The sequence below is a fragment of the Hydrogenophaga sp. RWCD_12 genome (assembly GCF_046604225.1).
In the GTDB taxonomy this organism is placed as follows: Bacteria; Pseudomonadota; Gammaproteobacteria; order Burkholderiales; family Burkholderiaceae_C; genus Hydrogenophaga.
In genome coordinates, this window is record NZ_JBKIXC010000003.1 from 493206 (window position 1) to 603026 (window position 109821).

Genomic DNA, 109821 nt, shown 5'->3' on the forward strand with positions numbered 1-109821 from the left:
GGAAGTGATCGTCAAGCTGGTGCCCAAGCCGCAACTGGCGCGCTGCATCATGGCCAGCTTCGACGACATCCAGAAAGCGGGCGACGCGGTGGCTGCCGTCATTGCTGCCGGCATCATCCCGGCCGGGCTGGAGATGATGGACAAGCCCATGACCGCTGCCGTGGAGGACTTCGTCAAGGCCGGCTACGACCTGAATGCCGAAGCCATTCTGCTGTGCGAAAGCGACGGCACGCCTGAAGAGGTGGAGGAAGAGATCGGCCGCATGAGCGCCGTGCTGCGCGGCTGCGGCGCGACCGCCATTGCCGTGAGCCGAGACGAAGCCGAGCGGCTGCGTTTCTGGAGCGGCCGCAAGAACGCCTTCCCCGCATCGGGCCGCATCAGCCCCGATTACATGTGCATGGACTCGACCATCCCGCGCAAGCGCCTGGCCGACATCCTGATCGCCATCGGCGAGATGGAAAAGAAGTACGGCCTGCGCTGCGCCAATGTGTTCCACGCCGGCGATGGCAACCTGCACCCGCTGATCCTGTTCGATGCCAACGACCCCGACCAGCTGCGCCGCTGCGAGCAGTTCGGTGCCGACATCCTGGAAACCAGCGTCGCCATGGGGGGTACCGTGACGGGCGAGCACGGCGTGGGTGTGGAAAAAGTCAACAGCATGTGCGTGCAGTTTTCGGCCGAAGAAAACGCGCAGATGTTCGCGGTCAAGCGCGCCTTTGATACCAAAGAGCTACTGAATCCGGGCAAGGTCATCCCGACCCTGCAACGTTGTGCCGAATACGGAAAGATGCTGGTGCGCGGCGGGCAGCTCAAGCACCCTGATTTGCCCCGCTTCTGACGGTCAGATTTCCCGGTTGACCCGGGCCTCCCTGCGGTACAGTGGAAAGCGATGAGCGCCATCCACCGCTTTCCAGGGAACACCGCCAGACAGGCACCCGCAGACGACGGGGTGTCGGTACGCGACCGCCCCACCGGAACCTCCGACCCCTACAGCTCCCTTTTTGCAGCGCTGGGCAACGTATTTCCGATCGGCATGTTCCGTGTCCAGCCGGATGGCAAGCTGCTGAACGTCGACGCGATGATGCAACAGATTTTCGGGCTGGAAGCGCACGAATTTCCCGATCTTGGATGGTTCCAATGCATCCATCCGGACGACCTGGCGCAGGTCAAGGAGCGCTGGAAGAACGGTGTGGCCAAGGGGGAAGGCACCAGCCTGGAATTTCGAATCCTGCCGCCGGGAACGGACACCATCGTCCATGTGATTGCCCGCAACATCCCGCAGTTCGACGAGCATGGAACGCTGGTGGAACAGCTGGGCTTCGTGCAGGACATCAGCCAGCTGCGCAAGCTGGAGGCCGAAGCCCGCATCAAGGACGAACTCAACCGCCAGATCATCGCCAGCAGCCCCGACTGCAACAAGGTGCTCGATCTGGATGGCCGCGTGCTGCAGATGACAGCGCAGGGTTGCCGGCTGGTCGAGGTCGACGATTTTGAGCAGGTGCGTGGTACCGACTGGACCACCTGGTGGCCCGAGGCCACCCGCCCGTTGGCGCGCAGCGTCCTGGAACAGGCCAGGACTTCTGGCAGCGCCCGCTTCATCGCCGCGGGCACCACATTCAAGGGCACGCCCAAGTGGTGGGACACGGTGGTGTCCCAGATCACCGACAGTCAGGGCAAGGCGGTGATGCTGCTGGCCGTATCCCGCGACATCACCGAAACGCACGAACAGCAGAAGCAGATCCAGCAGCTCAACGCCGACCTGGAGTCCCGGGTGCAGGCGCGCACGGCCGAAATGGTGGCGCTCAACGAGCGCCTGCGGCAGACGCTGCAGGAAGCACAGACCCTCTACAACCAGGCGCCCTGCGGCTACCACTCGGTGGGTGCCGACGGCACCTACGTGATGATCAACCAGACCGAGCTGGACTGGCTGGGCTATACACGTGACGAGGTGATCGGGAAGAAGCGTTTCCGCGACTTCGTGCAGCCGGGCCACCAGCATGTGATCCAGGACCGGCTCAAAAGGCTGATCGCCGGCGAGAAGCTGGATGCGGCCGAAGTCGCCATGAGCCGTCGCGACGGATCGAGCTTCGTGGCCTTGCTCAGCAGCACGGCAGTGGTCGACGACAACGGCCGCTTTGTCCGCACCAACAACACGCTGGTGGACATCACTGCCCGCAAGGCGGCCGAACAGGCTTTTGTTTCGCAGGGCCAGTTCCTGCAGACCATCACCAACAGCATCCCGGTCCAGTTCGCCTTCTTCGACACCCACCTGATCTGCCGCTTCGCCAATGCCGCGTATGCGCGCTGGACGGGCACCCGCTCCGAAGACATGGTCGGACTGCACCTGAGCCAGATCGCCAGCCCGGAGACGTTCGCCAGTTCGCAGGAGCGGCTGAAGGCCGCTCTGGCCGGCGAAGCACAACATTTCGAAGGGCCGCGCACGTTCCCCGACGGCCACAGCTTCTACGCCAGCGTCCAGTACACGCCGTACTGGCAGGACGGGCAGGTCAAAGGCCTGTTCATCCAGCTGGTGGACATCACCGAACGCAAGGCCTCCGAAGACCGGGTGCAGGAGGCCAACCTGCAGCTGGCCGAGGCCCTGTCGCAAGCGCAGACCCTTTACAACCTCGCCCCCTGCGGCTACCACTCGCTCGACCGCGAGGGCAAATTCGTGTCGATCAACGACACCGAACTGCAGTGGCTGGGGTACCGGCGCGAAGAGGTGATCGGCAAACTCAGCTTCCGCGACGTGGTGCTGCCCTCCCGGGTTGCCATGGTCGAAGACCGGATGGGTTCCCTGATCCGTGACGGCGTGCTCTCCGGCGCGGAGTACGAGATGCGGCGCAAGGACAACACGGTGTTCCACGCCCTGGTGTCCTCAGCGGCAGTGTGCGATGCGCAGGGCAACTTCCTGCGCAGCAACACCACGGTGGTGGACATCACGCAGCGCAAGCAGGCCGAAATGGCGCTGCGCGAGAACCAGCGGTTCCTGCAGACGGTGACCAACCATGTCCCGGGCGTGATCGCCTACCTCGATGCGATGCTGCGGTTCCGCTTCGCCAACGACGAGCACAAACGCCTCTACGGCCTGGATCCGGCCCGCATCCTCGGTCTGCATGCGAGCGAATGCCTGCCGGAAGAAATCTGGCACGACATCCAGCCGCGGCTGCAAGGCGCACTGGACGGCCACACGCAGCACTACGAAGCCTGGCGCAAGGCACCGGACGGTTCGTCGTTCTACATCAGCGGAACCTTTCTGCCCAACACCATCGACGGACTGGTGCAGGGCGTGATCGTGCAGATCATCGACATCACCGAGCGCAAGCGGGCCGAGGAGCGCGTGAACCAGCACAACGACGAGCTGGAAGTGCGCATCCGCGAGCGTTCGATGGAGTTGCTGGAAAGCGAGCAGCGGTTCCGCCTGATGGCCGACAACCTGCGCGAGTACTGCATCTTCTTCATGGACGACGAAGGTCGGGTCACCGACTGGACCGACAGCGCCCAGCGCATGGAAGGTTTCTCGCCCTCCGAAATGCTGGGCCAGCACTACGCCAAGCTGCTGGAGCTGGACAACCCGGAGGGCGCGATGGAAAGCGCGGAGCAGATGCTGCGCATGGCGGCCTCGCGCGGGCAGCACGAGCTGCACACCTGGCAGTCGCGCAAGGACGCCTCGCGCTACTGGTCGCACTCGCTGCTGATCGCGCTGCGCGACGACGCGGGCGAACTCAAGGGCTTTGCCAAGATCAGCCGCGACATGACCGACGCCAAGCGGCTGGACGACCTGATGCGCAACATCAACGACGAGCTGGAAAACCGGGTTGTCGAGCGCACCGAACAGCTGCTGGCCGCCAACAAGGACCTGGAGTCTTTCTCGTACTCCGTCTCGCACGACCTGCGCTCACCCCTGCGCCACATCTCCAGCTTCGTGAGCCTGCTGGAGGAGCACCTGGCCAACAACGGCGACGACACCACGCTGCGCTACCTGGGCACGATCGGCAATTCGGCGCGCCACATGAGCCAGCTGATCGACGGACTGCTGGCGTTCTCGCGCCTGGGTCGGGCGGCGGTCAACGTCATGCCGGTGGACTTCACCATGCTGGTCGAGGCCGTGGTCAGCCAGATTGCGCACGACACCGAGGGCCGTGTCGTGGACTGGGTGATCGCCCAAGACCTGCCGGTGGTCCAGGGCGACGCGCTGCTGCTGCGCGAGGTCTGGGCCAACCTGCTGGGCAATGCCTTCAAATACACCCGCCCCCGGGAACGGGCCCGCATCGAGATCGGCTGGAGCGTCGATCCCGCGGTGGGCTACACCTTCTACGTGAAGGACAACGGTGTCGGTTTCGACACCAAATACGCGCAGAAGCTGTTTGGCGTCTTCCAGCGGCTGCACCGTGCCTCGGATTTCGAGGGCACCGGCATCGGCCTGGCCCTCACCCGCCGCATTCTGGAACGGCACGGTGGTAGCATTTGGGCAGAAAGCCAACCGGGGGAGGGCAGCGTGTTCCATTTCTCGCTGCCGTTTGAAGGCTGCAGCCCTTCAGAGACGTCTCCAGACTCCATACCCGCCGCCTTGGAACCATGAACAAGAACGCAGAAGCCATCCTGCTCGTTGAGGACAACCCGGACGATGCCGAACTGACCAAGCTGGCGCTCGCGCGCCATGGTCTGGACGGCCGCGTCACCCACGTATCCGACGGCATGCAGGCCCTCGACTACCTGTACCGCCGCGACGCGTTCGCCGACCGGCCTGGTGGCAACCCGGTGCTGGTGCTGCTGGACCTGAAGATGCCACTGCTCGATGGCATTGGCGTGCTCAAGGAAATCAAGGGTTCGGACGCGCTGCGCAACATTCCGGTGGTGGTGCTGACCTCGTCGACCGAACCGAGCGACCTGCAGCGCGCCTACGACGCGGGCACCAACGCCTACATCGCCAAGCCGACCGAATTCGCACAGTTCCTGTCGGCGATGAAGCATGTCTGCGAGTTCTGGATCAACATCAACCAGACCGCGCCGCAATCGCCCAGCGCCGGCGTGCGCGCCACCGCCTTCGGCGAACTGAACTGAGCCCTGCGGCCGCCCGTCCGGGCCTCCCGCGCCTGTCTCACCAGGGATCGATCCCTCCGCGCGGTTGCGGCTCGCCAATGCGGGCACCCGCCAGCCCCTGCGCCAGCCAGCGCCGCGTGTGCGCCGGGTCGATGACGGCATCGATCTCCAGTGTGGTCGCCATCTCGATCGCCGATCCGCGTGCCACCATCTGCGCCAGCAGGCGCTGGAACAGCGCCTCGCGCTCCGGCCCCTCCGGCACACCCTCCAGCTCCTTGCGGTAGCCCAGCCGCACCGCACCTTCCAGCCCCATGGCGCCGAACTCGGCCGAGGGCCAGGCAACGGTGAACACTGGCGCGTGAAAGCCGCCCGCCGTCATGCCCATCGCGCCCAGCCCGTAGCCCTTGCGCATCACCACCGAGAACACCGGTACCCGAAGGTGGGCCGCGCGCACGAACAGCCGGCTGACGTGCCTCACCTGGGCCGTGGCTTCCGTGGCCGGGCCGACCATGAAGCCGGGCGTGTCGACCAGGCTGACGATGGGCAGGCCATGGGCGTCGCACAGCCGCATGAAGCGCGCCGCCTTGTCGGCCGCATCGGCGTCGATCGCGCCGCCCTGGTGCAGCGGGTTGCTGGCGATCAGGCCCACCGGCCGGCCCTCGATGCGGCCCAGTGCGGTATGGATGCCGGCGCCGAATCCGGTGCGCAGCGGCAGCAGGCTGCCCATGTCGACCAGCCCCAATAGCGCCGGACGGCTGTCGTAGGCGCGCACCCGGTTCTCGGGCACCACGTCGCGCAGGGCCTCGGCGTCGGGTGCGGTCCAGCCGGTCGCGCTCCCCTGGAAAAACGACAGATAGTGCTTTGCCGCAGCCACCGCCCCGGCCTCGTCGTCCACCAGGATGTCGATCACGCCGTTGGCGTGTTGCACGTCCGAGGGCCCGATGTCTTCGGGCCGGAACACCCCGAGTCCTCCGCCCTCGACCATGGCCGGTCCGCCCATCCCGATGTTGGCGCCGCGTGTGGCGATCACGACGTCGCTGCAGCCCAGCAGGGCCGCGTTGCCCGCGAAGCAACGCCCGGCCGCGATGCCGACCACCGGCACCTGTCCGGAAAGACGTGCGAAAGCCGCGAATGTGCCGACATGCAACCCCGCAACGATGGGCATGTCGGTGTCGCCCGGCCGGCCGCCGCCCCCCTCCGCGAACAGCACCACCGGCAGCCGCTGCTCCAGCGCAATGCCCAGCAGGCGGTCGGTCTTGGCGTGGTTGCGCATGCCCTGCGTGCCAGCCAGCACGGTGGCGTCGTAGGCCATGACCACGGTGCGCGAACCTTCGGCACCGAACGTTGCCCCGTTGACCGAGCCGATGCCGGTCACCATGCCGTCGGCCGGCGTGTTCGCGACCAGGTCCTCCGCGCTGCGCCGGCTGCGCTGCGCCGCCACAGCCAGCGCGCCATATTCGAGGAACGAGCCCTCGTCGCACAGATCGGCGATGTTCTCCCGCGCGGTTCGCATACCCAGCGCGTGGCGCTTGGCGACCGCGTCCGGACGCGCGGCATCGAGGAGGAAGCGCTCGCGCTCGCGCAGCCGGGCCAGATCAGCCCGCTCGGCGTTGACGGCAGGCGTTTCGGACCGGGCCGGCGCCCCGGTTGGTGTGCCAGCGGCGACCGGCGCGAGCACCAGCAGCGGATCTCCCTCGTGCACCACGTCCCCGGTGACACACAGCAGCTCGGACACGCAGCCGTCTGCATCGGCACGCAGCTCATGCTCCATCTTCATCGCCTCGACGATCACGAGCGGATCACCGGCCCGCACCGTGTCGCCGACGGCAACGCAGACTTCAACCACCTGGGACTGCAGCGGAGCGCAAAAGGGTTTCATGGCGGCATTGTTCCGCCGCGCCCAGCCGCCCCCGGTCAAGCGCGCGACATGGCGCTCAAACCATGGCGTTCAACCCGCGAACAGCGCCACGTTGCCGCCCGCGGCCGTGGTGTTGATGGTCAGCGTCTGCTCGGCGCAGAAGCGCAGCAGGTAGTTGGGCCCGCCGGCCTTGGGACCGGTGCCCGACAGGCCTTCGCCGCCGAAGGGCTGCACGCCCACCACCGCCCCGATCATGTTGCGGTTGACGTAGACGTTGCCCACGCGCGCCGCCGTGGCGAGTGCCTGCGCGCGGCTGTCGATGCGGGTCTGGATGCCCAAGGTCAGGCCGTATCCCAGGGCGTTGATCTGGCGGATCACGTCCATCGGATCGCCGCCCCAGCGCACGACCTGCAGCACCGGGCCGAAGATCTCCTGCGTCACGTCGCTGATCGCGCCGACCTCGAACATCTGCGGCGGCACCAGGTTGGGCATGGGCTTCTGTGCTTCGGCTTCGGGCAGCAAGGCCTTGGCGCTGCCGCGCAGGCGAGCGACATGCCGCTGGATGTTGTCAAACGCCTCGGCGTCGATCACCGGCCCCAGGTCGGTCGACAGTTGCGAAGGGTCACCTGCCACCAGTTCTTTTGCCGCACCCTGGATCATTTCGATCACGCCGTCGGCAATCGCCTCGTGCACGCACAGCAGGCGCAGGGCCGAGCAACGCTGACCAGCGCTGCGGAAGGCGCTCTGCACCACCGCGTCGGCCACCTGCTCGGGCAGGGCCGTGCTGTCCACCAGCATGGCGTTGATGCCGCCGGTCTCGGCGATCAGCGGCACGATGGGGCCATCCTTGGCCGCCAGCGCGCGCTGGATGATCTTGGCCACCTGGGTCGAGCCGGTGAACACCACGCCGGCCACGCCGGGCGCCGCCACCAGCGCCGCGCCCACCGTCTCACCCGGGCCGTGCAGCAGCTGCAGCGCGTCGGCCGGGATGCCGGCCGTGTGCAGCAGCTTCACGCCTTCCAGTGCCACCGCCGGGGTCTGCTCGGCCGGCTTGGCCAGCACGGTATTGCCGGTGGCCAGCGCGGCCGCGACCTGGCCCATGAAGATCGCCAGGGGGAAATTCCAGGGACTGATGCAAACCCAGGCACCGCGGCCTTCCAGGCGCAGGGTGTTGCTCTCGCCCGTGGGCCCGGGCAGGGTCTGCGGCGCCTGCACACGCTCGGCCTCGTTGGCGTAGTAGCGCAGGAAGTCCACCGCCTCACGCACCTCGGACACGGCATCGCCCCAGGTCTTGTGCGCCTCTTTCACCAGCAGGGCGCAGAAGCGCGGCAAAGCGTCGTCCAGCGCGGCGGCGGCAAAACGCAGCACGGCGGCCCGCTGCTCCACCGGTGTGTGGTTCCAGGCGCCAAAGGCGCTGTCGGCGCGGGCTACGGCCTCGGCGGCGTCAGCGGCCTTCGCTTCCGCCACCAGCGGCACGACGCAGGCCGCGTGCGCCGCCAGCAGTTCATCGCGCTGGGCGATCACGCACAGGTCACGGCCACTGCTGTTGGCACGCCCGGCGCCGTACAGGTCCATCGGCATCGGCAGCGAGGCCATCGGCTCCAGCCGCAGCGGCGAGATCAGCAGCTCGTCCATGCCCACCGACTCGTCGGCCAGCTGGTGCACGAAGGACGAGTTGGCGCCGTTCTCCAGCAGGCGGCGCACCAGGTAGGCCAGCAGGTCGCGGTGCGCGCCCACCGGCGCGTAGACGCGGCAGCTCACCAACGGGTTCTTCAGCACCTCGCGGTAGATGCCCTCGCCCATGCCGTGCAGGCGCTGCAATTCAAACGGCACGGCCTGGCGCGAGCCCATCTGAAGGATGGCCGCAATCGTGCCAGCGTTGTGCGTGGCGAACTGCGGGAAGATCGCGTCGGGCGCGTCGAGCAGCGCCTTGGCGCAGGCCAGGTAGCTCACGTCGGTGTGGTGCTTGTGGGTGAACACCGGGTAGGCGGGCAGGCCCTGTTCCTGCGCGCGCTTGATTTCGGCATCCCAGTACGCGCCCTTGACCAGACGGCACATGAACTTGATCTTGTACTGGCGGGCGAGCGCCGCGATGTGCGCAATCAGCTCGACTGCGCGGGTCTGGTAGGCCTGCATGGCCAGGCCCAGCCCTTCCCAGCGCGGGCAGTGTTCGGCCACCAGCGCGGCCAGGGCGTCGAAGACGTCCAGCGAGAGTTCGAGCCGGTCCACCTCTTCCGCGTCGATGGTCAGGTTCAGGTTGGCGGTTGCGGCGGCGCGGCACAGGGTCCACACGCGCGGCACCAGCTCGTTCATCACGCGCTCGTGCTGCGCGTCTTCGTAGCGCGGGTGCAGAGCACTGAGCTTGATCGAGATGCCGTCGTTCTTCGCCGGGTGACGGGCCGGGTCCGCGCCCTGTGCGATGGCGGCGATGGCGTTCTCGTAGCTGGCCTGGTAACGCAGCGCGTCGTCCTCGGTGCGGGCACCCTCGCCCAGCATGTCGTAGCTGAACTGGAGGTTGGGTTGCTTCTTGCGCGCCGCCGTCGCCTCCTTCATGCCTTCGCCGATGGTCTGGCCCAGCACGAACTGGCGCCCCAGCAGCTGCACCGCGCGCAGCGTCGCGGCGACCACGGTGCGCGCACCCAGCTTGGCCATCAGGCCCGGCTCGTGGCCCGCGTCGGGCAGGAAGTGTTTGGACATGGCGATGGCGGTGGACGACAGGCGTGCCAGCGTCGAGTCGGCCGCGCCGTCGAAGTCCGCGCGGCCAAGCTGGTCGGCCGTCAGCGCGATGGCCGTCTCGGCGTCGGGCACGCGCAGCAGGGCTTCGGCCAGGCGCATCAGGGCCAGGCCCTCGGCACTGGAGATCGGGTATTCCTTGAGCAAGCTCTCCATGGCCCAGAAGGGCGGCGGGTTCTCGCGCACCGCGCGCACCCAGGGCGCGGCCACCTGTGCGGCCGCCGCCCAGTCCAGCGCCCCCTGCAGCGCGGCCAGTCGCTGGGCCACGGTCTCGGCCTCGGGCCGGTAGGGGAAGGGCAGTCGGTCGGTGGTGCGGGGCATGGCGGTCTCCTGAACGGGACAAAACAGTGAATGTCCGGAGTCTGAAGAAACACAAGACGAATTTTTCGCTGTTTTTTCCATCTCAACCGGATAATTCACTATCCATGAGCGAAACCACCACCGACCTCGACCGCATCGACCTGCGCATCCTGAACGTCCTGCAGGCCGACGGGCGCATCTCCAACCTCAAGCTGGCCGAGACAGTGGCGCTGTCGCCCACCGCCGTGCTGGCGCGCACCCAGCGGCTGCAGCGCGACGGGTACATCCTGGGCTACGAGGCGCGGCTGAACCCGCTCAAGCTCGGACGCGGCATGCTGGTCTTCGTCGAGGTGCTGCTGGACCGCACCACGCCCAACGTGTTCAACGAGTTCAAGGCCGCGGTGCAGGTGCGCGACGAAATCATGGAATGCCACATGGTGGCCGGCGGCTTCGACTACCTGATCAAGACGCGCATGGCCGACATGGCCGCCTTCCGCGACTTCGCGGGAAGCGTGCTCTGGCAACTGCCGGGCGTGCGCGAGACGCGTACCTACGCGGTGATGGAAGAAGTGAAGAACAGCAGCCGGCTGCCGCTGTGACGGTTTGACGGCGGTCAAACCCCGGGTTTGCGGCGCCCATACCCACCAAACGCCCTATTCCCGCGCCGTCCGGGCCACAGCACAATCTCCTGAAACGCTCCCCGTCTTCAACCACCTGAAAGGCCTTTCATGTCCGCCCGCCCCTCCCGACTCCTGCTGACCATCCTGCTGCTCGGCTCGGCCAGCGCATTCGCCCAGAACATCAAGCCCGGCCTCTGGGAGGTGCAGAGCAAGATGGGCGGTGACCCCGAGATGGAAAAGGCCATGGCCCAGATGCAGAAGCAACTGGAGTCGATGCCGCCTGCGCAGCGCAAGCAGATGGAAGCCATGATGGGCAAGCAAGGCATGTCGGTCAACGCCGGTGGCGGCGTGACGTTGAAGATCTGCATCACCCCCGAAATGGCGGCCCGCCAGCAGATGCCCAACCAGACCCAGGGCGACTGCACCACCAACCTCGGTGCGCGCAATGGCAACACCATGAAGATGAGCTTCGTCTGCAAGAACCCGCCCTCCAAGGGCGAGGGCACCTACACCTTGCAGGGTGACACGGGCTACAACACCCACATGACCATCGAGGCACTGCGCGATGGCAAGCCCCACGTCACGACGATCGACGGCAAGGGCAAATGGCTCACGGCCGATTGCGGCGCGGTCAAGCCGATCCAGGTACCGGCCGCCACACCCAAACAATGAGCGCGCGGCGCCCTCAGTCCGCTGCGGCGGGCTTGGGCGCCCGGTAGCCGAACACCGCCCGGCCCACCCGCACCAGGGTGGAGCCAGCGGCCACGGCCGCATCCAGGTCGTCACTCATGCCCATCGACAGGGTGTCGAGCGACAGTCCACGGGCGTTGAGCTGGTCGAACAGTGCGTTCGCCCGGGCGAACAAGGCCCGCTGGGCTTCGAAGCCCTCGGCCGGTTCCGGAATGCACATCAGGCCGCGCAGGCGCAGGCGTGGCAATGCCGCCACCGCCTGTGCCAGTTCCATCACTTCTTCCGGCGCCACACCGGACTTGTTGACCCCACCGTCCACATTGACCTGCAGGCACACCTGCAGGGGTGGCAGGCCCTCCGGGCGCTGGTCGCTCAGCCGCTGGGCAATCTTGAGACGGTCGACCGACTGGACCCAGTCGAAGTGCTCGGCCACCAGCCGGGTCTTGTTGCTCTGCACCGGGCCGATGCAGTGCCACTGCAAGGGAACGCCGGGGCGCAGCTGCCGCAGCGCGAGCACCTTCTCGACACCCTCCTGGATGTAGTTTTCGCCGAAAACCTGTTGTCCGGCATCGACGGCCTGCGCCACATCGTCGGGCCCGAAGGTTTTGGACACCGCCAACAAAGTGACCGACTTCACATCCCGGCCAGCCGCTGCACAGGCCCTGTCCAGCCGCTCCCGCACCCCTTGGAGATTGCCTGCAATCGTCGTCATAATCAGTCCGTTACACCAACACTGCACGGGACCCCGGGATGGATATCACCCAACTGCTCGCCTTCAGCGTCAAGAACAAAGCATCCGACCTCCACCTCTCGGCCGGGCTCCCGCCCATGATACGGGTGCACGGCGACGTGCGCCGCATCAACGTCGAACCGCTGGACCACAAGATGGTGCACAGCATGGTGTACGACATCATGAACGACAGCCAGCGCAAGCAGTATGAAGAGTTCATGGAGTGCGACTTCTCGTTCGAGATCGAAGGCCTGGCGCGCTTCCGTGTCAACGCCTTCAACCACAACCGCGGCGCGGGCGCGGTGTTCCGGACGATTCCCAGCAAGATCCTGACGCTGGAACAGCTCAATGCGCCCAAGATCTTCGGTGACCTTGCCCTGCGCCCTCGCGGCCTGGTGCTGGTGACCGGCCCCACCGGTTCGGGCAAATCGACCACGCTGGCGGGCATGGTCAACCACCTGAACGAAACCGAGTACGGCCACATCCTGACGGTGGAAGACCCGGTGGAGTTCGTGCACGAATCCAAGAAGTGCCTGGTCAACCAGCGCGAAGTCGGCCCACACACCCTGTCGTTCTCCAACGCCCTGCGCTCGGCGCTGCGCGAAGACCCGGACGCCATCCTCGTGGGCGAAATGCGCGACCTGGAAACCATCCGGCTGGCCATGACCGCCGCCGAAACCGGCCACCTGGTATTCGGCACGTTGCACACCTCCAGCGCTGCAAAGACCATCGACCGGATCATCGACGTGTTCCCGGCCGAAGAGAAGGACATGGTCCGCGCAATGCTGTCCGAGTCGCTGGTGGCCGTGATCTCGCAGACCCTGTGCAAGGTCAAGGACGGCAGCGGCCGCGTGGCGGCACACGAAATCATGATTGGCACCAGCGCCATCCGCAACCTGATCCGCGAAGCCAAGGTGGCCCAGATGTACTCGGCCATCCAGACCGGCCAGAACGTGGGCATGCAGACCCTGGACCAGAACCTGTCCGAGCTGGTCAAGCGCAACCTGATCAGCCCCGCCGAAGCGCGCAGCAAGGCGAAGATCCCGGAAAACTTCCCCGGCTAGACATGCCCCACCCCCGTTGCTTGCCCACTGCGTGTGGCCGCATCCCCCCTCAAGGTGGCAACGCGAGTGGCCCGGCAAAGCCGGTTCCACCGCGTTCTTGAAAAGATAAGGAAGTTCTCATGGAACGCGATCAGGCATCCAAATTCATCAACGACCTGCTCAAGCTGATGCTCAGCCGCGGCGGCAGCGATCTGTTCATCACGTCCGATTTCCCGCCTGCCATCAAGGTGGACGGCAAGGTCGTCAAGGTATCGCCGCAGCCGCTCAACGGCGTGCACACACTGGCGCTAGCGCGCGCCATCATGAACGACAAGCAGGCGGCCGAGTTCGAGCGCACCAAAGAGTGCAACTTCGCCATCTCGCCACCGGCGATCGGCCGCTTCCGCGTCAGCGCCTTCGTGCAGCAGGGCAAGGTCGGCATGGTGCTGCGGACGATTCCTGCCGTGCTGCCGACCATCGACTCGCTGGGCCTGCCGCAGGTGCTCAAGGACGTCACACTGTCCAAGCGCGGCCTGTGCATCGTGGTCGGCGCGACCGGCTCGGGCAAGTCGACCTCGCTGGCGGCCATGGTCGACTGGCGCAACGAAAACACCCACGGCCACATCATCACGATCGAAGACCCGGTCGAGTTCGTCCACGCGCACAAGAACTGCGTGATCACCCAGCGTGAGGTCGGCCTGGACACCGACGACTGGGGCATCGCGCTCAAGAACACCCTGCGTCAGGCGCCCGACGTGATCCTGATGGGCGAGATCCGAGACCGCGAGACCATGGAGTACGCGATCCAGTTCTCCGAAACCGGTCACCTGTGTCTGGCCACCCTGCACGCCAACAGCGCCAACCAGGCGCTGGACCGGATCATCAACTTCTTCCCCGAAGAACGGCGTCCGCAGCTGCTGATGGACCTGTCGCTGAACCTGCGCTCGCTGATCTCGCAGCGCCTGATCCCGCGTCAGGACAACAAGGGCCGCCATGCCGCGGTCGAGATCATGCTGAACTCACCGCTGATCGCCGACCTGATCTTCAAGGGCGAGGTCTCCGAGATCAAGGAGATCATGAAGAAGAGCACCAACATGGGCATGCAGACCTTCGACCAGGCGCTGTTCAACGCCTTCGAGGCGAACCTCATTACCTACGAAGACGCCCTGCGCAACGCCGACTCGCTCAACGACCTGCGCCTGCAGATCAAGCTCAACAGCCAGCGCGCCAAGACACAGGATCTGGCGGCCGGCACCGAGCACCTCACGATCATGTGACCATGGTGAACCAACAGCCATTCCGTCGGGCCGTGCTGGCCCTGGTGCTCGCAGCCACCCCCTGGATGGCATGGGCAGCGTTTCCCTCGACCGCCCGGCTGGCCGACACCGACCTGGTGCTCAACGGCCAGGGCGTGCGCTACCGCGTGGTGTTCAAGGTCTATGAGATGGCGCTCTACACCGCCAAACCGGTCTCCACGGTCGAGCAGCTGCTGGCCCTGCCGGGGCCCAAGCGCCTGTCGTTCGTCGCCCTGCGGGAACTGCCCGGCACCGACCTCGGCCTGGCCTTTCTCAAGGGCCTGTCTTCCAACACACCCAAAGACCAGGTGCAGAAACACGTGGTCTCAACCAACCGCCTGATCGAGATCTTCTCGGGCAAACCCAAGCTGATGCCGGGCGACACCTTTGCGATGGAGTTCGTCCCGGGCAAAGGCACACAGTTCTTCATCCAGGACCAGCCTCAGGGTGCCCCCGTGGGCGACGCCGAATTCTTCAACATGGTCCTGCGCATCTGGGTCGGCCCTTCGCCGGCCGACAACCAGCTGCGCGACCACCTGCTCGGCAAAGCCGACTGACCGTTCCCCATGAGCACCTCCGATTCTCCTGCCGCCGCTCCCCGCCGCGTCGCCTTCATTGGCCTGGGTGTGATGGGCTATCCGATGGCCGGCCACCTGGCCCGCGCCGGACACCAGGTCACGGTCTACAACCGCTCACCAGCCAAGGCCCAGGCCTGGGTCGCCGAGTTCGGTGGTGCCGCCCAGCCCACGCCGCGCGAGGCCGCGGCAGGCGCTGACATCGTGTTCTGCTGCGTCGGCAACGACGACGACCTGCGTTCGGTCACACTGGGCACCGACGGCGCTTTCGCCGGGATGCAGTCCGGTGCGGTTTTCGTCGACCACACCACCGCCTCGGCCGACGTGGCGCGCGAGCTGTACGCACTCGCGAAAGACGCCGGGCTTTCCTTCGTCGACGCCCCGGTGTCGGGCGGTCAGGCCGGAGCGCAGAACGGCGTGCTCACCGTGATGTGTGGCGGTGATGCAGCGGCGTTCGACAACGTAAAACCCGCGGCGATGGCGTTCTCGCGGGCCTTCACGCTGATGGGTGAGAGCGGCGCCGGACAGCTCACCAAGATGGTCAACCAGATCTGCATCGCAGGTCTGGTGCAAGGCCTGTCGGAGGCCATCGCCTTCGGTCAGAAGGCAGGTCTGGACATGAACCAGGTGCTGGAAGTGATCGGCAAGGGCGCGGCCCAGAGCTGGCAACTCGACAACCGCGGCAAGACCATGGTCGCCGGCCAGTTCGACTTCGGCTTCGCGGTCGACTGGATGCGCAAGGACCTGGGGCTGGTGATGGAAGAGGCGCGCCGCAACGGAGCGCGCCTGCCGGTGACCGCACTGGTCGACCAGTTCTATGCCGATGTGCAGGCCTTGGGCGGCAACCGCCAGGACACCTCCAGCCTGATCCGACGGCTGAAGTAGTCGCGCTTCGCGCTTACTGCTTGGGTGCGTCGCTCTTCGGAGCGATGCGCAGCAGTTCTTCTTCGCTGATGATTTCGAGCAGGCGCACCACGCGCTGGGCACCCTTGGTGGTGCGGGCCACCTGCGTGGCGAGGTCGGCTTCGCGCTGGGTCACACGGCCCATCAGGAACACGGTGCCGCGCTCGGTCACCACCTTGAAGGCGTTGGACGACAGCTGCTTGGTGTCGAGCAGACCGGCCTTGACCTTGCCGGTCAGCAGCGAGTCTTCGGCCTTTTCGGTGAACGAAGGGCTGTTGGCGACGTCCAGTTCGTTGTGGACCACCTGCACGTTGTCGACCTGTTTGACGATCGACTCGGCCAGTTCCTTGTCACGGGTGTTGGCGACTTCGCCGGTCAGCAGGGCGCGGCGGTTGTAGCTGGTGACGCTGATGCGGGCACGAGAACCCATCTGGTCGCGCAAACGGCTGGCGGCGCGCAGTTCAATGCCCTGGTCGTCAAGCTGGCTGCCCGAGCTGCGGCGGTCACCGACCAGCATGGCGCCGGTCAGCGCCGCGCCACCCACCGCGAGCGGCGCGCAGGCCGGCAACACGGCGGCGGCAGCGGCCACACTCAGGATGGCAAGGGTCAGGCGGCCATGGGAAACAATGGATTTCATGCGGGGTTCTCCGTTTCATTGGACAGGGCTTCGGGCAGGCCCAGCAGCTGGGCATCCACGCCGTCGCAAAGGCAGTGCAGCACCAGGTGGTGCACTTCGAGAATCCGTGCCGGCACGTCGTGCGGCACGCAGATGTGGACATCGGTGTCGCGCAACAGCTGGGCCGCGCGGCCTCCGCGTGCGCCGGTGAGGGCCACCACGATCATGTCGCGCTCGTGGGCCGCCTCGACCGCTGCGACCACGTTCTGCGAATTGCCCGACGTCGAGAGCACCAGCAGCACATCGCCGGTCTGCCCCAGCGCACGCACCTGGCGCGCAAAAACCGCGCGGCCGTCGAAGTCGGTCGCCAGTGCGGTCAGCACCGAGGCGTCGGCCGACAGCGAAAACGCCGCCAGCTCGGGACGTTCGCGTTCGTGCCGCCCAATGAAGCTGGCAGCGAAATGCTGCGCGGCGGCGGCCGAGGCCCCATTGCCGCAGGACAGCACCTTGCCGCCACCGGTGACACACGCGAGCAGCGCAGAGGTCGCCGCTTCCACGGCGGGGGCCAGCGCCTGGGCGCACTGGTACTTGAGATCGGCACTGTCGATGAACTGTTGCTGGATGCGTTGCAGAAGCATGGTCGGATGATAGCGGCGCGACGGGTGTCAAAACGTACCGGATGCATCAAAGGCCGCACGCAGCCATTCGATGTGTGACCCTTCTCCGCCGTCCTGTGCACCCTGCAACAACACGACATCAAAACGACACGGAGGTTCAGACCCGAGTCGCAGCAAAAAGTGCCGCGCGGCGAACACGATGCGCCGCTGCTTGATGCCGGTGATGCTGCCGCCGGCCCCTCCGCGACTGGCGCTGGCGCGCTGGCGCACCTCGACGAAGACGAGCGTGCCGTCGGGCTCACGCATAATCAGGTCGACCTCGCCGCCTCCGCGGCCGGGCGTGCGGAAATTGCGCTGCACCAGCCTCAGGCCATGCCGCTGCAGATGCGCCAGCGCCGCGTCCTCGGCCGCATCGCCACGCTGCTTGGTCGTGACCGCCGCCCCCTGTTTCCGGGAATCCCACATTGTCCGCACCCTCCCCTTCGCTCTTGTCCGCCGCCCGTGAACTGGCGGGGCTGCAGCATTATCCGCAGGGCACGCTCTACATGGTAGCGACGCCGATCGGCAACCTGGCCGACATCGGGCTGCGCGCGTTGCACGTGCTGGAACTGGTCGACACGATTGCCTGCGAGGACACGCGCCATACCGCCGCACTGCTGCAAAGCTACGGACTGCACAAGCCGCTGCTGGCACTGCATGAACACAACGAGACCGAGGCGGCGCAGACCGTGGTGCAGCGCCTGCGCGACGGCCAGCGCATCGCCTACGTGAGCGACGCCGGCACCCCGGGCGTGAGCGATCCGGGCGCGCGGCTGTGCGCCGTGGTGACGGCCGCTGGACTGCGTGCCGTGCCGCTGCCCGGCGCCTCCAGCATCACGGCGCTGCTCAGCGTGGCTGGCACGGGCGGGCACGACGGCCGCTTCGTTTTCACCGGTTTTCTGTCGCCCAAGGCGACCGAGCGGCAGCGCGAGGTGCAGGCCATCGGCGCTGACCCGCGTGCGTGTGTGCTGCTCGAAGCCCCGCACCGCATCGAAGCGCTGGCGCGCGACCTTGCCGCGCTGGGCGAGCGACCGATCACGGTCGGCCGCGAGCTGACCAAACAGTTCGAAGAAGTGGCGCAGATCGCGGCAAACGACTTTCCCGCGTGGCTGCAGGCCGGTCCGCACCGCACGCGCGGCGAGTTCGTGCTGCTCGTGCATCCGCAAGCGGCTGCAGACAGCGAAGACGACATCGATTCCGCCACGCTGCGCACCCTGGACCTTCTGCTGGCCGAGCTGCCGGTCAAGACCGCTGTGAAGCTCTGTGCCGAGATCAGTGGCGCGCCGCGCAACGCGCTGTACCAGGCAGCCCTGGCCCGCCGACAGGATCTGCAGGAAGACTGACCTTCAGCGCAGCCGCTGCAGGGGCTCGGAACGCCCCTGTTCGTCGACCACGCTGGCGTCGACATCCACCACATCGCCCTTGGGCGCCTGGCCCGGCCACACGCCCTGCGTGTAACGCTGCGACTGCTCGCGCATGCGCGAAAACATCACCACCGGCGCCGGTTTGCGCCCAGTCAGCAACGACCAGAGCGACACCCCGGCCACGACCACCAGGGCCGCCAGCAGAAAGCTCACGATGAACAGCGTCACTGCCAGCAGCAGCACGAGTTTGAGGGCGCCACGCAGCAGGCGGGAGAAGGCATCGGCAATCAGGTTCATGCGGATTTGGGAGTCCGGTCCAATCCGGTGGTTCCCTTGAGGCAACACAAGATGATGTCAGATGAAGGCATTGTGGCCGCAATCAAGTGCCGCCTGTCGCCACGATCACGCTGTCCGGCCAGCCTTGCGCTGCTATGCTGAAAAACGGTGACCCAAGGAACTTCGACATCATGAGCATTCGCCACCTTGACGCCCTGTTCGCCCCTGCCTCCGTCGCCGTCTTCGGCGCCTCCGAACGGCCCGCCAGCGTGGGCGCCACGGTCTGGCGCAACCTGCTGGGCGGCTTTCGAGGCAAGCTCTACGCGGTCAACCCGAAACACAGCACGCTCGGTGGGGTAAAGACCTACCGCGACGTCGCTGCGCTGCCCGAGGCGCCCGACCTGGCGGTCATCTGCACGCCCGCGGCCACCGTCCCCGAACTGATCGCCCAACTGGGACAGCGTGGTACACGGGCCGCGGTGGTGGTCACGGCCGGCCTGGACAAGGCCACCAAGCAGGCCATGCTCGACGCAGCGCGGCCGCACACGCTGCGCATCCTCGGCCCCAACTGCATCGGCATGCTGGTCCCCCATCTGGGCCTGAACGCCAGCTTCGCCCACATCGGCGCCCAGCCCGGCGAACTCGCTTTCGTCTCACAGTCGGGCGCGCTGGTCACCGCCATGCTCGACTGGGCCGCCGCGCGCGGCATCGGCTTCTCGCACTTCGTCTCGCTGGGCGAACACGCCGACGTCGATTTCGGCGACATGCTCGACTACCTCGGCAGCGACCCGCACACGCGGGCGATCCTGCTCTACATCGAATCCATCGACGAGTCCCGCAAGTTCATGTCGGCGGCCCGCGCCGCCGCGCGCAACAAGCCGGTGATCGTGGTCAAGGCAGGGCGCTCGGCCGCCGGGCAGGCGGCTGCGGCGTCGCACACCGGCGCCCTGGCCGGGTCGGACGCGGTGTTCGACGCCGCCATCGCGCGCGCCGGCATGCTGCGCGTGCTGACGCTGGACGATCTGTTTCTCGCCGCCGAGACCCTGGCGCGCTTTCGCGACGGGCCGTCGGAGCGCCTGCTGGTGCTGACCAATGGCGGCGGCGCGGGCGTGATGGCCGCCGACGAGGCTTCGGCCCTGGGGGTTCCGCTGGCGCCACTGGACGCCGAGATGCAGGCGCGGCTCGATGCGGTGTTGCCGGCCAACTGGTCGCACGCCAATCCGGTGGACATCATTGGTGACGCGCCGGCCGAACGCTACGTGGCCGCGCTGGACGCCCTCTCGCACGACCCAGCCAGCGCCGTGCTGTACATCCATGCACCGACCGCCATCGTGCCCAGCGCGGAGATTGCGCAAGCGGTGCTGCCACAGTTGACCAACGCGCCCCGCCGGGTGCTCGGCTGCTGGCTGGGTGATGCCGCTGTGAAGCAGGCGCGCGAAGGTTGCCGCGCGGCCGGCGTGCCCGATTTCGAGACGCCCGAGGCCGCGGTGCGTGCCTTCTCGCTGCTGCGCACCTACCGACGCAACCAGGAAGAATTGCTGCAGACCCCGCCCGCCCGCGCGGCGACCCGCCCCGCGGACCTGCTCGCCATCCGCGCCATTGTCGACACGGTGCTGACCGAAGGCCGCGAGCTCCTCACCGAACCCGAGGCCAAGGCCCTGCTGGCAGCCGCCGGCCTGCCGGTGGTGCCGACCCGCGTGGTCGGGCCGGACGCACTCGAGGCGCAGGCCGCAGCCGACGCATTGGGCTACCCCGTGGTGGTCAAGATCCTGTCGCACGCGATTTCGCACAAGAGCGATGTCGGCGGCGTGCGCCTGAACATCGGCTCGGCGGCCGAACTGCAGCAGGTCTGCACCAGCATGCTGGCGCGCGTGCGCGGTCTGCGGCCAGATGCCGATGTGCAAGGCTTCACCGTGCAACCGATGGTCAGGAAAAGCCACGCGCACGAGCTGATCGTGGGCGCCAGCGTCGATCGGCTCTTCGGCCCCGTGATCCTGTTCGGCGCCGGGGGCACGGCGGTCGAGGTGCTGGCCGACCGGGCACTGGCGCTGCCGCCGCTGAACACGCCGCTGGCGCTGGCGCAGATCGCGCGCACCCGCGTGCACAAGCTCATGCAGGGCTTCCGCGACTGGCCGGCGACCGACGTCGACGGTGTTGCGCAGGTACTGGTCTGCGTGTCTCAGTTGCTGGCCGATGTGCCGGAGATCGCGGAACTCGACATCAATCCGCTGCTGGCCAACGACGAAGGTGCCATCGCTCTGGACGCGCGGGTGCGGGTGTCTGCCGCTCGGCCAGCGGGTGCGGAGCATTTTGCGATCCGGCCCTACCCGGTCGAGCTGATCGAGACCTGGCCCTGGAAGGGCGAGACACTCACGCTGCGGCCGATCCGCCCCGAAGACGAGGCGCAACACCGCACCTTCCTCGAGAAGCTCGATCCCGAAGACATCCGGCTGCGCGTGTTCCACAGCCGACGCCACATCGAGCACAGCGAACTGGCCCGCCTCACGCAGATCGACTACGCGCGCGAGATGGCCTTCGTGGCCACGCGGCCCGTCGCGGGCGGCGGCGAAGAAACGCTGGGCGCGGTGCGGGTCGTCATCGACCCCGACAACCAGGACGCCGAGTTCGGCGTCATCGTGCGCAGCGACATCAAGGGCGGCGGTCTCGGCCGCAAACTGATGGACAAGATGAGCGCCCACCTGCGCGAGCGCGGCACGCGCCGCATGGTGGGCAACGTGCTGACCGAGAACACCGGCATGCTGGCGCTGGCGCGCGCCCTCGGCTTCCAGGAGTCCACCCCGCCGGGTGACCTGAACGACCACGGCCTGCGCAGCGTGACGCTGGAGCTGTCGCCCCCGCCGCGCTGATCAGGCCATCAGCATCACGGTCGCAATGATCACCAGACCGAGCACGAGGTTCACGCTGACCCATGTGCGGATCGACGCCAGCGCAACGCCGCCGACCGGCCAGTCCGCGGCGGCCACGGCCCTGGACAGGCGCCGGAACAGGGTGAAGCGGATGTGACCGAAGATCGCCATCATCAGCACGCCCAGCACGACCATGATGGTCCAGTCCAGCGGCATGTTGAACGGCAGGCCGGCCTGCACGCTGTCCTTGGCGGCACGACCGATCATCCAGCCCCCGGTCACGAAGACCACCAGCACCGCCACGACCACCGCCGCAAAAAAGCGCTGCAGAGCAGCGTGCATCAGCGGGATGCGCTGCGGCGGCGGCAGCTGCAGCGCGGCCGGGCGCAGGAAGAAGCCGGCGAACACCATGCCACCGACCCAGATGACGATGGACAACACGTGCAGCAGTTTGAGGACGGCGTAGAGCATGGAACTTCCCCGGTGATTCAGCGAGACACGTCAGACAGCATACCGCCCGCATCCCTGCGCTGCAGCCGGTACGGCGGCAGCCCCTTGAGCATGCGCCGGCCGTACGACTGGCGCAACAGCCGCGCGTCGTAGCAGACCACCACCGCCTCGTCGGTCTCGGTGCGCAACGCGCGACCGGTCCACTGCAGCAGGCGTGCGCCGGTCGCCGGCACCACCAGTTCGCTGAACGGGTCGCGGCCCTGCGCCTTGAGCCAGTCGGCGCGCGCCTGACCGACCGGGTCGCTGGGCGACGCAAACGGCAGCTTGGTGATGAACACCCATTCGCAAAGCTCGCCCGGCAGGTCCAGCCCTTCGCCAAACGACTGCAGGCCGAACAGGATCGAGGTCTCACCGTCGGCCACGCGGCTGGCGTGGCGCTGCAGCAGTTGCGTGCGCGAGGCCTCGCCCTGCGCCAGCACCTTGCTGCGCAGGTCGCCGTGCGAGCCGCGTTCGAGCAGGTCCTGCGCGCGCCGCATCAGCGCCTTCGAGGTGAACAGCACCAGCGCACCACGCCGCACTTCGCGCAGGTCGTCCATCAGCAGGTCGAGCATCTCGCGCGAGTAGCCCTCGACGTCCTTCGGATCGCTCTGCGTCTGCACCACCACCAGCCGGCCCTGGTTGGCGTGATCGAACGGGCTCTGCACCTCCCGCGTCTGCACATCGTCGTCCCAGGCCAGGCCGCTCTCGTGCAGGAAGTGGTCAAACCCGCCGCAGGTCACGAGCGAGGCCGAGGTCGCCACCGCCGCACGAACCTTGCTCCAGAGGTGGGCGCGCAGCAGACCGCCGGGATTGAGCGGACAGGCGTGGGCGCTCAGCGTGACCAGGCCGTTCTGGATGCCGGCTTCGAGCCACTTGGCCATCGGCGCCTGCCCGCTGTCTTTCGCGGGCGGCTCCTGCAGCCACAGCTCGGCCGTCGCGGCCATGTGTTGCACGCGCGGCGCGAAACTGCCGATGCGGCTGTAGAGCTGGGCGCAGCGTTGCGCGTCGCCCGGATCGTCGCGCGCCAGCACCTTGAGCTGAGCGGCCAGCAGTTCGAATTCCTTGAGCAGGGTGCCGGCATGGCGGGCGATCTGGCCGACGGTGTCGGTCCAGTCGGCCGGCAGCAGGCCGCCTTCCAGCCGTTCGGTCGCATTGGGCAGGTTGAACTCGAACCCGGCGCCACCGTCGCGGCCGTTGCGCGGGCGCATGCCGCCCTGCTTGCCCGATAGCGCCAGCCAGTCGGGTGACTCGGCCAGCCTTGCCATCGCGCGGCGCGCCAGATCGGCCTGTGCGGCCTTGAGGTCGCGCGCCAGCGTCGCGACGTCGGCGCCCAGGGAGTGGCCGATCGCGCCAGCCACGTCGGTGACCGCGCGCGGCAGCTTGTCCAGCCAGCCGCCGCGCATCAGGTCCATGCTTTCGGTGAACTGGCCCTGCGCGACGCTGCCCAGGTGGTGGGCCTCGTCGAACACGAGATAGCAGTCGGACGGATCGGGCAGCGCGTGCAGACCCAGTGTGGACAACAGCAGATCGTGGTTGACCACGATCACCTGCGCCTGTGCCAGCTTGGCGCGCGAGCGGTAGTAGCTGCAGCCGTTGTAGCTCGGGCAGTGGCGCGCGGTGCAGGTGTGGCGCTCGGCCGCGACCGGGCTCCATACGTCGCCCTCGGGAGGCTCGGCCAGGCGGTCGCGGTCGCCGTCCCAGTCGCCGCCGTCGAGCATCTGCGACCAGCGGTCGTAGAGCTTGCCGCGCTCGGCCCAGACCCGCTCCAGCGCATCGCCCTTGAGCGCCGGTCCGGCGTCGCCGTCGCTGTCGCCGAACAGGTCGGCACTGCTGGCGTCGCCGCCCGACATCTGGTCGAGCTTGAGCCGGCAGACATAGCGCCCGCGCCCCTTGGCCAACGCGAACGCGAAGGGCTGCGGCAGCACCGCCGACAGCGCGGGCAGGTCCTTGGCCATCAGCTGCTCCTGCAGCGCCACGGTCGCGGTCGAGATCATCACGCGCTTCTGTTGCGCCAGCGCCAGCGGAATCACCGTGGCCGCGTAGGCCGCCGACTTGCCAACCCCCGTGCCGGCCTGCACCACGGCGATCGCGCGCGGACCGGCGGGACCGGGCTCTTCGCCCTTTTCCGGCTTCGGTGGCCAGTCGACCACGCTCAGCGTCTGCGCGATATGCGCCGCCATCTCGCGCTGCCCCTCGCGGGGACGGAACCCGTCCAGCCGCAAGACCACATGGTCGAAGGCGCCGAGCGCCAGGGCCTCGCGCGCCAGCGGCCCGCGGGGCGGGCTGGAAGGATCGAAGGTGGCGTCGGGTTCGGACATGCGTGCAAAAGGCAAAGCGCGATTCTCCCAGAGGACCTGCTCCCGGCGCGCCACAATGCGCACGAACACCGAGATTCAGGAGGATGCATGGCCACAAGAAAGACCGCCCGCCCGACCAACAGCCCGGCGCCCAAGCGCCGCATCGACCTCGCGCTGCAGGGCGGCGGCTCGCACGGCGCCTTCACCTGGGGCGTGCTCGACCGCCTGCTGGAAGAAGAATGGCTGGAGATTGCGGGCGTCAGCGGCACCAGCGCCGGCGCAATGAACGCCGTGGCGCTGGCGGCCGGCCTGATGGAGGGTGGTCGCACAGGCGCCCGCGCCGCCCTGCGCCGCTTCTGGGAACGGGTCTCCGAGGCTTCGCCGTTTTCCGCACTGGACGACAGCCCGCTGGGCACCCTGTTCGGACCGAACAACCCCTGGCTGCAGCCCTGGATCGCGCCCTGGCAGCAGGTCGCCAAGGCGCTGGGCAGCCAGCTCTCGCCCTACCAGCTCAACCCGCTGAACCTCAACCCGCTGCGCGAGATCCTGGTCGACACCGTCAACTTCGAGCGCGTGCGCGGCTGCCACCGCACCCAGCTGTTCATCGCCGCCACGCAGGTGTCGACCGGCGAGTTGCGGGTATTCCGGCAGGACGAGCTGACGGCCGAGATGGTGCTGGCCTCGGCCTGCCTGCCGCTGCTGTTCCAGGCCGTGGAGATCCGGGGCGAGGCTTACTGGGACGGCGGCTACGCCGGCAATCCGACCCTGATGCCGCTGATCAGCGAGACCGACGCCGACGACCTGCTCCTGGTGCCGATCAACCCGCAGCGGCGCGACGAGGTGCCGACCCAAGCCAATGACATCCTGGACCGCGCCAACGAAGTCACCTTCAACGCCAGCCTGCTCAAGGAACTGCGCACGATTGCGCTCATCAAGGAATTGCTCCAGGACGCCGGTCGCCCCGACAGCGCCTACCAGCGCCCGCTATTCCAGCGCATCGACGACCTGCGGCTGCACCGGCTGGATGCAGACGACGAACTCTCGAAGTTCGGCGCGTCGAGCAAGCTGCAGACGGGACGCACCTTCCTGCTGCAGCTGCACGAGATCGGCCGCCACGCCGCCGACGACTGGCTGCACCAGCACGGAAAGGACATCGGCAAGCGCTCGACCTGCCCGCTGCCGCAGACCTATAGCGGCTGAATAGTTGCTGTGCGAACATCTCGTCCTGTCACCAGAACCAACGATTTCCAGGGAAGCCGCCATGACCGCATTCACCGAACATCCGCCCGTACCCAAGGTGCTGCAGGAAGCACTGAAAGACTATCCGGCACTGATCGCGGAGTTGCAGGATGGGCTCAAGACCGTTGGCCGCGCTCCTGGCATGAGCAAGGCACAAAGAGGAGACCAACTGGAACGTGCGTTCGGATTGGTCGAAGGAGACATGGACGCGTTTATCGAGCGTGCGAGCGACGAAGTCTCTGCCGCCAATGCTTCAGGAGATGTACAGCAGGCGGCCGCAGCCCGGAGAAAACTGGCCCTTCTGCAACTCCACCGACGCGATGGTGGGGAGGAACTGATGGGCTTCTTCGGCTGGGGCCAGGACTGAAAAGGCGGCTCATGGCGCACGACGACTACCCATCCATTCCCGCCGACCAGCACAGCAGCATCCTCCGGGACCAGATCCTTCGAGACCCCAGGTACACCCAAGTCACCGGCGGACACGCGCATCCCAAAGCCATCATCCTGGCCGGTCAACCTGGCGCCGGGAAAGGCGGCCTGACCCGATCTTCACTGTCGGAATTGGGTGGCAATGCTGCCGTGATCGACCCGGACGAACTTCGAAGTGCTCACCCAGACGCTCGCAACTTGCGCGGGCAGAAGCCCTACACATGGTCGGGCGACACACACAGCGATGCCAGCCGCTGGGCTCAGGAGCTTCGCGCCGATGCGGTCGCCCAGCGCAAGAACCTGATCCTGGATACCACCATGCCCAGGGCCGAGGTCATCAAGGACCTGCAAGCCAAAGGCTACGACGTGGAGGTTCGTGCGGTCGCCACCCACCGGTTGGAAAGCGAGTTAGGTGTCGACAGGCGGTTCACCGACGATCTTGATCGTCGCGGCCATGGACGCTATGTCCCGCAAGAAGTCCGCTCTGCGGTCTACGACAAGCTCCCCGGCGCCCTCGACGACGTCGCCAAACAGACCGGCGTCCCGGTCCAGATCTACGACCGCGAAGGCAAGCTGCATTTCGACTCCCGCACCTCGCCCAAGACGTCCCCGGGGCAAGCACTGGAGACAGCACGCAACGCCCGCCTGACGCCGGAGCGCCTGAACGACCTGCACCAGTCCGCCGGCGCACAGCGCCAGTGGCACCGCGACCTGCCCGAACGCGTGCCCAACGAGCGGGTGAGTACCGACACCGCGCGCAACCTGCTGGACGAACGGCACAGGCTCGGCGTCGAACCGGGCGTGCAGCGGCTGCACAACGAGGTGGGCGGTTTGCGCGCCGTGCCGCGTGTCGTCAAAGGGGTCGGCATCGCTGGCGCTGCCTACGGCGCCTACGACGCGAAGAACCAGGTCGATGCCGCCATCGACACTGCGCGCTCCAACCGCGAACAGTGGGTGCGCGGTGGTCAAGAGACCCTCAACCAGGGCACCAAGACCCTGGTGACCGGCGGCGCCGCCACGGTGGGCGCGATCCCCGGCGCAGCGGCTGGCACGCTCACCAGCCCGGTCACCGGCCCGGTGGGTCCGATCGCGGGCGGAATGATCACCGGCGGCGCGGCAGCCTACGGCGCCGAGAAGCTCTACGAAGACTCGCGCCTGCAACAGTTCAGCAAGTACCTCGGGCGCGAAGCCGGTCAGCTGGGCTACGACTACGTCTCCAGAGAAGGCCGACTGCTGCGCCAGGTCAACGGGCTGAAAGAGGACCTTCAGAACACCAGCGATCCGGCCGAGCGCGCCCGCCTGCAGGGTCGCCTGAGCGAAGCCAGCACCGCCTTCGGCAAGGAGACCGAACGCAATGGCCGCTACTTCGAGGCGCGCGCGGGCGTCGACCAGGCCTGGGAGCAGATTCACGGGCGCTTTCCCAAGGTCGACAGGGACGATGTCCAGGGCGCCGTGGGCAGGCACATCGACGCCGGCAAACGTCCGGCCGACGCCGTTCGCGGTGCCTACAGCGACGCAGTGCACGAGAAGTACCCACGTGCCCTGCCGCATCAACCGCTGGAGAACTACCGCAGCCTCAGCAACGAACAACTGGCCGGAAAGCACCGGCAGTATGCCGGCGAGGTCGCGCAGGACCGGCGCACGGTCGAGGCGCTGGCGGCCAACAAGGACTCGCACAACAACATCGACCAGGGCTGGCCCAAGGCGCTGGCGCAGCAACGGCAGGCCGGTCGGGTGCAGGATGGCCTCAACGAGTTCTGGCGCGACACCGGGCACCTGGGCGCCATCCGCGACGTCTACAAGCAGCGCGGCCTGCAACCGCCGGAGCTGCCCGCCGAGCTGCGCCCCAGAGATCCGCAGGCTTCACCCACCCGCTCCGGCCAGCTCTCGCTCAGCCCCGAGCAGCAGCGCCACCACGCTCTCGCGCAGGAACAGCTCTCGCCCGCGCTGCACGCCCGGGGCCACGACGCCGAAGGCATCGACCGCGTGAACGCCGCCGCGGTCGGCCATGCGCAGGCCCACGCCCTGCGCGGCGAGGTGCGCGCGTTCCACCTGAGCAAGGATGGCGAGCGGGTGGCGATGGTGCAGGAAGGGGCGCCCGTCAGCGAATTCAGCGTGCGCGCGGCCCAGGCACAGACCAGCGGAGAGCATCTGGCACAGGCTCACCAGACGGCCCACGCACAGAAGCAGACACCACAGGAACCCACCCGCTCTGCCGAAGCACCGGCCGCGCCCACGCACTCGGCCCCAGAGCGATCGATGGCCTGAGCCCGACAGGGTTCGGGTTCAGCCGCCAGGCGGTGCGGAGTCCGCAAACTGCCGCACCGGCTCGACCGGCAGGCTGAAGTGGAACGCCGCCCCCCGCCCGACCACGCCCTCGCCCCGCACGCTGCCACCGTGCCGCTGCAGGATGCGCTGCACGCTCGCCAACCCCACACCCGTGCCCTCGAACTCGTCCTGGCGGTGCAGGCGCTTGAACGGGTGGAACAGCTGGTCGGCGTACCGCATGTCGAAGCCTGCGCCGTTGTCGCGCAGGCAGAAGGTCACCAAGCCGTCGGCCTGCCCGGTGCGTGTCAGTGCGATCTGCGCATCGGCCCTGTTCCCGGTGTACTTCCAGGCATTGCCCAGCAGGTTTTGCATCACCACCGTCATCAGCCCCGGGTCCGCCTGCACCCACAGGCCCTCTTCAATCTGCCACTGCACGCGGCGCGAAGGGTCGGTTCGCGCCAGGTCGGCCGCCACCGTGTGCGCCAGATCGCTCAGGTTGATGCGCTGCGCCTTCAGCTCCGCCCGACTCTGCTGGGCCATCGACAGCAGATCGTTGATCAGCAGCCCCATGCGCCGCGCGCCGTCCTGGATGCGGCTCAGGAAGCTGCGCCCCTCGTCGCTCAGGCGCGCGCCCTCGGCTTCGCCCAGCACCGTGGCGAACCCGTGGATGCTGCGCAGCGGCGTGCGCAAGTCGTGTGAAACGCTGTAGGTGAACGACTCCAGATCGCGGTTGAGCGCCACCAGCTCCTGGGTACGCACCTTCACGCGCTGCTCCAGGCTGGTGTTGAGCTGCTCCAGCGCAAACTGGGTCTCGCGCAGCTCGGTGATGTCCTGCACCGTGCCGTGGTAACCCACCGGCTCGTTGCCCTCGAAATTGAACAGGCACAGCAGACGCACATGGCGCACGGTGCCGTCGGGCAACACGATGCGGTGCACCTCGTCCAGCGGTTGGCGCGAAGCCAGGGCATCGTCGAACGCCTGGCGCAGCGGCGCGGTGTCGTCCGGATGCAGCATCGCCACGAAGCCGTCGTAGCTGGGCGTGTAGCTGTCCGGCGACCGCCCGAAGATGCGGTAGACCTCGTCGGACCAGGTCAGTGCCCTGCTGGCCACGTCGAACTCCCAGTGTCCGAGACGGGCCATGCGCTGTGCCGACTTCAGACGCATTTCGCTGCGCTCGTGCTTGTCGCGGCTGCGCTCCAGCTTCCAGAGCAACCAGCCGATCCACGCACCGATGGCCGTCAGCGCCAGCGACAGCAGGGCGGTCAGCAGCAGCGCGTCCCGGTGGGTCGTCTCCAGGGGGGCCAACACGGCCGATTCCGACAAACCCACAACCACCACCGCTTCCGTTCCCCGCAATCGCTGCCAGCCATACAACCGCGAGATGCCGTCGACCACTCCGCCCAGGCGAAAGGTTCCCCGCTCGGCCTCCCGGTCGAGCATGAATGGACGCGACGATGGCGCGCTCTGCCCCATGGCCGACTCGTTGTCCAGACTGCGGGCGAGCAGTTGCCCGCCCGGATGCACCAGGCCCACCACATCGTTGTCCGACAACACCAGCCGCCCCAGGGACCGCGCCAGATACGCGGTCGACAGCGCCAGGTGCAGCCCGCCCTCGAAACGGCCGTTGCGGTAGATCGGGCGGCCCAGCACGAACAGCCACTGCCCGTTCAGCCGCGAGCGTACCGGTTCACCGAGCACCAGGTGGTCTCCCCCGACACGCATGGACTGGAAATACGCCCGGTCGCCCACGTAGGTGCCGGTCGCGGCGCCCAGGCTGTTGTAGATCACCTTGCCACCCGCGTCGACCACGGTAAGGTGCGACACCAGCCCGGGCGGCAGCGAGTCGAACACCCGGCGACGCTCCGTCTCGAAGGCTTCACCCGGACCGTTCCAGTGGCCCCGCAGATCGAGCAGGCCCAGGTCCAGCAGATGAAACAGCGCTTCCGCCTGCCCTCCCATGGCATCCGCCAGCTGCTGGCTGCGCAGCTCCTCACGTGCCAGCACCTGCTCGCGCAACTGGGCCTGCAACTGCAGGCTCAGGCCCCACAGCAGCAGCACGGCCAGCGCGGTGAACAGCGCGACCGCCGTCACCATCGAACGAAGACGAGAAATCAATGCACCCCCCTGCAGACCCCAGCGCCGAACCCTGGCGCCCGCCAGGATTCGCAAAATGTGACAGTCAATTTTGTTGCTGGTTGTATCGCAGAAAGCAGGCCGGCGCACCCGTGCCATCCCTTGTGCACGCCCGGGCTTGACCTATCGCACGTGAATTGCCGACCTTCCGTCGGACCTGACACGGAACTGTCGCGTCAGTGTGAGTGCTGGTGGTGCGCGTCGGGTGCGTGGGGGTGCGCGTGGTGCAGCGGCGCGTGGTGGTGCCAGTGGCTGTGCGCGCCTTCGGGCATCGGTTGATGGCGGTGGTTGTGGTGCCCGTCGGCGTGGGTGTGCGCGTGTTCGTGCTCCATCGCCTCGTGGTCGTGGCCGTGCGCGTGGTCTTCGATCAGATGGATCACCAGCCCCGCCACCATCAGCGCCCCACCGAGCAGCCACAACCCGCTGACCGCCCGCTCCCCCAGTGCGAACGCACCGAGCGCACCGATGAACGGCGCGAAGGCAAACACCGAGCCGGTCCGCGCGGCGCCGAACTGGCGCTGGGCCAGCAGATAGAAGCGCAGGCTCAGCCCGTAGCCGCTGGCCCCCACCACCAGCAGCGCCAGCGCGGCCACCGTGGACGGCACCGCCTCGCCCCACAGCAGGGCCACCATCGCGGTCGCCCCGCCCCCCAGCGCCGCCTTGGCCAGCACCACCTGCCCCGGGTCGCGGTCGGCCACGCCACGCGACAGCGTGTTGTCCACGCCCCAGGCCGCCGTGGCCAGCGCCACCGCCAGCAGTCCCGTGAGCTGCACCGAGCCGGTCAGCCCCTGATCGATCACCAGCAGCGCACCGCCCGCCAGCAACAGCAGCACGGCGGTCACCACCCGCCGATCCATGGTTTCGCCGTACCAGCGCCAGGCCAGCAACGCCGTGAACACCGCCTCCAGCGTCAGCAGCAGCGATGCGCTGGCGCCGCTGGTGCGCTGCAGCCCCCAGGCCAGCGCCACCGGGCCGACCACCGCACCCGCCGCCACCATCGACAGCAGCCGGGGCGCATCGCTGCGCCGCAGCGGCGCCTCGACCGACGCACCGCGCCGCTGGAACACCGCCACCAGCGCCGCGCCCAGATACAGCAGCGATGCGGTGGTGAACGGGCCCAACCCGACGCCGAAACGCTGGACCAGCGGCGTGCTCAGGCCGAACAGGGCGGCGGCCAGCAGGGCCAGCAGGCCACCGCGCAAGACAGGGGACCCCGAGGTCATGGATGGCCCAGAGTCATCGGCCGTCGGCGCTGTCGTCTTCCGTGACCGGCTGGGCAAGGCCGCTGGGGGTGAAGCTCTCGCCGTGGCTGGCGAGGTAATCGCGGATCAGGCGCCGCACGACCTGCGACGGGGTCACGTCCTGGCGCGCACAGAGGCTCTCGAGGGCCTTCTTCTTGGCCGGGTCGATCAGAACAGTCAGGCGGGCGGTCTTCAACTCCATGGATGCATTCTAGGTAGGTGGGGAGACGCTCAGCCTCGGGGACCACATGATAATGTTATTACCATATGATGTGCTTTGAAAGCACCTCTCCACCATGATCCAAAGCCTGACCCACACGGTGCGCACCCGCCGTGCCAACCGCCAGCTCGGCGGCTTGCTGGCGTTCGTGGCGGGGGCAGCCAATGCCGGCGGGTTCCTGGCAATCCATCGCTACACCTCGCACATGACGGGCATCGTCTCGGAGATTGCCGACAACCTGGTGCTGGGCAATCTGTATCTGGGCGCGGCGGGGCTGGCGGCCCTGTGCGCGTTCACGGCGGGGGCGGCCACGACGGCGGTGCTGGTGAACTGGGCGCGGCGGCGGAACCTGCACAGCGAGTACGCTTTCTCGCTGATGCTGGAAGCCGTGTTGCTGCTGCTGTTTGGCCTGCTGGGGGCCAACCTGAACTCGCTGATCGACATCTTTCTGCCGGCCACGGTGCTGGTGCTCAGCTTCATCATGGGGCTGCAGAACGCGATCGTCACCAAGATCTCCAAAGCCGAGATCCGCACCACACACATGACCGGCATCGTGACCGACCTGGGCATCGAACTGGGACGCCTCGTGTACTGGAACCGCGCGCGCGAGGCCAATGCGGTGTACTTCGTCCGGGCCGACCGCGACAGGCTGGGCATCCACGCCACCATCCTGGGTTTGTTCTTCGCCGGCGGGCTGGCGGGGGCGCTGGCGTTCAAACAGGTGGGATTCGTGGCTTCGGTGCCGCTGGCCTTGCTGCTCAGCGCCATCGCAGCACCCGCCCTGTGGCAGGACATCACCGAATGGCTGCAGCGCAGCCACCCGGGGCGGCCGTGATGCCAGCAGCCGACTGGGTGCACCAGGAGCACTTTGAACAGGCGCTGCGCTTTGGCCCGACCGATGTGCAGAGCGCGATGGACCTGCGCGACCCGGACCGGCTGGTGCTGGGCTACACGCGGCTGATGATGGGGTTCGTGCTGTTTCAGCCAGCGCCCCGGAAGATGCTGATGATCGGACTGGGCGGCGGCTCGCTGCCCAAGTTCTGCCACCGTCACTTCCCCGACACCGACATCACGGTGGCGGAGATCAACCCCGCAGTCATCGCGCTGCGGGAGCGTTTCGGCATCCCGCCGGACCAGGCCCGCTTCCGGGTCGTGCAGGCCGACGGGGCCGATCTTGTCGCCACGATGGACAGCGCCAGCGTCGACGTCATCCTCGTGGACGGCTTCGATGCCGACGGCATGGCTGCCCCGCTGGGCACGCAGGACTTCTATGCGAACTGCGCGCGCCTGCTGACGGCCGGCGGCGTCATGGTCTGCAACCTGCACGAACTCGACATCTACTTCGGATCGTTCATGGAGCGCATCGGGTCGGTCTTTCAGGGCCGTGCCATGTCGGTCGGTACCCGGGAGTGCGGCAACAGCGTCGTCTTTGCGCGCCAAGGCATGGCCATCCGTGCGGGTCTGCCCAGACGTCTGCGACGGCCCTCTGCCATGGCCGAACAGGCGTGGGACGACATCGAGGCGGACGTGCACGATGTGGTGCGGGAGGCCAGGACCGCCAGGGCGTTCGCCTGAGCCTCCCGGCGCCCGGCATCTCGTCGTAGCATCACGGCTTCGCCCAACGAACCGACGCCTGAGATGCCGATGAATACTCCGCACCGCCTGACCCTCGCATTGGCCCTGAGCCTGGCTGCCACCGGCGCCTGGGCACAGAGCGCCGCCCCCGCCGCATCCACGGCCTCGGCCCCGTCGGCCGCCACCCGGCCAGCCTCCGACAGCTTTGGCGCCGGCGTGCTGGTGACCTCTGAATGGCGGCCGTACCGTGGCGTAGGCAGCGAGGCCCAGGTGTTCCCGGTGCTGCAGTACGAAAACGCCTGGATCGACATCTGGGGCCCGGTGATCGACCTGAAGCTGCACGACGACGGCCCGCTGCTGGCGGTGCTGCGTGCGCGTTACATCGGCTCCGGCTACGACGCGGGCGACAGCCCCGAGCTGGCGGGAATGCAGGACCGCAAGAACAGCGTCTGGCTGGGCACGAAGCTGCAGTGGCGCGCGTCGGTCGCGCACCTGACGGCCGAGTGGCTGGCCGACGGTTCGGGCCACAGCAAAGGCCAGCAACTCAGCCTCAAGGTCGAGACCCTGATGCACGCCGGCCCGGTGCGCATCGCGCCGCGCGTGGGTCTGCAGTGGCTGGACGCCAAGTACGTCAACTATTACTACGGAGTGAGCGCCAGCGAGGCGCGCGCCGGCCGTGCCGCCTACCAAGGCAAGTCGGCCCTCAACCCCGAGATCGGCGCCCGCTTCCTCTACAGCATCACGCCCGCGCAATCGACCTTCCTCGACGTCAGCGCGACCGCACTGGCCTCGTCGATCAAGCGCAGCCCGATCGTCGAGCGCTCCTGGGTGCCGGCCGTGCGCGCGGGCTACGTCTACCGTTTCTGAACCAGGTCTCCATCCGCATGCAGTTTTTCGACGCCGACGCGACCCGCATCGCCCTGCCCTTTGACCGCCTGATCCCCGCGCTGCGCGAGCGCTTCGCGGGAGGCTGCGAGGCGCCACCGCGCCATGTGCACGAGATCGTCAACCCGCTGGGCGAGGCCGGTCAGGACGCCGCCGGCCGGCGCGTGACCTCGCTGATCATGCCGGCCTGGATTCCGGGCAAGTACTACGGGGTCAAGATCGTCAACATCGCGCACGGCAACGCGCGCCGCAACCTGCCAGGACTGCACGCGACCTACCTGCTGTTCGACGCGCGCACCGGCGTGCCGCTGGCCCAGATGGACGGCGACGTGATCACCGCACGGCGCACGGCGGCCACCTCGGCGCTGGCCGGCTCGTACCTGGCACGCGAAGAGGCCAAGCACCTGGTGGTCGTCGGCGCCGGGCGTGTGGCGCGCCTGCTGCCGGCCGCCTGGGCGGCCGTGCGGCCCATCGAACACGTGACCTTCTGGGCCCGGCGCGAGAGCGAGGCACAGGCCCTGGCCGACCAGCTCAAGGCGCGCGGCGTCTCGGCAAGCGCGACCAAGGATCTGGCGAGCGCCTGTGCCTCGGCCGACATCGTCAGCTGCGCGACCATGGCCAACGAACCGGTGGTGCGCGGCAGCTGGCTGGCACCGGGTGCGCACCTGGACCTGATCGGCTCGTTCACGCCCGCGATGCGCGAGGCCGACGACGCCTGCTTCGAGCACGCCCGGGTGTTCGTCGACACCGACGAGGCACTGGAAAAGAGCGGCGACCTGCTGGTGCCGATGCAACATGGGGTGTTCAGCGCCAACGAGCTGCGCGGCACGCTGACCACGCTCTCGCGCGGCGTCGCCATCGGTCGCAAGAGCCCGGGCGAGCGCACGGTGTTCAAGTCGGTCGGCAACGCGCTGGAAGACCTCGCGGCAGCGGTTCTGGTGAGCGAGTCGGCAGCCGCCCGCACCTGAGTCCGCTGTCCGCGTTGCTGGCATGGGCAAGGCGCCAGCCGGACAATCGCGCGATGCACACCGACCACCCCACCCTCCGCCGCCGCCAGTTCGCCCAGGGCTCGCTGGCCCTGCTCGCCGCGCCGTGGCTTGCTTCGGCAGAGGCGCAGAACGCGCCAGCAGCCTGCCCGCCACTGCTGTCGCACCAGTTCCCGCGCCTGCAGGACGAGAAGCCGCAGAACCTCTGCCAGTACGCGGGCAAGGTGCTGCTGGTGGTGAACACCGCGAGCTACTGCGGCTTCACGCCGCAGTACGAAGGGCTGGAAGCGCTGTACGCGAAGTACGAGAAGCAGGGACTGGTGGTGCTCGGTTTTCCGACCAACGATTTCGGCCAGCAGGAGCCGGGCAACGCCAAGCAGATCGCCGAGCTGTGCTTCAACACCTACGGCGTGAAGTTCCCGATGTTCTCCAAGACGGTCGTCAAAGGCAGCGCCCGCAACCCGTTCTACGAACAGCTCGCGCAAGCCACCAAGGCCACGCCGCAGTGGAACTTCCACAAGTACCTGATCGCGCGCGACGGCAAGGCGGTCTCCAGCTTCGCCAGCCAAGTTGAGCCGGGCAGCGCAGACCTCCGTCGCGCCGTCGAGGATGCCTTGCGCCGCCCGTCCTGAGACGGCGACCGCATGACCGCATACCCGCACGGGTAGCATTGGGGCCATGACCCCGACCCACGACCGCCTCACCCGCTGGTTGCCTTTCCTTGCCTGGCCGCGCCCCGACGCCGCGTTGCTGCGCGGTGAATTTCTCGCCGGCCTGACGGTGGGCCTGATGCTGATCCCGCAGGCCGTGGCCTATGCCGGGCTGGCGGGCATGCCCCTGGTGACCGGCATCTACGCCTCGCTGCTGCCGGCGCTGGTGGCGGTGCTGTTCAGCGCCTCGTCCCGGCTGTCGGTCGGGCCGACGGCGCTGACCTGCCTGCTGGTGAGCGCTTCGCTGACCGGACTGGCCGAGCCGGGCAGCGCACGCTGGGTCGAACTTGCCGTGTGGCTGGCGGTGCTGACCGGTGTGCTGCAGGTGGTGCTGGGTTTTGCGCGTTTCGGCTGGCTGCTCAACCTGGTGAACTCGCCCGTGCTGATGGCGTTCACCCAGGGGGCAGCGGTGCTGATCATCACCTCGCAGCTGCCAGACATGCTGGGCTTTGGCGGGCCGTGGTCCAGCTTCCTGGCGCAGCCGCAGGTGCACGGGCTGGCGCTGGCATTTGGCGTCGGCACGCTGGCGCTGCTGATGCTGGCCCGGCGCTGGAAGCCCGGGTTTCCGACCGTGCTGGTGGTGGTGCTGGCGTCGGCGGGCCTGAGTGTGTGGATCGGTTTCGAAGCCGGCGGCGGCCAGGTGATCGGTGCCCTGCCGCAGGGACTGCCTTCGCTGTACTGGCCCGGCTGGCCCGGCTGGCACACGCTGGGACAGCTGGCGGTGCCGACGCTGGTGATCACGCTGGTGAGTTTTCTGGAAACCGCCTCCAGTGCCAAGGTCGACAACGGGCGCAAAGGGCAGCGCTGGGACCAGGACCAGGACCTGATCGGCCAGGGTCTGGCCAAGCTCTCGTCGGCCCTGGTCGGCGCGTTTCCCACCAGTTCCTCGTTCTCGCGCTCGGCGCTCAATCTCTACGCGGGCGCGCAGACCGGCTGGGCCACGGTCTTCTCGGTTGGCGTCGTGCTGGCCGCGCTGCTGTTCCTGATTCCGGTCCTGCACCACGTGCCGCGCGCCGTGCTGGCGGCGATCGTGGTGGTCGCGGTGCTGGGCCTGATCAAGCCAGGAGAGTTCCTCAAGCTCTGGCGCCTGAGCCGGGTGGAAGCGGGCATTGCGGCCGCGACGGTGGTGATCACGCTGCTGTCTGCGCCGCAGCTGTACTGGGGTGTGCTGGCCGGCGTGCTGATGTCGCTCTCGCACTTTCTCTACCTGCGCCTGCACCCGCGCATCATCGAGGTCGGCCTGCACGGCGACGGCAGCCTGCGCGACCGCCACCTCTGGTCGCTGCCGCCGCTGGCGCCCGACCTGTACGCACTGCGCATGGACGCGGCGCTGGACTTCGCGACCGCCAACGCGATCGAGCGCAACGTCACCGAATACCTCGGCGCCCACCCCGGCACGCGCCACGTGATGCTGATCGCGCACCCGATCAACTGGATCGACGCCACCGGTGTCGAGGCGTTCGGCCGGCTCGAATCTCTGCTGTCTGCCCGGCAGGTGGCGCTGCACCTGGTGGGCACCAAGCTGCCGGTCGAAAATGCGCTGCTCGGCGCCGGCCACCTGCGGCCGCGCTCCGACCTGCACCTCTACCGCACCGAAGCCGAAGCCCTGAAAGCCTGTGCCGCCCTGCGCGGCGAGACGCAGGACTGGGTCAGCCCCTGACCGTCTTGAAGCCGCGGGCATTCACCCCATCTGCGTCTTTTGAAGGAACCGCACCATGTCCCGTCTTCCCACCTACTACGTCTCGCATGGCGGCGGCCCCTGGCCCTGGATGCGGGAGCAAAACGGTTCGCGCTACGCGGTGCTGGAAGCCTCGCTGCAGGCCATGGCGAAAGAAACCGAAGGCCGGGTGCGCGCGATCCTGATGGTCACGGCGCACTGGGAGACACCGGCCTTCGCGCTGTCGTCGTCGCCCCAGCCGGGCATGATCTACGACTACTACGGTTTCCCCGCGCACACCTACCAGATCCACTACCGCGCGCCCGGCTCCCCCGAGCTGGCGCAGCGCGCGCTGTCGCTGCTGCAGGCCGGCGGCGTCGAAGCCAGCCTGGACCCGGAGCGCGGCTTCGACCACGGCACCTTCTCGGTCCTGCAGGCGACCTACCCTGCGGCGCGCATCCCGGTGGTGCAGCTGTCGATTCGCGCCGACTTCGACCCGGCTGCCCACATCGCGGCGGGCCGGCTGCTGGCGCCTCTGCGCGACGAAGGCATCCTGATCGTCGGCAGCGGCCTCAGTTACCACAACCTGCGCATGTTCGGCCCGGCCGGCAGCGCGCCGTCGCACGCCTTCGACGCCTGGCTGCAGCACGCGCTCACCGAGGCCCCACCGGACGAGCGCGATGCCTTGCTGCTGGAATGGGAGAACGCACCATCGGCCCGCATTGCCCATGCGCGCGAAGACCACCTGATCCCGCTGATGGTCGCGGTCGGTGCCGCGCACGAAGAGAAAGGCACCTGCGTCTACCACGAAGACGATTTCTTCGGGTCGCTGGCGGCCTCAAGCTTTCGCTTCGGCCCCGTGAACGGGTGAAGCGGTCTCGGGCCCGAAACACAGCCCGACATCCGAACACTCGGCGCAGCTGGGCGACTTGCAGATCATGATCTCTGCCCGCTCGCAGAGCTGGCGGTAGAAGAACTTCTTCCACTTCATGTTGTCGACGTTGCGCGCCGCCAGCGCCGGGAACCAGCGCCCGATGAGCTGCGTCAGTGCGTCGCGCGAAGGCAGGCCCAGGTCCTGCCAGAGGTGCTGGTCGCCCAGGCTCGCACAGGCAATCTGCCAGGCCACGTGATAGAGCTCGGCCTTGGGGCCGGCCGACCGGTCGGCGTGGTCGAGCAGCAGTGCCATCAGGTCGTCGATCTCGTCGTTGCGCGCGCGCATGCGGCCTTCGAGCAGGGCCCAGTCCAGACGGGGGGAAACGGGCTGCGCCATGGCGGCTTCCTCAGGCGTTGGCAGGGGCGTGCGTGTAGCACTTCTTGGGACAGATGCGCGAGCAGGCGGTGCAGCCGATGCACAGCTCCTGGTGCGCGATCGTCATGACCTTCTTTTCGTACTCGTCGTCGTCATCACCGTCGAGGTCGACGCTGATGCGTTCGCCCTCGTCGGTCAGGCCGACCAGCTCCAGCACACCGCGCGGGCAGACCTTGAAGCAGCGGCCGCAGCCGATGCACTTCTCTTCGTCCAGCGAGGCGACAAAGGTCGGCGTCCAGGTCGCGCCGCTGGGCATGGTGACGGAAAAAGCGCTCATGGTGGTGCTCCGTTTCAGGCCGCGGCTGCCGCCGCGGCTTTGCGCGCTTCCATCAGCGCGGCGTGGGTGTCGTGGCAGCGCTGCGCGACCGAGAGGATGTTCTCCCAGTTGGTGGGCAGCTCTTCGGACAGGTCGTGCAGGTCCATCTTGGCCTGCGTGGCCTGGGCATTGAGCTTCTTCAGGCGCAGCTTGAGTTCGTCGGCGGTCTCGCTCATGGGGTTCTCCGTTCAGGCACCGTGATCAGGCACCGTAGTTCGCGACGTCGGGGTAGGTGCGGATCATGGTCACGGCTTCGGTCAGGAACTTGCCGCCCGCGTCGGCCAGCTTGGCCAGCGAGGGAAAGCCGAAGCGGTGCACGTCGCGCAGCTGCTTGTTGACCACGATCAGGCGGCCGGCGATCAGCACCATGCGGCCAAAGCCTTCGTGGCTCATCTTCATCATGGGCGAGACCATCTGGCCGGTCTCGCGCTCGATCGCCACCGCGATGGCGTTGTAGAAGATCTCCAGGTGCCACAGCGTCTCGGGATCGGGGTCGCCCATGATGGGGATCGCGCGCCGTTCTTCGGCCGTGTGGATGAAAGGCTTGAGCAACTGCAGGTCGCTCTTGTTCTCCCAGGTCCCGTGGGTGTCCTGGGCGCGCATCTGCTTGATCAGCTGCAGGATGAACGGCGTGGCCAGCATGGCCTCGTCGCTGGCAGGAGTGGTCTCCAGGGTGACGGCTTCAGCCATGGGTCACCTCGTCGTCTTCAAAGTCAAAGGAAGGGGCTGCGTCCTTTTGCAAGGCCTTGCGCAGCCACGGGGGCGGCGTGCCCTTGAGCACCACCAGCAGTTTTTCAAGGATCTCGGCGATCGATTCCGGTTGCGGCACCTTGATCGGGTGGATCTTGGAGGCGACCACGCGGGCCGCGCCCGAACCACCGATGGCCGCGACATACAGGATCGCGCAGTCGTGGATCGCGTCGAGCTTGGGCGCAAGCTTGTCCTCGTCGCCGTCTTCCTGCAGCTTGTCGCCGAAGTCGAAGCTCTGCATGAAGCTGTAGCCCTCGGGCGACATCTCGTAGACCAGGATGTGCTTGGCCCAGCCGAAGTGCGCGTTGACGCTCTCCTTGTCCTGGGTGGCGAAGGCGATCTTCATGGTGGACTCCTGGTGGCGGGTGGTTCAGGCGCTGGCTTCGGCCAGCGGGTTGGGAGGAATCAGCGACGAGCCGGCCGACCGGTGGGCCGCGGCGCGGCGTGCTTCCGGCGTGAGCGGCCAGTCGTCCGCGTGGTGGTGCGGGATCTGTTCGATCATCAGGTTGGCGATCTCGAAGATCAGGTTCATGGTTCCGCGGTAGCCGACCTGCACGCGGTGCGCATTGCCCACGCGGTCGAACACCGGAAAGCCCATGCGCAGCAGCGGCTTGCCCAGGCGTTCGGCGGCCTGGCGGCCATGCGCATGGGTGACGATCAGGTCGCAATCTTTCGCACCGGTTTCCAGGTCTTCGAGGTCGCCCAGCAACACCTTCTCGGCCGGCAGCAGCGCGTGCGCCGCCGACTGCGTGGTGCTGATGCAGCAGCTCAGCTCGGCGCCCATCTCGTGCAGCAGCGCGCCGATGGCCAGCAGCAGGTCGGGCTCGGCGCCGATGGCGACCTTGATGCCACCGGTGTAGAAGTGGCCGTCGAGCATGGCGTCCAGCAGCTGGCTGCGCTGGCGCCGGTATTTGGCTGGCACGGGTCGGCCGCTGTGCTGCGACAGCTGCATCAGGAAGCGGTCGTTGGCCTCGATGCCGGTCAGGCGCTCGAAGATCTCGAAGGGCGCGCCGCTGATCGCCTGCAGCGCCTCGGCGCCTTCGCGGGTCTGTTCGCCGACGCCGATGGTCCAGGACGACGCTCCGGCCGCACGGATCTCTTCGAGCGTCGTGCCGCCCAGCGTGGTGCCGCGCCAGTCGGGCGGGATGTGGCCGTCCAGCGAGCCCGAGATGTCGGGCAGCACGATGGCCTTCAGCCCGAAGGCTTCGATGGTTTCGCGCAACTCGTCGATGTCGCCCGGCGAGAGGTGGCTGCCCGGCAGCAGCGTGACCTGGTCTTGCACCAGCGGCAAAGGCTTCACCAGCGACTTCACGATGCCGGTGATCGCGTGCTTGAAGCCGTCCTCAAATGCGCCGACATAGTCCGGCGTCGAGACGTAGATGATTTCGGTGTCGGCCAGCTCCGGGTGCTTCTGCCGCGCCAGCGCGAGGAAGCCGTTGACGTCGTCGCCCTTGGTTTCGGTCAGGCCGGTCGAGCAGATCGCGATCAGCTTGGGCGCTGCGCGCTTGCGGATGTTCAGCAGCGCGGCCTCGATGTTCTCGTAGCCGCCGAGGATGGTGGTGACCTCGTTCATCGCCGTGGTCTGCAGCGGAATCGCTTCCTTGAAGTGCCGCACCAGCAGCACCAGACCGAAGGACGTGCAGCCCTGCGAGCCGTGCATCACCGGCATGCAGCTGTCCAGCCCGAGGAAGGCCATGCTCGCGCCCAGCGGCTGGCTCATCTTGAGCGGATTGACGGTGCAGGCTTTTTTGGATTCGACGACGCTGGCCATGGTGTGCTCCGTGCGCGTTGCTCAGACCGGGACTTCTTCGGGTTCCAGACCCATCGCATGGGCCGCAACCGTGCTCAGGTGCGCCGTCTGGTCGGCGGGCTGTGCCTGCGGCAGCGTCTCGCCGTCATCGCCCCAGGGCGCGGCGATGCGCACGCGCTGCCAGACCGGGTTGGACAGCGCGCGGTCGATCTGGTGCACGAGTTCGACCATGCCTTCGTAGCCGGCGTAGGCGTGGTGGCGTTCCTGGTTGATGTCCAGCCAGGGCATGCGCGCCTTGAGCGCCACGAACTGCGAGCGGCCGCCGCTGAGCATGATGTCGGCGCGGGCGTCCTTGAGCATCGCGTACATCTCGCGCGGCGTCATGTCGTCGATCATGTGGGCGTCGGCGCCTTTGCCCATCAGCTCCTTGAGCTTTTCCTTGTCTTCCTTGGTGCTCTTCTTGACACTAGTGCCGACGATTTCCATGCCGCCTTCCTGCAGCGCCGCCACCACCGACCAGGACTTCACGCCGCCGGTGATCAGCAGCACGCGCTTGCCGGTCAGGCGCGCCTTGTATTCGGCGATGCGCTTGAAGGCGCGCGCCTCTTCGACCTCGATCAGGCGCTCGGTGCGGTCGATCAGCTCGGCGTCGGCGCCCTGCTGCACCAGCAGCTTCGCGATCTGTCGCAGCGTGTCGCTTATGTCGCTGATGCCGTAGAACGAACCTTCGAAATACGGGATGCCGTAGCGCTGCTGCATCTTGGTCGCGATGTTGATCATCGACTTGCTGCAGACCATCATGTTGGCCTTGGCGCGGTGGGCCGAGGCGATCTCGTTGTACTTGCCGTCGCCGCTGATGCACGAGAGGATGCGGATGCCCAGTGCGTCCAGCAGCGGCTTGATCTGCCAGAGCTCGCCGACCAGGTTGTATTCGCCAATGATGTTGATGTCGTACGGCGTGGTGTATTCGGGTTCGACGGTGCCGATGACGTAGTCGAGGATGGCCTCGGCGCCCAGCTTGTTGCCCAGGTTCTTGGGTCCGGCGAAGCCCGGCGCGTTGACCGGGATCACCGGCTTGCCGAACTTCTCGGCCGCGCGCTTGCAGACCGCCTCGATGTCGTCGCCGGTCAGCGCGGTGACGCAGGTCTGGTAGACAAAGACCGCCGGCGGGTCGTACTTCTCGATGATTTCGCGGATCGACTTGAACAGGCGCTTCTCACCGCCGTAGATCACGTCGAGCTCGCTGATGTCGGTGGTGAAGCCGGTGCGGTAGATCTTGGAGTGCGAGGAGGCGCTGTGGCGGTTGTCCCAGCTGTTGCCTTCGCAGGCGATCGGGCCGTGCACCAGGTGGGCCACGTCGGCCACCGGCTGCAGCGCGATCTTGGCGCCGTCGAAGGCGCAGCCACCTGCCGCCGCGCCGGGCGAGAGCTGCTTGGTGCAGCCCTTCTTGCGTTCCTTCTCGCTCTTGCCCTGGTTGACGTCGCAGCCGGGCTCTTCGAACACTTCAGCGATCTTGGCCTTCAGCGATACCGACATGGCGAGCTCCTGTCAACGTGGGGTACTCGCCCTTTGCAGGTTTGATGCCAGGCCTTCAGACGGGGTTTTCGGCGCTTTCAGGGGGCTTCAGTGAAGGGTTTGAAGCAATCGCGACGGATGGTTTGCGACAGAGTGTGGTGAAAGCGATCCGGCGCCGGGCCGCCCCAAGCCGGATCAGCCCTCGTGGGGGGCAGCGACCCGCGAAGCGGCGGAGCGTGGGGGCCAGGTTCTAGACATCGGAAGGCAACGGCTTGCCTTCCCGGTGCAGCTCGATCCAGCGCTTGAGTTCGGCCACATGCCCAGCCTCCTCGTCGGCGAACTCCTGGGCCAGCGCACGCAGCTCGGGGTCGATGGTGTTCTTCATGACATCGCTGTAGTAGTCCATCCCGGCCTGTTCGGCTTCGAGCGCGACCTCCAGCGCCTGTTCACGGCCCAGCATCGGGTCGGCGGCCCAGATCGCGGCGGCCTCCGGGCTCTCGATGTCCGGCCAGGTGTAGTCCTCCGGGCGCAGCGGCGGCAGGTCTCGGTAGCCGGCGCGTTCGCGCGCATCCGCCAGGTGCAGCTTCGAATAGTCCGCCAGCTGGCGGAACAGGCGGCCCACCTCGCGGTTGCCCTGGGTGTTCATCGCGTCGGCCAGCTGGCCAAAGCGCAGCGCCGCTTCCTGTTCGATGCGGATGGCGTGAACGAGAAATTCTTCGACGGAGTCCATGGTGTGCTTTCTTCAGTAATCGATCCCGAACCAGAGCGGTTCGCGCTTGCGCAAATCGGCCACCAGCTCCAGCGTCGCCGGGACCAGCGCCCGCACGCCGTACCAGACGGCTTCGCGGCGCGGTTGTCCGCCCGACTCCAGCAGATGGTGCAGCTGGCCCCAGCCCTGCCAGTCAATGCGGTTGAGCCGCTGGTGCAGCTCGGGCGCCAGGTGCGCCAGGGTCTGCGACATCACCAGCAGCTGCGACTCGACCACATGCAGCGTGGCCTCGCTGGCGAACAGCTCGTCCTCGCTCTGCAGCTCCGCCAGCAGCTTCAGGATCGTTTCACCCGCGATCCGCACGATGTCGCACTGCATGCGGTGCAGCATGGACGTTCCTTCAGAGGTTGTCGGCCAGCACTTCGAGCGACAGCAGTTGCTGGTGCAGGGCGTGGCGGGCGCGCCAGCGCGTGGCGTCGCAGAGCCAGGTGTCGGCACCTTCGGTGGCTAGCACCGCTTCGCTGTCGGACCAGTAGACACGGTGCTCACCGGGCCGCGCCGCCAGCGCCGCCAGCAGCGCCGCCCGTTCGTCCACCGGATCGGGACTGAGCACACCGCGCCCCAGCAGGTGGTCGGCGCGGTAGAGCGTGGTGTCCCAGCCGAACTGGTCGCCGAGTGCGCAGACCGACGGGAATTCGGTGCGCGCGGCGGCATCGACCTGCTCATGCCCCAGCGCATCCAGCAGCGCGCGCGGCGTCACCTCGTCGAACAGCTCCCAGGCTTCGCAGGCGTCGTCGGCCGCGATCTTGCGCGACAGGTCGGCCAGGTGGTAGGCAAACCAGGCCGCAGGTTCGCTTTCGGGGGGACATTCGACGACGTAGATCATGGCGATCCGATCACTCGACGCCTTCGGCGACGGCCTTGGCCCAGATCGCGCGGCGCAGGCGCTGCGCGATCGCCATCGGGCTGGTGTCGATGGTGCGCTGTTCGGCCGTCATCGCGCCTTGCGCAATCGCGGCTTCTTCGTGGGTCAGCGGCAGCCGGCCCGCCATGTGCGTGGCGCCCGGCACCGCGGCCAGGATCGCCTGGCGGTTCGGGTGCTCGATCAGCGGCACCAGCGTGTCGGCCTCCTTGAGTCCTGCGAGGCACACCCAGCCGTCGATCACCTCGACCGAACGGCCGTCCTGCGTGGTCTTGACGAGGGTGTTGGCCATTTTTTTAGAACTCCACCAGGATGTCTTCGCTGCGCACCACGAACTGACAGGCCAGTCGCCACGGCGGCGGCAGGTCCTTGGTCTCGGCGTCTTCGATCTGCTGCTGCGTGATCTTGCCGGCAAAGCGCAGCACCGTCTTTTCCTTCTCGGTCAGCGCGACACCGATCGGCGTCTTGTCCGACAGGACCGTCACCTTGAGCTGGCAGGAACCGCACTCGCCGTTCTCGCACTCGAAGTCCAGCGGAATGTTGTTGGCCTTCGCCACCGCCAGCAAAGTCCGCGTATCGCCCGCCACCGCATAGACCGTCAGGTCCTTCTTCATGCGCGGCGAACTGAAAGTCACATTGGCCATAAGACCCTCACTGAAAGAGATGTCCGGGATCGCAGCGACCTGGGTGAGCAAGGGGATCCCAATCCAGGCCGCCGCGGAACCGGCTTTGCCGGGCCGCCAGCGGCGCCCCCTGGGGGGTGACGCGCGCAGCGCGGCGCGGGGGGGGTCAACGAATAATGTCGTACGAGTAGTCCGTCTTGCCCGGAACAATCGTGTTCGCGTCCAGGGCTTCGAAGAACTCGTCCAGCAGGTTGACCAGGACGCGCATGCCGCCCTCGTAGCCCCAGGTGGGGAAACGGTGGTAGTGGTGGCGATCGAAGATCGGGAACACCATGCGCACCAGCGGCGTGCCGGTGTCGCGCTCCAGGTACTTGCCGTACGTGTTGCCGATCAGGAAGTCCACCGGTTCCGTGAACAGCAGGCTGCGCATGTGCCACAGGTCGCGCTTGGGGTAGACCTTGCAGCCGGCGCCGTAGGGCGAGCTGTCGAACAGCTTCTGCACCTTGGCGGCCCATGTTTCGGTGCCGTTGGTGGCCAGCACGTGGGCCGGCTCGGCGCCCAGCTCCAGCAGGAACTGCGCGTAACCGATCATCTGGTCCGGGTCGCCGTACAGGGCGTAGCGCTTGCCGTGCAGGTGGGCCTGGCTGTCGGCCATGGCGTCGACCAGCAGGCCGCGTTCGAGTTCCAGCTCGGCCGGGATCGGCTTGCCGGTCAGGCGGCTGATGGCCATCAGGAATTCGTCCGTGCCGGCCACGCCCACGGGCGCGTTGAGCACGACCACTTCCTGGCCCTTCTCGGTGATGTACTTGCTGGTCTTCTCGCAGCAGTACTCCTGGAACACGATGGTCGCCTTGGCGTGCAGGCCGGCGATCACTTCTTCCTTGGTGGTGCCGCCCTCGTACATGCGGAACTCGCCGTCGGTCGGGGTGCTCCACGAACCGGACGGGTCGCACAGCACATTCACCTTGACGCCGAACAGGCTGAAGATGCGGCGCATTTCCTTCATGTTGCCGACGACGAAACCGTCGAAACCGGCGATGAAGTTGATGCTCTCGTCAGGCACGCGCTCCAGCTTCTCGGTGGTGCCGGCCTTGCCGTCCCAGAAGTGCTGCAGCACGCCCAGCAGCGCGTTGTCGTAGCCGGTGATGTGGCTGCCGACGAAGGCCGGGGTGTGGGCGAACGGCACGTCGAACTCGGCGGGAACCGAGCCCTTTTCCTTGGACGTCTTGATGAAGGCGTTCAGGTCGTCACCGATCACCTCGGCCATGCAGGTCGTGCTGACCGCGATCATGTCGGGCTTGTACAGGTTATAGGCGTTGGCCAGGCCGTCGACCATGTTGTTCAGGCCACCGAACACCGCCGCGTCTTCCGTCATCGAGGAGCTGACGCAGGACGTCGGTTCCTTGAAGTGGCGGGAGAAGTGCGAACGGTAGTAGGCGACGCAGCCCTGCGAACCGTGCACGAAGCTGAGGGTCTTGTGGAAACCGTTGGCGACGTAGACGGCGCCCAGCGGCTGGCAGGCCTTGGCCGGATTCACGGTCAGCGAATCGCGGGCGAAGTTCTTCTGCTTGTAGTCCTCGGTCTTGGTCCATTCGATGACCTGGCCGATTTTCTCGTCGCTGTGGTTGTATTCGAACTGTTCCTTCTTGTTCTTGAACAGTTCCTGGTACTCGGGCTCACGGAACAGCAGTTCGTGGTCGAGGATCTTGTCGGCTGATTGGGGCATGACGCTCTCCTTGGCAGTTCGGGATGGTGTGCGGGATCAGGCGGCTTCTTTCCAGGGCGCCTTGGTCAGGCCCCAGATCGGCGAGCTGATCGCCATGTCCATGTCACGGGCGAAGATGGCAAAGCCGTCGTAGCCGTGGTAGGGGCCGCTGTAGTCCCAGCTGTGCATCTGGCGGAAGGGCACGCCCATCTTCTGGAAGACGTACTTTTCCTTGATGCCGGAGCCGATCAGGTCGGGCTTGATCTTGTCGACGAAGTGCTCGAACTCGTAGCCGGTCACGTCGTCATAGATCAGCGTGCTGTCCTTGATGTAGTGCGTGGTGCGCTGGTAGTCGTCGTTGTGGCCGAACTCGTAGCCGGTGCCGACCACTTCCATGCCCAGGTCCTCGTAGGCTCCGATCACGTGGCGCGGACGCAGACCGCCCACGTACAGCATGACCTTCTTGCCCTGCAGACGCGGCTTGTACTTGTCGATGACGGCCTGCATCAGCGGCTTGTACTTGGCGATCACTTCTTCGGTCTTGGCCTTGATGGCGTCGTCGAAGTGGCTGGCGATCTCGCGCAGGCTCTTCTCGATCTGGGTCGGGCCGAAGAAGTTGTACTCGCACCATGGGATGCCGTACTTCTCTTCCATGTGCCGGCTGATGTAGTTCATCGAGCGGTAGCAGTGCAGCACATTGAGCTTGGCCTTGGGGGTGTTTTCCAGCTCGGCAATCGTGCCGTCGCCGGACCACTGGGCGATCACGCGCAGGCCCATCTCTTCGAGCAGGATGCGCGAGGACCAGGCATCACCACCGATGTTGTAGTCGCCGATGATGGCCACGTCGTACGGGGTGGAGACGAAGTCGGGACGCTTGTTCGGGTCGGTCTTGTCGAACACCCAGTCGCGGATCGCGTCGTTGGCCAGGTGGTGGCCCAGCGACTGGCTCACGCCACGGAAACCTTCGCAGCGCACGGGCACGATGGTCTTGCCTTCGTATTCCTTGCTCTTCTTCTTCGACACCGCTTCGATGTCGTCGCCGATCAGGCCGATCGGGCATTCCGACTGGATCGAGATGCCCTTGTTCAGGGGGAACAGCTCCTGGATCTCGTCGATGATCTTGTCGAGCTTCTTGTCGCCGCCGAAGACGATGTCCTTCTCCTGGAAGTCGGAGGTGAACTGCATCGTCACGAAGGTGTCCACACCGGTCATGCCGATGTAGTAGTTGCGGCGGGCGGCCCAGCTGTACTGGCCGCATCCCACGGGACCGTGGGAAATGTGGATCATGTCCTTGATGGGGCCCCAGACGACGCCCTTGGAACCGGCGTAGGCGCAGCCGCGGATCGTCATCACGCCCGGCAGGGACTTGATGTTGGACTTCACGCCGCAATCGGGCTTGCCCTCTTCGTACGTGTTCAGGTGCTTGGCACGGCGCTTGGCCATCTTTTCGGGATAGGCCTTCAGCACTTCATCGATCAGGGCCTTGTTGGCGGCCTTGCGCTCTTCAACGGTGGCGGTCATGGGAACACTCCAGTGGATGGTGGGTGGTTCTGGGGTCCGCGATCCGGTGCGCCACGCAGGCGCACCGGATGCGGTCCTCTGTGGAGATCAGGCGGCCAGTTCGGCGGCGGTCTTGCCGACTTCGGACTCGTCGATGGTCTTCATGATCCCGTGCTCCATCAGCAGGTCTTCCAGCTGGTCCATCGTGATGGGGGTGGGGATGGTGCCGTTGCCAGCGTTGCCGTGGACCTTCTGGGCCAGGGTGCGGTATTCCTGGGCCTGCTTGGATTCCGGTGCGTATTCCAGAACGGTCATGCGGCGCAGTTCGGCGTGTTGCACGATGTTGTCGCGCGGCACGAAGTGGATCAGGCGGCTGCCCAGCATCTTGGCCAGCGAATCGGCCAGTTCCAGTTCCTTGTCGGTCTGGCGCTCGTTGCAGACCAGGCCACCCAGACGCACGCCACCCGAGTTGGCGTACTTCAGAATGCCCTTGGAGATGTTGTTGGCCGCGTACATGGCCATCATCTCGCCCGACATCACGATGTAGATTTCCTGGGCCTTGTTTTCGCGGATGGGCATGGCGAAGCCGCCGCACACCACGTCACCCAGCACGTCGTAGGAGACGTAGTCCACGCCTTCGTAGGCGCCGTTCTCTTCCAGGAAGTTGATCGAGGTGATCACGCCGCGGCCGGCGCAGCCGACGCCTGGCTCCGGGCCACCGGATTCCACGCAACGGATGTCGCGGTAACCGATCTTCATGACGTCCTCGAGCTCCAGATCCTCCACCGAGCCGGCTTCAGCGGCCAGCGACAGGATGGTGTCCTGTGCCTTGGCGTGCAGGATCAGGCGGGTCGAGTCGGCTTTGGGGTCGCAGCCGACGATGAGGATCTTCTGGCCCATCTCGGCCAGGGCCGCGAGGGTGTTCTGGGAAGTGGTGGACTTGCCGATGCCACCTTTGCCGTAGAAGGCGATTTGACGAAGCTTAGCCATGTCAGTACTCCAAACAAGTAGGGGTTGAAACCAAGGTTGCGATACACCGCGACCAGTTCAGCCTGACGTGCCCATTGCTCTTGTTATCGGATCACGCATCGGCAGGACTTGAGTCCGCGCAGCCACCCCTTCGCAGCTTCCGTGCCATGCCGTTGCAGCCGCGTGCCGACATGGGCCAAGTGCTTGTTTTCCCGAGGGAAATCACCATTTCTGCGGCGCTGGAGAGCGCCTTTTCGGCTTTGTTCCGAACCCGACAAAGCGGGCCGGCCACGTCGCAAACGGCACGCCTGTCGGGGACCTCACGGCCGCTTGTGTCGGGTTTGCAGCGCCTTCTCGCGCGCGCGAGGGTTTGTCGGGGTTGGTACGTTCATTGCAGACAGCAGGGCGAGCCTTTCCCATCCACACACCACAGGAACCGCCATGACCACGCTGACCGCGCCCGCCGCCATCGAAGACACCGCTTTCGCCCGCCTCGAAAAAGAAGGCCGCATGCTCAACCCGGTGCTCAAGGCACCGACCCACGTCGATGGCCGCTTCGGCTTCCGTGGTGAACTGGCGCTGCGCTTTGCCGACAAGATGGCCGACGAGGCGCGCCCGCCCGAGCTCAAGTGCGACCAGGTGATGGCCGTGGCCCGCGTGGGCGAGCCGCAGCTGCCGTTCTTCTGCGGCTGGCTGCTGTCATTCGCGTCGCTGAAGGACGTGGCCGAAGTGCTGGGCGACACGCTCAGCGCCGGCGGCAAGTACTTCCTGTTCTGCGACAACATGGACATCTCCAAGAAGTACCAGGTGCCGTACAAGGGCGCGATGTTCTACGTGCTGCCCATCCTGGAGAACACGGTCTACAACGAGATGCTCGAACTGCTCTACCTGGAGAAGGGCGACCTCAAGAAGAAGGACACCGCCGGCAAGCTCGACGCCGTGGCCGACGCCGCGATGAAGTACGACGTCACCTTCGACACCATCACCTACGACGAAGGCCTGGCGCTCATGGGCCCGGTGCGCAACGTCAACGAGAACCGGCCGGTCTGAGCCCGTCAGGACTCTTGTCTTCGCCTGGCGCCGATGGACGATGAACCGGTCCAGCCGCACCGCTGGTACAGCACCAACCTGGTCGGCGTGCCGACCCGGGTGCTGGCCGGCACCGCGTTCAACGCGCACCCGGTTCCCCTGTCCATCGCCGGCACGCGCGAGACGCACCCGGGCCTGTTCGGCCTGCTGGCGCGCTGCGCCAGCCTGAACGAAGCGTCGGAGGTGTTCGTGCACTACCTGGACATCGCCTTCGGATTGCGCGCCCCAGCCGCGCACGAGGCCGCCACGCTCGACCCGGCCGAGCGGCGGCGCTGGCGCAGCAGCTGGCGCAAGCTGCTGCAGGGCTGGGGCATGGACAACGGCGGTGCGGCCGGTGCCGTGCTCAAGGGCTGGGTCGAGAGCCGTTTCGGCCTGGTGCCCCTCCACCACAAGCAGCCGCTGCAGCGTTTTCCCTCGCCGGGCTGGATCACCTACCTCGAAGAAAAGACCTCCAGCCGCCTGCACAACAACAACATCCACCAGCAGCTGGACCTGTTGTACGAGTTCTGCCAGTGGGCGCTGCAGCGCTTCGGCCTGCCCGGCGTGGCACCCGCACCCGCCCAACACCTGCGCCTGTGGCGCGGCAGCACGCGTTGCGATGAGCAGCTCGTCGCGGGATCGCTGCGCAATCGCCACTGCACCGTGCGCCTGAACAGCCTGGTCTCGTTCAGCCTCTCGGCCGACGACGCCGGCTGCTTCGGCGACTGGGTGTTCGAGGCGCAGGTGCCGGCCTGCAAGGTGCTGGTGTTCCCCGGCCTGCTGCCGGGCCAGGTGCTGCAGGGCGAGCAGGAAGTGCTCGCGCTCGGCGGCGACTACGAGGTGGTGGCGCGTTATGTCTGAGCCCCACGTCAATGGCTTTCACGCCCGCTTCGACAAGGCGCTGGGCGCCTACCTGGGCCTGGCGATCGGCGACGCGCTCGGCGCCACCGTCGAATTCATGCGTCCGCGCGAGATCCTGCTGCAGTACGGCACCCACCGCGACATCGTCGGCGGCGGTTGGCTCAAGCTACCGCGTGGCCAGGTCACCGACGACACCACCATGAGCCTCGCCCTGGGCGACGCCCTGCTGGCCGGTGGCGTCGGCGGCATCGCCCAACTGCGGGACGGGAAAGACGACCTGCTGCTGCGCGCCATCGGCGACGCCTACCTCGCCTGGTGGCGCGCCGGCCCGGTCGACTGCGGCAACACCTGCCGCCGCGGCATCCTGCGCTTCATGCACGAAGGCAGCCTGGTGGCCCCCGAAAACGAAGGCGACGCCGGCAACGGCGCGGCCATGCGCAACCTGCCGGCCGTGCTCGCCACGCTGAGCGACCTGCGCGCCTTCGAACGCCTGTCGCTCGCACAGGCGCGCATGACCCACCACCACCGGCTCTCCGACGCCGGCACGCTCGGGCTCGGCCGACTGCTGCGCGGCCTGCTCGCGGGCGACGACCAGGTCCGGCTGAGGGAACGCATCGCCCGATGGGTGAGCGAAGAACCCGTGTTCCGCCACACGCCCTACCGCGGCCGCGCCACCGCCTTCGTCGTCGACACGGTGCAGACCGTGCTGCACCACCTGGCCGAACACGAAGACTTCGAAGACGCCGTGGTCGCCACGGTCAACCAGGGCGACGACGCCGACACCACCGGCGCGCTGGTCGGCATGCTGGCGGGTGCGCGCTGCGGCGCCTCGCGCCTGCCCTGGCGCTGGCTCAGCCGGCTGCAGCCCGCGACCGTGCGCGCCATCACCGACCAGACCAGCGGCCTGCTGGCGCTGGCCGACCAGCTGGCGGAGGTGGCCCATGGCTGAGGCGCTGGACGTCGTGATGGCCTACCACGAGCGCAGCAAGCACCGGCTGGACCGCTACGCCGCCGGCCCCGACACGCTGGACTGGGACGCGCAGCCCGACCCGTTCCGCCGTTACGCGGGCGCGCCGCTGACCGCGCTGCCACTGGACACGCCCGCGCCAACGGTGGCGTGGTGCGACCTTGGCTCACCGGACCGGATCGCCGCGCACCCTCTGGGCCTGCGCAGCATCGGCCTGCTGTTTGAACTGAGCCTGGCGCTGGCGGCCTGGAAGACGCAGGGGCCGGACCGCTGGGCCGTGCGCATCAACCCCTCCAGCGGCAACCTGCACCCGACCGAGGGATGGCTGGTGTGTCGTGGTGTGTCGGGTTTGTCGGACGGCGTGCACCACTACGCGCCGCACGAACACGCGCTGGAGCAGCGTGCGGCCTTTGCACCGGAGGCCACGCCCGCCCGCGCGTTCGTCGCACTGAGCAGCATCGCCTGGCGCGAGGCCTGGAAATACGGCGAACGCGCCTTCCGCTACTGCCAGCTCGATGCTGGCCACGCGACGGGTGCGCTGCGCTACGCCGCGGCCCTGCTGGGCTGGCGGCTGCGGCCGGTGGCCTGCGACAGCGCCGCGTTGGCGCAACTGCTCGGCCTGGACCGCGACGCCGACTTCGGCCCGGCCGAGCGCGAGGAGCCCGACGCCCTGTTCGAACTGCTGCCCGCCCCTGCGAACCACGCCGAACACACCGCCCCCTGGTCGTGGACGGCGCAGGCGACCTGGCAGGGCCAGGCCAACCGGCTGGACCGCCACCCGATGTACCGCTGGCTGGTGATCGACGACGTGACCCGCGCCACGCAGCGTCTGAACGCGGCGCCGATTGCAGCAAGCCCTTCACGCATCACCACACCCACCTACCGCCGCCCCAACGCCGACGCCGCCACCCTGATCCGCCAGCGCCGCAGCGCCCAGCGCTTCGACCCGCGCGCCCGCGCGACCCTGGACCAGTTCTGGCCGCTGCTGCAGGCGCTGCACCCGGACCGCCTGCCGTTCGACGCCGCGCCTGGCCCGGCGCGGGTGCATGTGCTGGTGTTTGCCCACCGCGTCGATGGCCTCGCGCCCGGCGCCTACCTGCTGCCGCGCAGCGACACGGGGCTTGCCCTGCTGCGCCAGCAGTTGCCCGAGGCACTGGACATGACACCGGTGCCCGATGCACCGGCCGGTGCCCCGTTGCTGCATCTGGCCGACAACCCGGCCCTGGCCGGCACGCTGCGCACGCTCAACTGCCACCAGGCGCTGGGCTCGGACGCGGTGATGGCGTTTGCCCTGCTGGCCGAGTTCCAGCCGCTGGCCGAAGGCGTCAACTACCGCGACCGCCTGCAGGAAGCTGGCCTCATCGGCCAGGTGCTGTACCTCGAAGCCGAGGCTGCCGGCCTGCGCGGCACCGGCATCGGCTGCTTCTTCGACGACGGCCTGCACCAGCTGCTTGGCCTGCCCGAGCCGGCCGCCAGCGCCGCGCTGCAGTCGGTCTACCACTTCACCATCGGCGCACCGCTGGGCGATGACCGCATCGGCACCGCGGCGCCGTACGCCCATCTGGCCCAGCTGGCCGACCCGCACCGGAGCCTCCCATGAGCGATTCCCAATGGACCCGTCTGTCCGCCGCGCAGGCCCACGCCTGGCTGCGCGAGCGGCCCGATGCCCTGGTGCTCGACGCGCGCGAGGCGGCGCACCACCTCGCCGCCCATCTGGACGGCAGCGTGCGCCTGCACCGCGACAACCACGAAGCCCTGCTGACCACCGTGTCGCGCCGCCGCCCGGTCTTCATCTACTGCTACCACGGCCATGCCAGCCAGACCTGGGCCGGCATGTTCACCGACTTCGGGTTTGCCGAGGTCGCCGATCTGGTCGGCGGTTGGGCGGCGCTGGGTCTGGGCAACGACTCGCGCGGCCCGGTGCCGCTGGCCGACTGGGGGCCACCGTCGGTGGGCGTGGTGGTGCCGCCGGCCCTGGCCGACTGGCTGCAGAGCCAGGGCTTCGACCCTGCGCGCCCCGAGGCTCCCGGCGTGCACGGCAACACCCCGCTGATGCACGCCGCCTGGCGCGGCGCGCAGCCGGCGCTCGACCAGCTGCTGGCGCTGAAGGTGCCGCTGGACGCTGTCAACAGCGACGGCAACAACGCGCTCTGGCTGGCCTGCGTGCACGGCGAGCCGGAGAACATCCGCCTGCTGGCCGCACACGGCGTGCCGATCGACCACGCCAACTTCACCGGCGCCACCGCGCTGATGTACGCCGCCTCCAGCGGCAAGGCCGGCGTGGTCGCCACCCTGCTGTCGCTGGGCGCCAACCCGCACCTCGTCACCCAGGACGACTTCAGCGCGCTGGACATGGCCGCCAGCCTCGACTGTCTGCAACTGCTGCGCACGGCCACCCGCCGCCGCAGCGAACCGGAGACCGCACCATGACCCACCTCGTCTTCTACGAAAAACCCGGCTGCGGCGGCAATGCCCGCCAGCGCGCCGCGCTGCAGGCCGCCGGCCACACGCTGGAGCGGCGCAACCTGCTGACCGCGCACTGGACCCGCGAGAACCTGCTGGCGTTTCTGGCGCCGCTGCCGGTGGCCGACTGGTTCAACCGCGCCGCCCCGCGCATCAAGAACGGCGAGGTGGTGCCCGAAGCGCTCGACGCCGACGCCGCGCTGGCCCTGCTGATCGCCGAGCCGCTGCTGATCCGCCGCCCGCTGATGCTCAACGCGGTCGACGGCAGCCACCACGTCGGCTTCGACACCGCGGCCGTGACCGCCTGGATCGGGCTGGAGCCCTCAGCGCAGCGCCCGAGCTCGCTCGAAGGCTGCAGCTCGCCCACCCACTCCTGCCACACCGGAGGCCACCATGCCGCTGTTTGACTACCACTGCAAAGCCTGCAACACCGAGTTCGAGCTGCTGGTGCGCTCCACCACCGTCCCGACCTGCCCGCACTGCGCCAGCACCGAGCTGGAGAAATGTGTCTCGCGCATCGCCCCGGCCGGCAAGATCGAAGCGATCCGCATGGCCCACCGCCGCGTGGCCCACGCGCAGGGCCACTTCAACCACTACAGCCAGGCCGACCAGGCCAAGCTGCTCAAGGGAAAGCGGGTGTAGCCATGGACCTCGTCTACTCCACCACCATGCTCACCCAGGGCGGCCGCGGCGGCCAGGTCCAGAGCGACGACGGCAGCTTCAAGCTCAAGCTCGCGGTGCCCAAACAGATGGGCGGCAGCGGCGAAGGGCCCAACCCCGAGATGCTGTTCGCTGGCGCGTTCGCCGCCTGCTTCGAACACTCGATCCGTCACATCGCCAAGGCCGACAAGCTGCCGCTGCGCGGCTGCTACGTCGAAGCCACGCTGTCGATGTACGTCAACTTCGAAGGCGCCTACCGCATGGCGCTGAGCCTCACGGCCACACTCGCCGGCCCGCTGGACCAGGCCACGGCCGACAACCTGATGGAACGCGCCAAGGGCATCTGCCCCTACGCCGACGCGACCAAGAACAACATGAGCCTCAACCTGAAGGCGGTCCTGGATACACCTGTCACGGCGTGAACGACAGACCATGAAGCTGCAGCTGGACCGTCCCCATGTGCTGGCCCTGGCCGAGCAGTTCCCGGACCTGAACGGGCTGAAGGACCAGCTGCGCTTCGGTCACCGCATCGAGCTGCGTTCGCGCCAGCTGCCCGCCGACGCGCTCGCTTTTCTGGCGGACCTCTTCAGCGCCGGTGACGCCGCCCTGTCGGGCCGGGCCGCGCAGCTGCGGGGCCTGGTGGCGACCCTGGACGGCAGCGCCCACCGCTTCCAGCCCGGCGAACCACTGGAAAGCGTGCTGCCGGCCCTGGTGCGGTTCCTGAGCGAAGACACCGAACGCGGCTGGCTGTTTGCGGTCAACGTGGACGGCAAGCCGCTGCCCTGGGTGCCCACGCGCATCGACTACGTGGCTGGTTCGTCGGAAGAGCTGGGCAAGATCCTGGTTGAGCTCAAGGCCCACGCGCGCGCCGCGCTGGTGTCGCATTCGCTGCGCATCACCGAGAGCGACCTGCAGAACCAGACCCTGGCCACCATCCTCGCGTCCAAAGGCTTCCTCAAGGAAACCCCGGCCCTGCTGCAGGCCTACGAGGCGTCGGTGAACCGCTACTTCGAATGGCGCGGCCAGTACGGCACACAGTTTTCCGCACAGGGCATGGGCTTCCTCGCCGAAGACCCCACCGCCACCCACCGCGACACCGACTGGACGCGCAAGGACCAGGTCATCCTGAGCGCCGGGGGCGGCGCGGCCCGGCTCGTCAACGACGAAGGCATCCTGCCGCCGCGCGACACCCGCCTGGACTCGCCGGGCGAGATCCTCGCCCCCTACCTGCGCCGGGCCGGCAAGAGCAGCGACTACGACTGCGAAGAAGAGATCAAGTCGCTGCAGGCCAGCCTGCCGCCCCGGCTGTTCAAGTCGCTGCCGGTCCACGCCTACCTGTTTCTCTTCCACCTCGAACTGCACCGCCACCTCTGGGTGCACGCGGACGACATCCAGCCCTACGCCTACCAGCCCGACCTGAAAGACAAGCTGGTGCTGCCGGCCGAGCAGACCGACCTGATCGACATCCTGACCGCCGAGATGGACGTGCTGCAGGACGACGTGGTCTCCGGCAAGGGTGGCGGCACCACCGTGCTGTGCGCCGGGCCGCCCGGTGTGGGCAAGACGCTGACCGCCGAGGTGTACGCGGAGGTGACCAGCCGCCCGCTCTACCGCGTGCACTCCGGGCAGCTCGGCCTGAGCGTCGCGGCCATGGAAACCGCGCTCAAGGAAGCGCTGACCCGCGCGCAGCGCTGGGGCGCAGTGATGCTGATCGACGAAGCCGACGTCTACATCCGCCAGCGCAGCGACGACATCGCGGCCAACGCCGTGGTCGGCGTGTTCCTGCGCGTGCTGGAGTACTTCGACGGCCTGCTCTTCCTCACCACCAACCGCATCGACGACATCGACGAAGCCATCGTCTCGCGCTGCATCGCGCTGATCCGCTACCACCCGCCCGATGCGGCGGCGCGCGAACGGATCTGGCAGGTGATGGCGCAGCAGTTCGGCCTGCCGCTGGCGCCCGAGACCATCACCCGGCTGGCCGGCCTCTACCCGCAGGCCAGCGGGCGCGACATCAAGGGACTGGCCAAGCTGGTCGCCAAGTACTGCCAGCACAAGTCGGTGGCGCCCGACCTGGACGTGTTCGCCCGCTGCGCCATGTTCCGGGCACTGGAGCCTGCCGACCCATGAACGACAACCACGACCACGGCGCCGAACACTTCTTCCGCGAACAGCGCGCCGCCTTTGAACACACGCTGGCCACGGCCGGCGCCGAGACCGCGCTGCTGCAGGCCTGGGACAGCTTCGAGGGCAACGTCGCGATCCAGTGCGAAGGCCAGCCGCCGGTGGATTGCGCCAAGGGCTGCGCCAGCTGCTGCACCTTGCGCGTGACCGCGCTCGCGCCCGAGGTGTTCGTGCTGGCCGACTACCTTCGCGCCACCGCGCCCGCCCTGCAGCGCCACGGCATCGACCTCATCGCCGCCGTGCGCGAAGCCGACGCCGCCACCCGCGGGCTGGATGAGGCCGCCCGCGTGGCCGCGCGCCGGCGCTGCGCTTTCGTGGTCAAGGGGGTGTGCCTGATCCACCGTGCGCGGCCGCTGTCGTGCCGGGGTCACGCCTCGCACGACCGGCGGGCCTGCGCCGACGCTGCGGCCGGCCGTGTGGACGAAGTGCCGTTCTCCGGCCCGCACCGCCTGGTGCGCATGCTGCTGCAGGCCGCGCTGCGCCAGCGCGGCCTGGCCTGGGGCGCCTACGAACTCAACCACGCACTGGTGCTGGCGCTGGACCGACAGGACGCGCAGGCCGTGTGGAAACAGGGCGAAGACCCGCTGGCCGAGGCGGCAGTGGATCTGGAGCAGCGGGAGGCGATGGCGGCGAGTTTTGATGAGGTGCCGCGCTGAGGCGTTGGCGGCGGGCTGCCGTCGAAGCGCGACCCAGGTTCCCTCGGCCATCCAAAGACTGCACTGCAGTGACAAGAGCGTTTGATGCCGGCGGGCGTACTCACGGTATGTATCTTCAAGCCGACGGCAGGTTGCCACCCTACGCGGGCGCGAGCGGCAGCTATGTGAAGTACAACTGACGCCAAATTGTGATCAGAGTCATTGCCTCGCGAACGCCAGTTTTTGGCTTGGCGGTCGACTAGGACCGCCCATTGTCTAAATGATCCGCTCTACCACACGGGCTTTCGTCTTGCGAAGAACTGATTTGATGTCTGAAATTGTTAGCTGAATGGTTACACTTCCTACCGGTATCCGGAAGCAAATGGCGAGATAGACGCCACAGATAACGGTTCAGCAGAACAATTCAGGAGGCAGAGCGCGTGCAGGAAATGGAAATCGACACAGCAGTGGCCGTGCAGTGGTTCCCCAAAGAGCCCGACAAGCCGTATGCGCTCATCAGGGTTCCGCCCAACGTGTCGGCAGCATGGCCAGCCCAGTTGGCTACTGCCTTTCGAAGAGCATATATTTCCGACCAAAAGCTTGACGAGATGGCCGCATTTAGAAAGCGGCCTCGCAAGGAAGTCCTGGAAGCGCAACTACCAGACGCAGGCCCGGTGATGGCCGGTGACTTCGGAGAGATATTGGTGTACCTATATCAGGGTTCCAGCAAGACACCGGAGAACGTGAGCGGTCAAAAGAAGTGGAGGCTGAAGGAAACGAGAACTCACGCCGCACCCTACTCTGACGTTGTTCACTTTCACCTCCCTAATTGGCCAAATCCGTCAGCGGACGACCAACTCATGTGCTCCGAGGTTAAAGTTAAGGCGACCAACACTAATGCCGATCCAATCGCAGACGCGAGGCGAGACAGTAAAAAAGACTGGGTATCAAGGCTTGCGAAAACTCTCGTGTGGTTGCAGGAACGCGCTTTGACCAACGCCGAGATCGACATACAACAGGTGGAAAGGTTCTTGGACGCTACTGACCATCCGGCCTACGGAAAGAAGTTCCACGCCGTTGCTGTCGTGGACAGTCAGTATCTCGATGCAGAACTCGCCAAAATCATTCAGCCGCTCGACGCTGACTGCGAACTCGTAGTTATCGCTGTCTCTACGTTGCAAAAAACGTACTCGGCGGTGTACGAAGCATGCCTATCCACGGTTGAAGCATGAACGAGACTCTTTCTTCATGGGTAAGCGCGGCCGATGCTTCCATGCATCTCGCAGACATGCACGTAGCGCAAGGCGCGCTGGAAGTCTCCCACGTCAGCGCACGATTTGACGACTACTACATCTCATTGATAGCTGAGTTGTTTCGGAAGCTGAGAAACCTCGACGAACCCGGAGACTCATGGGCACTGCTGGCAAATGCATTGAGACAGGCAACTCGAATTGCTCGCCAAACTCCACGATGGGACGATGAATTCAATACAGATGAGGCGCTTGTTTTCTCTGCTGCGGCGTTCTACGCTGGAGGATTTCCAGCAGCGGCCTATCTTGTAGCTCGGGATATCAACGCATCGCGAATTGACGGCATCCTTCAAGCGAGTCTTGATCTCCTGCTTCGCCGACAGCCGCAGAGTGAGTTCGCAGACAAGCTATTCTCTGCAGTAGTCAATAATCAACTAGAAAGAATTCAAGCTGCCACGAGTGAGCTAGAAGTCAATCTGCAGAAAAGTATTGAGCGCGGGCCTTCTTCATTCGTGGCAGAAAGGCTGCTGCTGACTCTAACTCTCAGATTCTCGAAGTCTAATATCCGGGCAGTCCTAGGCAAACTGCCAGGCAATTGGAATCCTTTGATTGAGTCATTCGTAGGCCGTGACGAACCGACCTGGGAGTTCTTTCCTTCTCAGATTCAGGCAATCGAAATGGGTGTGCTTACCGATCCGAGGTCATTCTCACTGCAGATGCCGACAGGGTCAGGGAAGACAACCCTGTGTGAGACCATCCTCTACGCACATCTGAAAGCCAACCCCGCCGATGCAGCCCTGCTTCTTGTGCCCTTCAGATCGCTCGCATCTGAACTGAGGGCGTCAGTCGTTGCGAATCTCAATAGGATGGATATTGCAGCGCGATCGGCCTATGGAGGAAGCATCCCATCAGGAAACGAGGTGCACGCACTGGAAGCCGTCCGTGCCGTTGTGGGCACTCCTGAGTCAGTCTCAGGACTTCTAAGTGCAGACGCGACTTTCGCGAAGCGAATTTCACTCGTCATTTGCGACGAAGGGCATCTGCTCGACGGCGGGCAGCGGGGGATTGCTCTAGAGTTACTGCTGGCGCGGCTCCGCGCCCGTGTAGGGGGAGCACCGCGAATCATCTTCATCTCGGCGATCGTTCCGAACATCCAAGAGATCAACGCCTGGCTCGGAGGAACGGACGAGACGGTTGTTGTTAGCTCGTACCGCCCTTCGATCGCAGAGTTTTCGATGATGGTCTCCGAGGGGACGGGTGCAAACCAAGAGATTTCCCTCCGACTTCATCCCCACCTTGATGCGCCCGAAGCCTTCGACATTCGCAGATTCCTCGCAAAGGAAGATTTCCGCTACTTCAATGCGGAAACGGGAAGGTCCAGAACGTACGGCTTTAACTCGTACAAGACAAAGGCTATCGCTGCGGCGCGGAAGACGTTGCCCATGGGGCTCGTTGCGATCTTTGCAGCAAACAAGAAGGGCACCCAGGGTGTAATTGGCTTGGGTGAAGAACTACTCGCCCAACTTGAAGTACCTCTGAGCCTTCCGTCGCCTAGAGAATTCGTCGATCAAGATCGACTCGCCGGAGCCGTGGAGTACTTCAGCAAGGAATTTGGGGTCGCCTGGATAGGCACAAGGTGTCTCTCGGCCGGCGCGGCAATTCACCATGGTGACCTGCCCCAAGAATGTCGAGAGCTTGTTGAGCGTCTACTGCGAGCGTCTGCACTGCAATTGGTTGTATGTACTTCGACCTTGGCCGAGGGCGTGAACCTTCCGATTCGGACTCTTGTACTTTATTCGTTGCAGCGTCTCGAGGCGGGGGGAACCCGTACAAGCCTGCTCGCCCGCGACATCAAGAACCTGGTTGGACGTGCAGGCCGCGCCGGATCGACGACTAAAGGGCTCGTTGTCTGCGTTAACGACAGTCAATGGGCAGCGATTGAACCGGTCGCCGCCCAAGGGCAGATGGAACCAGTAACGGGCGCATTGCGGACCTTTCTTGAGGCACTCAGAGCCAGACTCTTCCTCGAGAACTTGCCCTTGACTCAGGGACTCTTGGAGGCGGCGGACGCTGACCGCGAGACACTTGCACTGGTGGACGGTGTCGATGCCGTACTGGTTGAGCTTGCCGCAGAAGAGCTAGGAGAGAAGTCACTAGTGGAAGTTGCTGCTGCGGTCGCAGAGGCTTCTTTTGCCGCGACGGGCGTCGACAGTGGGGCGAAACAACTGTTGAAAGATGTCTTCTCGCTTCGAGCAGTTCGGATAGAAGAATTGAAGGCTACGGGCCGACTTGAATGGATTCGAACCCGCGGTGCGAAGGCACGATTCATCTCTTCAGTTGAAGAGGGACTGCTTCCGCTTCGCGATGACTGGGCCACAGTCGGTGATGCCGAAGTCAGCCTACTGCTAGCCACGCTTCTCGATTGGGCTTGGACGCACTACGACGTGAGGGTATCGACTTGCGAAACATTCGGTCTAGAAATTGAGAACGAAGAGGCAGTTGCGACGGCTCGGGGACGGCTGACTCTTCTAGCTCGATTTTGGATAGCTGGAGCCGGATATCCGGAAATTGCCCTACTCTTGGATGAGGACGTCGATCTCATTCTGACCGCCGTTGCAAAAGCGTTAGGCTATTCGCTTGTCAGCGTGCTGGAACAAGGCATCGCGATACTTGATAACCTGGTTGAAGGCGGAGTTGCTCATTCCGTCGAGACGCTACTTGAGCGAGTCCGCTACGGTGTTCCAAATGAATCAGCGATTCTATTGATACAACGAGGCGTCCGAAACCGATCGGCGGCTATCGCGTTGAGTCAAGCGCCGGAAGTACTGGCAGCGGCCGCCGAGTTTCCTAGCCGTCCAGTTACCGCCGCTGCGCAAGTTCTCAGGGATAGGCCCGAGGAGTGGCGTCAAACCCTAGGGCAGGTCGTGTACGCGAACGCGATTGCAGACCTCCCCCTACCGCCCTAATCTCACGGTGCCAACACACCTACGTCGTTCATGGATGGTTTGACAGCACTGAACGTCGAGGGTCAGGTCTCGGTTGCACAACAGGCATGGCAATACCGCTGGTCGTATACCCGGTAGTGGACGCTGCAGTCACTGGAGCTGTCCCATCCGAGTGACTCAGATCAGCCTGAAGCCGAAATCGCTCCCGACATGCAACGCAACAACTTTCCCCAGCCCAGGCTCACTACCCCGCCTGGTCAAACAGCGCCAGCAATCTCCGCAGCACCACCGCCTCCCGCTGCCCATGCACCCGCAGCGCCTCCCGGCAAGCCTGCCTGACCGCAGCGCTCTGCCCCGGCCGGTGCATCAGCGCGAACACGCTCTGCGCCGAGCCTTCGTGCTCCGCATCCAGCGCCGGATCGAGCCTCAGCGCCAGATCAATGTCGGGTGCGACGGCCTGCGCAACGGCGCGGAAGGACCATGAGCCGCCCTTGACCGGGTCCTGTTGGTGGCTGCGCAGGACCTGGTACAGGTCGACGATGCGCGGCAGCAGCGCTTCCAGTGCGGGCGCCAGGTCCTCGAACCACTGCGCCAGTTCGCGGATGCGGTTGCGTTCGAAGCCGGCGTTGTAGGCCAGCACCGCGCCTTCATCGCCCAGCACCTGCAGCAGTGAGAGCGCGAACGCGCGGCGCGGGTCGCCGCCTTGCGCGTCGGCCAGGAACTGGTGGTCGTTCCAGCTGCCGTCCGCGTCCTGCACCGCGCAGCTCCACTGGAACGGCAGCGTCTGATACGGCCGGGTGCCGGACCAGACGGGCACGGCCATGTCGATGGTGTCGAAGCGCAGGCAGCGATGCGGGTGCGGCCAGGTCTGCGCCAGCGCCGCCACCGCAGGGTCCAGCCGCAGCGCCCCGGGCGGAATCGCGCGGCGGCTGCGGGGCGGTGGCGCGCAGGCCTTGCAGCTGGCGGCGAATTCGCAGCCGCTGCCCTGGTGGCAGTGCGGTCCGGGCGTGGCAGCCGGCTCGGGGCCGTGCTCGCAGTCGCGCATGTCGTGCAGCCACTGCGCGACCGGTCGCGAACCGAGCACCGGGCGCAGGTCGACCTCGCGGAACAGACCGGCATAGCAGCCGTGGCCGGGGTAGACGAAGTCGGTGTCGACCAGCAGCAGGCCGGCGCCCTGCACCGCGAAGCCACAGCGCGCGGCGACGTGGGTCCAGAGGGCGACGGTGTCGACGTCGGCTTCGTCGCCCACGGTCGCGTGGCGCACCTTGAACAGGCGCAGCCCGTGTTCGCCGGCGGTCAGCACGTCGATGCGCACCTGGGCGCGGTCTTCGCTGGTCAGGCAGGCGCCGAGGATGGCCCAGCCCTCGGGCATCGCGGCGTCGCTGTCCAGGCAGTCCAGCGTGTGGCGCATCGCCTGCAGCCACTGCGACGGCGTCTGCGGCGCGGCCACGGTGTCGGCGTGCGGGAACGAGGCGCGCAGCGCCACGTCCGCCTCCGGGGCGGGCTCGGGCGCGGACGAAGGCTCGCCCCGCCGCAGGCGGTGGCGCGCGAGCCAGAAACGGCGTTCGCAACTGCGCCAGCGGCGCAGGTCGTCGGAGTGGAACAGCGGGGCAGGCACCATGGACGCAACCAGACAAAGCCGACACAGGGCCGGGAGGAAACCGGCACAAAGACCACAAGCGACAGCGCGCCGCCGGGGTCTTCACCGGGGACTGGCTGTTGCACAGCAAACTGCGTGCAAGCCCGCGGGTCGCACTAAACTGTTCGGGCAAAAGGGAGGGGTCGGCGCTGTCGGTGTTCGCGACAGCGTGCCCCGGTTTCATCGACAGCCCACGGGGCCCATGCCCCATGACCAATGGAGATTGCACCGATGACGACACTGACCAACGCCCAGCCCGGCCTCGTTCGCCGCATCCTTGGTTCGCCGCCCGCGCGCATCCTGATCCTCGGATTCGTCCTGCTGCTGATGATGGGGCTGAACGAAGATGTGATGAAGAGCTTCGCCGCATTGCCGTTCAAAGCGGTCCAGCACATCCTCGCGCTGTGCATCGCCGGCATCGCGGTGTACCTCGGTTTTGCCCACTTCGTCGAGCGGCGTGAAGCGACCGAACTGAGCACGTCGGGCATGGGTCGCGAACTGGGCATCGGCCTGCTCGTCGGCGCCGGCCTTTACACCGTCTGCGAACTGGTGCTGATGGCCCTGGGCATCTACCGCATCAATGGCCTGAACGCGCTGACCTACATGATCCCGGCGATCGCCATGGCGCTGAGTTCGAGCGTCTTCGAGGAACTGCTGTTCCGCGGCGTCCTGTTCCGCGCGGTCGAGACCTGGTTCGGCAGCTGGGTGGCCATGGTCGTCTCCGCGCTGGTGTTCGGTCTGAGCCATCTGATGAATCCGGAGGCCACGCTGGAGGGCGCGCTGTTCATCGCCGTCGAGGCCGGCATCCTGCTGGCGGCGACCGTCATGCTGACGCGCCGCCTGTGGCTGGGCATCGGCTTTCACATGGCGTGGAACTACACGCAGTCGGCGATCTTCTCGGGCATCGTCTCCGGCAACGAGCCCCAGCAGGGCCTGATCCGGTCCACCGTGAAAGGCCCCGACTGGCTGACCGGCGGCAATTTCGGCGTCGAGTCGTCGGTGCTCGCGCTGACCGTCTGCACGGCGACCGGCATCGTGATGCTGGTCATGGCGGTCAAACGCGGAAACATCGTGCCGCCGATCTGGAAACGCACGGCTGCGGAGCGTTGAGCCGGTTGAATGCCGAAGCGCACCCGTATCGCCACCACACCGGACCTCGACGCATGGCAGACGTCATAGGCGCCGTCATCGCCACAACAATCACCCTGCTGCTGGCGAACCTGCAGTCGATGGTGGAGGTTCCAGCACTGGCCCAGGTCGCTGCGGTGGTTCTGGTGGTTGTGGTGAACCTGATTGTTTGGCGCAAGAACCCTCCGCCTCCGATGTCGGTGGCATCTGCACTGATGCAGTTCGCGGTCGGTGCAATCATCGTCGCCGTGATAGGACTGATTGACATCCTGATAGGTAAAGCCAACGGAGCCCCAACCCTAGAGGACGCCGTCTTTGCAAGCGGTCCCTTTGGCGGCGTGGTCGACCTTTTCCTGCTGTTGCTGCTCCTCCTCGTCGGAATTCCAAGTCTTGCGCGAGCTGTATACCTCGGGCGCGCTGCTCAACGCCCCCATTGAGCTGGGCCAGCTACGGTCTCACACAGGCTAAGCGAGTTGCCGCCCGACTTGGGGTCAGCCGGCTTGGAAGAAATCGGACAAAGCCAACACAATCAAGACTGCTGGCGAAGAGAAAGGGAACAAACGCCACTCGCCAAATACATGGCGCGGGACTTGCACGCCCCGCGCACATGTCCCTCCAGTTCCACATGACGCCCGGCTCGTGCACGACGGGCATCCACATCCTGCTTGAAGAGCTGGAGCTGCCGTTCCAGGTGAGCATCGTCAACCTGCCGGCCGGCGACCACCGCCAGCCGGCCTACCTGGCAATCAACCCCAAGGGCACGATCCCGACCCTGGTCCTCGACCACGTGGCCTCGCTCACCAGCTTTTCCTCGATCGCGTACTGGCTGGCCCGGCGTTACCCGCGCAAGCGACTGCTGAGCGACGACCCGTTTCTCGCGGCGCGGGCGATCGAGCTGATGGACTACGTGGTCGGCACGGTGCACGGCCAGGGCTTCACGCGCATCTTCACGACCGACAAATACCTGCCGGAGGGCCTGGATGCCACCGAGACCCAACGCTGGACCGAAGCCATCCAGGCGCAGGGCCGGCGCATCGTGCAGGAGGCGTTCGACGTGATCGAGGCCGGCCTGCCGGAGACCGGTTACGCCACAGGCGCGGACTTCGGCATTGCCGACGCTGCCCTGTTCTACGTGCTCTTCTGGGCCACCAAGACGCAGATCCCCCTGCCGCCGCGCTGCCTCGCGCTGTACGAGCGCATCCGCGCGCGCCCGGTGGTGCAGCAGGTGCTGCGCGAAGAAGGCTACCGCTGAATCAACGACGACCACCCTACCCCGACGGACACCCATGACCACGAACGACCTGCTGGCCCGCAACCGCGTGATCCTCTGCCACTTCGACAGCTACAGCCACGCCCTGCTGTTCCCGCGCTGGGAACACAGCATGCTCTGGCCGGCCGCCCTGCCCGAAGGCGCAGAGGCGATGCCGGCGCCCGTTGAGCCATTGACCGGTTATGAGGTCGATGCTGCAAAACAGGCGCTGGTCGCCGCCACCGGCCTGAACCCAGAAGAGCTGGCGGTCACCGAGGACTTCGAGGCCTGGTTCCTGTCGCCCGACGGTCCGGTGCGCGTGCACCTGCTGCACTTCACCACGCCCGACGCGCCCAAACCCGCGATCGAGGCACTCGGCGGCAAGTTCATGGCCATGAGCCAGCTGCGCGGCAGCAACATGACCGAGCTGCTGTTGCTGCGGCAGGCCTTTGGACTTTTCGGGCACGGTTGACCGGTTGGCGCCTGCCCCGGTAGCACCGTTTTCGGCGGCCAAGCGATTTTGGCGAGAATGGCGTGGGAATTCTGGGAGCACTGGAGAGGCTCCACCGGGATGACCAAAGCGCCCACGATCAAAAAAGCTTGCAGGAGAGGAAAAAGCGATGCACACCATGCCTGTGCCCGATCAACAACGACCGCATGGCGGCCCCCGCCAGTCCGAGGCACTGCCAGCGTTGTTTGCGCCGCAGCCACAAAGGGCTGTTTCATGACTGGGTGGCAGGAGGACTTGCTGCACGCCACCGATGCCCCGGTTTGTGAACACCAGATATTTGCCAAGGTGCTGAAGGCAGCGATTGCCCTGGGATTCGAGCACTGCGCGTATGGCCTACGACTACCCGTCCCGCTGTCGAGCCCCCGGATATTGATCCTCAACAACTACCCGGAATCCTGGCAGCAGCGCTACGCCGATGCGCAATACATCAAGGTAGACCCGACGGTGCAGCACGGAAGGCAGTCCCAGAAACCACTGATTTGGACTGAGGAGGTTTTTTCCGGTGTGCGGCATCTGTGGGAGGACGCCAATGCACACGGTTTGTGTGTCGGGTGGGCCCAGTCCAGTCTTGATGCTGTCGGAGTTGGCGGAATGCTCTCGCTTTCGCGCGGCAGCGAACCGCTCGGCGTCAAAGAGCTGGAGGCTCAGGAACTCAAAATGCGATGGCTGGTGAATATTGCTCACATCTCGCTCTCGCGCGTTTTCGGTCAAAAACAAATGACACCCAGGCACGGCAAGCTCACCGAACGCGAAGCCGAAATGCTGAAATGGACCGCCGACGGAAAATCCGCCCAAGATATCGCCGACATACTCAGAATCTCCAAGAACACAGTCGACTTTCATATCAAGAATGCAATTGTGAAGCTGGATTCCGCCAACAAAACCGCTGCCGTGGTCCGCGCAGCGATGCTAGGACTGCTGAACTGAGCAGATGCCACAACAGTGAAATGCAGCGGGGATTGAAGTAGCATCCAAGGCCATTTCAAGTCGAAGTGGAGTTTCTGACTCCCAATCTCAGATGCAAGTTTCCACCGATGGACTGATTCGACTCACCCTGGACGAACTGATGTCTTTGCCGATCCGCCACCTGTTTTCCGGTGTAGACGGAGACCCATCGCTTGGGCCCTCATCATGTGGACGGCCTACCACCATCAGCGGATTCACCGAATGGGCATCACACACCCAGCCGCTGGTCACCCTGGGATGGGACTGGTGCCTGTCGCCAACATCCGGCAGCATTCTCTGGTCCAGACTGGGCGAGCCCCGAACCAACGTCTTGCTGACCCACGAAGACGGTGCCGAAAAGTCATGGGCTCAAAGCCTGGAAGAGCTGGGAACCGTGGTGGACGCACTTCCATGGTCTGACGAGGTACCGAAACTGCTCGGCACGTCCCCGGACGCAGGGACACCCTACCAACTTTGGTAGGTTACAGGCGCGTGGGGAATCCATCTAATACCCGCTGAACCGCAGAGGGGGGACAGATGAGATTTCTCACAGGCACACCATCGACGCTGAAGTCCGCGCTCATGGCCGATCTGGGCCGCTATCGCCACAAGGTCTTTGTTGAGAAACTGGGCTGGCAATTGCAATGTGAACACGGCCTGGAATACGACCAGTTCGATCGCGACGACACGATTTATGTGCTAGCCAAAAACGACGATGACCAGATCATCGGCACCGCACGGCTATTGCCCACCTCAAAGCCATACCTGCTCGGCGAGGTATTTCCTCAACTGCTGAATGGGCAGCTTCCGCCTTGTTCCAGCGACATCTGGGAACTGTCCAGATTCGCAGCGGTGGACTTTGATTCAAGCTCAACCTCCGCATTAAGGCAGTTTTCCTCGGAAGCCGCCATCAGCCTCCTGCGGCAAAGCATGGAAACTGCGATGCGTGTTGGCGCGCGCCGCGTTATTACGGTTTCTCCATTGGGAATTGAACGCCTGCTTCGGCGAGCCGGCTTTGAAGCAGCGCGCGCGGGTGCCCCAATGAAGGTGGATGGCATGAGCATTTTTGCCAACTGGATCAATCCATCGAAAAACGCCTGGCGCTCTGCAGAGCACTGAGCAACATATTGCACCAGCTCCGGTGCAATTCACCGGGTCAATTCAGACCCAAATCCAACTTGAAACTTAAGGGAATCAACATGACCAAGAACTCCATGAATGTCTCCGTGTTCGGCGGCACCGTCGGCGGCACTGTGGGCGGTACCGTCGGTGGCACCGTTGGCGGGACTGTCGGCGGCACGGTGGGCGGCACCGTTGGAGGAACCGTCGGCGGCACGGTGGGCGGCACCGTCGGCGGCACGTCCATCGGAGGTCACCGCAGTCTGCTCAAGACTCGTCTGACGAAGTAAGCCCGGGTGCACGGCGCGCAAGCCATTGGGCCGTGCACTTTTCTCGACTTCGAAAGGACGTCCCTGCATGTCAGACACCAAATTTGTGATGTCGGTAGATGCTGTCAAACGCCTGATGGGCGAGCGCACCGCGGTGTATCACCGGCAGCGCGGCGGGCTTTGCCTGCTGGATGACAGATCCAACCAGCTCTTTGACACCTTCCAGCATCCACGGGCGGTCCCGCTCTCCTGGATGGACGAAGACCCACCGGACCGCGACGCCGAGCTTTTTCAGCAGTTGCTGGCCCGCGGACTTCTTCGAAACACCAAGGACAGCAGCAGCCTGCCGGCGACGCCGGTGCCCAAGGTCAATGTCATTCAGCTGATTCTTGCGAATGCCTGCAACTTTGGCTGTACCTATTGCTTCGAGGGCATTCAGGGCAAAGAGCTGTCCGTTGAACAGGAGGTCGCCAAGATCGATCTCAGCCGCCTGCGGTCCCGGGAAGAGATCAAGGTCGATCTCAACGACTCGATGTATGCGTCCCGCGAACGCCTGCAGCACCAGTACGACCCGAAGAACCGGCACATGAAGCCCGAGGATGCCGTCCGGTATGTGAAGGAAGCTCTCGCCGTCTCGATCACCTCGGGCGCCACCGGTGCAATGGTCCAGTTCTTCGGGGGTGAGCCGTTTCTGAACTGGAAAGCCATTGATGCCGTGCTCGAAGAGTTCGGGCGCGGCGAAAAGCACGGTATCCGCATTGACTACTCGACCGTCACGAACGGATCTCTTCTGACAGAGGAGATTGCGGCCAAGCTGGCCAAATACGAGGTCGGTGTCTGTGTCAGCTTTGACTCGCCCACCAGCCCCAGTCGCCCATTGAAAAACGGCGACGACAGCACACCGGTCGTGATGCAAGGCCTTCGATTGCTGCAAAAGCACCGCAACCGGGTCGCGATCAACGCCGCGTTGACTTCCGCCACCTGGGATGAGTTCAACAATTCCATCGTCGATCTGGCGGTAGAAGTTGACGCCGGGGAGATTGGAGTGGTGGTCGACTTCGACCCTTCCTTCTATGCCCGCTTCGGGGCCACAAACATTGTGGAGAAGCTCTGGGGAGTTGTGGAGTACGGCCGTCAGCGCGGTGTCGTTCTGACGGGCTACTGGCACCAGATCTTCCAGGTGCTCCTCGGCCACGACGCGGTCGCCGAACGAGGTTTCAAGAACTGTTCGGCCAAGGGCGCCCAGTTCAGCATCGAACCAAATGGCTCTGTGTTCTCCTGCAAGGCAGGGTCCACGCTTCTGGGGTCGATCGAGCAAGGCAGCGACCTCCTCAACCAGACCGCCTACCAGGCACACCACGCGCTGCGCAATGACAACCCCGCATTCTGCAAGGGCTGCGAGATTGAAGGTTTCTGTGCCGGCCTGTGCCTCGGTCCGCTGGAGAAGAAGTTTGCATCGATCGATGCCATCGAACCTTCCGCCTGCGATTTCTATCGGGGAATCACCCTCAAACACATACAGGCACTTCGGCCCTACGAGGTCGCCACGTTTGACCTGCAACCCGCTTGAGCACCATCCATGGAGTCCAACATGACCAACTCTGCAATGTCCCCGAGCGAAGGCGCTGCCCATTTCAGCGCGCACGGCTACGCCGTGATCCGCACTCCTGCGCTGGATGCAGCGACGCTGGACAGTTTCAACCGCATGCCCAGAGACGGCCACAGCGTGAAGCGATTGCGCGAGATACGTCTCTCGCAGTACTTTGGCTATCGGGAGGAGGGGCAATGGATCTTTGCGCTCCTGCCACGTCGAAAGTACATCCAGTCGGCCGCCTACATCCGCCTGGCCGAAGCCGGCGGGGTGCTTCGTCATCGGGAACAGCTCGAGTGTGATCCGAGTCCCTTGATTGCATCGGTCCTGGACGCCCTTGCAGTTTCTGCCGAAAGTCAGTACCAGATCAACGTGAACCAGATCCGCGTCATTGCCAACAAGGTCTTCAAGGGTGTCACAGTCCCCGAAGGCCCGCATCGGGATGGCCACGAATTCAGCGTGATCGCCATCGCGGACCGGCACAACGTCCGCGGCGGCGAAACACAGGTGATCGAGCCGTCTACCGGCCAGGTCATCTTCCGGCAGAAGCTCGAACCGAACCAGGCGATCCTCATCGACGACGAGAGATACATCCACTACGCCACCAACATCGAACCGGAACAGGGAGACGTGGGGCATCGGGATATTTGGGTCATCGAGATCAACCGATGGGACCAGAGGGCATACGGACCGGCCCATGAACGGCAAGCGAGCGAAGCGCGCCTGCAGGAAGAAGTCGCTGCATGAACGATCTGGAGCAATCACCAAACCAGATTCCGAGAAGCGGGTTTCTCCACGCAGCTCCCACTGCGCTGGCGATATTTCCCATCGGAGTTCTGTTTGGCTTGCTCGCATCCAGGGCTCAGTGGAGTGTGGGTGAAGTCTTTCTGCTCAGCGTGCTCGGCTTTTCGGGAAGCGGGCAATTCGCCCTGCTGCCTCTGGCCGAACAGGGCGTTGGCTTCTTCACCATGTGGGTGGTGGCGGCTTCGATCAACAGCCGCTACATCCCCATGGCGTTCATCGCTTCGCCGCGCCTTCCTGCAAAGACTCCCGGGCGGATATTCCTGGCACATCTTCTGGGAGACGAGGCCTACGCCCTTGAGCAGGAAAACGATCTCGTGCGCCGCATGGCCGCCATCCGGATCACGATCTTTGGCGCATGGGTGCTGTCCAATGTGCTCGGCGTCCTCATCGCGGGATCGATTCCCGAGGGTACCCTTTCGGCAAACCTGCAACTGGGCTTCCCGGCGAGCCTGGTTCTGATGATCCTGTCCTTCGAACAGCTCAAGACCCGTGTGCCACGGATCGATGCAACGGTCGCCAGGAAGACCTTTGAAATCGTCCTGTGCATTGCGGTCGCCCTGCTGTTCTTCCACTGGCTTGGCAAGGTCTGGTTTTGGCTTCCCAGCCTCGCCTTCAGCTGCTGGCGACTGTGGAAGGCTGGCGCATGAACGGCTCTCCCCAAGGCTGGGTCATCCTCGCCCTTCTGCTGACGAGCCTGCTGGTTCGTGTCGTCCCTGCCTTTGTGAAGCTGCGCCTCTCGGCGCGGGCGAGGACGTTGCTGGAGCGGGTTCTGCCGATGGCGGTCTTCCTGAACTTCGCTGTCTACATCGCCGTCGTCGAGCTTCGACAAGCCCCCTGGCCAGCGGCGTCCGCCTTCGCACTCTGTGCCCTTTTGACGTTCATGACCCGAGCCGGTCTGATTGTCAACACATTGGCTGGAACCGCGCTCTGGTTCGCGGTGCCTGGCTTTTTCCCAGGCTGAACTTCCCAACGCAACGACATGAACAACCACACCATTGAAGCCCCGCGCGTCGCGGGGACCAGCACCAACGCTTTCGTCGTCACGCTGACCGACGCAGAAAAGCACCAACTGCGCGGCGCGCTAGAGGTGCTCCTGGCGTCTGGCTTTGACCGGAAATCCATCGGCTATGTGGATGCCGTGCACCGGTCTGCCATCCCGATCAAGGCTCTCTCGGAACGGATCTTCTATTCGGCCAGTCCGTACGCAGTGATCCGCAATCTTCCGGTCGAGACTCTGGCCACCGACTGGAAAGTGGGTCCGGCGCCGCTAACCTCCGCCGTGCTGGTGGGTCTCACCCGCGCGCTTGGTTTGCATCACTTCGGATACCCAGAGGAAAAAAAGGGCGCGATATTGCAAGATGTTCATCCCATTGCAGGTTGGGAAAACACGCTCTCGAATGCGGGCCGCGTCCACTTCAACCTGCACGTCGAGAGCCCGTTTCTTCCTCGCGCAGCACGCCCCGAAGCCGCCGCCCTGATGGCCATCAACAATGACGCAAGAACAGCCACCCGCGTGGCTGTGGTGGCAGACATCAATGCGCGTCTCCCACAGAAGACCCTGGAAGTACTTCGCCAACCCCTGTTTAGCTATGGTCAAGACGACTCGTTCGAGATCAACGGCTATGCGCTCGAAACACCACGGTCACCATTCCTCAAGACGATTGACGGATACGAAGAATCTCGGTGTGCGATTTTTACGAACACCCACACTCCGGAAGCCGGGAAAGCACTCACCGAATGGCTCAGCGCCGCGGAGGCAGAGGCGGTTGACGTTGTTCTGGAGCCAGGAGACATGCTTGTGTTCAACAACTATCGGTGCATTCACGGCCGCGGCGCGGTTGAGGGAAAGCGCTGGCTTCAGCGCGTGTACGGATCACGGGACGTCCACCTGGCAGACCACCGCGACCTTGTGAGCGTGTGGCGTGCCGTGGGTGAGATCGGCATCGACCACAGCTTCTGATTCATCGATTCGCCGTGGCCTGGGGTACAACCGCTCTGCCCTACCCGATCAAAGCGACGGCCTTGATCTGCGCCCACACAGCCTGACCCGGCCGCAAGTTCAGCGCCGCCGCTGATCGACGTGTCAGTCGCGACAGCAGTGACGACGAACCGCTGCCCACTTTCAGGCGGCACAGCGCCAGCGCCGGATGGCTCTCGTCGGCGATCTGGTCGACCACCACCGGAAGGCTGTTGAGCAGGCTGGTATCCGCTGAGGGTGACAGGGCCAGGCTAACGTCGCGCGCCAGGATGCGGATGCGCACGGTGGTGCCCTGCGCCTGCCCGCCGTCGCGCACCCAGAGGCACCCGCCCGGGAAGGCCACCCGCGACAGATGCCACTGCAGGTCGCGCTCCACCACAACACCCTCCAGCACCACGCCCGCGTCCTCGCCCAGGCGGATCGGCAGGTCCACGCGCGCGAGCACCTCGGCCAGCGGGCCTGCGGCCACGACGCGCCCCGCCTCCATCGCCACGATGTGGTCGGCCAGCCGGGCCACTTCGTCGGGCGCGTGGCTCACGTAGACCACCGGGATGTCCAGCTCGCGCGTCAGCCGCTCCAGGTAGGGCATGAACTCGTTCTTGCGCGCCAGGTCCAGCGCGGCCAGCGGCTCGTCCATCAGCAGCAGGCGCGGGCTGGTCAGCAGCGCGCGGGCGATGGCGATGCGCTGGCGCTCGCCGCCCGAGAGCGCGGCGGTGCGACGCTCCAGCAGATGGCCGATGCCCAGCAGTTCGATGGCGCGATCCCAGTCGACCTGTTGCGCGGTGCCCGCGGTGCGCCCGCGGCCATATTGCAGGTTGGCGCGCACGCTCAGGTGCGCGAACAGCTGCGGCTCCTGGAACACGTAGCCCAGCGGCCGGCGGTGCGTGGGCAAGGTGTTCGCGCCGTCCTGCCAGACCTCACCGTTGACCACGCAGCGCCCTTGCCGCGCGGCGTTCAGCCCGGCGATGCAGCGCAGCAGCGTGGACTTGCCGCAACCCGAAGGGCCGAACAACGCGGTCACGCCGCGGCCGGGCAGTTGCAGGTCGACGTCGAGCGTGAAGCCGGAAAAGTCCTGCCGGAAGCGGAGGTCGAGGCTCATGGCGAACGGTTCCAGCCCCGGCTGTTGAGCAGCAACAGCACGGCGAACGAGAACACCAGCATGCCGCCGGCCAGCCAGTGCGCGTTGGCGTACTCCATCGCCTCCACGTGGTTGTAGATCGCCATCGACAGCACCTGCGTCTTGCCCGGGATGTTGCCGCCGATCATGAGCACCACGCCAAACTCGCCCACGGTGTGCGCAAAGCCGAGTACGGCCGCGGTGACGAAGCCCGGCCGCGCCAGCGGCAACGCGACGGTGAAGAAGGCGTCCCACGGCGACGCGCGCAAGGTCGCCGCCGCCTCCAGCGGCGCACGACCGATGGCGGCAAAGGCCTGCTGCAGCGGCTGCACCACGAAGGGCGTCGAGTACAGGCACGAGGCCATCACCAGCCCGGCAAAGGTGAAGGGCAACAGACCCAGACCTAGCGCCTGCGTGAGCCGACCGACCGCGCCGTTGGGCCCCATCAGCACCAGCAGGTAGAAGCCCAGCACCGCTGGCGGCAAGACCAGCGGCAGCGTGACCACCGCGCCCACCAGCCCCTTGAAGCGCGAAGGCGTGCGCGCCAGCCACCACGCGACGGGTGTGCCCAGCAGGAGCAGCAACACGGTCGTGAACGCAGCCAGCTTGACGGTGAGCCAGACGGCGGCAAGGTCGGCAGGGCTGGGCATGGAGACCTCACTTCGCTGGTGCGTAGCCGTAGGCCTTGATCACCGCCTGCGCCTTCGCACCCTGCAGGTACTTCAGCAGCGCAACCGGGCCGGCCTTGTCCTTGCCCGGCGTCAGCAGCACCACGTCCTGGCGGATAGTGGTGTAGAGATCGGCCGGCACGATCCAGGCCGAGCCCTCGACCTTGCCGTCCTTGAGCACCTGCGACAGCGCCACGAAACCCAGCTGCGCGTTGCCGCTGGCCACAAACTGGTAGACCTGCGCAATCGTTTCGCCGGTCACGACCTTGGGCGTGAGCGCGTCGTACACACCCAGCTTCTTCATCACCTCGACCCCGGCAGCACCGTAGGGCGCGAGCTTGGGGTCGGCAATAGCGATGCGTTCGAAAGCGCCGCCCTTGAGCACGGCGCCCTTGTCGTCCACCACGCCCGGCTTGGCCGACCACAGCACCAGCTTGCCGATGGCGTAGCTGAACGGACTGCCACTCACGCCAGCGCCCTCCTTCACCAGTTTGGCGGGCGTCTCGTCGTCGGCCGCGAGCAGGACTTCAAACGGCGCACCGTTCCTGATCTGCGCATAGAACTTGCCGGTCGATCCGAACGAAGCGATCACCTTGTGCCCGGTCTCCTTCTCGAATTCGGCCGCGATCTTGTTGAAGGGCGCGGTGAAGTTGGCGGCGACCGCCACCGGGATCTCGTCGGCGCGCGCGGCCGTGGCCACCAGCATCAGGCCAGCGAGCAGCGAAGCAACAAAGGTCTTGGGAATCATGGCAACACTCCTGGGAATAAAGGAAGACTCAATGGCGGGAAAACAGGTCGCGCACCTTGCACAGCGCGGTGGTGACGTCGAAGCGGGTGTCGGGCAGCGCCTCGCCGGCCAGCACCTTCTGCAGCGCGGCGCGCGGGTCGGTCTCGCCGGTCAGCAGCACCTGCGCACCCCATCCCGCCATGTGGCGCAGGAAGCCGTCGCCCGCGCTGCCGGCGATCAGGACCTGCACCCCGTGCAGTGGGTGCGGGCCGTCGTCCTTGAAGTGGTGCGGCAGCTGCTCTTTCGTCAGCGCGATGCGCTGGGGCTCGGGCAGCGGCGCGTTGGGCCGGCAATCGAACAGCAGCCACTCGCGGGCCTGTCCGGCGTGGCCGCTGACCTGGCTCCAGTCCTTGTGGGTGGCGATGGCGACTTTCATGGATGACTTTCAATGGAAGGGACGTCAGTCGGTCGAGACGAGGAACACGCTGGAGGCCTTGAAGATCGCGGTCGCGGGCTGTCCGACCACGAGGCCCAGTCGTTCCACGCTCTGATCGGTGACGACGGCGGTCAGCACGTGGTGGCCGCCCGGCAGGTCCAGCGTCACCTCGGTGTTGACTGGTCCGTGATGGATGGTCTGCACCACGCCGCGGAACTGGTTGCGGGCAGAGACCCGCGTGCCTTCTTCGCCCACCATCAGCACGATGGACGAGGCCTTGACGAAGGCCATCACCTCCCGACCCTCGGCCAGACCCAAGTTCTGCACCGACTCGTTGGTGACGATGGCGGTGAGCTCCAGCGACAGGCCCAGGCGCAGCGTGACTTCGCTCTCCACCGGGCCGGAACGGATCGCACCGATCGGACCGCCGAACTGGTTGCGGGCACTGGTTTTCATGGAGAGCTTCCTCAGGACCTGCCGGAACTCGGCGACATCGGGGGCACCGGCCTGCGTGAGCCGGCTGCTCAGGCGCGCGAGCGCGGCCTGCGATTCCTGCTCCAGCGCGCGGTAGAAGGCGATCAGGCGGCGGCCAAAGTCGGTCAGCTCGGTGCCGCCGCCGTTGCGGCCACCGGTGACACGCAGCACCAGTGGCTCGGGCGCGACGTTGTTCATGTCGTCAACCGCGTCCCACGCCGCCTTGTAGGCCATGGGCACGGCCTTGGCGGCCTGCAGGATGGAGCCGTGCTGGTCGATCGCTTCGAGCAGGCGGATGCGCTTGTCGCCCAGGAAGCTGCCCATGGCGGTGTCGATCAGCAGCTTGCCCATCAGGGGCAGGTTCGCAGAGGGATTCGCCGTCTTCATCGCGGCATGCCTGTGCACAGCGAGAGCCGGGGCACCGGCGCCGCGTATTCGACATCGCCGATCACCTGGTGGCTGGTCAGCCAGCGGTGGTCGGGCAGGCGCCAGGCGGTCACGGTCTCTACATGGACCGGGGCTACGTAGAAGGTCTCGTCGTCGTCCGAACGCAGCGCGGTCTGCACGTGGCGGAAGACACAGAAACAGGCCTGCCCATTGGCGTCGAGCCCGAGGCTGCGGTCGGCCACGATCTCGCCGTCGCGCTGGATCGAAAAGCTCACCGGCGGCACCACCAGGCCGACCAGGTCGGACGGCAGTTCTTCCATCCATGCCACCGGCGCCTTGCGCCGCTCGGGGCAGGCGTTGACTAGCAGGCTGTACAACGGTTGAAACATGACACCCTCCTGAAGACAACGGGACAGGCTTTGTATCGATCCCCACACAACGATCCGTCCCTGTCGCAGCGTTGTGTGCTTCGCGACACAACGAGCGCTTTCAGACGGTTTCGGGGAGTGCTTTGCAAGACACAGGCCAGCCCGCACTGACCGGACCCGGTCTCAGTCGGGGGACATGAGGAACAGCGCCGGCTGTCCCTGCCGGTAGACGCGCAGCCACAGCAGCGTGGCCGGCACCAGCGAACTCACGGCGAACCACAGCGCTTCTTCCACGTCTTCGCCGGTGTCGGCCTGCAGCTGCAGCGAGAGCCTGCGCCAGCCGTCCCAGTCGAGCTCGGGCATCTCTTCGCGCGCGGAAGGCGTGACCGAGATCGTGCTGCGCGCCAGCAGCCGCAGGTGCCGCAGCACCTCGGCGCGGGTCAGGCGCGAGCGCCGCAGGTCGGCCTCGTCCAGCCCTTCGGCCAGCGTGACGACCGCCAGACCCGACTGCTCGATCAGGCCCAGCAACGCACTGGTCGCGATGCGGTTCATGCCGCCTCCTGTGCCACCGGCGTGGCAACCAGCCGCGCGTTGAGTTCGAGCGCGAACTCGCGCCATGCAGCGGCGAGGTCGCGCGTGATCGCGCGCAGCAGCTCGGCGTCGGGCTGGTGGTCCTGCGGAAAGTTGGACAGCGCGCACGACGTACCGTTGTGCGCCAGCGCGTCGTCCAGCAGCGCCTTGTTCCAGCCGTCGAAGGCCTTGAGCAGCGCAGGCGTCAGCGCGTGGCGGCCCTGCTCGGTGTGACCGGCGCCGCTCCAGGGCGCGAAGGCGTCGAGCAGTGTCAGCGCCTCGCTGTAGGTCTGGTCGACCGCCGCCAGCAAGGCGCGCTGGGTCAGCTGCTCGTGCTGCTGCGCCGAGAGCAGCCGCACCAGCTGCTGCCGGTAACGTTCGCCCGCCAGCGCGCGCAGGCGCTGCACGCCGGCCGCGAAGTCGGCGATGGCGGTCGCCTGGTCGCTGGTCTGCGTGGCGGCGGACGCCGGCGCGAGCAATGCATGCGCGATGCGGTCGGCCGAGGCCAGCGCGCCCTCCATGTGGCCCGCGCCGTGGGTCGAGGTCTCTGTGCTGCCGAACCACAGGCGCCCGCCCCAGTGCCCACGCCGCAGCAGCGGGTCGGCCTGCGGCCAGGCGGGGGGTTCGGCGCGGTCGGCTTCGCTGCAGGTCCAGCGCTCCAGCGCCCAGTCCTGCAGCGCCAGCTGACCCGATTGCGCCTCGATGCCGTAGAGCTGCGCCAGCTGGCTTTCGATCAACAGCGGCAGCCCGACCCGGAAGTGTTCCCGCTGCGATGCATCCAGCGCGACGAAGCCGCCGAGCGCGCCGCCGGCCGCACCATTCGAGGGGCTCTGGTCGTACACCTCGCCCAGCACCGCCTGCGGATGCCGCACGAAGGCGTTGCCCGAATGGCCGGCGTCGCGCCAGAACGGCGTGGCAAACGACACCACGGCCTTGGCCTGCGCCGCCATCCAGGTCGGTGTGTCTTTCAGCGCCTGGTCCACCGCCTCGTGCAGCGGCGGGTCGAACGCCACGCGCTCCTGCACCAGCCGCGGCGGCAAGGCCAGCACCACGCGGCGCGCGCGCAGCGACGGGCCGCCCGTGCGAAGCAGTTCGACGGATTCACCGTGATCGCGCAGGCCGATCAGTGCCGAGCCCGTGATCACGCTGCCTTCGGGCAGGGCCTTGAACAGGGCCTCGGTCAGCGTCGCGCTGCCTCCCGCGATGCGCCGCGCGCCCGCGTGCACACCGCCGGCCTCGATGCGCCGCTCGGGCGAACGGTTCGGGTCGGTCAGCCAGAGCGCGTCGCCCGGATCGTGTTGCGCGAAGCTCTCCAGACCGAGCGACGCCAGCAGCGCCACCATGTGCGGCTCGGTCTCCGGCCAGTACCACGAAGGCCCCAGGTCCAGCGGCTGGCCGGTGGCCTCGCAGGTCTGCGTCAGTACGCGACCGCCGATGCGCCCGCGCGCCTCCAGCAGTTGCACACGCTGACCGCGCGCGACCAGCCGGTGCGCCAGCGCCAGGCCACACAGGCCTGCGCCGACGATCACCGCATCCCACACCGTGGGAGGCCGCAGCACGTGCACCTCGGCCATGGTCGACTTCAGACGAAGGACAAGAGCTCGACCGTGACCGGTTCTTCGCCGAGGACGGCCTGGCAGGCCAGGCGCGACTTCGATCCGATGCCCACCAGGGTGTCGAGCTTTTCGTTCTCGAGCTTCTGGATGCGCGAGATGGTCTTGCGGCCTTCCTGCACGAAGATGTGGCAGGAACCGCACTTGGCTTCGCCGTCGCACTTGTGGGCGATGGCTTCGCCAGCGGCGAGCAGGGCCTTCATGATGGTGGTGCCAGCAGCCACGTCGTAGGTTTTGCCAGAGGGGAGAACGGTGAGTGTGGTCATGGTCTTGGTGGGGTTCGTGGGACGGGGGAGAGAGAACGGGATCAGGACGCCAGCTCGGCCTGCAGCGCGTCGGTCAGCGACTGGCCGAACTCGGCCAGCGTCATGGGAATGCGGGTGATGCCCTGCTCTTCGAGGAAACGCGCTTCCATGCGCGTCGGCTCGTCGGGCAGCACGGCCCAGTGCGCGTCGCTGGAGCGCTTCATGATCTGGCGCGCGAAGCTGCGGGTGAGCTGGTCGTCGAAGCGGCAGCCCAGGAACAGGAAGCCCTTGCCCTTGCGCCGCTCCTGCACCACCGCCGGAATCGGGGTCTGGATGTCGATCTCGGTCAGCACCTCGACGTAGTCGCTGTCCGACACCAGGTAGTTGCTGGCCGGGCTGCGGCCGCCGATCGGGCGGTAGAGCAGCGGCGAAGCGGCGGTGGCCGGTGTGTCGGCGATGTGGCCTTCGGCGTCGTAGTCGGCGGTCCATTGTCCGAAGTGTTCGGATTGCGACAGACCCTGCAGCTGGTGCCAGCCGCCCTGCGGACGCGCCGCCTTCATGGCGGCGAGCATGGTGTCGTCGTACCAGGTATCGACCCACAGCGTCGCACCGCTGGCGGCCAGCGCGCGGTGCAGCGGCGACGGCGTGGGCACCGCCGTGAAGGCCTCGTCCATGATCATCACCACGGACTTGCGGTGCTTGAAGTTCTCGATGAACTGTGCCGCCTGCGTCAGCTTCTGGCGGATCTTGTGCGGCACGCTGACCTTGGCGGTCATCACCGCCGCCAGCGCGCCCGGCGTCGCGGGCACGGCCGTGTCTTCGCACAGCGACAGCATGCCGGAGCCCAGGTAAGGGATGACGCTGCCGGCTTCGAGCTGGCGGGCGATGTCGGCAATCAGGTCGGACATGGTGGTTCTTTCAGAGGTAGATGGCGGCGCCGGCACCGACGTTGGTCGCGGTGTCCTTGAGCGTCTTGACGATGTGCTTGACCTGGTCGGCGTCCAGGTTGGCGTGCAGCGGCAGCGCGAGCGCGCGGTCGCCGATGCGGTCGGTGTCGGGCAGCACGCCGCGCTGGCGGCCCACGGTGGCACCGGCGTTCATGTAGAAGAACTGCTGGTGCAGCGGGTGGCTGTAGGCCGCGGTCTCGACGCCGCAGCTCTTCATGTCGTCGATCATCTGGGTGCGGGCGCTGGCGCCGAAGCGCTTGCCCAGGTGCACGACGTAGAGCATCCAGTGCACCTCTTCCACATCTTCCGCCAGGTACGGCGGCTTCACGCCCTCGAAGCTCTGCATCTCGGCGTGGTACCAGGCCTCGACCTGCTTGCGCTGCAGCAAGCGCTCGTCAAGATCGGAGAGTTGCGCCAGACCCAGCGCCGCCGTCAGCTCGCTCATGCCCGCCTGCAGCGGCACGCGCGAACCGATGGACACTGAGGCGCGGTCGGACAACCGGCGCTGGCGCAGGTAGCGCAGCTCGATCGCCAGCGCCTCGTCGTCGGTCAGCAGCATGCCGCCCTCGCCGGTGCACAGCGCTGACGGCATCGAGAAGTCGAACACCGACACGTCGCCGAAGGTGCCGACCGTCTGGCCCAGGTAGCGCGAGCCCAGCGACTCGGTGCTGTCTTCGATCAGCTTCAGGCCGTGCGCGTCGGCCAGTTCGCGCAGCGGCTTCCAGGCGGCCGGGTGGCCGTTGGTGTTGCCGGCGAGGATGGCCCTGGTGGCGGGCGTGATCTTCAGCGCTGCTTTCTCGGGGCTCAGGCAGCCGGTCCAGTAGTTGATGTCGGCGAACACCGGCGTCGCGCCGGCCAGCGTGATCGCCTGTGCGACCTGGTGCCAGGTGTGCGAGGCGCAGATCACCTCATCGCCCGGGCCGATGCCCATGGCCCGCAGCGCGATCCAGGTGCCCAGCGTGCCGCTGCCCACCGCCACCGCGTGCTTCCTGCCGACCCAGCGCGCGAAGCCCTGCTCGAAGGATTCGAGCATCGGCCCGTCGCCCCAGCGGCCCGATTCGAGCACCGCCTCGACCAGCGCCAGTCCGCGGTCGCTGATGGCGTTCTCGCACAGCGCGATGGTCTCGATGTCCATGGCGGTCCCGCTCAGTGTTGCGTGAGGATGAGGGCGGATGCTTCGTCGGCGCTCTGCGTCACGTGCCAGCAGTGGCCGTCGGTCGCGGCGAGGTAGACGTTGCGGTGGCCCAGGCGCAGCGCCGGGGTCTCGTCGCGCATGTCCATCTCGTCGACCACCATCGCGCGCACCTGCGGATAGCGCGAGCGCCAAAGCGCCACCGCGTCGCGGATCGTCGGCGCGTAGCCGACCACCTCGGTGGCGGCCTGCAGTTGTTCTCCGGACAGTCCCATGGTGCTACTCCTTGGATGAATCAGTCTTCTTCGGCGGACGCCAGCTTGCGGGCCTCGACCGTGATCGGCAGCGGCGTGTCGGCCGCCATCGCCGGCAGGTCCAGCTGCCAGCCGTTGGCCAGGGTCACCAGGCCGCCCCACATGTCGGGGTTGACCATCGAGACGATGGGTTCCTCCAGATCCTTCTTGGGGACATAGGCGCTGAGCACGCCCTTGCTGTCTTTGCGGATCATCACTTTCATCGTCGGCTCCGGTTGGTGTGTTCGGGAAACAGAGGCATCAGGCGGCCACGGCGTCGGCCGTCGGCAGCAACGTTCTCAGGGTCGGCAGCGCGGCGATCAGCGCGTCGACCTCGGCGTCGGTGGTGGAGCGGCCCAGCGAGAGGCGGATGGCGCACAGCGCCTCGTCGTCGGGCACGCCCATCGCGGTCAGCACGTGCGAAGGCGCCGTGCCCGACGACGAGCAGGCCGCGCCCGAAGAAGCCGCGAAGCCCAGGCGTTCCAGCCGCTGCAGCAGCACGTCGGCCTCCCAGCGGCCCACGCGCAGGAAGCTCACGCCCGGCAGGCGCGGCACACCGGCGCACCAGATGCGCACCTCGGGCAGCTCGGCCATCAGCGCGCCTTCGAGCCGTTCGCGCAGCGCCGACTGGCGCACGGCTTCGGCGTCCAGCTCCACCTCACTGCCCAGGGCCGCCAATGCGGCAGCCAGGCCCGCGATCGCGGGCAGGTTCTCGGTGCCGCCGCGGCGGTTGCGTTCCTGCGAGCCCGGCACCGTCGGCCGGATCGCCACGCCCTGGCGCAGCAGCAGCGCACCCACGCCCTTGGGTCCCTGGAACTTGTGGGCGGAGAAGCTCACCGCGTCGGCGCCGAAGTCGGTGAAGCGGAACGGGCGCTTGCCGATCCACTGCGTCGCATCCACATGCAGCCGCGCACCGGCCCCCGCGGCGAGCGCCGCGACCTCGGTCACCGGCATCAGGGCGCCGGTTTCGTTGTTCGCGGCCATCAGCGAGACCAGCGCCACATCGGGGCCGATCAGCTGCGCGGCAACCGTCAGGTCGAGCGTGCCATCGGCGCGCACCGGCATGAAGTCCACCGGCACACCCGCATCCCCCAGCTCGCGCGCCAGCTTCAGGTGCCCCGAGTGTTCAACCGCGCTGAACACCACGCGCCGCCGCTCGGCCGGCGCTGCCGCCAGCAGGCCGCGCACCGCGAGGTGGTTGGCTTCGGTGGCGCCGCTGGTGAAAACCACCTCGGCCGGCTTGCAGCCCAGCACCCGCGCCACCGTGGCGCGCGCATCGGACAGCACCCGCTTGGCGGCCTGGCCCGGCGCGTGCTGCGACGAGGCATTGGCCCAGGCGCCGCGCATCACCGCCGTCACGGCGTCGATCACCGCGCCCGAGGGCGGCGTGGTCGCGTGGTGGTCGAAATAGATCATGGCCAGAACTTCCGTTCGGCGTCGACGCAGACCGTGTCCAGCGCCTCACCCAGCGACAGGCCTTCGGCGTACAGCTGCCAGGCGCCGGCCCCATGTTCGCGCACCTTCAGCGACCAGCTGCCGTCGGCCGCGGGCGTGAGCAGCGCGATGTCGATCACGCCGCCGTCGGGGTCGACGTTGCGCGAGCAGCACGGCGCCTCGATGCGAAAGCTCTCGCCCTCGTGCAGCACGCGCGGCTGCACATAGCGGTAGCGCACCCGGTCGCGCAGCGCCCGCTCGATGAAAGGCAGCATGAAACCCACCACCTGTGGCGGCGACGGATCGCTGCTCACGGTGCGGGCGGCGGCATTCATCCCGCGGCCTCTTCGGTTTCGGGAATCCAGCCGACAGGAACCGGTGCCAACTCGATCTCCAGACAACCCACGACGCAGCCGCCGAAGTCGACCAGGTAGACCGGCTCGTTGACCTCGGTCGCGTGGCCGATGTTGACGATCTCGCCCACGTCGCCGCGCGCCGCCAGCAGCGCCTCGGGCTCGCGCTCGGGGTGGCTGCCGTCGTTGACCAGGTCGTCCAGCGCGACCACGCGCTGGCCCCAGGCGTAGACGGGGGTGCGCGGCTCGGCAAACGCGGCAGCGTCCATCGGGGTGGTGTTCATGGCGTCGCTCCTTGGGTGGGTTTTCCGGAACCGAGATCGGCCAGCGCCGCGGCTTTCACGCCCAGCTGCTCCAGCACCTCGTCGGGCAGGTTGTCGAGCGTGCACAGCTCCTTGGCGCGCATGCCGACGCGGTGGCCGGTGTCGATGAAGTCGACCGCGTAGATGTAGAACTGCTGCAGGAAGGTGTTGATGCTCACGACGTACCCGACGTCTCCCTTGTTCACCAGCACCTCGCCGATGTCCTTGCCGTTGTAGGTGCCGTCGTTGCGGATCACCGAGCGGGCGATCACCCGTTCGCCGAACGAGAAGCGGGGCGGCTCGGCGACTTCGATCACGTCGTCGTCGCGCACGATGTCAGCCATGGGTCACCTCCTTGAGCGGGGCCGGTGCAAGGCGCGAGCGCGCCATCTGCTGCACCTCCGAATCCGGGTCGTCCTGCAACTGCTCCAGCACGCTCCGCTCGGCGCGCTGCGCCACTTCCCAGCGCACGCGCCAGTCGCTGTCGTCGGCCAGACGGTCCAGCAGCGGCGCCGGCAGGCCTTCGGCCACCACGCGGCGCACCTCGGGTTCGGGGTCGTGGATCATCTGCAGCAGCGCCGGCATCTGCATGCGCCGCGCGACGATCTGGCGCACGATGCGCTCCGGGTCGCGGGCCAGCGTCGGCAGCAGCGCGGCGGGCAGGCGCTGCGCCACGATCTCGCGCACGCCGTAGTCGCCGTCGGTGCGCATCGCGGCCAGCCGGTCGGGCGTGATGCGCTGCGCCACGCGCAGGCGCACTTCGCGGTGCGGGTCGTGGATCAGCCGTTCCAGCTGCACCGGCGAGAGCCGCAACGCGACCTGCATGCGCACCGTCTCGTCCGGGTCGGTTATCAGGCCGCCCAGGCGGAACACGCTGGCGTGGCGCGCGGCAATCGCGCGCACCTCGAAATACGGGTGTTCGATCTGCTGGTCGGCCAGCTCCGGGTGCCAGCGGAAGAAGCGGTCGATGCGGCGCGCGTAGGCGTCCTGCATGCAGGCGTGGCCGGGTTCGCAGCCGCGACCACTGATGTCGTCACTCGGGCGCGCCCGAAGGTCCACATAGGCGCAGCCCTCGCAGTCGATCGGCCCGCCGTCCCAGCGCTGCGGCGCGATGTCGCCTTCGGGCGCACGCACGGCCAGTCGCTGCGGTGCCTGAAGCGCGTTGGACACGGCGTTCATGGCCGTTTCTCCAGCGGCGCCCAGCCGCGCACGGGATAGTCCACCGGACCGTCGACCATCGCGGCCGGGCCGCCCGCTTCGTGCCGCGCGAGCACGTGCGACAGCAGGCCGCCGCCCAGGTGGTCTTTCGGGTCGAGGCGGCGCAGCTCGCCGAGCATCAGCCGCGCCTCGTCCAGATCGCCCAGGCGCAGGTTGAGGTACGACAGGCCCTTGAGCGTGAACAGGTAGAAACGCACTGCCGCGTCGCCGCGCGTGGTCTCTTCCGTCGGCACCGCATCGCCGAAATCCGGACCGAGCGCGGCGCGCGCAATCGCCAGCGCGTCTTCGCCCGCCGCCCTCGCCTTCTCCAGCGCGTGGCCGTAGAAGTGAAACCGGTAGATCGCGATCAGCGGCACCGGGTGCTTGGGCGCCAGCGCACGGGCGCGCTCCAGCAGCGGCAGCGCCTTCTCGGGCTGGTCGCGCAGCGTGCCTGCCTGCGCGATCAGTGCCTCGACCTCGGGGTCGAGGTGGCCGCCGATGACCGTGGCTGCGAAGGCCGCCGCAGCGGCTTCGAAGTCCCGGTCGGTGGCGGCGTTCACGTCGGCTCCGATGACCCGGCGCGCGTCAGGAAGCCAGCGTGACCGGACGGCCACCGCGGCCGATCGAGCCGATCTCGATCTTGGCCACGCCGGGAGGCGCTGCGCTCTCGGCGCTGCTGCAGCCGCAGGCCGCCTGGTTCGGGTTGATGATGCTCAGGCCCGACGAGGTGGCGGTCTCGGTGAAGTCGATCGTCACGCCGTCCAGCAGCATGCGGCTCTCGGCCGGCAGGAAGAACTTCAGGCCCGAGACGACGAACTCCTGCTCGCCGTCCTTCGGGGCCGCTTCGGCGCTGAACTCCGAGCTGTAGCCCGAGCAGCCGCCGGGCGAGACCAGCAGCCGGAAGCCGGCCGACGGAATGCCCGAGAAGCGCACGATGCGGCCAATGAACTTCTCGGCGGCCGGGGTCAGGGAAAAGGACGTGGACATGGGTTCACTTTCAGGGGGTGGGTCAAACCTTGACGATGCAGCCGTCGACCGGGCAGACGGCGACGCACTGCGCCTCGTCGAAGTGGCCTTCGCACTCGGTGCACTTGGCCGGGTCGATGATGTAAGTGCCGCCCTTTTCGCGGATGGCAACGTTGGGGCACTCGGGCTCACAGGCGGAGCAGCCGGTGCAGGTGGAGGCGATGATCTTGTAGGCCATGGTGGTTCTCCTTCAGTGGATCAGGGGACGTGGGGAAACTCGGGTTCGTGTTCGGTGACAGCGAGGCTCAGGCCGCAGCAGCCAGGCCGGTGAAGGCGCCCTGGCGAATCTGTGCGTCGCCGCGGTCCTGGTGGGTGATCTCGCCGGCCGCGATGCGCTGGCGGTAGCTGTTGAACCAGTCGAGCGCGGCCTTCTCGATGAACTCGCCGCTGAACTGGTCAACCGGCTCGATGCCGGCGGCGCTCAGCTCGTCGCGTGGGCAGGCGCCGATCTTGGCGACCAGCACGGCGTGGCAGTCGTTGATCGCCTTGACCACGCTGGGCAGCTGCTCGTCGTCGCCGTGGCCGCCCTGGCAATACAGGTCGACGCGGCGGTGGCCGACGAACAGGGCCTCGGCGGCGCTGACTTCAAAGATCTGGAACTCGGTGACGTGGCCGAAGTGCTCGTTGACGCGACCGCCACCCTTGGTGGCGACCGCGACCAGCACCTTCATGTCCTGGTCGACCTCGATCGCGGCGCTGGCGGCCAGCGCGTCCTGCTTGGCGGCGTGCTGTGCCTGGCGCTCGGCCTCGACCTTGTCCTGATACGTGCGGCGCTTGTCGAGGTCGTACACGACCTCCATCTCTTCGATCTTGTCGAGCGTGAACTCTTCCGAGCGGTCTTCGCCCAGCAGGCCCACCGCGTCGGCGCGGCACTGACGGCAATGGCGCATCAGGTTCGCGCCGCCCATGCAGGCGTCCTGCACGGCTTTGAGCTCCTGCGCCGACGGGCCGCGCTGGCCGGTCAGGCCGAACACCGTGCCGTGCTCCGCTTCGCTGATGAGCGGCATGATGTTGTGCAGGAAGGCCCCGCGCTTCTTCACCTCGCGGTTCACCTCGATCAGGTGCTCGTCGTTGATGCCGGGGATCAGCACCGAGTTGATCTTGGTGAGCACACCACGCGCCGTCAGCATCTCCAGGCCGAGCATCTGGCGCTCGTGCAGGATCTTCGCGGCCTCGTAGCCGGTCACGCGCTTGTGGTCCCAGAAGATCCAGGGGTAGATCTTCTCGCCCACGGCCGGGTCCACCATGTTGATGGTGATGGTCACGTGGTCCACGTTGTACTTGCAGATCTCGTCCACGTGGTCGGGCAGCGCCAGGCCGTTGGTCGAGATGCAGAGCTTGATGTCGGGCGCCTGCTCCTGGAGCATGCGGAACGTGTCGAAGGTCTTCTTGGGGTTGGCCAGCGAATCGCCGGGGCCGGCCACGCCGAGCACCGTCATCTGCGGGATCTCGCTCGCGACCGCGACCACCTTCTTGACCGCCTGCTCGGGCGTGAGCTTCTGGCTCACGACGCCGGGGCGGCTTTCATTGGAGCAGTCGTACTTGCGGTTGCAGTAGTTGCACTGGATGTTGCACGCCGGCGCCACGGCCACGTGCATGCGGGCGTAGTGGTGATGCGCCTCTTCGGAATAGCAGGGATGGTTCTTGACCTTGTCCCAGATCTCCGAGGGCATGTCGTCGGGACCGCCCGACGAGCCACAACTGGCCTTGCCCTCGCCACCGGTGGTGCCGCAGCCGCCACCGGCGTCGGGAATGTCATCGAGCTTGGCGCCCAGCGGCTTGATGGAGCCGATGGACAGGTACGTCTTGGCGGGCATGGAACCCGCAGCGGTGCTTGTCGACATGAAGACCCTTCCTGCGACCGACCATGGCCGCGCCGGGAGCCTTCAGCGAAATCCGTGCCACGGAAAAAACCGTTTCAGATCAACGGTTTGGTGGTTTTGTCGGTTGTAGGAAAGGGGACAGAACCAACGAGCGCGATCTGACGACGTGGGACAAACGACACTCACCAAGTAACTTCGTCAACCTCATTCTGTTGCTACAGTCGGAGGCGTCTTTCGGCATAGCTTGAGCATCTGACCGCGAGACGAACTGTGAAGTAGCCGAACTTCTCAGCTACATATTGGCATCATTGCCGAACACGGTGCTTATTCGATTGAGTATTCAAATACATGTTGCATTCAGTGCCTTCAATAGCCGAACCAGATGAAGCCGCCCTGCCGTTTCTAAAATGGGCAGGCGGAAAACGTTGGCTCACAGAAGAACTATGTCAGCTGATCGGCCCCATAAATGGAAGATACATTGAACCCTTTCTTGGGGGAGGAGCAGTATTTTTTGCACTCAAGCCCGCTCAAGCCCAACTCTCCGATGTCAACACTGAGCTAATAAACACGTACCGAGCAATACAAGCACAATATCGCGCGGTCGAAAGGCACTTAATAACTCACCAACTTCTCCATTCCAAGGAATACTACTATCAGATTCGAGCCGACAAGCCGACCGGAATGGCAAAGCGCGCAGCGAGATTCATTTACCTCAACCGAACATGCTGGAACGGTTTGTATCGAGTAAACCTGAGCGGAGCCTTCAATGTTCCAATTGGCACAAAAAATACCGTGATATCTGCAGATGACGACTTTGAGAAGCTCTCACAAATTCTTGGCTGCGCCCAAATATCCGCGAACGACTTCGAACATTCAATTGAGTCTGCAGGTTTTGGAGATGTTATCTTTTGTGATCCACCCTATACAGTTCGACACAACAACAATGGCTTCATAAAGTACAACGAAGATCTGTTTCTTTGGCGCGATCAAATTAGACTCAGAGACTGCCTCGTGAGAGCAAAAGAGCGAGGCTCACGAATATTTGTCACAAACGCAGATCACGACTCCATTAGAGAGCTTTACTCCGAGCACTTTCACATCCTCGACTGCGAAAGGTTTAGCCCAATCGGAGGCCAACATGCCAAACGCGGAAAGTATTCCGAGCTTTTAATCTGCAGTCATCTTTGATCAGCGCACACCTACCATGAGCACAAAATTTCCTTGCCTACCGGTTCAAAGTAGTCCAGAAATACTTTCTGCAGTAATCCCAGGAAGCTGGTTACTCACGCACTGCACTCCCACGTGGAGAAAAGATCAACCTGTTGCTGGTTTCCAGCGCGTAGTCGATCCGGAGCGAGCACAGACCATTGCTGTAGCAGTGCTCGACCAGCAACGGACTTTTCCGAATGCGATTGTCTTAGCAACCGACATCAAATCCTCAAGAGTTCACGATGGTTCGGTATCCCTACCCGACAACTCACGTTTTCTAATCATCGACGGACAACACCGACTTTACTCCCAGAAGTTCTCCGAGTTCGATGCACCCTTTATCTGCGTGATTCATTTCGGACTCACTGAAAAGGAAATGGCCGAATTATTTCTCGAAATTAACGACAACCAGAAACGAGTACCTTCCTCCCTTAGGTGGGATCTCTTTAGACTTACTCGCCCTGACGAAGACCCGATTGGGGTAAGAACCTCGGATTTGGTATTCGATTTAGCCAGCAGCAAAGAAAGCGCCCTGTATCAACGCATCGACTTAACTGGCGAACAACCCGGCATCAGTCTTAAGCAAGGCTCTGTTGCCCCTGCAATCAAGGCCTTGATCTCAACGGCAAAAGCGCCATTGCACGGGCTGGGCTACGAAGTTCAGCTTAAGCTTATTCTCGACTTCGTGGCAGCTATGAGGGAGTGTGACACACAAGGCTGGGACAGTGCTGAATCACCTCTTTACGGGGCGCGCGTATTTCGTGCAGTACTTCGCCTTTTCGGCGATATAGCCACCGATCTTGGAAAAGATGTCGCACAAATGAATGCTGCTGACTTTTTCCAATACCTAAGCAAAATTGATCTTTCCACACTGAATGCGGAAGCCATTAAAGCCAGCCAAGGCAGCGCAGGCATAAAGGCGATTTACGACATGCTGGTTGAACAAGTTCTGGCATGAGGCATCCGCTATGAAACCATTACCCATCCCAACCGCAAACGCATTCGTATCCGGCTTCACTCAAGAGCCGGCCGTTGCCAATCTTGGGGTCCAGGACTTCTTAAATACACAAACATCGAATATCTTTAAGACCGGGACCCAGCAGTTCAATGAACTGCGATATTGCTTACTAAGAGAGAGCGAACAGCATCTATTAATGGCAATAAATTGCTACGCAAGAGCCTTAGAAACATTAAGGGCCGGCTCAAGCTATTGGTCGGTTGTTAGTCTCTATTACGCAGCCTTTTTTGCCGCCAAATCGATTCTCGGGAATCACGGCTGCTGGATTTCCGGTGCAAAATCATGGATTGAAGTCACAAACAGCAGCCCCACCAACCTTCAGCTTCAATTCAGACAATCTCAATACACCTGCCCTTACTCAGGCTCCCACCAAGTGACATGGTGCGCCTATTACAACGCATTAAAATCACTATCACCATTCCTAACAACCCAACACGCGCTCCTTGCCAAAACACCCGTGAACGGAAAAGAGACATGGCTGATTGATGTCAGAAAAGACTTAAATTACTCCCCCCTCGAAGCACTTCAAGCCTGCAGAGATTTCAACACCAACTTCAATGCCAATAATGTTCCAAGTTTTATCGGAGGCAAATCACAAACAATGTTAAAAACAAGCCAAGCCATTGTATTCTTTGCAAAAGAGACTGCAATTCGAACAGGTCTATCAACAGATATCTGGGGTCCCTCTGCAAGTCGATCCGACTACTCTGCAAAAAATATTCTCGCACAACAGCACGCTGCATTAAGCTCTTACTACAACGCTCAACTCCCAAGTCTGCTCTTTTAATCCAGCAAGTCACCGCATTGATTAAATTCACTGTGGCCCATCAGCTAGGACGAGCACTCGGCACCAATTACGTAGCGGCAGATGATTGAGAACTCAACCCTCCAAGCAAACATTAATAACTTAATCATCCCTCTTTGCGATCTTAGGCCACAATGAGCCTCCACTCTTTGATATACAGGCTCGATCTGGAGAAGATTTAATCAACTCCATCCCAAAGAGGCGAATTTCAACCTTGCAACTGGATCGAGCTGCTTCCATTCAAAGACTGGACTTCTTAGCAACGCGGGATTTGCACAGAAGTGCTTACCTGGTCACTCAAGAACTTCGTACCAAGGAAATTGCTTGAACTTGACTACCTGTTCAGCACGTATCCAGTACTCCGCCCCCCGCTCTCCAGCTTGCGCAAAACACCCCGCTCCAGCAGGTCGTTGATGTCGCGCAGCGCCGTGTCGGCCGAGCACTTGGCGATCGCAGCCCACTTCGCATTCGTGAGCTTGCCGGGCGTATCGCCCGGCGCACGGTCCAGCACATGGTTGAGCACCAGCGTCTGCCGCGCATTCATGGGTGTGCCGGCCCAGCGCTGCCAGAACTGGGCTTTGTCCAGCACCCCCGCCAGCAGACCGTCGGCGCCCTGCACGGCGCGCAACAGGCAGGCCAGGAACCAGCCGAGCCAGGGCGTGACGTCCAGCGTGCCGCGCTGGGTGGTTTCGAGCTGGTCGTAATACTGTTTGCGCTCGCGCTGTATCTGTGCGCTGAGGCTGTAGAAGCGCTGCGCCGAGCCCTCGGCCCGGGCCAGCGCCATGTCGCCCACGGCACGGTTGATGCGGCCGTTGCCGTCGTCAAAGGGATGCAGGGTGACGAGCCACAGGTGGGCCAGCCCGGCGTGGATGAGGGCGTCGCCGGCCGGGGCGGCGTTGAACCATTGCAGGAAGGCGGCGGTTTCGGCGGGCAGCGCCGCGGCGGGCGGGGCTTCGTAGTGCACCTTCTCCCGGCCCAGGGGGCCGGACACCACCTGCAGGGGGCCTACCGCGTCGTTGCGCCACTGGCCGACCTTGATGCGCACGTGGCCGCTGAAACCGGTGGGGAACAGGGCCGCGTGCCAGCCGAACAGGCGCTCGGCGGTGAGTGGCTGGGCGTGGTGCTGGGTGGCGTCGAGCACCATGTCCACCACGCCGTCCACATGGCGGTCGGCCGGAGCCAGGGCGCCGATGTCGACGCCAAGACGGCGGGCGATGGAGGAGCGCACGGCGTCGAGGTTGAGCGCTTCGCCTTCGATGGCGCTGGTGGTGATGACTTCCTGCGTCAGGGCCTGCAGCGTGGCCTGGTCGCGCTGGGCCAGTCCGAGCTCAGCCATGCGCCCAGCCAGATGGCCCTGCGCGCGGTGCACCTGGGCGAGCGGCGCGGCCAGCGTAGCCGCGTCAAAACGCCACTGCGGCCAGTCGGGGCGTTGCCAGAGGTAAGTGCGGCGGCGTTGTGGCTTGTCGGAGAACATGCGGCGATTGTGCGTCATATTCACCGCTTTTTGTGCGGTGAATATGACGGCTATTCACCGCAGCCTCCCGAGCCTGAGCACCCACTGGCTACGATGCGGCATCAGAACAACCATGAACCACAAGGAGGAACCCATGTCATCCCTCACCCCGACCGCGCCCACCCAGCGCTCCACCTTCGTGACCACGCTCGCCTGGATGGTGATCGTCCCGTCGGCGCTCGGCGTGGTCATCTCGACGCTACAGAACATCCTGGTCTTCACCGTGATTCCTGTGGACCAGATGACACCGCCCACCGGCTCGGGCGCGGAGCATCTGCCAGCGTTCGCCGTCTTCATGTTTGAGCACATCCGCGCGTTGTTTGCCGTGTTCTGGCTGTTGATGGTGGTGTCGCTGGCCTCGGGCATCGGCCTGCTCAAGCGCAAGGAGTGGGCTCGGCTGGTGTTCCTCGCCCTGATGGGCTTGAGCATCCTGTGGAACATCGCCGGGCTTTTCATCCAGCAATCGGTCTTCTCGTCCATGTCGGCCATGCCCGAAGCGCCGCCGGAGTTCCACGCGCAGTTCGAGAGCATGGCGACGACGATGTGGGTCGTTTCGATTGCGATGGCGGTCGGCTTCTCGGCGGTGTCGGGCTGGCTGATGTGGCGCCTGGCTTCGGCGCCGGTCAAGGCGGAGTTCGGCGCTGCATGAAGCTCTTTGGCAGATCAAGCCGAAAGCAAGCAACCGATCCAAGCCTCGGTCTGTTGACGCAGGACCGACACGGCTGGAGCGGGAGCGTGGCTGGGCCGGACAAAACGCAACGCATCTGGCTGCGCATCGACGGTACAGACGACGCGCCCAACGAGAGCATTGGAAGGGCGGTACTGGTCTGCCTGGGCAACTACGCCTCACTCTCGGCCCCATTGAGCCGTGCCCTCTTCTCGTTGTGGCAACCGTATCTGGATGAGCCTTTGTGGGGAGACGAATGCCCGACTTCGCCTGAAATGTTGTGGGCGCAGTTGCAACTGGAAGGGGTCGAGGTTCAACGGTCCTGCGAGATCGTTCTTGTGTATGCGTTCAAGGGCGAGGTGTGGCCGGAAGCCGTCTTCTCTGTGCAGGTCGACGGAACAGACGTCAAGCCGCTCAGTTTGGAAGATTGACGACGCCACGAGGCGCTCAGAACTTCCTCACCTCGATTCCGTGCTTCTGCAGCGCATAGCCCATCTGCCGGGGCGTGATCTTGAGCAGGCGGGCGGCCTTGGCCTGGACCCAGCCGCAGCGTTCCATCGCCCAGATCAGGCGTTCGCGTTCGCCTTCGGGTTTGTCGTCGGCGCGGGCCGCTGAGGTGGCGGCGGCGCCCGCCGGCTCTGCCCCGGCCGAGGGGGCGAGCGGGGCGCTGAAGCCGCTGTCCTGCGCGTCCAGATCGGCCGGGCGCGAGTGGCCCGGGTCGGCATCGCCGCCGCTGAAGTAGGCGGGCTGGCGCGGGGGCGGCGCGGTGGGGATTTCGGTGATCGGGATTTCGGCCAGGCGGCTGGGGCGCACAGCGTCTTCGCGTTCGATGTGGTGCAGGACCTGCGTGAGGCAACGGTTTTCTCGGCACGGAAAAGCCAGGTCGGTGATCACGTCGTTGCCCGCCATGGTGGCGGTGCGCTCGACGCAGTTTTCCAGCTCGCGCACGTTGCCGGGCCAGTAGCAGCTGGCGAGCACGCGCATGGCCTCTGGGCTGAACTTGGCGGCCTTGGCGTTTTCGCGGTTGAAGCGTTCGAGGAAGTGCTGCGCCATCGCAGGGATGTCTTCGCGGCGCTCGCGCAGCGGCGGCAGCTGGATGCTGACGACGTTGATGCGGTAGTAGAGGTCGGCGCGGAATTCGCCGGCCTGCACCATGCGTTCGAGGTTGCGGTTGGTCGCGAGGATGAGGCGCACGTCGACCTTGACAGGCGCGCCGCCGCCGACGCGCTCGAAGCTGCGCTCCTGCAGCACGCGCAGCAGCTTGGCCTGGAACGAGGCGGAGATGTCGCCGATCTCGTCGAGGAAGAGCGTGCCGCCGTGGGCCATTTCGAAGCGGCCCTTGCGCTGGCCCTGGGCGCCCGTGAAGGCGCCTTTTTCGTGGCCGAAAAGTTCGCTCTCCAGCAGGCTCTCGGTCAGCGCGGCGCAGTTGACGCCGACGAAAGCTTCCTTGGCGCGCGGCGAGAGACTGTGGATGGCGCGGGCCATCACTTCCTTGCCGGTGCCGCTTTCGCCGCGCAGCAGCACGGTGGTGCGCGAGGGCGCGACCTGTTCGATCTGTTCGAACACCTTGAGCATGGGCGTGGAGACGCCGACCACCTGTTCGATCTTGGCGCGCTGGCCGCCCAGCGCCTTGTGCATGCGGCGGGTTTCATCCTGCAGGGTTTCGTGGGCGGCGGCCACGCCGCGATGCAGCAGCAGGGCCTGACCCATGAGCGTGGCGACCATGCGCAGCAGACGCAGGTCGTCGGCGAACACGCGGCGCTCGTCGGGGTTGAGGCAGTCGATCACGAGCACGCCCAGCGTGCGGTGGTCGGCGCGGATCGGCGTGGCAAGCATGGCAACGGGAATGCCCGGGCTCTGGTCGGCGCCGCCAGTGCGGTTGAGGAACAGCGGCTCGGCGCGCACGTCGGGCACGGTGGCAGGCACGCCGCTGGCGTACACGTGGCCGACGATGCCTTCGCCGGATTCGAAATGCAGGCGTTGCTGCTCGGCCTGTGTCAGGCCGATGGCGCACATGCCGCTGAGTTTGTTTTCTGCGTCGGCCACCACCACGAAGGTGCGGCGCCAGTCGAAGGCGTGCAGCAGATAGTTGAGGGCTTCTCGGAAGGTCTTGTGGACGTCCAGCGAAGTGGCCAGCGTCTTGCTGACTTCGTAGACCGCATCCAGTTCACGTCGGACCAAGTGGGGTTGCATGTTCACGATGGGACTCCCATCCTGTTGAGGCCGTCCGGGATGCACCAGCAGCGGGAATCCGCCGCGAGGCGACGACCTTGAGCTTGCTGCACTGCAAAAAACATGCCGAAGCACGGCAGTCGTTGGGGCGTGTGATGACGAGCCACCGCGTTTGCAACAAACCCGACACGCCCGCCCGCCTTTGTCCGACAGGTGGCCCACAAAGCCCACACAAAACTGTCTCCAGAGGGCCGCAGAAGCGACAAAACCGCATGGCACCGAAGTTGCAAAAGGGGTGGCAACCGCCTTTTCCAGGAGCCTGCCATGCCGGACGACAGCACCCCTCACGCCACCGCCCGCACAGCACTGCCGATCTATCTGGATTACGCCGCGACGACCCCGGTCGACCGCCGCGTGGCCAACAAGATGTGGCCGTACCTGACCGAGCAGTACGGCAACCCCGCCAGCCGCTCACACGCCTACGGCTGGGTGGCCGAAGAAGCGGTCGAGCTGGCCCGCGAGCAGGTCTGCTCGCTGATCAACGCTGACCCACGCGAAATCGTGTGGACCAGCGGCGCGACCGAGTCGAACAACCTGGCGATCAAGGGTGCCGCCCACTTCCACAAGGCGAAGGGAAAACACCTCGTTACCGTCGCGACCGAACACAAGGCCGTGCTCGACAGCATGCGCGAACTCGAACGCGACGGCTTTGAGGTCACGGTGCTGCCGGTGCTGCCCAGCGGGCTGCTCGATCTGGACCAATTCAAGGCATCACTGCGCCCTGATACGGTGCTTGCCTCGGTCATGTTCGTGAACAACGAGACGGGCGTGATCCAGGACATCGCCGCCATCGGCGCCATCTGCCGCGAGAAGGGTGTGCTGCTGCACGTCGACGCCGCGCAGGCCGCCGGAAAGGTGGTGATCGATCTGGACGTTCTGCCGGTTGATCTGCTTTCACTGTCTGCCCACAAGATCTACGGTCCCAAGGGCATCGGCGCCCTGTATGTGCGCCGCAAGCCCCGCGTGCGCATCGAAGCGCAGATGCACGGCGGCGGTCACGAGCGTGGCATGCGCTCGGGCACCCTGCCCACGCACCAGATCGTCGGCATGGGCGAAGCCTTCTGGCTGGCGCGCGAGCAGATGGCGAGCGACAACGCCCGCATCACCGCGCTGCGCGAGCGCCTCTGGACCGGCATCAACAAGCTGGAATGCGTCGAGCTCAACGGCGACCCGGTTCAGCGCGCCTGCGGCTACCTGAACGCCAGCTTCAACTACGTCGAAGGCGAGTCGCTGCTGATGGGCATCAAGGGCGTGGCGGTGTCGTCGGGCTCGGCCTGCACCTCGGCCAGCCTGGAGCCCAGCTACGTGCTGCGCGCGATGGGCCGCACCGACGAGCTGGCGCACAGCTCGGTGCGCTTCTCGATCGGCCGCTTCACGACCGCCGAAGAGATCGATTCGACGATTGCGCAGGTCACCGAAGTGGTGACGCGGCTGCGCGGCATGAGCCCGCTGTGGGACATGGTGCAGGCCGGCATCGACCTGTCCACGATCCAGTGGGCCGAACACTGATCCATCCACCCTGAATCCGGAGAAAACCATGGCCTACAGCGACAAGGTGGTTGACCACTACGAGAACCCCCGCAACGTCGGCGCGTTCGACGCCAACGACGACAGCGTCGGCACCGGCATGGTGGGTGCGCCCGCCTGCGGCGACGTGATGAAGCTGCAGATCCGCGTGAACGCCCAGGGCGTGATCGAGGACGCGAAGTTCAAGACCTACGGCTGCGGCTCGGCGATCGCGTCGAGCTCGCTGGTCACCGAATGGGTGCGCGGCCGCACGCTGGACGAAGCGCTGGCGATCAAGAACTCCGCCATTGCCGAAGAGCTGGCGCTGCCGCCCGTGAAGATCCATTGCTCGATCCTGGCCGAGGACGCCATCAAGGCGGCCGTGGCCGACTACCGCTCGCGCCACGGAAGCCCCGCCACCGACACGGTGGTGGAAAAAGACGCCTGCGAACCCCGCGGTCATTGAAGCCGCAACCCTCCTGAGGAGAAATGCCATGTCCGCTGTGTCCGAAGTTGTCGCCAATCCGTCGACGCCCATCCCCGCCCTGCTGGAATTCACCTCGCAAGCCGCCGCCAAGGTGGCCGAGCTGATCCAGGAAGAAGGCAACCCCGACCTGAAGCTGCGCCTGTACGTCACGGGCGGCGGCTGCTCCGGTTTCTCCTACGGTTTCGTGTTCGACGACCAGGTCGCCGAAGACGACACCATCGTCTCGACCGAAGGCGTCTCGCTGGTGGTCGACGCGATGAGCCAGCAATACCTGATGGGCGCGCGGGTCGATTTCGAAGACGGCCTGGAAGGCTCGCGCTTCGTGATCCACAACCCCAACGCGCAGACCACCTGCGGCTGCGGTTCCTCGTTCAGCGTCTGAAGGAGATCGCCATGTCGGTTTCGCTCACCCCCGCCGCCGCGCGGCATGTGGAGAGGTCGCTGGTCAAGCGCGGCGCGGGCCTGGGCCTGCGGCTGGCGGTGAAGACCAGCGGCTGCTCGGGCTTTGCCTACGCGCTGGAGTTCGTCGACGAGATGAACGCCGACGACCAGTGCTTCGAGAACCACGGCGTGAAGGTCATCGTCGACCCGCGCAGCCTGGGCATGCTCGACGGCACCGAGCTGGATTTCGTGCGCGAAGGCCTCAACGAAGGCTTCAAGTTCAACAACCCGAACGCGAAAAACAACTGCGGCTGCGGCGAAAGCTTCGCGGTCTGAACACACCATGGCTCTGCTCCAGATCGCTGAACCAGGCCGCTCGGCCGCCCCGCACCAGCACCGGCTGGCGGCGGGCATCGATCTGGGCACCACCAATTCCCTGATCGCCACGGTGCAGAGCGCACAGGCGCGGGCGCTGCCCGACGCGGCCGGGGCGCTGCTGCTGCCGTCGGTGGTGCGCTACTTCGCCAACGGCGAGCCGGTGGTCGGCCACGCGGCACAGGCGCAGCAGGCCGAAGACCCGCAGAACACCATCGTCTCGGTCAAGCGCTTCATGGGCCGCACGCTGGGAGACCTGCGCGAGGCCAAGGGCCTGCCCTACCGGTTTGTCGACGGCGCGGGCATGGTCGGCATTCAGACCGCGGCGGGCGAACGTTCGCCGGTGCAGGTCTCGGCCGACATCCTCACCGCATTGCGGCTGCGCGCCGAAGACGCGATGGGCGGTCCGCTGGCGGGCGTGGTGATCACCGTGCCGGCCTACTTCGACGACGCGCAGCGCCAGGCGACCAAGGACGCGGCGCGGCTGGCGGGTCTGAATGTGCTGCGCCTGCTCAACGAGCCGACCGCCGCAGCAATTGCCTACGGTCTCGACAAGGCGGCCGAGGGCACGTTTGTCGTCTACGACCTGGGCGGTGGCACGTTTGACGTATCGGTGCTCAAGCTCTCGCGCGGCGTGTTCGAAGTGCTGGCGACCGGTGGCGACTCGGCCCTGGGCGGCGACGATTTCGACCGCGTGATCGCGGAGTGGTTCTGCGAGCAACACGGCATCGCCGGCGTCGAGGCGCTGTCGCCGTCGGCCCAGCGCTCGCTGCTGGGCGCCTCGCGCACCGCCAAGGAAGCGCTGTCGGCCCACGAAACGACGCCGCTGCGCGTGGCGCTGGCCGCGGGCGAGACGCTGCAGGCGATCCTCAGCCGCGAGCAGTTCGCGCAACTCTCCAAGACACTGGTCGACCAGACCATCCGTGCGACCAAGCGCGCGCTGCGCGATGCGCGCCTGTCGACCGCCGAGATCACCGGCGTGGTGCTGGTGGGTGGATCGACCCGCATGCCGGTGGCGCGCGACGCCGTGCGCGAATACTTTGGCGTCGAGCCGCTGGCCGACATCGACCCCGACCAGGTGGTCGCGCTCGGCGCGGCGATGCAGGCCGACGTGCTGGCCGGCAACGCCAACGGCGACGGCTGGCTGCTGCTGGACGTGTGCCCGCTGTCGCTCGGCCTCGAAACCATGGGCGGCCTGGTCGAGAAGATCATCCCGCGCAACTCGACGCTGCCAACGGCACGCGCGCAGGACTTCACCACCTTCAAGGACGGCCAGACCGCGATGAGCCTGCATGTGGTGCAAGGCGAACGCGAGTCGGTCAGCGACTGCCGCTCGCTCGCGCGCTTCGTGCTGCGCGGCATTCCACCGGCGGTGGCGGGCTCGGCGCGCATCCGCGTGAGCTTCCAGATCGACGCCGACGGCCTGCTCTCGGTCACGGCGCGCGAACAGACCTCGGGCGTTGAGGCGCACGTGGAAGTGAAACCCACCTACGGCCTGGGCGACGAACAGATTTCTTCGATGCTGCAGGACGCCATCGGCTCCTCGGCCAAAGACATGCAGCTGCGGTCCCTGCGCGAGGCGCAGATCGACGCGCGCCGTCTGCTGGACGCGACCGACGCGGCGCTGGCGGAAGACGGTCACCTGATGAACGACGCCGAGGTCGAAGCGATCCGCCAGGTGATGTTCAAGCTGGCCGATGTGCTGGAAACCGAAGAAGACGTGCAGGGCCTGCGCATCGCCAGCGCCGAGCTGTCGTCGGCGACCGGAGAGTTCGCCGCCCGGCGCATGAACGCCTCGATCCAGCAGGCGCTGGCCGGCCGTTCGCTCGAAAGCCTCTGATGCCTGTTGTCCGCATCCTGCCCCACCCCGACCTCTGCCCCGAAGGCAAGGACTTCGAAGTCAAGCGCGGCGCTTCGCTGTGCGAAAGCATGCTGAAGGCCGGCGTGGCGATCGAGCACGCCTGCGACATGGTGGCCGCCTGCGCAACCTGCCATGTGCATGTGCGCGAGGGCGGCGGGTCGCTGGCCGAGCCGGACGACGAAGAGAACGACCAGCTCGACAACGCCTGGGGGCTGGACGCGCAGTCGCGGCTGGCCTGCTGCGTGAAGCTCAAGGACGCCGACCTGGTGGTTGAGCTGCCTCTGCATACGCGCAACCACGCTCGCGAGAAATAGCTTTCGTTGTACCTCGCGCGGCGGCGAGCCTGCGTGCGCGAGGGCGCAACCGGGGTGGTCGGCTGCGCCGACTCCGCTGCGGGCACACGGGCGGGATCGGCACGGCCAAACTCGCTGCGTTCGCTGCGCTCTCTCCGCTCAAACAGTGGCCGTGGGTCAGTCAACGAGGCGCGCACCTGCGCGCCCGATCCCGCCCGCGCGCCCTCAGCCACCCCTGAATGCGCCCCCGCGCACACAGGCTCGCCGCCGCCGGTGAGATGGTTGGAAGGCGGTGTGTGAAACGGAACATTCCTGACACCGCCCCGGAGGCTCGCGGAGCCCGGACGACAAAAGCGGCTTCAAATCCCACACAAAACACCCGCCAACACGGTGGCACGCCTTATGCGATGAGGTCCATGAAAGGACACCGCGACATGGCACACCACCTGGTCATCAACGACACCACGCTGCGCGACGGCGAGCAGACGGCGGGCGTGGCCTTCACGGTGGCGGAGAAGTGCGCGATCGCCAGTGCGCTGTCGGCCGCCGGTGTCCCGGAGATGGAAATCGGCATTCCGGCGATGGGCGACGAAGAGATCGCCTGCATCAACGAGATCGCCGCCCTGCGCCTGCCGGCCCGCCTGATGGTCTGGGGCCGCATGACCGACGCCGACCTCGCCGCCGCGCTGCGCTGCGAGGCCCACATCATTCACCTGTCGATGCCGGTCTCCGACATCCACCTGCGCCACAAGCTGCGCCAGACCCGCGAAGAAGTGATGACGCAGGTCACGCGCGTCATCACCCGCGCCGCGGCCAGCGGCCTGCAGGTCTCGTTCGGCATGGAAGACGCCTCGCGCGCCGACCACGCCTTCATGGCCCAGATCGCGCGCCGCGCGGCCAACTGCGGCGCCTCGCGCGTGCGCTTTGCCGACACGCTGGGCGTGCTCGATCCGTTCTCGACCTTCGAGGCCATCGCAAAGCTGCGCCAGGACCTGCCCGACATGGAGATCGAGATCCATGCGCACAACGACCTGGGCCTGGCGACCGCCAACACCCTGGCGGCGCTGCGCGCCGGCGCCAGCCACGCCAACACCACCGTCAACGGCCTGGGCGAGCGCGCGGGCAACGCGGCGCTGGAAGAGATCGTGATGGGTGTGCGCCACCTGCACGGCGGCGACACCGGCGTGAACACGCAATCGCTGGTCGGCATCTCGCACCTGGTCGCACAGGCCTCGGGCCGCCCGGTCGCGTTCAACAAGAGCATCGTCGGCGAGGCCGTGTTCACGCACGAATCCGGCATCCACATCGACGGCCTGCTCAAGAACCCGAGCACCTACGAGAGCTTCGACCCCGCCGAACTGGGCCGGGAACGCCGCACGGTGCTGGGCAAACACTCGGGCTCGCAGTCGGTGCGCATGGCCTACGGATCGATCGGCGTCGCGCTCAACGACGACGGGCTGACCGGCCGTCTGCTGGGCCGCATCCGCGCCCACGCGATGGACGTCAAGCGCGAGCCGACGCCGCAGGACCTGCAGCGCTTCCTCGCCGAATCACGTCCGGCCGTGCCGGCTGCTGGCACCGCGTCATGACCGATCGAGAGAACCCCATGCTTGCTGTCACCGCCCCGACCTCCGCCCAGCGTTCACCAGGCTGGTGGACGCTGGTGCGCGGGGACGTGGCCTGCGTGCTGGCGCGCGACCCGGCGGCGCGCAATCGCCTGGAGATCTGGACCATCTACCCGGGCGTGCAGGCCGTGGCGCTGCACCGACTGGCGCACGCACTGTGGTCGCGCGGCTGGCGCTTCGGCCCGCGCTTCATTTCCTACGTCGCGCGCTGGATCACCAACGTCGACATCCACCCGGGCGCGCGCATCGGCGCACGCTTCTTCATCGACCACGGCGCCTGCGTCGTGATCGGCGAGACGGCCGAGATCGGCGACGACGTCACGCTCTATCACGGCGTCACGCTCGGCGGAACCAGCTGGAACCCTGGCAAGCGCCACCCGACGCTGGGCAATGGCGTGGTGGTCGGCGCGGGCGCCAAGATCCTCGGCCCCATCACCGTCGGCGAAGGCGCCCGCGTGGCGGCCAACTCGGTGGTGATCGAACCCGTGCCCTCGGGCGCGACCGTGGTCGGCATTCCGGGCCGCGTGGTGGCGCCGCGCCGCCGCACGCCGCACGGCTTCGACCTCAACCACCACCTGATCCCCGACCCGGTCGGCAAGGCCATGGCCTGCGTGCTCGACCGGCTCGCCCAGCTTGAACGCGCGCAGGCCGCCGGCGCCGGCCTGTCCTCGACCGACGCGGCCTGCGGCGGTTGCGAAGACCCCTGCGCCACCCCCAGCTTCGACCGCAAGACAACGGTCACCGTCCACGAGGAGTGAACACCATGGAAGACTTTCTCACCCGCCTGAAGGCCCTGTCGTCGGCCGAAGACTTCCTGCACTTCTTCGGGGTGCCGTTCGATCCCGCGGTGGTCAACGTGAGCCGGCTGCACATCCTCAAGCGCTTCTTCCAGTACCTGCGCCAGCAGTCGGCCGACATGCCGCAGCACGACGAGGTCGCGATGTTCACCGCCTACCGAAGCCTGCTGGTCCAGGCCTACAGCGACTTCGTGCGCTCCACGCCCGCGCAGGAAAAGGTCTTCAAGGTGTTCCAGGACGTCGGTGGACGCCAGCACGTGTCGATCGACAACCTCAAAGCCTCATTGCCGCAACGCGCCGCTGCCTGAAAGGAGCATTGACATGCACATCGTCGTCTGCATCAAGCAGGTCCCGGACTCGGCGCAGATCCGCGTCCACCCGGTGACCAACACCATCATGCGCCAGGGCGTGCCGGCCATCGTCAACCCGTATGACCTGTTCGCGCTGGAAGAAGCACTGCGACTCAAAGACAAGTTCGGCGGCCGCGTCACGATGCTGTGCATGGGCCCGCCGCAGGCCGAGGACGCGCTGCGCAAGTGCATCAGCTTCGGCGCGACCGACGCCATCCTGGTGACCGACCGCGCCTTCGCCGGTGCCGACACCCTGGCCACCAGCTACGCGCTGACCGCGGCAATCCGCAAGATCAACGCCGAGCAGGCGGTGGACCTGGTCTTCACCGGCAAGCAGACGATTGACGGCGACACCGCCCAGGTCGGCCCCGGCATCGCCAAGCGCCTGGGCTGGAACCTGCTGACCTACGTCAGCAAGATCAACGAGGTCGACCTGGACGGCAGCACCCTGACGGTGGAGCGCCGCGCCGAAGGCGGCGTGCAGCGCCTGCAGACCACACTGCCCAGCCTGATCACCATGCTCGAAGGCACCAACGAGATGCGCTTTGCCACCATGGACGACATGCTGCGCGCCGGCCGCTGCCAGATCCGCAAGTGGAGCAAGGACGACGCCGGCATCGAGGACATCACCAAGATCGGCCTCAAGGGCAGCCCCACCATCGTCAGCAAGGTGTTCGCACCCAAGGCCCGCAGCCAGCGCGCCGAGATGCAGGAAGTGGGCGATGGCACCAGCGTCAACGACGTCTGCCTGAACCTGCTGCAGAAGATCTTCACCACCCACCCGACGCTCGAGCAAGAGACCGTCGAGCGCCTGTCCGCCTGAGGAGCACACCATGAGTGAAGCCGCCAAACCCGCGAATGTTCCACAGATGGCCGCCGCCGCCGCGGCGGGTGCCGCCAAGACCGCCGGCCGCAGTGGCCGCAGCACCGAACTGCCCGAACACCTGAAGGTCTACAAGGGCGTCTGGGTGTTCATCGAACACGACCGCGGCCAGGTGCACAGCGTCAGCTGGGAGCTGATGGGCGAGGCCCGCAAGCTGGCCGACAAGCTGGGCGTGGAGGTCAGCGGCGTGCTGCTGGGCGGTCCGTCCGACAAGCTGGAGGACTACGCCAAGGAAGCCTACATCTACGGCGCCGACCACTGCTACATCATGCGGGACACGGTGCTGCAGGGCTACCGCAACGAGCCCTTCACCAAGGGCCTGACCGACCTGGTCAACAAACACCAGCCCGAGATCCTGCTGCTGGGCGCCACCACCATGGGCCGCGACCTCGCGGGCTCGGTGGCCACCACGCTGGGCACCGGGCTGACGGCCGACTGCACCGAGCTGAACATTGACGGTCGCGCCCTGGCCGCCACCCGCCCGACCTTCGGCGGCAGCCTGCTGTGCACCATCATGACCCTGGCCTACCGGCCGCAGATGGCCACGATGCGCCCGCGCACCGCCGCCATGCCGGCCCGCGATGAAAGCCGCACCGGCGACATCATCACGATGGAGCTGGGGATGATCGAGACCGACATCGTCACCAAGCTGCTGGCCTTCATTCCCGACGCCACCAGCAACAACATCAACCTGGCCTACGCGGACATCATCGTCACCGCCGGCAAGGGCCTGAAGAACGCCGACAACTGCAAGCTGGTGTGGGACCTGGCCCGCGTGCTGGGCGCCGAGGTGGGTGCCACCCGCGCCGTGACCCAGGCCGGCTGGATGGAGGCCGAGCGCCAGGTCGGCCAGACCGGCAAGACCGTGCGCCCCAAGCTTTACATCGCCGCCGGCGTTTCGGGCGCGATCCAGCACCGGGTGGGCATGGAGGCCTCGGATGTGATCGTGGCGATCAACACCGACCCCAACGCACCGATCTTCGACTTCGCGCACCACGGCATCGTCGGCAACGCGATGCAGGTGCTGCCGGCGCTGACCGCCGCTTTCCGTTCCCACCTCGACAAGCGCATCCGGAGAGTGGCATGACCCCCCGAAGCGGCCAAGGCCGCCTCCCCCCAGGGGGCACCGCTGGCGGCCCGGCAAAGCCGGTTCCGCGGCGGCCGCTTGAAAAATCCTCGTTCAAGGAGATCTGTGATGTCTAACGAAAAGTTCGATGCGATCGTGGTCGGGGCAGGCCCGTCGGGCAACGCCGCGGCCTACACCATGGCCAAGGCCGGCCTGAAGGTCCTGCAGATCGAGCGCGGGGAATACCCCGGCAGCAAGAACGTGCAGGGCGCGATCCTGTACAGCAATGCGCTGGAACAGATCATCCCGGACTTCCGCGAGGACGCGCCGCTGGAGCGCCACATCATCGAGCAGCGCATGTGGATGATGGACGACGAGAGCTTCGTCGGCACCCACTACCGCAGCGACGACTACAACAAGCCGCCCTACAACCGCTACACCATCATCCGGGCGCAGTTCGACAAGTGGTTCTCGTCCAAGGTGCGCGAGGCCGGCGCGCTGCTGATCTGCGAGACCACGGTGGAAGAGCTGCTGCTGGACGGCGAGCAGGTCATTGGCGTGCGCTGCGACCGCCTGGGCGGCGAGGTGTACGCCGACGTGGTGGTGCTGGCCGACGGCGTCAACAGCACGCTGGCGCGCAAGGCCGGTTTCCACGGCGAGCTGGACGCCGGCAACGTGGCCCTGGCCGTCAAGGAAATCCTCTTCATGCCCGAAGAGGTGATCCAGTCGCGCTTCAACATCAAGGAAGACGAGGGCGTGGTCATCGAGCTGATGGGCAAGGTGACCGAGGGCATGGTGGGCACCGGCTTCCTGTACACCAACAAGGAGTCGCTCACCATCGGCGTGGGCTGCATGCTCAGCGACTTCAAGGCCAACCCTCTGCGCACCAAGCCCTACGAGCTGCTGGAGAAGCTGAAGAAGCACCCGAGCATCGCGCCGCTCATCGAAGGCGGCGAGATGAAGGAGTACTGCGCGCACCTGATCCCGGAAGGCGGCTTCAACGCCGTGCCGCGGATCTACGGCGCCGGCTGGCTGATCGTGGGTGACTCGGGTGGCTTCGTCAACGCCGCCCACCGCGAAGGCTCCAACCTGGCCATGACCAGCGGCCGCCTGGCCGGCGAGACGGTGATCGAGATGAAGGCCGCGGGCCAGGAGCCGAGCCTGAAGACGCTCAAGGCCTACAAGGACAAGATGGACGAGTCCTTCGTCATGAAGGACCTGAAGAAGTACCGCAAGCTGCCCGACGTGCTGCACAGCAGCCCGCAGTTCTTCACCGCCTACCCCGAGCTGGTCAACCGCGCGGCCAAGACCTTCTTCACCGTGGACGGCGTGGACAAGGGCACCAAGGAAAAGGAAATCCTGGGCAGCTTCCGCAGCAAGCGCAGCCTGACCGGCCTGATGGGCGACGCATTCAAACTCTGGAGGGCTTCACGATGAGCACCGTTCTGTCTCACCCGGTCAATGTGGAAGAGAAGCTCTTCCAGAACCGCTACAAGGTCGACCACGGTCGGCCGCACATCCAGATCAAGAACGCCGAGGTTTGCAGCAACGACTGCGAGTCGCAGGCCTGCACCTTCATCTGCCCGGCCGCCTGCTACAAGGCCGAAGGCAACCGCACGGTGACCCTGATCACCGACGGCTGCCTGGAGTGCGGCAGCTGCCGCGTGATCTGCACCGAACACGCCAACGTCGCCTGGGAATATCCGCGCGGCGGCCACGGCATCCTCTTCAAATTCGGTTGAAAGCGCCGCCATGAGCAAACCCGCCCGACACGTTTTCATCTGCACCCAGAACCGTCCGCCGCAGCACCCGCGCGGATCGTGTGCCGCCAAGGGCAGCACCGCGGTGCTGCAGGCCTTCTGGGCCGAGCAGCAGAAGCGCCAGGCCTACGACGGACTGGCCATCACGTACTCCGGCTGCATCGGCCCCTGCGACCAGGGCGCCAATGTGCTGGTCTATCCCGAGTCGGTGCTCTACCGCAACGTGACACCCGACGACGTGGTCGAGATCTTCGACACGCACCTGGTCGGTGGCACACCGGTCGAGCGCCTGCTCGCCCCCGGGACAGTCTGGTGAACCTGTTCACCGGCGAGGAAGCCAACGAGCTGTTCGGTGGCGACGCCTCGCCCACCATCCGCCACCTGATCGAACAGGCCCGGCAGGTGTCGCGCCAGGAAGGCGCCGCCCTGCTCTGGACGGCGGTCCTGATTTCGCCGGGCGACCTTCCGGTCTACTACCTGCTCTACAAGCTGCACGCCAGCCTGGGCGAGCTGGAACCGGCGCTGGACGCTGCCACCAAGGGTCTGGCCGTGGCGGCGCAACAGGCCGGCCTGCCGTCCGACTGGACGCGCGTGAACCCGGGCGACGCCGACTTCAGCCACCCCGGCCCGGCGCGCTTCTGGCTGTTCACGCTCAAGGCCATGGCCTTCCTGCGCCTGCGCCAGGGCCAGGCGAACATTTCGCGCCAGCTGCTGGCGCAGATCCAGCGGCTCGACCCGGAAGACCAGCTCGGCGCCAGCGTGGTGGCGACCCTGCTGCAAGGTTCCTGAAGCGGCCTGCGGGCCTCTGTACTGCAGCGCACAGACCGGCCACCGGGCCGCGTTCACATTGACCCTCCGTGCACCACCTTCCGGTGGTCGCCTCATGGATTGGGTCCTGCATGAACACCCCCGCTGCCACCTCACCCGCGCCTGCGCCTGAACCAGCGCCCGCCAAACTCCGCCTGGGCCTGCTGATCGCCCTGGTGGTCGGCTCCATCGTCGGCAGCGGCATCTTCGGGCTGCCGCAGAACATGGCATCCGGCGCGGGTGCTGGCGCCATCGTCATCGGCTGGACCATCACCGGCCTGGGCATGCTGATGCTGGCGCTGACCTACCAGATGCTGGCGCTGCGCAAGCCCGGGCTGGACAACGGGGTCTTCGCCTACGCGCGCGCGCTGTCGGGGGAATACGTCGGCTTCAACGCCGCCTGGGGCTACTGGGTCAGCGCCTGGATCGGCAACGTCGGCTACCTCGTGGCGGCGTTCGGCGCGCTGGGTTATTTCTACCCGACGTTTGGCGAGGGCAACACGCTGGCGTCGGTGATCGGCGCCTCGGTCGTGGTCTGGGTGGTGCATGCGCTGGTGCTGCGCGGCATCCAGGGCGCGGCGGTGCTCAACGCCGTGGTCACGCTGGCCAAGGTGGTGCCGCTGCTGCTGTTCATCGTGCTGGTCGCCATGGCGTTCCAGGTCGAGACCTTCCGGCTGGACTTCTGGGGCGACGCCAAACTCGGCTCGGTGCTCGACCAGGTGCGCAGCACCATGCTGGTCACGGTCTGGGTCTTCATCGGCATCGAAGGCGCGAGCGTCTATTCGGCGCGCGCAGCGCGGCGCGAAGACGTGGGCCGCGCGACCGTGATCGGCTTCCTCGTCTGTCTCGCGCTGCTGATGGGCGTGTCGCTGCTGTCGCTGGGCATCTTCACGCAGCCCGAGCTGGCGGGGTTGAAGAACCCGTCGATGGCGCCGGTGCTGGAGAAGGTGGTCGGTACCTGGGGCGCGGTGCTGATCTACCTCGGCCTGATCGTGTCGGTGGGTGGCGGCTTCCTCGCGTGGACGCTGCTGGCGGCCGAGTC

Annotated in this window: 118 protein-coding genes and 1 pseudogene (2 of these 119 running past the window's edge); 67 read left to right on the plus strand and 52 right to left on the minus strand. The window is 66.2% G+C overall.

Going from position 1 to position 109821, the window contains the following annotated elements:
* The 3 genes in view from ACLIJ1_RS14260 to ACLIJ1_RS14270 are tightly spaced (at most 51 nt apart) and all read left to right on the plus strand, a layout consistent with a single transcriptional unit that may run on beyond the window.
* On the plus strand, nt 1-838 hold the 3' portion of the coding sequence (locus tag ACLIJ1_RS14260) for an FAD-linked oxidase C-terminal domain-containing protein (RefSeq protein WP_411366195.1). 665 nt of this gene lie to the left of the window's left edge; the window shows 838 of its 1503 coding nt (coding positions 666-1503); the start codon falls outside the window, past its left edge; the stop codon is at nt 836-838.
* Between the two features lie 51 nt (nt 839-889).
* Nucleotides 890-4582, plus strand: a complete 3693-nt coding sequence (locus ACLIJ1_RS14265; protein WP_411366196.1) for a PAS domain S-box protein — start codon at nt 890-892, stop codon at nt 4580-4582.
* Nucleotides 4579-5064, plus strand: coding sequence for a response regulator (locus ACLIJ1_RS14270; protein ID WP_411366197.1), 486 nt, complete (start codon nt 4579-4581; stop codon nt 5062-5064). The genes ACLIJ1_RS14265 and ACLIJ1_RS14270 overlap by 4 nt, the downstream gene beginning before the upstream one ends.
* A gap of 37 nt (nt 5065-5101) precedes the next feature.
* Here ACLIJ1_RS14270 and ACLIJ1_RS14275 read toward each other — a convergent pair.
* Nucleotides 5102-6907: pseudogene (locus ACLIJ1_RS14275) on the minus strand (carboxyl transferase domain-containing protein); the annotation flags it as partial.
* A gap of 84 nt (nt 6908-6991) precedes the next feature.
* Nucleotides 6992-9955 (minus strand): L-glutamate gamma-semialdehyde dehydrogenase, encoded by a 2964-nt coding sequence (locus tag ACLIJ1_RS14280; RefSeq protein WP_411366198.1) that lies wholly within the window; start codon nt 9953-9955, stop codon nt 6992-6994.
* A gap of 104 nt (nt 9956-10059) precedes the next feature.
* On the opposite strand from ACLIJ1_RS14280, the gene ACLIJ1_RS14285 reads away from it, so the two are divergent.
* Nucleotides 10060-10533, plus strand: a complete 474-nt coding sequence (locus ACLIJ1_RS14285; RefSeq protein WP_411366199.1) for an Lrp/AsnC ligand binding domain-containing protein — start codon at nt 10060-10062, stop codon at nt 10531-10533.
* A gap of 129 nt (nt 10534-10662) precedes the next feature.
* Nucleotides 10663-11226: a DUF3617 domain-containing protein gene (locus tag ACLIJ1_RS14290; protein ID WP_411366200.1), complete on the plus strand. Its 564-nt coding sequence runs from the start codon at nt 10663-10665 to the stop codon at nt 11224-11226.
* 13 nt (nt 11227-11239) lie between these two features.
* Here the strand turns inward: ACLIJ1_RS14290 and ACLIJ1_RS14295 are convergent, their stop codons facing one another.
* Nucleotides 11240-11956 carry a YggS family pyridoxal phosphate-dependent enzyme gene (locus ACLIJ1_RS14295; protein WP_411366201.1) on the minus strand — a complete coding sequence of 239 codons (717 nt, stop codon included), beginning with the start codon at nt 11954-11956 and terminating at the stop codon, nt 11240-11242.
* Between the two features lie 38 nt (nt 11957-11994).
* On the opposite strand from ACLIJ1_RS14295, the gene ACLIJ1_RS14300 reads away from it, so the two are divergent.
* The 4 genes from ACLIJ1_RS14300 (at nt 11995) to ACLIJ1_RS14315 (ending at nt 15772) form a co-directional block, all read left to right on the plus strand.
* On the plus strand, nt 11995-13038 hold the full coding sequence (locus ACLIJ1_RS14300) for a type IV pilus twitching motility protein PilT (protein WP_411366202.1): 1044 nt from the start codon (nt 11995-11997) through the stop codon (nt 13036-13038).
* Between the two features lie 119 nt (nt 13039-13157).
* Nucleotides 13158-14294: a PilT/PilU family type 4a pilus ATPase gene (locus tag ACLIJ1_RS14305; protein WP_411366203.1), complete on the plus strand. Its 1137-nt coding sequence runs from the start codon at nt 13158-13160 to the stop codon at nt 14292-14294.
* Nucleotides 14295-14296: 2 nt separating this feature from the next.
* Nucleotides 14297-14869, plus strand: a complete 573-nt coding sequence (locus ACLIJ1_RS14310) for a chalcone isomerase family protein (RefSeq protein ID WP_411366204.1) — start codon at nt 14297-14299, stop codon at nt 14867-14869.
* A 9-nt stretch (nt 14870-14878) separates the two neighbouring features.
* Nucleotides 14879-15772, plus strand: a complete 894-nt coding sequence (locus ACLIJ1_RS14315) for an NAD(P)-dependent oxidoreductase (protein ID WP_411366205.1) — start codon at nt 14879-14881, stop codon at nt 15770-15772.
* A 13-nt stretch (nt 15773-15785) separates the two neighbouring features.
* Here ACLIJ1_RS14315 and ACLIJ1_RS14320 read toward each other — a convergent pair whose 3' ends face one another.
* Genes ACLIJ1_RS14320 through ACLIJ1_RS14330 form a run of 3 tightly spaced genes read right to left on the minus strand, consistent with a single transcriptional unit; the run spans nt 15786 to nt 17488 of the window.
* Complete coding sequence (locus ACLIJ1_RS14320) at nt 15786-16427, minus strand: BON domain-containing protein (RefSeq protein ID WP_411366206.1); 642 nt, start codon at nt 16425-16427, stop codon at nt 15786-15788.
* On the minus strand, nt 16424-17044 hold the full coding sequence (locus ACLIJ1_RS14325) for an SIS domain-containing protein (protein WP_411366207.1): 621 nt from the start codon (nt 17042-17044) through the stop codon (nt 16424-16426). The genes ACLIJ1_RS14320 and ACLIJ1_RS14325 overlap by 4 nt, the downstream gene beginning before the upstream one ends.
* A 27-nt stretch (nt 17045-17071) precedes the next feature.
* Entirely contained in the window at nt 17072-17488 is a 417-nt protein-coding gene (locus ACLIJ1_RS14330) for a YraN family protein (protein ID WP_411366208.1), read from the minus strand.
* Here ACLIJ1_RS14330 and rsmI point away from each other — a divergent pair.
* Nucleotides 17488-18405 (plus strand): 16S rRNA (cytidine(1402)-2'-O)-methyltransferase, encoded by a 918-nt coding sequence (gene rsmI / locus ACLIJ1_RS14335; RefSeq protein ID WP_411366209.1) that lies wholly within the window; start codon nt 17488-17490, stop codon nt 18403-18405. The genes ACLIJ1_RS14330 and rsmI overlap by 1 nt on opposite strands.
* Nucleotides 18406-18408: 3 nt before the next feature.
* Here rsmI and ACLIJ1_RS14340 read toward each other — a convergent pair whose 3' ends face one another.
* The gene (locus ACLIJ1_RS14340; RefSeq protein WP_411366210.1) at nt 18409-18723 is read right to left on the minus strand and encodes a hypothetical protein; all 315 of its coding nucleotides are present in this window, start codon (nt 18721-18723) and stop codon (nt 18409-18411) included.
* Nucleotides 18724-18893: 170 nt separating this feature from the next.
* On the opposite strand from ACLIJ1_RS14340, the gene ACLIJ1_RS14345 reads away from it, so the two are divergent.
* Nucleotides 18894-21569, plus strand: coding sequence for a GNAT family N-acetyltransferase (locus ACLIJ1_RS14345; RefSeq protein ID WP_411366211.1), 2676 nt, complete (start codon nt 18894-18896; stop codon nt 21567-21569).
* Here ACLIJ1_RS14345 and ACLIJ1_RS14350 read toward each other — a convergent pair whose 3' ends face one another.
* Together ACLIJ1_RS14350 and dinG are read right to left on the minus strand one after the other, a co-directional pair.
* Nucleotides 21570-22040, minus strand: coding sequence for a CopD family protein (locus ACLIJ1_RS14350; protein WP_411366212.1), 471 nt, complete (start codon nt 22038-22040; stop codon nt 21570-21572).
* Between the two features lie 17 nt (nt 22041-22057).
* Entirely contained in the window at nt 22058-24376 is a 2319-nt protein-coding gene (gene dinG / locus ACLIJ1_RS14355) for an ATP-dependent DNA helicase DinG (RefSeq protein WP_411366213.1), read from the minus strand.
* Nucleotides 24377-24463: 87 nt separating this feature from the next.
* On the opposite strand from dinG, the gene ACLIJ1_RS14360 reads away from it, so the two are divergent.
* From ACLIJ1_RS14360 to ACLIJ1_RS14370, 3 genes are all read left to right on the plus strand, one after another.
* Nucleotides 24464-25555 (plus strand): patatin-like phospholipase family protein, encoded by a 1092-nt coding sequence (locus ACLIJ1_RS14360; protein ID WP_411366214.1) that lies wholly within the window; start codon nt 24464-24466, stop codon nt 25553-25555.
* A gap of 61 nt (nt 25556-25616) precedes the next feature.
* Nucleotides 25617-25961: a hypothetical protein gene (locus ACLIJ1_RS14365; protein ID WP_411366215.1), complete on the plus strand. Its 345-nt coding sequence runs from the start codon at nt 25617-25619 to the stop codon at nt 25959-25961.
* 11 nt (nt 25962-25972) lie between these two features.
* On the plus strand, nt 25973-28291 hold the full coding sequence (locus ACLIJ1_RS14370; protein ID WP_411366216.1) for a zeta toxin family protein: 2319 nt from the start codon (nt 25973-25975) through the stop codon (nt 28289-28291).
* A gap of 18 nt (nt 28292-28309) precedes the next feature.
* Here ACLIJ1_RS14370 and ACLIJ1_RS14375 read toward each other — a convergent pair whose 3' ends face one another.
* The 3 genes from ACLIJ1_RS14375 to ACLIJ1_RS14385 all read right to left on the minus strand — a co-directional run bounded on the left by ACLIJ1_RS14375 (nt 28310) and on the right by ACLIJ1_RS14385 (nt 31867).
* Nucleotides 28310-30406, minus strand: coding sequence for an ATP-binding protein (locus ACLIJ1_RS14375; RefSeq protein ID WP_411366217.1), 2097 nt, complete (start codon nt 30404-30406; stop codon nt 28310-28312).
* A gap of 194 nt (nt 30407-30600) precedes the next feature.
* Nucleotides 30601-31647, minus strand: coding sequence for an EamA family transporter (locus tag ACLIJ1_RS14380; protein ID WP_411366218.1), 1047 nt, complete (start codon nt 31645-31647; stop codon nt 30601-30603).
* A gap of 13 nt (nt 31648-31660) precedes the next feature.
* Nucleotides 31661-31867: a ribbon-helix-helix protein, CopG family gene (locus tag ACLIJ1_RS14385; protein WP_411366219.1), complete on the minus strand. Its 207-nt coding sequence runs from the start codon at nt 31865-31867 to the stop codon at nt 31661-31663.
* 94 nt (nt 31868-31961) lie between these two features.
* On the opposite strand from ACLIJ1_RS14385, the gene ACLIJ1_RS14390 reads away from it, so the two are divergent.
* From ACLIJ1_RS14390 to ACLIJ1_RS14420, 7 genes are all read left to right on the plus strand, one after another.
* Nucleotides 31962-32720 carry a YoaK family protein gene (locus ACLIJ1_RS14390; protein WP_411366220.1) on the plus strand — a complete coding sequence of 253 codons (759 nt, stop codon included), beginning with the start codon at nt 31962-31964 and terminating at the stop codon, nt 32718-32720.
* A complete protein-coding gene (locus ACLIJ1_RS14395) occupies nt 32687-33460 on the plus strand; it encodes a fused MFS/spermidine synthase (protein ID WP_411366221.1) in 774 nt (257 codons plus the stop codon). Before ACLIJ1_RS14390 ends, ACLIJ1_RS14395 begins: the two co-directional genes overlap by 34 nt.
* 69 nt (nt 33461-33529) lie before the next feature.
* Nucleotides 33530-34327: a MipA/OmpV family protein gene (locus ACLIJ1_RS14400; protein ID WP_411366222.1), complete on the plus strand. Its 798-nt coding sequence runs from the start codon at nt 33530-33532 to the stop codon at nt 34325-34327.
* A 17-nt stretch (nt 34328-34344) separates the two neighbouring features.
* Nucleotides 34345-35313 carry an ornithine cyclodeaminase family protein gene (locus ACLIJ1_RS14405; RefSeq protein ID WP_411366223.1) on the plus strand — a complete coding sequence of 323 codons (969 nt, stop codon included), beginning with the start codon at nt 34345-34347 and terminating at the stop codon, nt 35311-35313.
* Between the two features lie 53 nt (nt 35314-35366).
* On the plus strand, nt 35367-35963 hold the full coding sequence (locus tag ACLIJ1_RS14410; protein ID WP_411366224.1) for a glutathione peroxidase: 597 nt from the start codon (nt 35367-35369) through the stop codon (nt 35961-35963).
* Nucleotides 35964-36009: 46 nt separating this feature from the next.
* Nucleotides 36010-37701 carry a SulP family inorganic anion transporter gene (locus ACLIJ1_RS14415; RefSeq protein ID WP_411366225.1) on the plus strand — a complete coding sequence of 564 codons (1692 nt, stop codon included), beginning with the start codon at nt 36010-36012 and terminating at the stop codon, nt 37699-37701.
* A 55-nt stretch (nt 37702-37756) separates the two neighbouring features.
* A complete protein-coding gene (locus ACLIJ1_RS14420) occupies nt 37757-38569 on the plus strand; it encodes a DODA-type extradiol aromatic ring-opening family dioxygenase (protein WP_411366226.1) in 813 nt (270 codons plus the stop codon).
* On the opposite strand, the gene ACLIJ1_RS14425 is transcribed toward ACLIJ1_RS14420, so the two are convergent.
* From ACLIJ1_RS14425 to nifH, 15 genes are all read right to left on the minus strand, one after another.
* Entirely contained in the window at nt 38537-38968 is a 432-nt protein-coding gene (locus tag ACLIJ1_RS14425) for a nitrogen fixation protein NifQ (RefSeq protein ID WP_411366227.1), read from the minus strand. The two genes, ACLIJ1_RS14420 and ACLIJ1_RS14425, sit on opposite strands and share 33 nt — an antisense overlap.
* 10 nt (nt 38969-38978) lie before the next feature.
* Nucleotides 38979-39284 (minus strand): ferredoxin III, nif-specific, encoded by a 306-nt coding sequence (gene fdxB, locus ACLIJ1_RS14430; RefSeq protein ID WP_066257601.1) that lies wholly within the window; start codon nt 39282-39284, stop codon nt 38979-38981.
* Between the two features lie 14 nt (nt 39285-39298).
* Nucleotides 39299-39499 carry a CCE_0567 family metalloprotein gene (locus ACLIJ1_RS14435; protein WP_411366228.1) on the minus strand — a complete coding sequence of 67 codons (201 nt, stop codon included), beginning with the start codon at nt 39497-39499 and terminating at the stop codon, nt 39299-39301.
* A 25-nt stretch (nt 39500-39524) separates the two neighbouring features.
* Nucleotides 39525-40013, minus strand: a complete 489-nt coding sequence (locus tag ACLIJ1_RS14440) for a NifX-associated nitrogen fixation protein (protein WP_411366229.1) — start codon at nt 40011-40013, stop codon at nt 39525-39527.
* A complete protein-coding gene (gene nifX, locus ACLIJ1_RS14445; RefSeq protein WP_411366230.1) occupies nt 40006-40419 on the minus strand; it encodes a nitrogen fixation protein NifX in 414 nt (137 codons plus the stop codon). Before nifX ends, ACLIJ1_RS14440 begins: the two co-directional genes overlap by 8 nt.
* A 24-nt stretch (nt 40420-40443) precedes the next feature.
* The gene (gene nifN, locus ACLIJ1_RS14450) at nt 40444-41844 is read right to left on the minus strand and encodes a nitrogenase iron-molybdenum cofactor biosynthesis protein NifN (protein WP_411366231.1); all 1401 of its coding nucleotides are present in this window, start codon (nt 41842-41844) and stop codon (nt 40444-40446) included.
* A 21-nt stretch (nt 41845-41865) separates the two neighbouring features.
* The gene (nifE, locus tag ACLIJ1_RS14455) at nt 41866-43359 is read right to left on the minus strand and encodes a nitrogenase iron-molybdenum cofactor biosynthesis protein NifE (protein ID WP_411366232.1); all 1494 of its coding nucleotides are present in this window, start codon (nt 43357-43359) and stop codon (nt 41866-41868) included.
* A 229-nt stretch (nt 43360-43588) separates the two neighbouring features.
* Nucleotides 43589-44068 carry a ferritin-like domain-containing protein gene (locus ACLIJ1_RS14460; RefSeq protein WP_411366233.1) on the minus strand — a complete coding sequence of 160 codons (480 nt, stop codon included), beginning with the start codon at nt 44066-44068 and terminating at the stop codon, nt 43589-43591.
* 12 nt (nt 44069-44080) lie between these two features.
* The gene (locus ACLIJ1_RS14465) at nt 44081-44437 is read right to left on the minus strand and encodes a hypothetical protein (RefSeq protein ID WP_411366234.1); all 357 of its coding nucleotides are present in this window, start codon (nt 44435-44437) and stop codon (nt 44081-44083) included.
* 10 nt (nt 44438-44447) lie between these two features.
* Entirely contained in the window at nt 44448-44933 is a 486-nt protein-coding gene (locus tag ACLIJ1_RS14470) for a hypothetical protein (RefSeq protein ID WP_411366235.1), read from the minus strand.
* A 10-nt stretch (nt 44934-44943) separates the two neighbouring features.
* Nucleotides 44944-45261 (minus strand): hypothetical protein, encoded by a 318-nt coding sequence (locus ACLIJ1_RS14475; protein WP_411366236.1) that lies wholly within the window; start codon nt 45259-45261, stop codon nt 44944-44946.
* Nucleotides 45262-45265: 4 nt separating this feature from the next.
* Entirely contained in the window at nt 45266-45613 is a 348-nt protein-coding gene (locus ACLIJ1_RS14480; protein ID WP_411366237.1) for a 2Fe-2S iron-sulfur cluster-binding protein, read from the minus strand.
* A 145-nt stretch (nt 45614-45758) separates the two neighbouring features.
* On the minus strand, nt 45759-47318 hold the full coding sequence (gene nifK / locus ACLIJ1_RS14485) for a nitrogenase molybdenum-iron protein subunit beta (RefSeq protein WP_411366238.1): 1560 nt from the start codon (nt 47316-47318) through the stop codon (nt 45759-45761).
* A gap of 36 nt (nt 47319-47354) precedes the next feature.
* Nucleotides 47355-48818, minus strand: coding sequence for a nitrogenase molybdenum-iron protein alpha chain (gene nifD / locus ACLIJ1_RS14490; RefSeq protein WP_411366239.1), 1464 nt, complete (start codon nt 48816-48818; stop codon nt 47355-47357).
* Between the two features lie 87 nt (nt 48819-48905).
* A complete protein-coding gene (gene nifH, locus ACLIJ1_RS14495; RefSeq protein ID WP_411366240.1) occupies nt 48906-49787 on the minus strand; it encodes a nitrogenase iron protein in 882 nt (293 codons plus the stop codon).
* A 420-nt stretch (nt 49788-50207) separates the two neighbouring features.
* Between nifH and ACLIJ1_RS14500 the strand changes: the two genes are divergently transcribed.
* The 12 genes from ACLIJ1_RS14500 to ACLIJ1_RS14555 all read left to right on the plus strand — a co-directional run bounded on the left by ACLIJ1_RS14500 (nt 50208) and on the right by ACLIJ1_RS14555 (nt 62820).
* The gene (locus ACLIJ1_RS14500; protein WP_411366241.1) at nt 50208-50816 is read left to right on the plus strand and encodes a hypothetical protein; all 609 of its coding nucleotides are present in this window, start codon (nt 50208-50210) and stop codon (nt 50814-50816) included.
* A 33-nt stretch (nt 50817-50849) separates the two neighbouring features.
* Nucleotides 50850-51695, plus strand: a complete 846-nt coding sequence (locus tag ACLIJ1_RS14505; protein WP_411366242.1) for an NAD(+)--dinitrogen-reductase ADP-D-ribosyltransferase — start codon at nt 50850-50852, stop codon at nt 51693-51695.
* Nucleotides 51688-52644, plus strand: coding sequence for an ADP-ribosyl-[dinitrogen reductase] hydrolase (draG, locus tag ACLIJ1_RS14510; RefSeq protein WP_411366243.1), 957 nt, complete (start codon nt 51688-51690; stop codon nt 52642-52644). The genes ACLIJ1_RS14505 and draG overlap by 8 nt, the downstream gene beginning before the upstream one ends.
* Nucleotides 52637-54262: a nitroreductase family protein gene (locus ACLIJ1_RS14515; protein WP_411366244.1), complete on the plus strand. Its 1626-nt coding sequence runs from the start codon at nt 52637-52639 to the stop codon at nt 54260-54262. The genes draG and ACLIJ1_RS14515 overlap by 8 nt, the downstream gene beginning before the upstream one ends.
* Nucleotides 54259-55092: an ankyrin repeat domain-containing protein gene (locus ACLIJ1_RS14520; RefSeq protein ID WP_411366245.1), complete on the plus strand. Its 834-nt coding sequence runs from the start codon at nt 54259-54261 to the stop codon at nt 55090-55092. Before ACLIJ1_RS14515 ends, ACLIJ1_RS14520 begins: the two co-directional genes overlap by 4 nt.
* Nucleotides 55089-55532, plus strand: a complete 444-nt coding sequence (locus ACLIJ1_RS14525) for an ArsC/Spx/MgsR family protein (protein ID WP_411366246.1) — start codon at nt 55089-55091, stop codon at nt 55530-55532. Before ACLIJ1_RS14520 ends, ACLIJ1_RS14525 begins: the two co-directional genes overlap by 4 nt.
* Nucleotides 55519-55767 (plus strand): FmdB family zinc ribbon protein, encoded by a 249-nt coding sequence (locus ACLIJ1_RS14530; RefSeq protein ID WP_411366247.1) that lies wholly within the window; start codon nt 55519-55521, stop codon nt 55765-55767. The genes ACLIJ1_RS14525 and ACLIJ1_RS14530 overlap by 14 nt, the downstream gene beginning before the upstream one ends.
* Nucleotides 55768-55769: 2 nt before the next feature.
* Complete coding sequence (locus tag ACLIJ1_RS14535; RefSeq protein WP_411366248.1) at nt 55770-56207, plus strand: Ohr family peroxiredoxin; 438 nt, start codon at nt 55770-55772, stop codon at nt 56205-56207.
* 10 nt (nt 56208-56217) lie between these two features.
* Nucleotides 56218-57915 carry an AAA family ATPase gene (locus ACLIJ1_RS14540; protein WP_411366249.1) on the plus strand — a complete coding sequence of 566 codons (1698 nt, stop codon included), beginning with the start codon at nt 56218-56220 and terminating at the stop codon, nt 57913-57915.
* A complete protein-coding gene (locus ACLIJ1_RS14545; RefSeq protein WP_411366250.1) occupies nt 57912-58625 on the plus strand; it encodes a YkgJ family cysteine cluster protein in 714 nt (237 codons plus the stop codon). The genes ACLIJ1_RS14540 and ACLIJ1_RS14545 overlap by 4 nt, the downstream gene beginning before the upstream one ends.
* A gap of 428 nt (nt 58626-59053) precedes the next feature.
* Nucleotides 59054-59836: a Hachiman antiphage defense system protein HamA gene (locus ACLIJ1_RS14550; RefSeq protein ID WP_411366405.1), complete on the plus strand. Its 783-nt coding sequence runs from the start codon at nt 59054-59056 to the stop codon at nt 59834-59836.
* Entirely contained in the window at nt 59833-62820 is a 2988-nt protein-coding gene (locus ACLIJ1_RS14555) for a DEAD/DEAH box helicase (RefSeq protein WP_411366251.1), read from the plus strand. The genes ACLIJ1_RS14550 and ACLIJ1_RS14555 overlap by 4 nt, the downstream gene beginning before the upstream one ends.
* A gap of 223 nt (nt 62821-63043) precedes the next feature.
* On the opposite strand, the gene ACLIJ1_RS14560 is transcribed toward ACLIJ1_RS14555, so the two are convergent.
* Nucleotides 63044-64420, minus strand: a complete 1377-nt coding sequence (locus ACLIJ1_RS14560; RefSeq protein WP_411366252.1) for a DUF2779 domain-containing protein — start codon at nt 64418-64420, stop codon at nt 63044-63046.
* 249 nt (nt 64421-64669) lie between these two features.
* On the opposite strand from ACLIJ1_RS14560, the gene ACLIJ1_RS14565 reads away from it, so the two are divergent.
* The 13 genes from ACLIJ1_RS14565 to ACLIJ1_RS14625 all read left to right on the plus strand — a co-directional run bounded on the left by ACLIJ1_RS14565 (nt 64670) and on the right by ACLIJ1_RS14625 (nt 74014).
* Nucleotides 64670-65548 carry a lysostaphin resistance A-like protein gene (locus ACLIJ1_RS14565; protein ID WP_411366253.1) on the plus strand — a complete coding sequence of 293 codons (879 nt, stop codon included), beginning with the start codon at nt 64670-64672 and terminating at the stop codon, nt 65546-65548.
* A gap of 53 nt (nt 65549-65601) precedes the next feature.
* Complete coding sequence (locus ACLIJ1_RS14570) at nt 65602-66003, plus strand: hypothetical protein (protein ID WP_411366254.1); 402 nt, start codon at nt 65602-65604, stop codon at nt 66001-66003.
* A 170-nt stretch (nt 66004-66173) separates the two neighbouring features.
* Nucleotides 66174-66818, plus strand: a complete 645-nt coding sequence (locus tag ACLIJ1_RS14575; protein ID WP_411366255.1) for a glutathione S-transferase family protein — start codon at nt 66174-66176, stop codon at nt 66816-66818.
* A gap of 34 nt (nt 66819-66852) precedes the next feature.
* Nucleotides 66853-67287 (plus strand): hypothetical protein, encoded by a 435-nt coding sequence (locus ACLIJ1_RS14580; RefSeq protein ID WP_411366256.1) that lies wholly within the window; start codon nt 66853-66855, stop codon nt 67285-67287.
* Between the two features lie 252 nt (nt 67288-67539).
* Nucleotides 67540-68253, plus strand: coding sequence for an autoinducer binding domain-containing protein (locus ACLIJ1_RS14585; protein ID WP_411366257.1), 714 nt, complete (start codon nt 67540-67542; stop codon nt 68251-68253).
* Between the two features lie 91 nt (nt 68254-68344).
* Entirely contained in the window at nt 68345-68752 is a 408-nt protein-coding gene (locus tag ACLIJ1_RS14590) for a DUF4902 domain-containing protein (protein WP_411366258.1), read from the plus strand.
* A gap of 101 nt (nt 68753-68853) precedes the next feature.
* Entirely contained in the window at nt 68854-69390 is a 537-nt protein-coding gene (locus ACLIJ1_RS14595) for an acyl-homoserine-lactone synthase (RefSeq protein ID WP_411366259.1), read from the plus strand.
* Nucleotides 69391-69470: 80 nt separating this feature from the next.
* Nucleotides 69471-69680 (plus strand): hypothetical protein, encoded by a 210-nt coding sequence (locus tag ACLIJ1_RS14600; RefSeq protein ID WP_411366260.1) that lies wholly within the window; start codon nt 69471-69473, stop codon nt 69678-69680.
* Nucleotides 69681-69747: 67 nt separating this feature from the next.
* Entirely contained in the window at nt 69748-71229 is a 1482-nt protein-coding gene (locus ACLIJ1_RS14605) for a radical SAM protein (RefSeq protein WP_411366261.1), read from the plus strand.
* Nucleotides 71230-71250: 21 nt separating this feature from the next.
* The gene (locus ACLIJ1_RS14610) at nt 71251-71997 is read left to right on the plus strand and encodes a 2OG-Fe dioxygenase family protein (RefSeq protein WP_411366262.1); all 747 of its coding nucleotides are present in this window, start codon (nt 71251-71253) and stop codon (nt 71995-71997) included.
* Entirely contained in the window at nt 71994-72701 is a 708-nt protein-coding gene (locus tag ACLIJ1_RS14615; RefSeq protein WP_411366263.1) for an AzlC family ABC transporter permease, read from the plus strand. The genes ACLIJ1_RS14610 and ACLIJ1_RS14615 overlap by 4 nt, the downstream gene beginning before the upstream one ends.
* Entirely contained in the window at nt 72698-73015 is a 318-nt protein-coding gene (locus ACLIJ1_RS14620; RefSeq protein ID WP_411366264.1) for a hypothetical protein, read from the plus strand. Before ACLIJ1_RS14615 ends, ACLIJ1_RS14620 begins: the two co-directional genes overlap by 4 nt.
* Before the next feature lie 18 nt (nt 73016-73033).
* The gene (locus ACLIJ1_RS14625; RefSeq protein WP_411366265.1) at nt 73034-74014 is read left to right on the plus strand and encodes a TauD/TfdA family dioxygenase; all 981 of its coding nucleotides are present in this window, start codon (nt 73034-73036) and stop codon (nt 74012-74014) included.
* A 40-nt stretch (nt 74015-74054) separates the two neighbouring features.
* On the opposite strand, the gene modC is transcribed toward ACLIJ1_RS14625, so the two are convergent.
* From modC to nifB, 22 genes are all read right to left on the minus strand, one after another.
* Nucleotides 74055-75131 carry a molybdenum ABC transporter ATP-binding protein gene (gene modC / locus ACLIJ1_RS14630; RefSeq protein ID WP_411366266.1) on the minus strand — a complete coding sequence of 359 codons (1077 nt, stop codon included), beginning with the start codon at nt 75129-75131 and terminating at the stop codon, nt 74055-74057.
* Nucleotides 75128-75799 carry a molybdate ABC transporter permease subunit gene (modB, locus tag ACLIJ1_RS14635; protein ID WP_411366267.1) on the minus strand — a complete coding sequence of 224 codons (672 nt, stop codon included), beginning with the start codon at nt 75797-75799 and terminating at the stop codon, nt 75128-75130. The genes modC and modB overlap by 4 nt, the downstream gene beginning before the upstream one ends.
* A gap of 7 nt (nt 75800-75806) precedes the next feature.
* Complete coding sequence (gene modA, locus ACLIJ1_RS14640) at nt 75807-76565, minus strand: molybdate ABC transporter substrate-binding protein (protein ID WP_411366268.1); 759 nt, start codon at nt 76563-76565, stop codon at nt 75807-75809.
* A 28-nt stretch (nt 76566-76593) separates the two neighbouring features.
* Nucleotides 76594-76980 (minus strand): NifB/NifX family molybdenum-iron cluster-binding protein, encoded by a 387-nt coding sequence (locus ACLIJ1_RS14645; protein ID WP_411366269.1) that lies wholly within the window; start codon nt 76978-76980, stop codon nt 76594-76596.
* A gap of 24 nt (nt 76981-77004) precedes the next feature.
* The gene (locus tag ACLIJ1_RS14650; protein WP_411366270.1) at nt 77005-77841 is read right to left on the minus strand and encodes a TOBE domain-containing protein; all 837 of its coding nucleotides are present in this window, start codon (nt 77839-77841) and stop codon (nt 77005-77007) included.
* A complete protein-coding gene (locus ACLIJ1_RS14655) occupies nt 77838-78230 on the minus strand; it encodes a hypothetical protein (protein ID WP_411366271.1) in 393 nt (130 codons plus the stop codon). The genes ACLIJ1_RS14650 and ACLIJ1_RS14655 overlap by 4 nt, the downstream gene beginning before the upstream one ends.
* Before the next feature lie 162 nt (nt 78231-78392).
* Nucleotides 78393-78761, minus strand: coding sequence for a hypothetical protein (locus tag ACLIJ1_RS14660; RefSeq protein ID WP_411366272.1), 369 nt, complete (start codon nt 78759-78761; stop codon nt 78393-78395).
* Complete coding sequence (locus ACLIJ1_RS14665) at nt 78758-80353, minus strand: FAD-dependent oxidoreductase (protein WP_411366273.1); 1596 nt, start codon at nt 80351-80353, stop codon at nt 78758-78760. Before ACLIJ1_RS14665 ends, ACLIJ1_RS14660 begins: the two co-directional genes overlap by 4 nt.
* A gap of 8 nt (nt 80354-80361) precedes the next feature.
* Nucleotides 80362-80658, minus strand: coding sequence for a 2Fe-2S iron-sulfur cluster-binding protein (locus ACLIJ1_RS14670; RefSeq protein WP_411366274.1), 297 nt, complete (start codon nt 80656-80658; stop codon nt 80362-80364).
* Between the two features lie 41 nt (nt 80659-80699).
* Nucleotides 80700-81545: an SIR2 family NAD-dependent protein deacylase gene (locus ACLIJ1_RS14675; RefSeq protein ID WP_411366275.1), complete on the minus strand. Its 846-nt coding sequence runs from the start codon at nt 81543-81545 to the stop codon at nt 80700-80702.
* A gap of 10 nt (nt 81546-81555) precedes the next feature.
* Nucleotides 81556-82719, minus strand: coding sequence for a DegT/DnrJ/EryC1/StrS family aminotransferase (locus tag ACLIJ1_RS14680; protein ID WP_411366276.1), 1164 nt, complete (start codon nt 82717-82719; stop codon nt 81556-81558).
* 11 nt (nt 82720-82730) lie between these two features.
* Nucleotides 82731-82991 carry a hypothetical protein gene (locus tag ACLIJ1_RS14685; protein ID WP_411366277.1) on the minus strand — a complete coding sequence of 87 codons (261 nt, stop codon included), beginning with the start codon at nt 82989-82991 and terminating at the stop codon, nt 82731-82733.
* 20 nt (nt 82992-83011) lie between these two features.
* Nucleotides 83012-83233 (minus strand): putative nitrogen fixation protein NifT, encoded by a 222-nt coding sequence (gene nifT / locus ACLIJ1_RS14690; protein WP_411366278.1) that lies wholly within the window; start codon nt 83231-83233, stop codon nt 83012-83014.
* A 37-nt stretch (nt 83234-83270) separates the two neighbouring features.
* A complete protein-coding gene (locus ACLIJ1_RS14695; RefSeq protein WP_411366279.1) occupies nt 83271-84425 on the minus strand; it encodes a cysteine desulfurase family protein in 1155 nt (384 codons plus the stop codon).
* Complete coding sequence (locus tag ACLIJ1_RS14700; RefSeq protein ID WP_411366280.1) at nt 84422-84778, minus strand: hypothetical protein; 357 nt, start codon at nt 84776-84778, stop codon at nt 84422-84424. The genes ACLIJ1_RS14695 and ACLIJ1_RS14700 overlap by 4 nt, the downstream gene beginning before the upstream one ends.
* Nucleotides 84775-85080 carry a nitrogen fixation protein NifZ gene (locus ACLIJ1_RS14705; RefSeq protein WP_411366281.1) on the minus strand — a complete coding sequence of 102 codons (306 nt, stop codon included), beginning with the start codon at nt 85078-85080 and terminating at the stop codon, nt 84775-84777. Before ACLIJ1_RS14705 ends, ACLIJ1_RS14700 begins: the two co-directional genes overlap by 4 nt.
* Entirely contained in the window at nt 85077-85442 is a 366-nt protein-coding gene (locus ACLIJ1_RS14710) for a nitrogen fixation protein NifZ (RefSeq protein WP_411366282.1), read from the minus strand. The genes ACLIJ1_RS14705 and ACLIJ1_RS14710 overlap by 4 nt, the downstream gene beginning before the upstream one ends.
* On the minus strand, nt 85435-86277 hold the full coding sequence (locus ACLIJ1_RS14715; protein ID WP_411366283.1) for a 4Fe4S-binding leucine-rich repeat protein: 843 nt from the start codon (nt 86275-86277) through the stop codon (nt 85435-85437). The genes ACLIJ1_RS14710 and ACLIJ1_RS14715 overlap by 8 nt, the downstream gene beginning before the upstream one ends.
* Nucleotides 86274-86855, minus strand: a complete 582-nt coding sequence (locus ACLIJ1_RS14720) for a hypothetical protein (RefSeq protein WP_411366284.1) — start codon at nt 86853-86855, stop codon at nt 86274-86276. The genes ACLIJ1_RS14715 and ACLIJ1_RS14720 overlap by 4 nt, the downstream gene beginning before the upstream one ends.
* 25 nt (nt 86856-86880) lie before the next feature.
* The gene (locus ACLIJ1_RS14725; RefSeq protein WP_411366285.1) at nt 86881-87282 is read right to left on the minus strand and encodes a HesB/IscA family protein; all 402 of its coding nucleotides are present in this window, start codon (nt 87280-87282) and stop codon (nt 86881-86883) included.
* 22 nt (nt 87283-87304) lie between these two features.
* A complete protein-coding gene (locus ACLIJ1_RS14730) occupies nt 87305-87499 on the minus strand; it encodes a 4Fe-4S binding protein (protein ID WP_066257726.1) in 195 nt (64 codons plus the stop codon).
* A 67-nt stretch (nt 87500-87566) separates the two neighbouring features.
* On the minus strand, nt 87567-89165 hold the full coding sequence (gene nifB, locus ACLIJ1_RS14735; protein WP_411366286.1) for a nitrogenase cofactor biosynthesis protein NifB: 1599 nt from the start codon (nt 89163-89165) through the stop codon (nt 87567-87569).
* Nucleotides 89166-89492: 327 nt separating this feature from the next.
* Between nifB and ACLIJ1_RS14740 the strand changes: the two genes are divergently transcribed.
* The 3 genes from ACLIJ1_RS14740 to ACLIJ1_RS14750 are packed head-to-tail and all read left to right on the plus strand — an operon-like array spanning nt 89493 to nt 92158.
* On the plus strand, nt 89493-90332 hold the full coding sequence (locus tag ACLIJ1_RS14740) for a DNA adenine methylase (protein ID WP_411366287.1): 840 nt from the start codon (nt 89493-89495) through the stop codon (nt 90330-90332).
* A gap of 16 nt (nt 90333-90348) precedes the next feature.
* On the plus strand, nt 90349-91311 hold the full coding sequence (locus tag ACLIJ1_RS14745; RefSeq protein WP_411366288.1) for a DGQHR domain-containing protein: 963 nt from the start codon (nt 90349-90351) through the stop codon (nt 91309-91311).
* Between the two features lie 10 nt (nt 91312-91321).
* Complete coding sequence (locus tag ACLIJ1_RS14750) at nt 91322-92158, plus strand: hypothetical protein (protein WP_411366289.1); 837 nt, start codon at nt 91322-91324, stop codon at nt 92156-92158.
* Nucleotides 92159-92510: 352 nt separating this feature from the next.
* On the opposite strand, the gene ACLIJ1_RS14755 is transcribed toward ACLIJ1_RS14750, so the two are convergent.
* Entirely contained in the window at nt 92511-93650 is a 1140-nt protein-coding gene (locus tag ACLIJ1_RS14755; RefSeq protein ID WP_411366290.1) for a Fic family protein, read from the minus strand.
* Nucleotides 93651-93783: 133 nt separating this feature from the next.
* Here ACLIJ1_RS14755 and ACLIJ1_RS14760 point away from each other — a divergent pair, with 133 nt between their 5' ends.
* A complete protein-coding gene (locus ACLIJ1_RS14760) occupies nt 93784-94338 on the plus strand; it encodes a hypothetical protein (RefSeq protein WP_411366291.1) in 555 nt (184 codons plus the stop codon).
* Entirely contained in the window at nt 94335-94787 is a 453-nt protein-coding gene (locus ACLIJ1_RS14765; protein ID WP_411366292.1) for a hypothetical protein, read from the plus strand. The genes ACLIJ1_RS14760 and ACLIJ1_RS14765 overlap by 4 nt, the downstream gene beginning before the upstream one ends.
* Nucleotides 94788-94803: 16 nt before the next feature.
* Here the strand turns inward: ACLIJ1_RS14765 and nifA are convergent, their stop codons facing one another.
* On the minus strand, nt 94804-96549 hold the full coding sequence (gene nifA, locus ACLIJ1_RS14770) for a nif-specific transcriptional activator NifA (protein WP_411366293.1): 1746 nt from the start codon (nt 96547-96549) through the stop codon (nt 94804-94806).
* A gap of 303 nt (nt 96550-96852) precedes the next feature.
* Between nifA and ACLIJ1_RS14775 the strand changes: the two genes are divergently transcribed.
* The 16 genes from ACLIJ1_RS14775 to arcD all read left to right on the plus strand — a co-directional run.
* Entirely contained in the window at nt 96853-98097 is a 1245-nt protein-coding gene (locus ACLIJ1_RS14775) for an IscS subfamily cysteine desulfurase (protein ID WP_411366294.1), read from the plus strand.
* A 28-nt stretch (nt 98098-98125) separates the two neighbouring features.
* Nucleotides 98126-98560 (plus strand): Fe-S cluster assembly scaffold IscU, encoded by a 435-nt coding sequence (iscU, locus tag ACLIJ1_RS14780; RefSeq protein WP_411366295.1) that lies wholly within the window; start codon nt 98126-98128, stop codon nt 98558-98560.
* Nucleotides 98561-98588: 28 nt separating this feature from the next.
* Nucleotides 98589-98963: an iron-sulfur cluster insertion protein ErpA gene (erpA, locus tag ACLIJ1_RS14785; RefSeq protein WP_411366296.1), complete on the plus strand. Its 375-nt coding sequence runs from the start codon at nt 98589-98591 to the stop codon at nt 98961-98963.
* A gap of 11 nt (nt 98964-98974) precedes the next feature.
* Nucleotides 98975-99298 (plus strand): iron-sulfur cluster assembly protein IscA, encoded by a 324-nt coding sequence (gene iscA / locus ACLIJ1_RS14790; protein ID WP_411366297.1) that lies wholly within the window; start codon nt 98975-98977, stop codon nt 99296-99298.
* Nucleotides 99299-99305: 7 nt separating this feature from the next.
* The gene (hscA, locus tag ACLIJ1_RS14795; protein ID WP_411366298.1) at nt 99306-101177 is read left to right on the plus strand and encodes a Fe-S protein assembly chaperone HscA; all 1872 of its coding nucleotides are present in this window, start codon (nt 99306-99308) and stop codon (nt 101175-101177) included.
* A complete protein-coding gene (fdx, locus tag ACLIJ1_RS14800; RefSeq protein WP_411366299.1) occupies nt 101177-101512 on the plus strand; it encodes an ISC system 2Fe-2S type ferredoxin in 336 nt (111 codons plus the stop codon). The genes hscA and fdx overlap by 1 nt, the downstream gene beginning before the upstream one ends.
* A gap of 413 nt (nt 101513-101925) precedes the next feature.
* Nucleotides 101926-103080 (plus strand): homocitrate synthase, encoded by a 1155-nt coding sequence (nifV, locus tag ACLIJ1_RS14805; protein ID WP_411366300.1) that lies wholly within the window; start codon nt 101926-101928, stop codon nt 103078-103080.
* A gap of 17 nt (nt 103081-103097) precedes the next feature.
* Nucleotides 103098-103874 carry a serine O-acetyltransferase gene (gene cysE, locus ACLIJ1_RS14810; protein WP_411366301.1) on the plus strand — a complete coding sequence of 259 codons (777 nt, stop codon included), beginning with the start codon at nt 103098-103100 and terminating at the stop codon, nt 103872-103874.
* Between the two features lie 5 nt (nt 103875-103879).
* Nucleotides 103880-104221 carry a nitrogenase stabilizing/protective protein NifW gene (nifW, locus tag ACLIJ1_RS14815; protein WP_411366302.1) on the plus strand — a complete coding sequence of 114 codons (342 nt, stop codon included), beginning with the start codon at nt 103880-103882 and terminating at the stop codon, nt 104219-104221.
* A gap of 13 nt (nt 104222-104234) precedes the next feature.
* The gene (locus ACLIJ1_RS14820; protein WP_411366303.1) at nt 104235-105086 is read left to right on the plus strand and encodes an electron transfer flavoprotein subunit beta/FixA family protein; all 852 of its coding nucleotides are present in this window, start codon (nt 104235-104237) and stop codon (nt 105084-105086) included.
* Nucleotides 105087-105096: 10 nt separating this feature from the next.
* Nucleotides 105097-106233 (plus strand): electron transfer flavoprotein subunit alpha/FixB family protein, encoded by a 1137-nt coding sequence (locus ACLIJ1_RS14825; RefSeq protein ID WP_411366304.1) that lies wholly within the window; start codon nt 105097-105099, stop codon nt 106231-106233.
* Between the two features lie 108 nt (nt 106234-106341).
* The gene (locus ACLIJ1_RS14830) at nt 106342-107649 is read left to right on the plus strand and encodes an FAD-dependent monooxygenase (protein ID WP_411366305.1); all 1308 of its coding nucleotides are present in this window, start codon (nt 106342-106344) and stop codon (nt 107647-107649) included.
* Nucleotides 107646-107954, plus strand: a complete 309-nt coding sequence (locus ACLIJ1_RS14835) for a ferredoxin family protein (protein WP_411366306.1) — start codon at nt 107646-107648, stop codon at nt 107952-107954. The genes ACLIJ1_RS14830 and ACLIJ1_RS14835 overlap by 4 nt, the downstream gene beginning before the upstream one ends.
* A gap of 10 nt (nt 107955-107964) precedes the next feature.
* Nucleotides 107965-108288, plus strand: coding sequence for a (2Fe-2S) ferredoxin domain-containing protein (locus ACLIJ1_RS14840; protein WP_411366307.1), 324 nt, complete (start codon nt 107965-107967; stop codon nt 108286-108288).
* Nucleotides 108285-108761 carry a hypothetical protein gene (locus ACLIJ1_RS14845; RefSeq protein ID WP_411366308.1) on the plus strand — a complete coding sequence of 159 codons (477 nt, stop codon included), beginning with the start codon at nt 108285-108287 and terminating at the stop codon, nt 108759-108761. Before ACLIJ1_RS14840 ends, ACLIJ1_RS14845 begins: the two co-directional genes overlap by 4 nt.
* Before the next feature lie 110 nt (nt 108762-108871).
* On the plus strand, nt 108872-109821 hold the 5' portion of the coding sequence (gene arcD, locus ACLIJ1_RS14850; protein WP_411366309.1) for an arginine-ornithine antiporter. Its footprint extends 517 nt past the window's final position; the window shows 950 of its 1467 coding nt (coding positions 1-950); the start codon lies at nt 108872-108874; its stop codon lies beyond the right edge, outside the window.

Coding starts and splice junctions, on each gene's coding strand:
- ACLIJ1_RS14265 (WP_411366196.1), top strand. CDS start 890: ATGAGCGCCATCCACCGCTTTCCAGGGAACACCGCCAGACAGGCACCC.
- ACLIJ1_RS14270 (WP_411366197.1), top strand. CDS start 4,579: ATGAACAAGAACGCAGAAGCCATCCTGCTCGTTGAGGACAACCCGGAC.
- ACLIJ1_RS14280 (WP_411366198.1), bottom strand. CDS start 9,955: ATGCCCCGCACCACCGACCGACTGCCCTTCCCCTACCGGCCCGAGGCC.
- ACLIJ1_RS14285 (WP_411366199.1), top strand. CDS start 10,060: ATGAGCGAAACCACCACCGACCTCGACCGCATCGACCTGCGCATCCTG.
- ACLIJ1_RS14290 (WP_411366200.1), top strand. CDS start 10,663: ATGTCCGCCCGCCCCTCCCGACTCCTGCTGACCATCCTGCTGCTCGGC.
- ACLIJ1_RS14295 (WP_411366201.1), bottom strand. CDS start 11,956: ATGACGACGATTGCAGGCAATCTCCAAGGGGTGCGGGAGCGGCTGGAC.
- ACLIJ1_RS14300 (WP_411366202.1), top strand. CDS start 11,995: ATGGATATCACCCAACTGCTCGCCTTCAGCGTCAAGAACAAAGCATCC.
- ACLIJ1_RS14305 (WP_411366203.1), top strand. CDS start 13,158: ATGGAACGCGATCAGGCATCCAAATTCATCAACGACCTGCTCAAGCTG.
- ACLIJ1_RS14310 (WP_411366204.1), top strand. CDS start 14,297: ATGGTGAACCAACAGCCATTCCGTCGGGCCGTGCTGGCCCTGGTGCTC.
- ACLIJ1_RS14315 (WP_411366205.1), top strand. CDS start 14,879: ATGAGCACCTCCGATTCTCCTGCCGCCGCTCCCCGCCGCGTCGCCTTC.
- ACLIJ1_RS14320 (WP_411366206.1), bottom strand. CDS start 16,427: ATGAAATCCATTGTTTCCCATGGCCGCCTGACCCTTGCCATCCTGAGT.
- ACLIJ1_RS14325 (WP_411366207.1), bottom strand. CDS start 17,044: ATGCTTCTGCAACGCATCCAGCAACAGTTCATCGACAGTGCCGATCTC.
- ACLIJ1_RS14330 (WP_411366208.1), bottom strand. CDS start 17,488: ATGTGGGATTCCCGGAAACAGGGGGCGGCGGTCACGACCAAGCAGCGT.
- ACLIJ1_RS14340 (WP_411366210.1), bottom strand. CDS start 18,723: ATGAACCTGATTGCCGATGCCTTCTCCCGCCTGCTGCGTGGCGCCCTC.
- ACLIJ1_RS14345 (WP_411366211.1), top strand. CDS start 18,894: ATGAGCATTCGCCACCTTGACGCCCTGTTCGCCCCTGCCTCCGTCGCC.
- ACLIJ1_RS14350 (WP_411366212.1), bottom strand. CDS start 22,040: ATGCTCTACGCCGTCCTCAAACTGCTGCACGTGTTGTCCATCGTCATC.
- dinG (WP_411366213.1), bottom strand. CDS start 24,376: ATGTCCGAACCCGACGCCACCTTCGATCCTTCCAGCCCGCCCCGCGGG.
- ACLIJ1_RS14360 (WP_411366214.1), top strand. CDS start 24,464: ATGGCCACAAGAAAGACCGCCCGCCCGACCAACAGCCCGGCGCCCAAG.
- ACLIJ1_RS14365 (WP_411366215.1), top strand. CDS start 25,617: ATGACCGCATTCACCGAACATCCGCCCGTACCCAAGGTGCTGCAGGAA.
- ACLIJ1_RS14370 (WP_411366216.1), top strand. CDS start 25,973: ATGGCGCACGACGACTACCCATCCATTCCCGCCGACCAGCACAGCAGC.
- ACLIJ1_RS14380 (WP_411366218.1), bottom strand. CDS start 31,647: ATGACCTCGGGGTCCCCTGTCTTGCGCGGTGGCCTGCTGGCCCTGCTG.
- ACLIJ1_RS14385 (WP_411366219.1), bottom strand. CDS start 31,867: ATGGAGTTGAAGACCGCCCGCCTGACTGTTCTGATCGACCCGGCCAAG.
- ACLIJ1_RS14390 (WP_411366220.1), top strand. CDS start 31,962: ATGATCCAAAGCCTGACCCACACGGTGCGCACCCGCCGTGCCAACCGC.
- ACLIJ1_RS14395 (WP_411366221.1), top strand. CDS start 32,687: ATGGCTGCAGCGCAGCCACCCGGGGCGGCCGTGATGCCAGCAGCCGAC.
- ACLIJ1_RS14400 (WP_411366222.1), top strand. CDS start 33,530: ATGAATACTCCGCACCGCCTGACCCTCGCATTGGCCCTGAGCCTGGCT.
- ACLIJ1_RS14405 (WP_411366223.1), top strand. CDS start 34,345: ATGCAGTTTTTCGACGCCGACGCGACCCGCATCGCCCTGCCCTTTGAC.
- ACLIJ1_RS14410 (WP_411366224.1), top strand. CDS start 35,367: ATGCACACCGACCACCCCACCCTCCGCCGCCGCCAGTTCGCCCAGGGC.
- ACLIJ1_RS14415 (WP_411366225.1), top strand. CDS start 36,010: ATGACCCCGACCCACGACCGCCTCACCCGCTGGTTGCCTTTCCTTGCC.
- ACLIJ1_RS14420 (WP_411366226.1), top strand. CDS start 37,757: ATGTCCCGTCTTCCCACCTACTACGTCTCGCATGGCGGCGGCCCCTGG.
- ACLIJ1_RS14425 (WP_411366227.1), bottom strand. CDS start 38,968: ATGGCGCAGCCCGTTTCCCCCCGTCTGGACTGGGCCCTGCTCGAAGGC.
- fdxB (WP_066257601.1), bottom strand. CDS start 39,284: ATGAGCGCTTTTTCCGTCACCATGCCCAGCGGCGCGACCTGGACGCCG.
- ACLIJ1_RS14435 (WP_411366228.1), bottom strand. CDS start 39,499: ATGAGCGAGACCGCCGACGAACTCAAGCTGCGCCTGAAGAAGCTCAAT.
- ACLIJ1_RS14440 (WP_411366229.1), bottom strand. CDS start 40,013: ATGGCTGAAGCCGTCACCCTGGAGACCACTCCTGCCAGCGACGAGGCC.
- nifX (WP_411366230.1), bottom strand. CDS start 40,419: ATGAAGATCGCCTTCGCCACCCAGGACAAGGAGAGCGTCAACGCGCAC.
- nifN (WP_411366231.1), bottom strand. CDS start 41,844: ATGGCCAGCGTCGTCGAATCCAAAAAAGCCTGCACCGTCAATCCGCTC.
- nifE (WP_411366232.1), bottom strand. CDS start 43,359: ATGTCGGTATCGCTGAAGGCCAAGATCGCTGAAGTGTTCGAAGAGCCC.
- ACLIJ1_RS14460 (WP_411366233.1), bottom strand. CDS start 44,068: ATGGACTCCGTCGAAGAATTTCTCGTTCACGCCATCCGCATCGAACAG.
- ACLIJ1_RS14465 (WP_411366234.1), bottom strand. CDS start 44,437: ATGCTGCACCGCATGCAGTGCGACATCGTGCGGATCGCGGGTGAAACG.
- ACLIJ1_RS14470 (WP_411366235.1), bottom strand. CDS start 44,933: ATGATCTACGTCGTCGAATGTCCCCCCGAAAGCGAACCTGCGGCCTGG.
- ACLIJ1_RS14475 (WP_411366236.1), bottom strand. CDS start 45,261: ATGGCCAACACCCTCGTCAAGACCACGCAGGACGGCCGTTCGGTCGAG.
- ACLIJ1_RS14480 (WP_411366237.1), bottom strand. CDS start 45,613: ATGGCCAATGTGACTTTCAGTTCGCCGCGCATGAAGAAGGACCTGACG.
- nifK (WP_411366238.1), bottom strand. CDS start 47,318: ATGCCCCAATCAGCCGACAAGATCCTCGACCACGAACTGCTGTTCCGT.
- nifD (WP_411366239.1), bottom strand. CDS start 48,818: ATGACCGCCACCGTTGAAGAGCGCAAGGCCGCCAACAAGGCCCTGATC.
- nifH (WP_411366240.1), bottom strand. CDS start 49,787: ATGGCTAAGCTTCGTCAAATCGCCTTCTACGGCAAAGGTGGCATCGGC.
- ACLIJ1_RS14500 (WP_411366241.1), top strand. CDS start 50,208: ATGACCACGCTGACCGCGCCCGCCGCCATCGAAGACACCGCTTTCGCC.
- ACLIJ1_RS14505 (WP_411366242.1), top strand. CDS start 50,850: ATGGACGATGAACCGGTCCAGCCGCACCGCTGGTACAGCACCAACCTG.
- draG (WP_411366243.1), top strand. CDS start 51,688: ATGTCTGAGCCCCACGTCAATGGCTTTCACGCCCGCTTCGACAAGGCG.
- ACLIJ1_RS14515 (WP_411366244.1), top strand. CDS start 52,637: ATGGCTGAGGCGCTGGACGTCGTGATGGCCTACCACGAGCGCAGCAAG.
- ACLIJ1_RS14520 (WP_411366245.1), top strand. CDS start 54,259: ATGAGCGATTCCCAATGGACCCGTCTGTCCGCCGCGCAGGCCCACGCC.
- ACLIJ1_RS14525 (WP_411366246.1), top strand. CDS start 55,089: ATGACCCACCTCGTCTTCTACGAAAAACCCGGCTGCGGCGGCAATGCC.
- ACLIJ1_RS14530 (WP_411366247.1), top strand. CDS start 55,519: ATGCCGCTGTTTGACTACCACTGCAAAGCCTGCAACACCGAGTTCGAG.
- ACLIJ1_RS14535 (WP_411366248.1), top strand. CDS start 55,770: ATGGACCTCGTCTACTCCACCACCATGCTCACCCAGGGCGGCCGCGGC.
- ACLIJ1_RS14540 (WP_411366249.1), top strand. CDS start 56,218: ATGAAGCTGCAGCTGGACCGTCCCCATGTGCTGGCCCTGGCCGAGCAG.
- ACLIJ1_RS14545 (WP_411366250.1), top strand. CDS start 57,912: ATGAACGACAACCACGACCACGGCGCCGAACACTTCTTCCGCGAACAG.
- ACLIJ1_RS14550 (WP_411366405.1), top strand. CDS start 59,054: ATGGAAATCGACACAGCAGTGGCCGTGCAGTGGTTCCCCAAAGAGCCC.
- ACLIJ1_RS14555 (WP_411366251.1), top strand. CDS start 59,833: ATGAACGAGACTCTTTCTTCATGGGTAAGCGCGGCCGATGCTTCCATG.
- ACLIJ1_RS14560 (WP_411366252.1), bottom strand. CDS start 64,420: ATGGTGCCTGCCCCGCTGTTCCACTCCGACGACCTGCGCCGCTGGCGC.
- ACLIJ1_RS14565 (WP_411366253.1), top strand. CDS start 64,670: ATGACGACACTGACCAACGCCCAGCCCGGCCTCGTTCGCCGCATCCTT.
- ACLIJ1_RS14570 (WP_411366254.1), top strand. CDS start 65,602: ATGGCAGACGTCATAGGCGCCGTCATCGCCACAACAATCACCCTGCTG.
- ACLIJ1_RS14575 (WP_411366255.1), top strand. CDS start 66,174: ATGTCCCTCCAGTTCCACATGACGCCCGGCTCGTGCACGACGGGCATC.
- ACLIJ1_RS14580 (WP_411366256.1), top strand. CDS start 66,853: ATGACCACGAACGACCTGCTGGCCCGCAACCGCGTGATCCTCTGCCAC.
- ACLIJ1_RS14585 (WP_411366257.1), top strand. CDS start 67,540: ATGACTGGGTGGCAGGAGGACTTGCTGCACGCCACCGATGCCCCGGTT.
- ACLIJ1_RS14590 (WP_411366258.1), top strand. CDS start 68,345: ATGCAAGTTTCCACCGATGGACTGATTCGACTCACCCTGGACGAACTG.
- ACLIJ1_RS14595 (WP_411366259.1), top strand. CDS start 68,854: ATGGCCGATCTGGGCCGCTATCGCCACAAGGTCTTTGTTGAGAAACTG.
- ACLIJ1_RS14600 (WP_411366260.1), top strand. CDS start 69,471: ATGACCAAGAACTCCATGAATGTCTCCGTGTTCGGCGGCACCGTCGGC.
- ACLIJ1_RS14605 (WP_411366261.1), top strand. CDS start 69,748: ATGTCAGACACCAAATTTGTGATGTCGGTAGATGCTGTCAAACGCCTG.
- ACLIJ1_RS14610 (WP_411366262.1), top strand. CDS start 71,251: ATGACCAACTCTGCAATGTCCCCGAGCGAAGGCGCTGCCCATTTCAGC.
- ACLIJ1_RS14615 (WP_411366263.1), top strand. CDS start 71,994: ATGAACGATCTGGAGCAATCACCAAACCAGATTCCGAGAAGCGGGTTT.
- ACLIJ1_RS14620 (WP_411366264.1), top strand. CDS start 72,698: ATGAACGGCTCTCCCCAAGGCTGGGTCATCCTCGCCCTTCTGCTGACG.
- ACLIJ1_RS14625 (WP_411366265.1), top strand. CDS start 73,034: ATGAACAACCACACCATTGAAGCCCCGCGCGTCGCGGGGACCAGCACC.
- modC (WP_411366266.1), bottom strand. CDS start 75,131: ATGAGCCTCGACCTCCGCTTCCGGCAGGACTTTTCCGGCTTCACGCTC.
- modB (WP_411366267.1), bottom strand. CDS start 75,799: ATGCCCAGCCCTGCCGACCTTGCCGCCGTCTGGCTCACCGTCAAGCTG.
- modA (WP_411366268.1), bottom strand. CDS start 76,565: ATGATTCCCAAGACCTTTGTTGCTTCGCTGCTCGCTGGCCTGATGCTG.
- ACLIJ1_RS14645 (WP_411366269.1), bottom strand. CDS start 76,980: ATGAAAGTCGCCATCGCCACCCACAAGGACTGGAGCCAGGTCAGCGGC.
- ACLIJ1_RS14650 (WP_411366270.1), bottom strand. CDS start 77,841: ATGAAGACGGCGAATCCCTCTGCGAACCTGCCCCTGATGGGCAAGCTG.
- ACLIJ1_RS14655 (WP_411366271.1), bottom strand. CDS start 78,230: ATGTTTCAACCGTTGTACAGCCTGCTAGTCAACGCCTGCCCCGAGCGG.
- ACLIJ1_RS14660 (WP_411366272.1), bottom strand. CDS start 78,761: ATGAACCGCATCGCGACCAGTGCGTTGCTGGGCCTGATCGAGCAGTCG.
- ACLIJ1_RS14665 (WP_411366273.1), bottom strand. CDS start 80,353: ATGGCCGAGGTGCACGTGCTGCGGCCTCCCACGGTGTGGGATGCGGTG.
- ACLIJ1_RS14670 (WP_411366274.1), bottom strand. CDS start 80,658: ATGACCACACTCACCGTTCTCCCCTCTGGCAAAACCTACGACGTGGCT.
- ACLIJ1_RS14675 (WP_411366275.1), bottom strand. CDS start 81,545: ATGTCCGACCTGATTGCCGACATCGCCCGCCAGCTCGAAGCCGGCAGC.
- ACLIJ1_RS14680 (WP_411366276.1), bottom strand. CDS start 82,719: ATGGACATCGAGACCATCGCGCTGTGCGAGAACGCCATCAGCGACCGC.
- ACLIJ1_RS14685 (WP_411366277.1), bottom strand. CDS start 82,991: ATGGGACTGTCCGGAGAACAACTGCAGGCCGCCACCGAGGTGGTCGGC.
- nifT (WP_411366278.1), bottom strand. CDS start 83,233: ATGAAAGTGATGATCCGCAAAGACAGCAAGGGCGTGCTCAGCGCCTAT.
- ACLIJ1_RS14695 (WP_411366279.1), bottom strand. CDS start 84,425: ATGATCTATTTCGACCACCACGCGACCACGCCGCCCTCGGGCGCGGTG.
- ACLIJ1_RS14700 (WP_411366280.1), bottom strand. CDS start 84,778: ATGAATGCCGCCGCCCGCACCGTGAGCAGCGATCCGTCGCCGCCACAG.
- ACLIJ1_RS14705 (WP_411366281.1), bottom strand. CDS start 85,080: ATGAACACCACCCCGATGGACGCTGCCGCGTTTGCCGAGCCGCGCACC.
- ACLIJ1_RS14710 (WP_411366282.1), bottom strand. CDS start 85,442: ATGGCTGACATCGTGCGCGACGACGACGTGATCGAAGTCGCCGAGCCG.
- ACLIJ1_RS14715 (WP_411366283.1), bottom strand. CDS start 86,277: ATGAACGCCGTGTCCAACGCGCTTCAGGCACCGCAGCGACTGGCCGTG.
- ACLIJ1_RS14725 (WP_411366285.1), bottom strand. CDS start 87,282: ATGTCCACGTCCTTTTCCCTGACCCCGGCCGCCGAGAAGTTCATTGGC.
- ACLIJ1_RS14730 (WP_066257726.1), bottom strand. CDS start 87,499: ATGGCCTACAAGATCATCGCCTCCACCTGCACCGGCTGCTCCGCCTGT.
- nifB (WP_411366286.1), bottom strand. CDS start 89,165: ATGTCGACAAGCACCGCTGCGGGTTCCATGCCCGCCAAGACGTACCTG.
- ACLIJ1_RS14740 (WP_411366287.1), top strand. CDS start 89,493: ATGTTGCATTCAGTGCCTTCAATAGCCGAACCAGATGAAGCCGCCCTG.
- ACLIJ1_RS14745 (WP_411366288.1), top strand. CDS start 90,349: ATGAGCACAAAATTTCCTTGCCTACCGGTTCAAAGTAGTCCAGAAATA.
- ACLIJ1_RS14750 (WP_411366289.1), top strand. CDS start 91,322: ATGAAACCATTACCCATCCCAACCGCAAACGCATTCGTATCCGGCTTC.
- ACLIJ1_RS14755 (WP_411366290.1), bottom strand. CDS start 93,650: ATGTTCTCCGACAAGCCACAACGCCGCCGCACTTACCTCTGGCAACGC.
- ACLIJ1_RS14760 (WP_411366291.1), top strand. CDS start 93,784: ATGTCATCCCTCACCCCGACCGCGCCCACCCAGCGCTCCACCTTCGTG.
- ACLIJ1_RS14765 (WP_411366292.1), top strand. CDS start 94,335: ATGAAGCTCTTTGGCAGATCAAGCCGAAAGCAAGCAACCGATCCAAGC.
- nifA (WP_411366293.1), bottom strand. CDS start 96,549: ATGCAACCCCACTTGGTCCGACGTGAACTGGATGCGGTCTACGAAGTC.
- ACLIJ1_RS14775 (WP_411366294.1), top strand. CDS start 96,853: ATGCCGGACGACAGCACCCCTCACGCCACCGCCCGCACAGCACTGCCG.
- iscU (WP_411366295.1), top strand. CDS start 98,126: ATGGCCTACAGCGACAAGGTGGTTGACCACTACGAGAACCCCCGCAAC.
- erpA (WP_411366296.1), top strand. CDS start 98,589: ATGTCCGCTGTGTCCGAAGTTGTCGCCAATCCGTCGACGCCCATCCCC.
- iscA (WP_411366297.1), top strand. CDS start 98,975: ATGTCGGTTTCGCTCACCCCCGCCGCCGCGCGGCATGTGGAGAGGTCG.
- hscA (WP_411366298.1), top strand. CDS start 99,306: ATGGCTCTGCTCCAGATCGCTGAACCAGGCCGCTCGGCCGCCCCGCAC.
- fdx (WP_411366299.1), top strand. CDS start 101,177: ATGCCTGTTGTCCGCATCCTGCCCCACCCCGACCTCTGCCCCGAAGGC.
- nifV (WP_411366300.1), top strand. CDS start 101,926: ATGGCACACCACCTGGTCATCAACGACACCACGCTGCGCGACGGCGAG.
- cysE (WP_411366301.1), top strand. CDS start 103,098: ATGCTTGCTGTCACCGCCCCGACCTCCGCCCAGCGTTCACCAGGCTGG.
- nifW (WP_411366302.1), top strand. CDS start 103,880: ATGGAAGACTTTCTCACCCGCCTGAAGGCCCTGTCGTCGGCCGAAGAC.
- ACLIJ1_RS14820 (WP_411366303.1), top strand. CDS start 104,235: ATGCACATCGTCGTCTGCATCAAGCAGGTCCCGGACTCGGCGCAGATC.
- ACLIJ1_RS14825 (WP_411366304.1), top strand. CDS start 105,097: ATGAGTGAAGCCGCCAAACCCGCGAATGTTCCACAGATGGCCGCCGCC.
- ACLIJ1_RS14830 (WP_411366305.1), top strand. CDS start 106,342: ATGTCTAACGAAAAGTTCGATGCGATCGTGGTCGGGGCAGGCCCGTCG.
- ACLIJ1_RS14835 (WP_411366306.1), top strand. CDS start 107,646: ATGAGCACCGTTCTGTCTCACCCGGTCAATGTGGAAGAGAAGCTCTTC.
- ACLIJ1_RS14840 (WP_411366307.1), top strand. CDS start 107,965: ATGAGCAAACCCGCCCGACACGTTTTCATCTGCACCCAGAACCGTCCG.